Here is a 115,343-nt window from a genome sequence, read left to right as displayed (position 1 = left end):
GCTGGGGGGACTGGCGATTTCGGAAGAATCGCGGCCCGGCCGAGCCGCCGCGGAATGATTGTGTGAACACCCGGTAACCGGGGTTGCCCCCGTCGTTCCCGGCGCTCGTCCGATCGTGGCTACCCTGGTCGCGACCCCGGCGGCCAGGCATGAGGAACGGCGGATGACCACGATGACCAACCCCCGGCCCCCGGCCGCGCCCAAGCGCCGCAGGTCGAAGGCCCTGCGCCGGACGATCGTGGCGCTGGTGATCCTGGCCGGGCTGCTGGTGGCCGCCGACTTCGGCGCCGCGGCCATCGTCGAGCACGAGGTGTCGAAGAAGGCGCGCGAGCAGCTCCAGCTGCGCGAGGACCCGGCCATCAAGATCGGCGGGTTCTCCTTCCTCCTGCAGGCCTTCTCCGGCGAGTACGAATCGGTGGTGGTCGACGCCAAGGGCGTGCCCGTCAACACCCTGCGCGACGTCGAGGTGCACGCCGAGATGTTCGGCGTGCGGGCCCCGCTGTCCGACGTCATCGGCGGCACCCTCGACGGCGTGCCCGTGCGCGAGGTGCGCGGCCAGCTCCGGGTCAAGGCCTCCGACGTCAACCGGGCCATCCAGGCCAACGCCCAGCCGGTGCTGGCCTCCATCACCAACCTGACCATCTCCCCGGCCGCCGAGGAGCTGGTCAACGATCCGGACGCCGAGGTCACCGCGTCGGAGTCCGAGATCGCCGACCGCGCGGGCAAGACCGCGGGCGTCAAGCTGTGCGGCACCGTGGACGTCGCCGGGCAGAGCACCGAGCTGTGCGTGTTCTCGCTGATCGCGCTGGAGGGGGGCGGCATCGCGGTGCAGCCCAAGCGCATGGAGCTGAAGAACAAGATGAGCAGCGCCGAGCTGCCCGAGGCCATCCAGCAGAAGGTGCTGCCGCTCTTCGGCGTCAAGTTCGACCCGGGCGTGCTGCCCTTCGCCGTCACCCCGACCGAGGTCAAGATCGAGGACGGCTCGCTGGCGGTCCAGGGCACCGCCAAGGACATCGTCCTGGGCACGTGACCGGCGCCGGGCGGGAGCGGTGACCGGCGCGCTGGTGGCGGTCGGCACGCTGGTCCTGGCGACCGCGGTCGGGCTGCTGCTGCGCACCCGCTCCGGCCGCGTCGGCGCCGCCAGGACCCCGGCGCTGCCCGCCGAGGTGCTCGCCGCGCTCGACCCGACGGCCGCGGTCACCCTCGTGCAGTTCTCCACGACGTTCTGCGCGCCCTGCCGCCACACCCGCGCGCTGCTGGCCGACCTCGCCGAGCGCACCCCCGGCCTCGCGCACGCCGAGATCGACCTGACCGACCGCGCCGACCTCGCCCGCGCCATGGCGGTCCTGAGCACCCCGACGACGGTGGCCGTCGCGGGCGGCGCCGAGGTGCTGCGCGTGCGCGGCCTCCCCCGCCGCGACGCCCTGCTCGAAGCGCTGGCCGAACACCTGCGCTGAGCAGCGGAGATCGCGTCCGTGCGGTATCGACCTGGGGGTTCCCACCCTGTGGACGGGCAGGTCCCACCCACGGGAACGCGGGTAGTGTCGTCGCCGTGACCAAGTACCTGACCAGGCGCCGCGCGGTGGACTTCTGCCGCGTCGACAGCAGCCTTTGTCGGGGCATGCGCGCCATGTCGGCCTGAGCCGTCCCGGTCCGCACGTCTTGCCCTGGTCAGGAGGTTTTCCCATGTCCGCTGGTGTGGACCCGCGCGGTCCGCGCTTCTCCGCCTGGGTGACCAGCGCGGTGCTGCTGGTCGTCCTCGCCACCGGGTGGTGGCCGCTGTTGGCCGTCCAGGCCGCGGTGTTCGCCGTCGGGGCGCTCGCCGGGGTCCGGATGTCCCCGTACGGCGTCCTCCACCGCACCCTCATCGCCCCCCGCCTCCAGCCCTCCGACGAACGTGAAGACGAGACGCCGCTGCGCTTCGCGCAGGCAGTGGGCTTCGCGTTCGCCGCCGTCGGCACGCTCGGCTTCGCCTTCGGCGTGCCCGCCGTCGGCCTCGCGGCCACCGCCCTGGCGCTGGCCGCCGCGTTCCTCAACGCCGCCTTCGGCTTCTGCCTCGGCTGCCAGATGTACCTGCTGATCACCCGTCTCTCGAACAAGGAAGTGGGAACCGCCCGATGAGCCGCGAAGACGTGCTTGTTTCTGCCGCGTGGGCAGAGGAGAACCTCACCGCGCCCGGAGTGGTCTTCGTCGAGGTCGACGAGGACGCCAGCGCCTACGACGCCGGGCACATCCCCGGCGCGGTCAAGGTCGACTGGAAGCTGGACCTGCAGGACCCGGTCCGGCGCGACTTCGTGGACCAGGCGGGTTTCGAGAAGCTGCTCTCCGCGCGCGGGATCGGCAACGACGACACCGTCGTGCTCTACGGCGGCAACAACAACTGGTTCGCCGCCTACGCGTACTGGTACTTCAAGCTCTACGGCCACGACAAGGTGCAGCTGCTCGACGGCGGACGCAAGAAGTGGGAGCTCGACGGCCGCCCGCTCGACACCGAGGTCCCCTCGCGCCCGGAGACGGCCTACTCGGCCAAGCCGCAGGACAAGGCCCTGCGCGCCTTCCGCGACGAGATCGTCCCGGCGATCGACACCAAGAACCTGGTCGACGTGCGCTCCCCCGACGAGTTCTCCGGCAAGCTGGCCGCCCCCGCGCACCTGCCGCAGGAGCAGGCCCAGGTCAAGGGCCACATCCCCAGCGCGATCAACGTGCCGTGGAGCAAGGCGGCCAACGAGGACGGCACCTTCAAGTCCGACGACGAGCTGCGCGAGCTGTACAAGGACGCGGGCCTGGACGAGGGCAAGGCGACCATCGCCTACTGCCGCATCGGCGAGCGCTCCTCGCACACCTGGTTCGTGCTGCGCGAGCTGCTGGGCTACGAGGACGTGAAGAACTACGACGGTTCCTGGACCGAGTACGGCTCGCTCGTGGGCGTGCCCGTCGCGACCGGCAGCTGAAAGGACATCCCGAGATGACTTCCTGTGGCGCTCCCGAGCAGACCACCGCCCTCCCGGCGAACGTGGACCCCGGCAAGGAGATCGTGCTCGACGGCACCGTGACCAACGGCGGCGCTCCGGTGGCGGGCGCGTTCGTGCGCCTGCTGGACTCCACCGGTGAGTTCACCGCCGAGGTCGTGTCCTCCCCCGACGGCGTGTTCCGCTTCTACGCGGCGCCGGGCGACTGGACCGTCCGCGCCCTGCACCGCGACGGCAACGGCGAGGCCAGCGTGGCCGCGGGCGGACCGGGCGTGCACCCGGTCGCCATCGCGGTCGCGTGACAGCGGCATCGCGAACGCCCCCCGAGCCCGGCTCGGGGGGCGTTCGTGCTTTGGGCCACGCCTGCACGGCCGCCCCGGGCCGCGGCGACTATCCTCTGCGTCCGTGGAACTCTTCTTCACCGGCCTCCTCGTCGTGGTGGGCATCGCGATCGCCTGGTTCGCCGCCTACGTCGTGTACCGCCTGTTCAACGACCAGCGCTCCTGATGTCCGACGCCCCCGTGCCGGGCAGCGGCGACGCCGCGATCCAGGCCGCAGCCGAGCGCGCCGAGCACACCCGGCACCGCAACCTGCCCCAGTTCGACGACCTGCCGGTCCCGGCGGACACCGCGAATCTGCGCGAGGGCCCCACCCTGCACGACGACCTGCTGGCGCTGCTGCCGCTGGTCGGGGTGTGGCGCGGTGAGGGCGAGGTCGTCTACCCGACGATCGACGGGCCGTTCAAGTTCGGCCAGCAGCTCACCTTCGCCCACGACGGCCGCCCGTTCCTGTCCTACGAGTCGCGCACCTGGCTGCTGGACGACGACGGCGAGGTCATCCGCCCGGCCGCGCGCGAGGTCGGCTGGTGGCGGCCGCAGCCCGACGACGTGATCGAGCTGGTGCTGGCGCACGTGACCGGCATCGTCGAGGTCTACTACGGCAAGCCGCGCAACTCCACGTCGTGGGAGCTCTCGACCGACCTGGTCGGGCGCACCGCGTCGGCCAAGGAGGTCAGCGCCGCGACCCGGCTCTACGGCCTGGTCAACGGCGGTGACCTGGCCTGGGTCGAGGAGCGGGCGATGGTCGGGCAGCCGATGCAGCCGCACACCTCGGCCTACCTGCGCCGCGTCGTCGGCTAGCGCGGGCGTGCGGCTGCGGCGCTGCGGCGCGGACTCGGTCCTGGTCGAGCTGGGCTCACTGGGCGAGGTCGCCGCCGCGCGCGCCGTGCTGGCCGGGCTGCCCGGCCTGGTCGACCTGGTGCCCGCCGCGCGGACCGTGCTGGCCACCTTCTCCGGCGGCGTCCCCCGCGGCGTGGAGGACGCGCTGCGCGCCGCCGACCTCTCCGCCGTGCCCGCCCCGGCCGGGGAGACCGTGGTCCTGCCCACCGTCTACGACGGCCCTGACCTTGAGCTGGCGGCCACCACCGCGAACCTGTCCCCCGACGAGGTCGTCGCCCTGCACACCGGCGCGGAGTACACCGTCGCCTTCACCGGGTTCGCGCCCGGCTTCGGCTACCTGACCGGCCTGCCCGCGCCGCTGCGCCAGGCGCGCCTGGCCTCGCCGAGGACGAAGGTGCCCGCGGGCGCGGTCGGCGTCGCGGGCGAGTTCACCGGCGTCTACCCGCGGCCCTCCCCCGGCGGCTGGCGGCTGCTGGGCCGCCTCGCCGACGGCGCGCCGCCGCTGTTCGACCCCGAGCGCGAGCCGCCCGCCCTGCTGGCCCCCGGCCACCGGGTGCGGTTCGAGGCCGTCTGAATGCGCGCGCTGACCGTGCTCGCCAGCGGTCCGCTGGCCCTCGTGCAGGACCTGGGCCGTCCCGGCAACGCGCACCTGGGCGTGCCGCCCTCCGGCGCGCTGGACGTGCCCGCGCTGCGCCTGGCCAACCGGCTCGTCGGCAACGACGAGGGCGCCGCGGGCGTGGAGTGCGTGCTGGGCGGGCTGCGGCTGCGCGCGGACGCCTCGTGCACGGTCGCGGTGACCGGCCCGTCGGTCCCGGTGACCGTCGACGGCCGCGCCGCCGACTCCCACGCCCCGCTGCACCTGGCCGCGGGCCGGGAGCTGGCGGTGGGCGTGCCGAGGACCGGCCTGCGCAGCTATGTCGCGTTCTCCGGCGGCCTCGCCGGACCCGTGCGGCTGGGCTCCCGCTCGACCGACGTGCTCTCCGGCATCGGCCCCGACCCGCTGCGCGCGGGCGACGTGCTGGCGCTGGGCCCGGTGCGCGGGCTGCCGTCGGGCGCCGACGTCATTCCCCCGCCGTGCGCACCCGATCGGCTGGTGGTGCCGGTGCTGCTGGGGCCCCGCGAGGACTGGTTCGAGGCCCCGGCCCGGCAGCTGGCGGGCGCGGAGTGGTCGGTGTCGCCGGAGAGCAACCGGGTCGGCGTGCGGCTGCTGGGCCCGGCGCTGGCCAGGACGGCGGACTCGGCGGGCCGGGAGCTGCCCAGCGAGGGCGTGGTGACCGGCGCGGTGCAGGTGCCCGCGAGCGGCAGGCCGGTGGTGTTCCTCGCCGACCACCCAACGACCGGCGGCTACCCGGTGATCGGCGTGGTCGCGGCCTCCGCGCTGCCCGCGCTCGCCCAGGCACGGCCTGGCACGCGCGTGCGGCTTCAGGCGGTGTCCTAGCTGTACTCGGCCTCGTAGAGGGCGTTCAGCTCCGACCACGTCGCGCTCGCGTCCGGCAGCGCCGCCCCGTCGAGGGTGTGCACGCGCACGACCTTGCGCACGCTCGACACCAGGAACACGCCGTCGGCGGCGGTCAGGTCCGACACCAGGACCGGCTCGACCTTGGTCGCCCAGCCCGCGCGCTCGGCGGCGCGGAACAGCGCGGCCTGGGTGGTGCCGGGCAGGATGCCGCTGCTCGCGGGCGGGGTGCGCAGCGTGCGGCCCCGCGCGACGACGACGGTCGAGGTGGGGCCTTCCAGCACCGATCCGTCGGCCGCGCGGAAGATCACCTCGTCCGCGCCGACGGCCGACGCGTGCCGCGTCGCGGCCATGTTCACCGCGTAGGAGAGGGTTTTGGCGCCCAGCAGCAGCCACGGCGCGCGCTCGGAGATCTCCGGGTCGAACCCGCGGTCGAGCACGATGGCCGACGCTCCGCGCAGCCGCCGCTCGATCGTGTGCGGCTCGACGGTGAAGGCCAGCGCGTACGCGGTGGGCGAGCCGTCGCCGTACTCCGGGCCGCGGGTGCAGACCAGCTTGACCGCGACCTCGCCCGGCGCGGTCCAGGCGGCGAGCACGGCGGCGACGAGGCGCTCCCACTCGGCGACCGGCGGGATGGCCAGCTCCAGCATCCGCGCCGAGCGCTGCATGCGCTCCAGGTGCGGGCCCAGCTCGCGCGGCCGCCCGTCCACCACCAGCACCGACTCGAAGACGCCGTCGCCGCGGGTCAGGCCGAGGTCGTCCACCCTGATGTGCGGGGCTTCGGGGTCGGCGATCGTGCCGTCGAACAGGGCGAGCAGGCGCATGGTGGCCCACCCTACGTGAGCGGCCACCCGCCCCCGTTGGCCCGACTACCATCGGTGAAGTGGACGACCTGCGCAGCACGCTGCACCAGCGCGGAATGCGGATGACGCCGCAGCGCCAACTCGTTCTCGACGCGCTGCGCGAGCTGGAGCACGCCACCCCCGAGCAGGTGTGCAGGCACGTGCAGCGCGTCACGCCGTCGGTCAACATCACCACGATCTACCGGACGCTGGAGCTGCTGGAGGAGCTGGAGCTGATCCGGCACACCCACCTCGGCCACGGCCCGCCCACCTACTCGCTGCACGAGCACCAGCACGTCCACCTCGTCTGCCACCGCTGCGGCCGCGTCGACGAGTCACCGCGCGCGGTGATGGACCAGCTGTGCGGAACACTGCGCGCCGCCCACGGGTTCGTACTGGACGCCGCGCACCTCGCGCTGTCGGGCACCTGCCGCGACTGCACCAGGGAGACCACGTGACCAGCTCGCCCGTCCTGTCCGCCCCCGGCGCGATCCCGCCGCCGGAGGAGACCACCGACCCCGGCGTGCCCTGGCACTTCGGCGACCCGCTCGGCGAGCAGCGCGCCGCCGAGCGCGGGGTCGGCGTCACCGACCGCTCGCACCGCGAGGTGATCGCCGTGCCGGGCGAGGAGCGGCTGAGCTGGCTGCACCTGGTGCTGTCCCAGCACGTGTCCGGCCTGGCCGACGGCGCGGGCAGCGAGGCACTGGTGCTCGACAGCCAGGGGCGGGTCGACGCGCACATGGTCGTCTCGCATGTGGACGGCACGGTGTGGCTGGACACCGAGGCGGGCGCCGCGACCGTCGGCACCCGAGGCGGGCGGGTGCCGCTGCTGGAGTACCTGGAGCAGATGCGCTTCTGGTCCAAGGTGGAGCCCCGGGACGCGACCGGCGAGGTGGCGGTGCTGAGCCTGGTCGGGCCGAAGACGCCGGAGCTGCTGGCCGAGCTGGGTCTGCCGGTGCCGCGGGGGGCGTACGCGAGCGCCTCGGGCGGCGGTGTGCTCGTGCGCCGGATGCCGTGGCCGGGTCCGGACGCCGCCGACCTGCTGGTGCCCAGGGAGGCGCTGGCCGACTGGTGGGCGCGGATCACCGCCGCCGGGGCGCGGGCGATGGGCAGCCTGGCGTTCGAGGCGCTGCGGGTGGCCGCGCTGCGCCCGCGCCTGGGCGTGGACACCGACGAGAAGACGATCCCGCACGAGGTGTCGTGGGTGCCCTCGGCCGCGCACGTGGCCAAGGGCTGCTACCGCGGCCAGGAGACGGTGTCGAAGGTGCACAACGTCGGCCGCCCACCGCGGCGGATGCTGCTGCTGCACCTCGACGGCGCGGCCGACGAGCTGCCCGAGACCGGCACGCCGGTCACCGCGGGCGAGCGCGTGGTCGGCCGGGTGGGCACCGCCGTGCAGCACCACGAGCTGGGGCCGGTGGCGCTGGCGCTGCTCAAGCGCTCGGTCGAGCCCGCCACCCCGCTCGCCGCGGGCGGCGCGCAGGCCGCCGTCGACCCCGATTCGGTGCCCGGCGAACAAGGCGGCGCGGGCCGGGCGGCGGCCAAGGGGCTGCGGGGATAACGCGACCTAGTGGCAGGATCGCTGCCATGTCGACACCCGGCACCCTCATCACCGTGGCCCCCACCGGGGCCGAGCACACCAAGGCCGACGTCCCCAACCTCCCGGTGACCCTGGAGGAGCTGGTGGCCACGGCCGAGGCCTGCGAGCGCGTCGGCGCCGCGATGGTCCACATCCACATCCGCGACGACGACGCCAAGCCGACCCTGGACCTGGGGCGGCTCAGGGAGACCGTCGCCGCGGTGCGCGAGCGGACGAACCTGGTCGTGCAGCTCTCCACCGGCGGCGCGGTCACCGACCCGGAGTCCGACCGCCTCGCCGTGCTCGACGCGCTGCCGGACTCGGCGTCCTGCTCGATGGGCACGGTGAACTTCGGCGACGACGTGTTCATGAACCGCTGGGAGTTCATCGTCGAGCTGCACATCCGGATGCGCGATCGCGGCATCGTGCCCGAGTACGAGATCTTCGACCTCGGCCAGCTGACCTCGCTGCACCGCCTGCTCGACAAGCACGGCCTCCCGGCAGGCGGGCACGTGCACGTCGACCTGGTGATGGGCGTGCCCGGCGGCATGGCGGGCGACACCGAGACCCTCGCCGCGGCGCTGCGGCTCATCCCCGACGGCGCGACGTTCTCCGCCACGGGTGTGGGACGCACCACTCTCCCGGTCCTCTTCGCGGCGCTGTCGGCGGGCGGGCACGTGCGGGTCGGCATGGAGGACACCATCAGCTACGCCCGTGGTGAGCGGGTCAAGGACAATGCGCAACTGGTCGCCAGGGCCTCCGGCCTGGCGCGGATCGCGCAGCGCCCGCCGCTGACCCCCGATGAGGCGCGCGCGCTGCTGGGGGTGGCGGCCCAGCCGGTAACGTCGGCATGATCTGGCGATCGAGGACGGTTTGGCGGAGGATGTCCAGGTGATCGAAGTGCGCCCTGGCGGGCGAAGGCGCATCGACCGGGTGCTGGACCCGGACTACGTCGCCGACCTGGACAGACTCGACCTGCCCGAGGTGCGCGCCCGCCGCGACGACGCGGCGCAGGAGGAGACCGACCTGTCCTACCTGCGCAGGCTCCTGCACGGGCGGATCGACATCGTGCGCGCCGAGCTGCGCAGGCGCGAGACCGGCGGCGCGGAGTCCGTGGTCGCCCAGCTGGCCTCGATCCTCGCCGACAACGCGGTCGGCCCGGCCATGGGCTCGGGCCGCCACCAGAACATGGAGCCCTCGCGCGCCGAGGCGCACCGCAGGCACGTCGAGGCCCTGGTCTCCGACGCCGACCTGTCGGACGTGTCCTCGCTGCCGGACGAGCGGCTCGCGCTGGCCCTGGAGACCTACCGGGACGAAGAGGCGTCGGTCTCCACGCGGCGGCGTCAGGTGCAGGTGGTCATGGACCTGCTCAACGAGCAGATAGCGGGCCGCTACCGGTCCGGCACGGCGTCGGTCGACGACCTGCTGGCCGCCGAGGGCGCCCGCCCCGAGCAGGGGGAGTCGCGCTGAACCCGGTCCTGGTCGAAGTCCTGCGCTCCGGCTTCGTGGAGTCGGTGCACCGCGGCTCCGTCGTCGTCCTCGCCCCCGACGGCGGTGTCCGGCTGGCCATCGGCGAGGTCACCGAGCCGGTCTTCACCCGCTCGTGCAACAAGCCGCTGCAAACCCTCGGCCTGCTGCGCGCGGGCCTCGACCTGCCCGACGACGCCGACCTGGCCGTCGGCTGCGGCTCGCACAGCGGCGAGCCCGAGCACGTCCAGCAGGTGCTGGGCATCCTCGGCAAGTCCGGCCTGGCCGAGAACGACCTGGGCTGCCCGCACGACTGGCCGATGAACGAGGCCGCCCGCAACCGGGTGATCGCCGGCGGCGGCGGCAAGCGCCGCGCGGCGATGAACTGCTCGGGCAAGCACGCGATCATGCTGGCCACCGCGGTGCAGCACGCCTGGCCCACCGCCTCCTACCTCGACCCGGAGCACCCGGCCCAGCAGGCCATCGCCGACACCGTCACCCAGATGACGGGCGAGGACATCCACACCATCGGCATCGACGGCTGCGGCGCTCCCCTGTTCGCCCTGACCCTGACCGGCCTGGCCACCGGCTACTCCCGCCTGATGCTGGCCCCCGACGGCACCCACGAACACCGCGTCGCCGAGGCCATGCGCACCCACCCGCACCTGGTCGGCGGCACCGACCGGGACGACACGGAGCTGATGCAGGCCATCCCCGGGCTGCTGGTCAAGGGCGGCGCGGAGGGCGTGCACGCGATGGCCCTGCCGGACGGCACCGCCATGGCGATGAAGATCGATGACGGCGCTCCCCGGCCCCGCACGCCGATCCTGGTGGGGGTGCTGCGGGCGTTGGGGTACGACGCTCCCGAGCTGGAGGACAAGGCCGAGCGGGACATCCTGGGCGGCGGGGTGCCGGTGGGCGCCGCCCGGCTTCGCGGGGGATTGCTGGACGAGTTGCGCTGAGCAGGCCCGGGTGTGGGCCCGCGCTACTGCATCCGCTCTCGGACCGCCAGGTCGCTCCAGAACTCGCGGAGGCGCTCGAAGCGTTCGGCGACCGCGCCCGGGTCGGGGTGCTCGATGGCGTCCAGGATGGCGTTGACGTCCTCGGCCGAGGTGTCGGACTCGATGGTCTCCTCGTCCAGCAGTTCGACCAGGCCGCCGTAGTCCAGTTCCACCAGCGACGCCTCGTGGAAGTGGGCCAGCCAGCGCGAGGTGTCCTGCAGGACCTTGGTCGGCCCGGACTCCCCGAAGGTCGACTCGGCCAGCTCGAAGGCCCGCTGGACGCGCTTGCGAGCCGTCCCCATGGGCACCTGCCAGTACACCGACCCGTCCGCCATCACGCGCTCGTCGGGCAGGACCAGGACGAACCACGGCAGCGGCACCGTCCACGTCGTGGACACCACGTGGACCGCTCCGCCGGTCAGCTCGCCCAGGACCGCGCCCGCCTTCTGGCGCAGCTTCTCCGCGGCGCCGCCGAGGGTCGCCTCGCGCAGGGAGTCCCCGGCCGTGGAGAGGAAGCCGACGATCGCGGCGGCGGCGCGGGCGCGCAGGTCGAGCGGGCATACCAGCAGGTCACCGGACGCGGAGCGGGCCGTCATGACTTCCCGGACGGGAAAGGGGGAGCCGTCGGCACGTTCGCCGGGGAGGGCGGCCAGGCCGTAGTCCTGTGACTTAAGCCACATCAACTGCTCATGGTTTCCCACATCCGCCCGGTCGACGGGGGACTTCTCCGCCAGGTGCCGGAGTCGATCACGGGACGCGGGGGGAAATGCCGACAGCGGTTCGTACACCCGCAGGTAGGCGACGAACGGACGAGGCACCCGTCCATCGTTCCACGAACCGGGCGGGCGGCGGTGGCGGGGCGGCCGGGCCGGGGGTGTCGGGTTCTGCACACCGAGCCGCGTGGCATCGAACCCCTTCGGCACGGTACGGTAGTTAGCAGGAATCAACTGTCGACATCTACGGGGCCGCCGATTCCCCCGGCCGCCCCGTCTCGTGTGCGAGGGGGTCGAGCCATGGGGCGCGGCCGAGCCAAGGCCAAGCAGACAAAGGTGGCCCGGGAGCTCAAGTACAGCAGCCACCACATGGACGTGGGGGCCTTGCAGCGCGAGCTGTCGGGTGACCCCAAATCCAGTGGTGGCTCCGACTCTGAGCGAATCGAGTCCGACGAGTACGACGACGACGGCTACGACGACTACCGCCGTTGACGCAAGCCCGGCGCCGCTCGGTGCCGGGCCCCTCTCGCCCGCGTGACAAGGCCACCCCGCTCAGGCGGGGCGGCCTCGCTCCGCGCGTATCACCAAGCCCTGGCGTACTGCCTGGGCGCGGTGATGGGCGCGCCCAGCTCCGCCGCGGCGCGGCGGGGCCAGTACGGGTCACGCAGCGACTCACGTCCGAGCAGGACGAGGTCGGCCGCGCCGGTGGCCAGCACGTCCTCGGCCTGCGCCGGTTCGGTGATCTCGCCGACGGCCGCCGTGGGCACGTCCGCCTTGCGGCGGATCGCCTCGGCGAAGGGCACCTGGTACCCGGGGCCGACCGGGACCGGACCGCGGTTCAGCCCACCGGTGGAGGCATCGATGAGGTCGGCGCCCGCGCGCACCAGCGCGGCCGCGATCTGCACGGTGTCGTCGCCGGTGAGTCCGCCGTCGGTCCAGTCCGTCGCCGAGACGCGCACCAGCACGGGCACCTCGGGCCCGACGGCGGCGCGCACCGCGGCGACGACCTCGGTGGCGAAGCGGAGCCTGCGCTCGGCGTCGCCGCCGTAGCCGTCGGTGCGCGTGTTCGTCAGCGGCGAGAGGAACTCGTGCAGCAGGTAGCCGTGCGCGGCGTGCACCTCCACCACCCGGAACCCGGCGGCGAGGGCGTTGCGCGCCGCCTGGGCGAAGTCGGCGACGATCTCGGCGATGCCGTCCTCGGTGAGCGCGGTGGGCGTGCGGTAGTCCTCGCGGAAGGGCACGTCGGTCACGCCGACCGGGGTCCAGCCGCCGTCGTCGTCGGCGACCCCGCCGTCGCCGACCGCCGAGGTCGAGCCCTTGAACCCCGCGTGCGCGAGCTGCACGGCCGCGACCGCGCCGTGCTCGGCGAGGAACGCGGTGATCGGCTTCCACGCCGCGATCTGCTCATCGGACCAGATCCCGGTGCAGGCCGGGGAGATGCGCCCGCGCGGCTCGACGGCCGTCGCCTCGGCGATGACCATCCCGGCCCCGCCGACGGCCCGCGAGCCCAGGTGCACCAGGTGCCAGTCGTTCGGCACCCCGTCCACGGCGCTGTACTGGCACATGGGGCTGACCGCGATCCGGTTGGGGATCGTGACCGAGCGCAGGGTCAGCGGGCTGAAAAGCAGACTCACGGCTGGGCTCCTTGGTTCGACTACTCACGAAGAACCAAGGAGCCCGCCGCGCCGTTTGTTCCCGCGCCGCTTGTTCCCCGGCGGCTCCCTACCGGCGCAGCTTGCGCGCCAGCGGCCACAGGACCAGCAGGGCGACGATCACGTACACGGTGATGGAGAACGTGGTGTTGACCAGCCCGGTCAGCGCGCCGTCGGAGATCTGCAGGGCGCGGCGCATCTGCTGCTCGGCGGCCGGGCCGAGGATGACGCCGAGGATGGCGGGCAGCACCGGCAGCCCGTAGCGGCGCATGACCAGGCCGATGATCCCGATGGCGAAGAGCACCAGCAGGTCGGCGGCCTGCCCGCTGACGGCGTACGCGCCGACCATCGCGAAGAACAGGATGCCCGCGTACAGGTAGGGCCGCGGGATGCGCAGCAGCTTGGCCCACAGCGGGGCCAGCGGCAGGTTGAGCACCAGCAGCAGCACCGTGCCGATGAACAGGCTCGCGATCAGCCCCCACACCAGCGTCGACTCGCGCTCGAAGAGCAGCGGGCCCGGCTGGATGCCGTACTGCTGGAAGGCGGCGAGCATGACCGCGGCGACGGCCGTGGTGGGCAGGCCGAGGGTCAGCATCGACACCAGGGTGCCCGCCGCCGACGCGCTGGCCGTCGCCTCCGGCCCGGCGACGCCCTCGATGGCGCCCTTGCCGAACTCGTCGCGGTGCTTGGACAGGCGCTTCTCGGTCGCGTAGGACAGGAAGGTCGGGATCTCCGCGCCGCCCGCGGGCAGCGCGCCGAACGGGAAGCCGATGAGCGGCCCGCGCAGCCACGGCTTCCAGGCCCGCCGCAGGTCCGCCCTGCCCAGCCACGGCCGCCCGACGGGGATCGGCTTGAACGGCGTGCGGCGCAGGTGCGCGGCCACCCACAGCGACTCGCCGACGGCGAACAGGCCGACCGCGACGATGACGACGTCGATGCCGTCGGCCAGCTCCAGCGACCCGAAGGTCAGCCGCTGCTGCCCGGTCATCTCGTCCAGCCCGATCAGGCCGATGGTGAGGCCGATGAGCAGCGAGGCCAGGCCGCGCACCCGGGAGCTGCCCAGGACCGTGGTGACCGCAGCGAAGGCCAGCACCATGATCGCGAAGTAGTCGGGGGCGCCGAGGTCCACGGCCAGCGACGCCACCGTCGGGGCCAGGACGACCAGCAGCGTGGTGCCGACCATGCCGCCGATGAAGTGCCCGATGGCCGCCGCGGCCAGCGCTTGCGCGCCGCGCCCGGACTTGGCCATCGGGTTGCCGTCGATGGCGGCCACCACCGCCGCGCTCTCGCCGGGGGTGTTGAGCAGGATCGAGGTGGTGGAGCCGCCGAACATGCCGCCGTAGTAGATGCCCGCGAACATGATGAACGCGCCGGTCGGCTCCAGTCCGTAGGTCACCGGCAGCAGCAGGGCCACGGCCATCGCCGGGCCGATGCCGGGCAGCACGCCGATGACGGTGCCCAGCAGCACGCCGACGGCGGCGAGCAGCAGGTGGCCGGGGGTCAGCGCGGTGGCGAACCCGTCGAGGAGCTGGTCCATCTAGAGCACTCCCATCAGGGGGCCGCCGGGCAGCGGAACCCCGAGCAGGACGTCGAAGACGACGTAGGTCAGCACCGACACCGCGGCGGCGATCAGCGGGTCGCGGACGTGCCCGCGGCTGCCGAGCGCGTACGCCGCGCCCCAGAACAGGACGAAGCCCGCGACCGGGAACCCGGCGGTGCCGATCAGCGCGGTCGCGGCGAGGAACGCGCCGCAGAGCATCAGCACGGTCTTCCAGTCACCGGGGGCGCTCAGGTCGACGTCCTCGCCGCCCTCGGCCTCGCCGCGACCGCCGCGCAGCACGTCGCGCGCCAGTGCGGCGGCCACGACCAGCAGCGACACCCCGACGAGCACCGGCACCGCCTTCGGGCCGACGGGCCCGCGCTGGGCGAAGTCGGTGGGGATGGACAGCGCGTCGACGAGCACCAGCCCGCCGAGCACCGCCAGCAGCACGCACACGCCCAGCTCCGAGCGCTCCCTGAGCCAGGAGCCCCGCTCGTCGGTTTCCGCGCTCATGCCAGCCCCAGCCCCTTCAGCACCCCGGCGACCCGGTCGTTCTCCGCGGCCAGGAACGCGCCGAACTCCGCGCCCGGCTGGAACGCGTCGGTCCAGCCGTTGCGGGCCAGGGCGTCCTTCCACTGCGGGGAGGCGTGCAGCGCGGTGAACACGGCGATGAGCCGGTCGCGGTCGGTGTCGCTGATCCCGGGCGGGGCGACGATGCCGCGCCAGTTGGTGAAGGAGACGTCGACACCGGCCTCCCGCAGCGTCGGCGCGTCCACGCCGTCGATGCGCTCGGGCCCGGTCACCGCGAGCACGCGCAGGTCGCCCGCCTGGATCTGGTCGCGGTACTCGCCGATGCCGGAGACGCCGAAGGCGACCTTGCCGCCGAGCACCGAGGCCAGCAGCTCGCCGCCGCCGTCGAAGGGCACGTAGTTGACCGCGCGCGGCTCGACCCCGGCGGCCTCGGCCATCAGCATGGGCGCGAGGTGGTCGGGCCCGCCGGGCGAGGAGCCGCCGCCGACCGGCAGCGCGCCCGGGTCCGCCCGCCACGCCGCCAGGAGTTCGCCGATGTCGCCGTACTCGGAGTCATCGGCCACCACGACGATGTCGGGCTCCTCGATGAGCTTGGCGATCGGCGTGGTCTCGGCCAGCGTGGACGGCGACTTGTTGGTGTAGACGCTGCCGACGACGCCCAGCCCCATCGACATGACCAGCTTGCCGTTGCCGCGCTCGTTGACCAGCCGCCCGAGGCCGACGGTGCCGCCGGCGCCGGGCAGGTTGAACACCTCGACGGCGCTGGCGAGGTCGCTGTCCTCCATCGCCTTGGCCGCCGTGCGCGCGGTGACGTCGTAGCCGCCGCCGGGCGAGTTGGGCACCAGCACCCGCAGCCCCCGGACCCGCTGGCCCGGGTCGTCGTCCCCACCGGAGACGATCAGGGGCGGTATCAGCAACACCGCCGCAATCGCGGCCACGACCGCGACCAGCCGTCCAACCACCGTCCGCCTCCTCGGGTAACCCGGGTCACTTCCTGGACCGGCATGTTGCCCGCGGGTGAACGCCCTGTCGCGCTTGCGCCCGTTGCGGACGTTGTGGTCGTTGTGTTCACGGGACCGGCCGCCCGGCGCGGTGCACACTGGGCCGATGCCCGGCACCGGCTCCCTGGCCCGCCAGCTCCTCGGCTGGCAGTTCGTGATCGTGGCCGCGCTGCTGGGCGCGGTCGCGGTGTTCTCGGCGGTGCAGTCGCGGGAGGCCTACACCGACGACCAGAGCCGCCGGATGCTCAACGTCGCCGAGGACGTGGCCGCCACGCCCGGGGTGCGCGCGGCGCTGCTGGACCCGCTGCGCCACCACCAGCTGCCCACGTTCGCGACCAGCGCGCGCAACCTCTCCGGGGCCAGGTCGGTGCGGATCGCGCTGCCCGACACGCGGGTGCTGACCTCGCCGGACCCGGCGCAGGTCGGCGAGCCCATGGCGCTGGGCGAGAGCACCGTGCGGCAGGGGCGGGCGTGGACCGGGGAGGTCGGCGGCGAGCTGCTGGCGCACGTGCCGGTGGTGGACCAGAACGGGGCTGTGGTGGGGATCGTGGCCGCCGGGGTGGACGCGCCGTCGCTGTTCGCCGGGATCGTCCACTCCCCCAGCGAGGCGCTGGCGATCCTGGCCGTGGCCACCGTGCTGGGGGTGGGCGGGTCGCTGCTGGTGGCGCGGCGGGTGAAGCGCCAGACCCTCGGCCTGGAGCCCGCCGAGATCGCGGGGCTGGTGGAGCACCGCGAGGCCATGCTGCACGGCATCCGCGAGGGCGTGCTGGGCCTGGACGCCGCCGGGCGGGTCACGCTGGCCAACGACCAGGCGCGCAAGCTGCTGGCCCTGCCGCAGGACCCTACGGGCGTGCCGGTGACGGCGTTCGGGTTCAACGAGCGCATCATCGACGTGCTCACCGCCCGCACCGAGGGGGCCGACCAGATCGTGCTGCGCAAGGGCAGGGTGCTGGTGCTCAACCGGATGCCGATCGACCCGGCGGGCGCGGTGGTGACCCTGCGCGACCGCACCGAGATCGTCGCCCTGCAGAACGCCCTGGACGCCAACCGGTCCACAACGGACACCCTGCGGGCGCAGGCGCACGAGTTCTCCAACCGCCTGCACACCATCGCCGGGCTGATCGAGCTGGGCGAGTACGACGAGCTGCGCCACTACGTCGACCGGGTCAGCGGCACCCAGCGCGCCTGGCAGGGCGAGGTGTCCGCGCGCATCGCCGACACGGCCGTCGCCGCGCTGCTGGTGGCGAAGTCGAGCCTGGCCGCCGAGCAGGGCGCGGGCATCCGGCTGGACCCGGCCAGCGCGCTCGGTCCGGTGGACGAGCGGCTCTCCGCCGACCTGGTGACCGTGCTGGGCAACCTGGTCGACAACGCCGTCGACGCCCTCGGCGGCAGGCGCGGCTGGATCGAGGTGTCGATCGCCCACGCGCCCGACGAGGTGCGCGTGGTGGTGCGCGACTCCGGGCCGGGGATCGCCCCGGAGATCGCCGAGGAGGTGTTCCGCCACGGGTTCACCACCAAGGCGGCCGAGGACGGCGGCGGGCGCGGGCTGGGCCTGGCGATCACCCGGCAGACCTGCGTGCGGCGCGGCGGGTCGGTCGAGGTGCACAACGACAACGGGGCCGTGTTCACCGCCAGGATGAAGCCATGACAGCCGCGGAGATCACCGTGCTGGTGGTGGACGACGACTTCATGGTCGCGCGCGTGCACAGCGGGTACGTCGCGCGCACGCCGGGCTTCGCCGTCGTCGGCACCGCCCACACCGGCGCCGACGCGCTGCGCCTGGTCGACGAGCTGTCCCCCGACCTGGTGCTGCTGGACATCTACCTGCCCGACATGCCCGGCCTCGATGTGCTGCGCGCGCTGCGCAACGGCGACGTCGACCCCGACGTCATCGTGATCACCGCGGCGACGGATGTGGAGACCATCCGCGGCGCGCTGCGCGGTGGCGCGCTGCACTACCTGATCAAGCCGTTCGCCTACGCCGCACTGTATGACCAGCTGACCCACTTCGCGACCCTCCACAGCAGACTCACCACGCTCGGCACGGCTGGCCAGTCCGATGTGGACGAGGTGTTCGGCGCCCGGCCGAGGGCGGGCGGCGGGCTGCCGAAGGGGCTCACCGAGCAGACCGCGGAGCTGGTCGCCACGGCGCTGCGCGGCGGGGAGATGTCGGCGGCCGAGTGCGCCGCGGCGGCGGCCCTGTCGCGGGTCAGCGCGCGGCGCTACCTGGAGCACTTCGTGGCGACCGGCCGCGCCGCCGTGCGCCTGCGCTACGGGACGACGGGCCGCCCGGAGCGCCGCTACCGGCTCAGCTGAGGTCGGGGCGCCTGCGCGTCTGCTTGGTGGCCGAGCGGCGCTTCTTGGAGTCCAGCCTGCGCTCACGCGCGCCGCGGCTGGGCTTGGTCGCGCGCCGCGCGGGCGGGGGCGGCGCGATGGCCTGGCGCAGCAGGGCGGCCAGGCGCTCGCGGGCGGCCTCGCGGTTGGCCAGCTGCGCGCGGAACTCGCTGGCGGCGATGGTGAGCACGCCGTCGACCAGGCGGCCCGCCAGCCGCTCCAGGGCGCGGGCGCGCAGGTGCTCGGGCAGCGCCTTGGAGGCGGCGACGTCGAAGGACAGCTCGACGCGGCTGTCGGCGGTGTTGACGCCCTGCCCGCCGGGCCCCGACGAGCGGGAGAAGCGCTCGCTCAACTCGGCCGCCGGGATCACCAGCGACCGCGAGACGATGAGTTCCCCTGCCACGGTGAAGAGGATGCCCGATCCGTCCAGCGGTTATCCGCCCGGTCGGTGCCCTCCGGTGAGTTCGCCGGCGAGCCTGCTGTGCAGGTGGGCGCTGCGGGGGTTGAGCCCGGTGATCTCGACGGTCTTGCCGCGGTGGCGGTACTTGGTCTCGACCGCGTCGAGGGCGTTGGCGAGGCGAAGAACAGCTCGCCGGTCACCCGGTAGACCACGCTCGTGCCGTCGGGGTCGGTGACGGCGGTGACCTCGGCGACGTGGGCGACCCGCCGGGCGACGATGACCATGGCGGTGACCGAGACCATCACCATCACCGCGACCAGCGCGGCCATCGGGATGTCGGAGACGACCGGGCCGAACACCACTTACAGCACCATGAGGAACGCGCCCGCGAGGAAGGTCGAGAGCCGGGTGCGGACGCCGGACACCTTCAGGTTGATCATGGTCTGGCCGATCTTGGCGCAGCCGCCCATGCCCCCGGAGAACCCGGTGACGATGGTGGCCACGCCCTGCCCGACGGACTCGCGGGTCTTGTTCGACGGGTGTCGGTGATGTCGTCGGCCAGCTTGGCGGTCATCAGCGACTCCATCGGCCCGACCAGCGCCGTTGTCGCCGACGGTCGGCACGGCGATGCCCGCGCCGACGGTGATCAGGGTCAGCACCACGATCGAGACCAGCGGCGCGGGCACCACGGTCGTGACCTTCGGGAAGAGGACCATCAGCGCCGGCGCGCCCAGCACCAGCGGGTAGACCGCCCACGGGACGTCGCGCAGCTCCGGCACCTGGGCCAGGAAGATCAGGATCGCCAGGACGTTGACGAAGCCGACCATCACCGAGCGCCGGATGAAGCGCATCAGCCGGGCCACGCCGAGCACCACCTGGAACACCCCGGCCAGGGTGACCGCGGCGATGAGGTGGCCCAGGCCGTGCGCGTGGCTGAGCGGGGCGATGACCAGGGGAGGCGAGGCCGCGCAGGCGCGCGGACGGGGTAGGGGAAGGCACGGGAGTGGACACCTGTCGTGCTCGGGCACGCCTCACCGGGGGCGCGCGTCGAGGGCGCGGCGGCACCCGCCTCGCCACGGCCACCCCAACCCCGGGGGTTCCTACCGGCCCCCCGCCAGACCGGGGATCGTGGCGATGGCCACGAGGACGTCGTCGGGCAGCAGGGGCTCGACCCGCCAGGGCGGGCCGAAGCCCGCGGTCTCCACGACCTGCACGTCCCGGCCCGTGCCGGACATGGTCATCACCTCGACGGCGATCGGGCCGCCCGCCTCGGTGGGCTTGGCGTGGCGCACCGCCACCAGCGTGCGGTCGGGGGCAGGCTCGATGCGGCAGCCCTCCCTGCAGACGAACTCGGGCGCGCCGCCCGGGTAGACCCGCACGGTGAGCAGCCTGCGCGCGGCGTCCTTGGCGACCAGGTTGAAGGTGGCCGTGCCCGACTGGTCGAAGGCGAACCACTCCTTGCCCTCGCCCTCGACGGCGACCCCGCGCGGCCAGGGGATCTTGGCGTCGCGCAGCACCGCGCCCAGCCGGTCGGTGGTGGGCGGAGATGCGGTGACGGTGGCCTCGGGCGCGACCGCCGGGGGTGAGGTCAGCGGGGATGTCGTGGACGCGGACCCGCTCGTGGTCGCCGGGGCGGGCGCGGCGGGCCCGACGTCCTCCCGCAGGCCGAACTGCGCCCCCGACAGCGCCGACATGCCCAGCACCACCGCCACCACGGCGACGGCGGCCCCGCCGACGGTCGCGGTCCGGCGCACCCGCAGCCTGCGCCTGCCCTCGGCGAAGACGGCCTCGCGGTCCAGCCCCAGCGGCGGTTCCCCGCCCACCGCGGCCGACAGCATCCGCCGCACGTCCTCATCGCTCACAGGGTCACCTCCTCCACGGCCAGCATGGCGCGCAGCGCGGCCAGCCCCTTGGCCGCCTGGCTCTTGATCGTCCCCTCGCTCTTGCCCAGCGCCGCGGCGGTCTCGGCGACCGAGAGGTCCTCCCAGTACCGCAGCACCACCACCGCCCGCTGCCCCGGCGGCAGCCGCTTGAGCGCCTCCCGCACGTCGATCGCGTCCTCGGTGCCCGGCGGGTGCACCGGCACCTCGGGCGGGGCGTCGGTCACCGACTCGCGCCTGCGGTACGCCCGCCGCGACTCGTCGATGGCGGTGCGCACCATGACCTTGCGGGCGTAGGCGTCGATGGCGTCATCCCGGCGCAGGCGCGGCCAGACGACGTAGATCTTGGCGAGCGTGGTCTGCACCAGGTCCTCGGCGCGGTGCCAGTCGCCACCGCACAGCAGGTAGGCGGTCCGGCGCATCACCGAGGCCCGGCTGTCCAGGTACTCCCCGAACTCCGTCTCCCGATCCCCCACGGCGCCTCCCCACTCACCCAGCCCGTAGTACGGGCCAGGGCGCCGCCGGGTTGCCCGGCGATTATGCGCGCCGCGAGAGGCCGCCTACTCGGGCGCCTTCGCGGCGCGCAACGCGGCGGCGACGACCTCCCAGCCGCTGGCGGGGACTGGAACGCCCCGGGCGTCGTGGTGGCCGTCGCAGTCGCGCAACCAGGCGGCCACCGCGGCGAGGTAGTCCGGGAGGGCGAGGGTGCCCCAGTCCGCGGGCGGGCCGTCCGCCCAGTCGTCGACCAGTTCCCGCAACACCGCGACCACCCGGTCCTTGTGGTCCGCGGCGGGCGCTGACGGGCACCCGTCGAGTCCGCAGGTCTCGTCGGGGTCTCCGTCGCCCTGGGAGTGGCCGTGCTCGAAGGCGTAGTGGAAGCACACGTAGTGCATCCGCTCGAAGGTCTCGTAGTACCGCCTGCTCACCCGCACCGGCAGGCCGCACCGCTCGCACGCCGGGTGATCGTTGTCCTGAGGCACCGCCGGATCATCGCAAGCGCGCGTCGAGCGGCCAGGCCTGGCCGCCTGCCGGGTCGTCGCACCAGACCCACTGCCGCTCGGCGAAGCCCGCCTCGACGGCGGCCCAGAGCCGGGTCGGTCCGGCTTCGACCACGCGGCCACCGTCGAGGGGGACTCGCGCCCGGGCATGGACTCGACCTTCTCGATCCTCCAGTTCGCCAACGCGGCCGACATGGTCGAGGTCGAGGGCTTCAAGCCACGGCGCGGGTGGCGGGAACGCCTGTGTCGAGCTGGCCCACGCCGGGCTCTAGAACCTGGGGTGGTCCCCGACGACCTCGGCGCGCGGGATCGACTCGTCGGACTCGGGGCGGACCTCGCCCGCCACCCAGGCCGGGACGTGCCGGGCGGTGAGCATGGCCAGGGAGCGGTCGACGTCCTCCGGGGCGACGACGGCGACCATGCCGACGCCGAGGTTGAAGGTGCGCTCCATCTCCTCGCGCTCCACCCGGCCGCGCTGGGCGATCAGGGAGAACACCGGCTGCGGGGTCCAGGTGCCCCGGTCCAGGGTGGCCTTGAGGCCCGGCGGGATGACGCGGGCCAGGTTGGCCGCCAGACCGCCGCCGGTGATGTGCGCGTACGTGCGCACGTCGGCCTCCTGGGTCAGGGCCAGGCAGTCCTTGGCGTAGATGCGGGTGGGCTCCAGCAGCTCCTCGCCCAGGGTCCGGCCGAACTCCTCGACGTGGCCGTCCAGCGGCATGCGGGCGATGTCCAGCAGCACGTGCCGGGCCAAGGAGTACCCGTTCGAGTGAAGGCCGGATGAGCCCATGGCGATGAGCGCGTCGCCGGGGCGGACCCGCTCCGGGCCCAGCACGGCGTCGGCCTCGACCACGCCGACGCCGGTCGCGGAGATGTCGTAGGCGCCGTCGGCCATCAGGCCGGGGTGCTCGGCGGTCTCGCCGCCGAGCAGGGCGCAGCCCGCCTGGACGCAGCCCTCGGCGATGCCCTTGACGATCGCGGCGACCCGGTCGGGCAGGACCTTGCCGACGGCGATGTAGTCCTGCAGGAACAGCGGCTCGGCGCCGCACACCACCAGGTCGTCCACCACCATCGCCACCAGGTCGATGCCGACGGTGTCGTGCACGTCCAGCGCCTGGGCGACGGCGATCTTGGTGCCGACGCCGTCGGTGGAGGAGGCCAGCACCGGCTCACGCCAGCGGTCCAGCTTGAGCCTGAACAGGCCGGCGAAGCCGCCGATGCCGCCCAGCACCTCCGGTCGGGTCGCCTTGGCGGCCCACGGCTTGAGCTTCTCGACGGCCTCGTCGCCCGCCTCGATGCTCACCCCCGCCGCCGCGTAGGTGGCCGGGCCGGTCGACATCGGGTCAGACACAGGTATCTCCGAGGATCAGTCGAGGCTAGGGGCGCGAGAGCGCGTCCGAGGCACCGTACCCGGCGGCGAAGACCGGGGCCGCGTCCCCCGCGACGCCCTTCTCCCGACCCGAGTTCTCGCCCAGGCCCTCCAGCAGGTGCTTGCCGATGAGCGCGTTGTCGGGCAGCGGGATCGGGTAGTCGCCGTCGAAGCAGGCCGAGCACAGCCGGGTGCGGGGCTGCTCGCTGGCCTGCACCAGCGCGTCCAGGCTGACGTAGCCGAGGGAGTCCGCGCCGATGGAGCGGCGGATGCCGTCGGCGTCGAGGCCGTTGGCGATCAGCTCGGCGCGGGAGGCGAAGTCGATGCCGTAGAAGCACGGCCAGCGCACCGGCGGCGAGGCGATGCGCACGTGCACCTCGACCGCGCCGGACTCGCGCAGCATCCGCACCAGCGCGCGCTGGGTGTTGCCGCGCACGATCGAGTCGTCCACCACGACCAGGCGCTTGCCGCGGATGACGTCGCGCAGCGGGTTGAGCTTGAGGCGGATGCCGAGCTGGCGGATGGTCTGCGACGGCTGGATGAAGGTGCGCCCGACGTAGGCGTTCTTCACCAGGCCCGACCCGTACGGGATGCCGCTGGCCTGGGCGTAGCCGATCGCGGCGGGCGTGCCGGACTCGGGCACCGGGATGACCAGGTCGGCCTCGACCGGGGCCTCGATGGCCAGCTTGCGGCCGATCTCCACCCGGGTGGCGTGCACCGAGCGCCCGGAGATCGTGGTGTCCGGGCGGGCCAGGTACACGTACTCGAAGATGCAGCCCTTGGGCTCGGGGGTGGCGAAGCGGGTCGAGCGCAGCCCCTCGGCGTCGATGGCGATCAGCTCGCCGGGCTCGACCTCGCGCACGAACGACGCGCCGGTAATGTCCAGCGCCGCGGTCTCGCTGGCCACGACCCAGCCGCGCTCCAGCCGCCCGAGCACCAGCGGGCGCACGCCGTGCGGGTCGCGGGCGGCGTAGAGGGTGGACTCGTCGGAGAAGACCAGGCAGTACGCGCCGCGCACCTTCGGCAGCAGGTCCAGGGCGGCCTGCTCGATGCCCTTGTCGGCCGCCGCGGCGGCGAGCAGGCCGGTGAGCAGGTCGGAGTCGGTGGTCGCGCCGCTGGCGCCCAGGCCCTGCTCCTTGGCCATGTCGCGCAGCTCGGCGGTGTTGACCAGGTTGCCGTTGTGGCCCAGCGACAGGCCGCTGCCGGTCGCGGTGGTCTTGAAGGTGGGCTGCGCGTTCTCCCAGGTCGTGGACCCGGTGGTGGAGTAGCGGCAGTGCCCGACGGCGACGTGCCCGCGCAGCGAGACCAGCACCTGCTCGTCGAAGACCTGGCTGACCAGGCCGAGGTCCTTGAAGACCACGATCTGGCGGCCGTCGGCCACGGAGATGCCCGCCGCCTCCTGGCCGCGGTGCTGAAGCGCGTAGAGCCCGTAGAAGGTGAGCTTGGCGACCTCTTCGCCCGGGGCCCAGACGCCGAACACGCCGCACTCCTCGCGGGGCTCGGGATCAGGCGCCGAGGGGTCGAGATCGGGGCGGGAAGAGCCAGTCGAGAACTGGTCGGAGACCACCGAGTGCTCCCTGAGGGGACGACATCAACCTGCCCCCAGAGTGTAAGTGCAGCCGGGCTCGGTTCCGGCCAGCCGAGGGTGGGGCGCGTCACGTCGGTACCGTTGGTCGGCGTGTCCCGTCGCGCCACGCTGGTCTGCCTGCTCGGCCTCCTGGCCGCGGTGGTCGCCGTGGGCGTGCTCGTGCCGCTGCCGAGCCCCGCGGAGGTGCGCGACTGGGCGTCGGCGGCGGGCTGGGCGACCCCGGTGCTGTTCTTCCTCGCGTACTCGCTGCTGGCGGCCCTGCCGATCCCGCGCACGGTGTTCAACCTCTCCGGCGGGCTGCTGCTCGGCGAGGTGTGGGGCGTGGTCATCGGGATGGTGGCGACCGGGATCGCCGGGTCGCTGGGGTTCGCGCTGGCCAGGGGCCTGGGCAGGCGGTGGGTGACGCCGCTGATGGAGGTCTCGGCAATCCGGGCGGTGGACGCGCGGCTGCGCTCGGGCGGCTTTCCCGGGGTGCTGTCGCTGCGGCTGATCCCGGCGGTGCCGTTCGCGCCGCTCAACTACTGCTGCGGGCTGTCCACGATCGCGTTCCGGCCCTACCTGTGGGGCACGCTGCTGGGCAGCCTGCCCGGCACCACCGCCGCGGTCGTGCTCGGCGACGCGCTCACCGGGACGACGCCGCCGGTGCTGCTGGCCATCTACGGCTTCCTCGCCGTCGCGGGCGGCTACGGGCTGTACCGGACGCTGAAACACCGGCACCCGGAACTCGTCACCGACCCCCGGGACCCGTCAGAACCGGACGACCGGCAGGTGCGCGGCTAGGTCGGCGCGGCTGCCCGAGGCGCTGACCCGGCCGTCGGCCACGGCGTCGGCCCAGGCCAGCCTGCCGGTGGCCAGTTCGAGCCAGGTGCGCGGGTCGGTCTCCACGACGTTCGCGGGCGTGCCCCTGGTGTGCCTGGGCCCCTCGACGCACTGCACCGCCGCGAACGGCGGCACCCGCACCTCGACGGTCCGGCCGGGGGCGGTCTCGGCGAGCGTGCGCAGGCTGGTGCGCACGGCGGCGGCCAGCACGGGGCGGGCGGGCTTGTCGCCGCCGTCGAGCCAGGGCAGCGCCTCGGCGACGGCCGCGCGCACGGCGTGCGGGTCGCTCACGCGCCGTCGACCGTTTCCCGGAGCAGCTCGTCGACGTGGTGGCCGAGTTTGCGGGAGTCGGCGGGCGAGATGGTCGTCCACAGCTCGCCGTCCGGGCCCGCGCGGCGGACCTGCACGTAGCGGCCCGCGGCGGTGTCGAAGAAGGACACGACCCGCTCGCCGCGCACCCGGCGGCCCGCCCGGTTGCGGGCGGCGGCGCCGAAGTTCCCGGTGTTGACCACGTCGCCGATCATCTCGGCGAGCACCTCGGCGTCGTCGCCGCGGATGCCGTGCGCCAGCAGCGCGCCCTGGAAGCCGCGGACGGTGCCGTCGCCCTGGGCCGCGGACTCGAAGTCGGCGGTGCGCAGGGTGACCGAGCGCCCCGCCCCGGCGGGGGCCGACGGCAGCGCGCCGACCGCGGCCGAGGCCAGCCCGAGCGCGGAGACCCGGCTGAGCACCAGGGTCTGCCCGGTGAGCACGGCCAGCACGCCGGAGTCCTCGGCGGCGCAGGCCAGCAGCCGCACCTCGCGCCCGGCCCACAGCCTGCCGTCGACCTCGCGCTCGGGGCGGGCCAGCAGCGCGAACAGCTCGGCGATGGCCGGGTCGTCGCGGTCGATGCCGCGGGCGTGCAGGTCGGCCCAGACCCGGTTCTCGATCCCGGCGCGCTCGGTGTCGGTGCGTCCCGGCGAGGGCACCTTCACCACCAGCGGCATCGCGCCGGGGTCGACGCGCTCCCAGAGCACGTCGAACTCCAGCGCGCTCAGCGTGATCGGCTCGGCGGCGGACGTGCCGTCGATGGCCCCCATCGGCATCACCTGTCGGTGTCCTCGCCGATGACCGGCTGCGACACCGTGCGCTCGTCGCCGAACACGTCGACGGTCTCGATCAGGTAGTCGGCCAGGCCGTGCTCGCGGTCCTCGTCGCCGCCTGCCGCGCCGCCGAGCGGACCGGCCATGCCCATGCCCGTGCCACCGCGCGCGCCGGAGCCCGCGGGCACCGCGCCGATGGCACCGCCGCGCGCGCCGACCCCGGCCTCACCGGCCATGCCGACCCCGGGCCGGAAGATCTGGTTGCCCCTGGTGGACTCGCCCTCCACGGGCAGCGGCGCGATTCCGCCGCCGGGCATGCCGCCGCGCGCGCCGAACCCGCCGCGCGTCCCGGCCGATCCCCCCGACGGCCCTGCCCCGGGAGCGCCGAAGAACGGCCCGGCGCCCTGGCCGGGCGGCAGCGCGCCGGGACCGGCGTAGCCGGGGCCCGTCGGGCCCGCGGGCTGGGTGGGCGCGTAGCCCGCCGGGGTGGTGGTGCCGACCGGGGTGAAGCCCGCGGGCGGCGGGCCGCCCGGCGTGACGGAGCCGACGGGAGTGAAGGACCCGCCGCCGGTGTTCACCGTCGGGGTGTAGCCGGAGCCGCCGCTGGGTGCGGGCGCGGCGTAGGACGGCGCGGTCGAGCCGGAGCCGCCGGTGGTGTAGCCGCCGGTCGCGCTGGTGAAGTGCGTGACGCCCGCGGACATCCCGCCCTGCGGGGCCGGAGTGGAGACGACCACGTCCGGCGGCGGCACGAACTCGCCGAGGGTCTCGCGGTTGAACTCGCTGCTGCGGGAGTAGGAGTCCATGGCGTCGACGGCCTTCTGCGCGGCCTCGTCCTTGGCGCGCTCCTGGGCCTCGTGGTCGGAGGCCTGGTTGGCCACGGCCATGGCCGGGCCGGGGTTGCCGGTGAGCAGCGCGGCCCCGGCGGCGACCTTCGACCAGCCCGACGGCGCGGGCGTGGTGACCTTGACCGGCTCGGGCACCTCGGCGCGGGCGCGGGCGATCATGTCGGCCTGGTACTCGGTGGAGGCGCGCATGCCGCTGGCCCCGCCCTGGGCCTCGGCCGCCCAGACCTGCAGCGGGTTCAGCGCGGACTGCGCGCCGTCGGCGGCGGCGCCCTTCCAGGACACGGCCAGCGAGCCCAGCTTGGTGTTGAGGTCGCCGTCGATCTCACCGAGTTCGCGCAGCAGCGCGTCCCAGAACTCCGTCTGCGGCGTCGAGGCCGACGGACCGGGGCCCGCGTTGATCATCTTGTACAGCTCGGGGTGCTCGTACCCGCGCCAGCGGTGCTCCGCCATCGTCGTCACCTCGCGTCGGTGTGCTTCGTGCCCCACATGGCCGTGTTGTCGCCCTCGGTGAGCGTGTACGCCGCGTGCGCGGCGGCGAGCGCGTCGCAGGCGGCGCGCAGCTGGCGCTCGTAGCCGGTCAGGCAGGCGATCGCGGAGTCGGCCGCGCCGCCGTTGGTGCGGTCGGCGAAGCGGGTCGCCGTCTCGCCGCTGACCGGGTCGCCCGCCCAGTCGGGCACGGCGAGCGCGCCCAGCGCGCTGACCTTGGCCTCGACCCTGGCGTGCGCCTCGCGGAAGGCGGCGAGCGCGCCGGGGATGGCCGACGGCTCGATGTCCAGGGTCTGGGTTCCGGAGTACACCGGCGGCAGCGGGGCCCCGCCCCCTCCATCGGCGAGATGCACCTGCAGGCTCCCCTCGTCCCAAGCGACCGGTTCGACTCTAGCTTCGATGCGCGCGTGCGCGGAACGGTTCCCCTCCCGGGTTCACACCGACCGGCTGGGCGCGGGCACCCGCGAGCGGGCGGGCACCGGCCGAATACGATAGGTGGCCCATCGTGGACACCGCCATTCGGAGCAGCCCATGCACCAGCCGGAGATCACCCTCGACATGCGCCGCGCCGCCCGGTCGAACCCGGGGACCTGGCTGACGGTGATCGACCCGGGCTTCGCCCCCGGCTCCGATGTGCCCCCGTGGGGCGTCATCGGCGCCTATCCGGTCGACGCCCGCGGCGAGATCCAGGACGAGTTCCGCCCCAACGAGGACTACCGGCCCTCGCCGAAGGCACTGCGCATGCCCGCCCCGGTCACCGAGCTGGAGCGGGTGATGCAGCTGGTCAAGACCAGGCACCTGCCGCAGCGGGCGCTGCTGCCGGTGCTGCGCGAGTCCCGGCTGCTGGTCTACGCCCGCGACGGCCGCGACGCCGGGGTCACCGCCTTCCCCAACCACGACGGCCGGGTGCTGGTCCCGGCGTGCACGGTGGTGGCGCGGGTGCCCAAGCAGTGGCCGGGCTGGCGGGAGATCTCCGGTCGCGCCCTGGCCCAGCAGCTCAACGGCTTCCCGCTGGTGGTGAACCCGGCCGGGCCGATCACCGCGGTCGTGCCCGCGGCCGACCTGCTCGACTGAGCAGCGCCGCCCACGCTGGTGCGGGGAAAGCCAGCTCGGGGCCGGTGTTCTTGCTGTCGCGGACGAGCCATCCCGGCCCGTCGGGGGCTACTTCGACGCAGTTCCCGTTGGCGGCGCTGGCGCTGCCGCGGCGCCAGGCCCGGGGTTGCGGCAGGGGATGCTGTTCATAGGACGCCATTGTCCTCTCCGTCCGCGTACAGCTCGCGCGCCAGTCCGGCGACGAGCTGCCGCGATTCTCCCGCACCCAGCGCTGTGTCGGCGAGCGCCGAGAGGATGCCCCGGTAGGCCGCGATCTCCTCGGGGCGCTCCAGGAACAGGCTGGAGTTCTCGCTCTCCAGGTACACGATCGGCTTGTAGTGCGGGAACTCCATCAGGCGGAACGCGCCCGCCAGCGCGGCGTGCGCGCCGACGGCGGCGGGCACCACGCGCAGCGCGATGTTGTCCCGGCCCGCCATGCGCACCAGGTGGTTGAGCTGCTCGGCCATGATCTCCGGCCCGCCGATCGGCAGCCGCAGCGCGAACTCGTGGACGTAGAAGGTGAACCGCGGCGGGCGGGCCCGGCGGAACAGCTGCTGGCGGGCGGTGCGGGCGATCACCCGCTCGTCCACCTCGCGGGCGGGGACGTTGCTGTTGGCGCGCACGATCGCCTGGGCGTAGTCCACCGTCTGGAGCAGCCCGGGGACCAGGGTGGGCTCGAACTCGTCGATGCCGCACGCCTGGTTCTCGTGGTCGACCAGGGTTTTGAGCTGCGTGGGCAGCCTGCCGAGCTGCTGCACCCACGCGCCCGCGCCGGGGTCGCGGCACAGCGACAGCAGCCTGCTGCGCTCGTCGCCGTTGACCCCGCAGAGCACGAGCAGGGACGAGACGTCCCGCTCGCTCGCCCCGCGGGCGCCAAGCAGCAGGCGGGACACCTTCGAGGGTGACCAGCCGAGCCTGCGAGAGGCTTCCTGTCCGGTGAGGCCCGCGGCTTTGAGGGCTTTTCGCAACGCTTCGCCGAGTTCACGGCTGCGGATCGTGGGCACGCGGTCCATGGTGGTTGTCGGGCCGAGCCGGTCCAGGAGCTAGGGGGTCCAGCGGATGTTGCGGAGTTCGACGCAGCCCGAACCCTCAGTGTAGATCATGAAGGGCACGTCGACGTGCTCCAGGTCCGAGCCGATCCGGCGCAGTTCGGCCAGCGGAACCCGCAGTGTGGTCCAGTCCTCGCCGAGCCGGTCGGTGATGTCCAGGCCGGGCTGGGCCGGGTAGTCGTCGTGCACGGCCAGGTAGAGCGGGCGCTCCGGGCGCTCCACCACCCGGATGCCCAGCGAGATCGCCCCGCCCGCGGCGGCGTAGCCGCGCAGGTCGCGCGGAAGCCCGGAGACGTTCTCGGCATAGACGAACGCGGGAAAACCCTTGAACCGCAGGCGCAGCTCGCCGCCGAGCGGGTCGGCGCGCACGATCAGCTCGTCGGTCGGGGCGTCGAAGTCGATGTCGACGCGCGACCACGTGTTGTGCCCGCCGATGCGGAAGCGCAGGCCGTCGGCGGGCTGCCCGCCGGTGAGCACCGGCAGCGGCTCGGCCTCGGCGGTGGCGGGCGGGGCCACCCTCGGCGGGTCCAGCGGCAGCGGGCCGGGGCCGAGGTCGTAGCGGCCGAGGCCGTAGCCGATCTCGAACAGCGGCGCGGCGTCGCCGTCGGGCTCGGTCTCCTCCGGCGGGACGGTGTAGCCGGGGATGTGCGGCGGGACGCGGTTGGCCGCCGAGTGCTGCCGCCCGCGCGGCCACGAGCTGGGCAGCCTGCCGGTGAAGTCGTGGTCGCCGAAGAGCACGTCGGTGATGCCCCCGGCCTGCGGGCCGGGCAGCCAGGCCACGGCGAAGGCGTCGGAGAGGTTGATCTCCTCGGTGGTGTAGAGCGGGCGGCCGGTGAGGAACACCGTCGCGATCGGCACCCCGGCCAGCCGCAGCTTGCGCAGGATCTCCAGATCGCGGGCGTAGGAGAGCTTGAGGTCGGCGTAGCCGAGGCTGCGCCACGGCTTGAGCGTGCCGCGCATCTCCGCGTAGGAGTCCTCGCCGAGCACGACCACGGCGACGTCGTAGGCGGTCGGGTCGACGCGGATCAGCTCCGGGTCGACGACGGTGTCGGCGGCCACGGCGGCCAGCGCGTCGGCGACGGTGCCGCCGCCGGGCAGGTCGGCGGGCACGATGTCGTCGCCCTGCCAGGTGAGCGTCCAGCCGCCGGTCTGCTTGCTGATGTCGTGCACGCCGCTGCCGGTGGCCAGCACCCGCGCCGAGCGGCGGATCGGCAGCACCCCGGCGGTGTTCTTCAGCAGCACCACCGACCGGCGGGCGGCCTCGCGGGCGAGCGCCCGGTGCTCGGGTCCGCCGATCGCGCGGGCCGGGCGCTCGGCGGGCCGGGGACGGGTCCACAGGCCCGCGCGCAGCTTGACCCGCAGCACGCGCGCGACGGCGTCATCGATGCGCGCGAGCGGGATGGCGCCGCGCTCGACGTCCTCCACCGCCCGGTGGTAGACCGACTGCCAGGCCGCCCGACCGGCGATCATCAGCACGTCGAGCCCGGCGTTGATGGCGTAGCCTGCGTCGCCGATCGAGCAGTTGGCGACCTCGGAGTGGGCGTCCCAGTCGCTGATGACGATGCCGTCGAAGCCGACCGCGTTCTTCAGCACGTCGGTGATCAGGTACTTCGAGCCGTGCACCTTGTGGTTGTAGGGCTCGTGGTAGAGGCCGGGCCTGGCCGCGCCGTGGTCGTAGTTGGCCTCGTCCTCCCAGCTGGAGAAGGACGCCATCACGCACTGCGCGCCCGCGGCGATGGCCGAGTAGAAGCCCGCCGCGTGGATGTTGCGGACGTGGTCCTCCGGGCAGCGCGCGACCCCGCGGTCGGCGCCGTCGGCGGTGCCGCCGTCGGCCACCCAGTGCTTGACGGTCGCGATGACCCCGCGCCCGGCGCGCAGGTCCGCCTGCGTGCCCTGCAGCCCCTCGACCATGGCCGCGGCGTAGGCGTGCACCAGCTCGGGGTCCTCGGAGTAGCCCTCGTAGTAGCGGCCCCAGCGCCGGTCCCTGGGCGTGGTGACCGTGGGGGCGAAGGTCCAGTCCATGCCGGTGGCCAGGATCTCCTCGGCGCTGGCCCGCCCGACGCGGCGCACCAGGTCGGCATCGCCGGCCGCGCCCAGGCCGATGTTGTGCGGGAACACCGTCGCGCCGTAGACGTTGTTGTGCCCGTGCACGGCGTCGGTGGCCCACATGAACGGCACCCGGAACGGCCTGCCCGCGTACGCCTCCTCGGCGGCCTGCCAGAACGTGTCGACCGTGCCGACCCACGCCGCGACGCCCGCGTGCCGGTCGCCGCCGGGCCAGATGCCCGCGCCGTTGAGCGCCGAGCCGATCTTGTACTCGGTGACGTCCTCGGGCGTGAGCTGCGCCAGCTCGGGCTGGATCATCTGCCCCAGCTTCTCGGCCAGCGTCATGCGGGTGACCAGGGCCGCGACCCTGGCCTCGACCGCGGGGTCGGGCGCGATCGCCGAGCGGACGCGGGGCCAGGCGGCGTGGTACTCGATCATGGGAGCTCCGTCGGGGACAGCCAGAAGGATTCCGCCGCGCGGTCGAGCACCCGGCGCTGGAAGGCGAGCGGCACCACCGGCCGGGTCTGGCCGGGGGCGTACAGCTCGACCTGCGTGCGGTGCTCGGCGAGCGCGGCGCGCTTGGCGTCGCGGTGCGCGGTGATGTCGAAGGCGACCAGCCGCTCCCCCGCGGCGGGCTCCGCGTCGGTGGGCTCGCGGCTGGTGAAGGCGAACTCGGCCTCGGTGCGCTCGTCCCACACGACGTACTTGCGCAATGCGGGCGCAGAGCCCAGCTCGGCGAGGCAGGCCACGGCGACCTCGCCGGTGAGCCGGTGGTCCCCGTGCAGCTCGCGCACGTCGTGGGGCAGGAACACCTCGGCGGGGTCCAGTTCGGCGAACAGCTCCAGCAGCTGCTCGCGCAGCCGGGGCAGGGTGGCGGCCAGGCCGGTGTCGGCGTGGCCGAGGAAGCGCACGTCGGAGACGCCCAGGACCTTCGCCGCCGCGGTGGCCTCGGCGCGGCGGACCTCGGCCAGCTCGGCGGGGCTGGGGTCGGCGTGGATGCCGAGGACCGCGGTGTGCGAGGCGGCCCCGTCGGTGACGACGGCGACCACCACGCGCGCCCCGGCCGCCGTGCGCGCGGCGATCGTGCCGCCGCAGGCGATCACGTCGTCGTCGGGGTGCGGGGACAGGACGAGGACGGTGCCTGGCTCAGAGGCTGGGCGCGGCATCGCGGCCTCCCCGCAGGCCGCGGTCGCGGATAATGTCGTTGATGACGAAGAAGTGGTTGTCCACCAGCAGGTCGGTGACCGGGGTGTCGTACTTCGCCGCGAAGTAGCGGTAGTTCCCGGCGGCGGAGGCCATGTTCGCCTCGTAGCTCTTGGGGTGCGGCACGTGGATGGCGCAGGCGTCGCGGTTGAGCACGAAGCGCGCGCCCGCGCGGTGCAGGCGGTAGGACAGGTCGACGTCCTCCACGCCCCAGGAGCGGTACTCCTCGTCGAACCCGCCGACCTCGCGCACCAGCGCGGTGGGCGCGGAGACGTTGCAGGTCCAGAACATCAGCCAGGGGGCGGGCAGGTCGCCGAAGTCGTCGCCGTACTTGGCGTAGAACTCCTCGCGGATGTCGAGCCACTTCTGTTCGGCGCGCAGCCGCTCCATGGTGCTGTCGGGGTCGGCGAAGTCGATGGCGGCGGTCATCACCGCGCCGTCCTCGTTGTCCTCGTTGAAGCACAGGACGTAGCCGCACACCGCGACCGGCCCGTCGCCGTCGCGGTGGCTGGCCAGGTGCGCGGCGAGCGCCCCGCTGTGCAGCACCACCCCGGAGTCCACGAACACGACGACCTCCCCGCGCGCGCGCTCGACGCCCGCGTTGCGCGCCGCGGCGACCCGGTAGCCCTGGTCCTCCTGGAAGACGTAGGTCAGGTCGAGGCGGTTGCGGAAGCCCATCACGGTCTCGGCGGTGGCGTCGGTGGAGCCGTCGTCCACGACGATCACCTCGTAGCGCTGGGGAAGCCGCTGCCGGGCCAGCGAGGCCAGCGTGTGCCGCAGCAGCTCGGCCCGGTTGTAGGTGGGCACCACCACCGTCACCGCGACAGGACGGACGTCTGTCATTCCGCGCACTCCGATCAGCAGGGCGGCGAGCGCGGACAGACCCGCGCACACCCAGAACACGGTCGAGTAGCCGAGGAGCTGTCCCGCGACGCCGGTGACGCTGCCCCCGAGCAGCCCACCGGCCTTGAACCCCGAGGCGTAGAGCGCCGAGGCCGCCCCGACGCGGTCGGGCATCTCGTCCTGCAGCATCAGCACCGGCAGGCTCAGCACACCCGCCGTCCACAGCGCGTTGGGGATCTGGAGCAGCAGCAGCGCAGGCAGGCTCGTGGCCAGCGGCAGCAGCGCGAAGAACCCCACCGCCACCACGACGCTGCCCAGCAGGACCTTGGCCTTGCCGATGCGGTCGGCGTTGGCCCCGATGAGCAGCGTCGCCGGGATCTCGATCACCGCGGCCACGCCGACGAGCAGGCCGGGCACGCCCAGGCCCATGCCGAGGTCCTTGGTGGTGAACAGCGCGATGGTGATCTGGTAGGCGGTGTTGACCGTCAGCATGAGCGCGATCGCGCCGAGCAGCAGGTAGGTGCGCCTGCCCAGACCGGCGTAGGTGGGCTGCTCACGCGGCTCGGGCACCTTGGCCAGGTTCGGCATCCCCCACCGGGACAGGGCCGCGCCGGCCAGGTAGAGCACGCCCGCGATCGCGTAGAGCCAGGTGAAGCCGAGCTCGGCGATGACGAGGAACGCCAGCGGCGGCCCGATGATCCAGGCCATCGTGGTGACCGAGCGCAGCGCCGAGCTGAACAGCGTCACGCCCGCGCCGCGGTGCTCGGCGAACTCGCGGGTGTAGGCGAAGAGCTGCCCGAAGGTCGCCCCGCCGATGCCGAAGAACAGCGCGCCCGCGATCAGCAGCATCGTGTAGTCGCGCAGCAGCATGTAGGAGAACGCGCCGAGCGCCGAGAGCAGCGCGCACACGGCGATGAGGGTGCGCCTGCTGCGCATGCGGTCCGAGAGCGCGCCGACGTAGAGGTCGGTGCCGATCTCGGCGGCGGCCCGGCCCGCGAAGAACAGGCCGATCATCAGCGGGGTGGCCAGCACGGCGTCGGCCAGGAAGAGGCTGGTCGTGGTGACGACGAACGCGCCGGCCACGCCGATGGTCCCGGTCGCGCCCGCCAGCCGGGTCGCCTGGCCGTCGGCGAACAGCCCCCGCAGCAGACCCCGGGTCACCGCCTGCTCCCCACGCGGGCCCGCTGCCGGTAGGGCAGCGCCGGGTCCAGCACCCGGTCCGGGGCCACCAGCGCGGCGGCGGCGTGGTCGGCCGGGGTGATCTGGGCGCGGGCCAGCAGCACGTCCCTGGCCCGCTCCGGCAGCCCGGCCAGCACCCGGCGGCGCACGCCGGTGACGTCGACCTCCAGGTCGTGGGCGGCGCGGGCGGGGACCGGGGTGCGCAGGTTGGCCGGGGCGACGACACCGGCCACGACCGTCCAGTACTCGGCGAAGTCGGTGGCCGGGTCGGGCAGGTCGCCGCTGAGCGCGCGGAAGCGGATGGTCTCCAGCCAGCAGTCCAGGTAGCGCTTGTCCGACAGCGCCGCCATGTTCTCCGCGCACCAGCCCGAGCGCTCGCGCACGCCCGGCAGTCGGGCGCGCCCGGCCCACACCGCCAGCACCCAGCCCGCGATGGCCTCGAAGTACGGGCACGCGGTGCCGAAGGCCTCGGTGTCCACCGGAGTGTTGATCACCGCCAGGGTGGGGTCGATGCGGTGGAAGTGGTGCTCGTAGAGGTCTTCGCGGCGGAAGCCGTCGAGGAACTCGTAGTCGGGCATCTCGTAGCCGGTGCAGAAGATGACCGAGTCGTAGTCCTCGACGGTCCCGTCGGCGAACTCGACGGCGCCGGTCTTGCCGCCGAACGCGGCGAACGCCGGGCGCGGGGTGACGGCGCGGCGGTGCACCAGCGGGATGATCTTCTCGTTGACGTGCACCGCGCCGTGGAAGCCGTCCTCGGGCAGCAGGCCGGTGGCGCGGTAGGCGCGCATGTACTCCGGCATCAGCTGTTCCAGCCAGGCAAGGTAGTCGCGGTAGGGCATGTCCTCCAGGGCGACGCGGCCCGCGTAGGAGAACAGCGCGTCGTTGAAGGAGCGACCGCAGTAGCGCGGCAGGAACAGCTGCCTGCCGCGGATGGACCAGTCCACCGACGCGGCGGCGCCCGCCAGCTCGGCGGCGATGTCGGCCCCGCTGACCCCGCCGCCGACGACCAGCACCCGCTTGCCCGCGAACGGCTCGGGCGCGCGGTAGTCCTTGGCGGTGAGCACGCCCTCGGGCAGCGAGGCGGGAACGCGCGGCCGCCACAACTCACCGCTGGCCACCATCACCGCGTCGAACTCCTCGACCCCCGACGCCGTCGCCACCCGCCACCGGCCATCTACTTTGGACACCCCGACGACCTCGGCCCCGAAGCGGACCCTGGCCAGCACACCGAAGTGCTCGGCGTAGGCGCGCAGGTAGGCGTGCACCTCGGCCAGGGTGGGGAAGTCGGTGGGGGTCAGGGGCGCGAAGTCGGTGAACGGGAAGGCCATGCGCGAGGTCTGCATCCGCACCGACGGGTAGGCCCCGCCGGTCGCCGGATTCCAGATCCCGCCGACGTCGGTGTGCTTCTCCAGCACGACGACGTCGTGCCCGTCGGCCAGCGCCTGCTTGGCGCTGGTCAGCCCTGCCGGTCCCGCGCCGATCACGGCGATGCGCATTGTCCGCTCCGCTTGTGGCTAGATGAACGGGTCGTAATCCTCAACCAGGCCCTCGACCGCGCCGCCATCCGACAGGGTCGCGACGGCCAGGTTGGTGGGGTGCCGGGCGCAGACGAAGGGGCAGTCCGCGCTCGGGTCGATCACGGTGGTGTCGGCGGCCGCCCACATCTCGGCGAACGGGCGGCCTGCGATGTCGCCGATGAGCCCGCGCGGGTTGCCCCGGTGGTAGGGGCAGACGAACACGCCGTTGGGGGTGATCGTGGTGCGCAGCTCGGCGGTGGCGCAGGTGCGGTAGTCCTTGACCTGCAGGGGATCGGCGCCCGCGCGCACCGCGCCCCAGTTGGACGAGCCGAGCAGGGTGAAGGTGTCGTCCTCCAGCCCGGCGAGCTTCGCCAGCTGCTCCTCGACGCGGTCGACGTCCTCGGCGCGCTGGTTGACCGTGAAGTGGTCGGCGTCGAGCATCGCCTTCATCTCGAAGTAGTCGCAGCCGATGTCCTTGGCCAGCGCGCCCGCCTCGTACACCTCGCCGTAGTTGGAGTCGGTGACGGTCCCGTCCTCGGCGAAGCGCTGCATGAGCAGGAACGAGTAGCCGAGCCTGCCCGCCTTGCGCTCGGCGAGCCTGCGCATGTTGTCGATGACCAGCGGGAAGACGCTGCTCTTGCGGCGGCTGGGCCGGAAGCGGTCGTAGGTGTCGGCGGTGGCGGCGTCGACCGACACCCTGACCCAGGACAGCATGCCCGCCAGCTCGTCGAGGTAGCGGCCGATGAGCGTGCCGTTGGTGACCAGGCCGAGCTGGACGCCGCCCTCGTGCAGGGTGCGGATCACCGTGCCGATCGAGCGGTGCATCAGCGGCTCGCCGCCGCCGATCAGGATGACCGCGCGCACCCCGGCCGCGACCAGCTCGCCTGCCAGCTCGGCGATGCGGTCGCCGCCGAACTGGCCGGTGTTGAGCACCCCGGAGCTGATGCACTCCGGGCAGGCCAGGTCGCACAGCGTCGTGGGGTCGAGGTCGACCACCACCGGCGCGGCCAGCCGCCCGCCGTCCGCGACGACGCGGGCGGCGGGGTGGACGGACCGCTGGTAGAGCTTGCCCACCAGGTCGAGGCTCTTGTCGACGTGCGCCGTGCCGAGCGGGCGCGGGGTGGGTAACGGGATCGCGGGCACTCGCTTGGACCCTCCGCGGGCAGTGGCTTCTCGGGCCTACTCGGGCGTCCCCGCGCCCGGTCGGACCCCGTTCTCGCGGATGACCTCTGCATAGAAGTCCGCGCTGGCCTTGCGGGTGCGGCGCTGTGTGGCGTAGTCGACGTGCACGATGCCGAAGCGCATGCCGTAGCCCTCGGCCCACTCGTAGTTGTCCAGCAGCGACCAGACGAAGAAGCCGCGCACGTCCACCCCGCGCCCGATGGCCTCGTGCACCGCGGCGAAGTGGTCGCGCAGGAACTCGACCCGGTCGTCGTCCTGTACGCGGCCGTCGGCGTCGGCCTGGTCGTCGCAGGCCGCGCCGTTCTCGGTGATGTAGACCGGCAGGCCGGGGTACTCGGTGTGGATGTCGACCAGCGTGCGCAGCAGGCCGTTGGGCTCGACGTCCCAGCCGATGTGGGTGTTGCGCTTGTTGTGCTTGTGGAAGGCCACGTCCTCGGCGCCGGGCCACGAGGTCGGCTCGCCGTTCGCGGTGCCCGCGCTGACCTGGTAGACGCTGTAGTAGTTCACACCGACGAAGTCGATCGGCTCGGCGATGATCTCCTCGTCGCCGGGGCGGATGTGCTCGGTGCCGCACACCTCGGCGAAGTGCTTGCGGATGTCCTCGGCGTAGCCGCCCTTCATCACCGGCTCCAGGAACAGCCGGTTCTGCAGCAGGTCGATCTGGCGGGCGGCGTCGGCGTCGGCGGGGGAGTCGGTCAGCGGGTCGACGGGGTAGAAGTTCGGCGCCAGGCCGACCTTCGCCGGGTGCGGGCCGGACTTGAGCCGCTGGTTGGCCAGGCCGTGGGCCAGCAGGAGGTGGTGGGCGGCGCGCAGGGCCCCGGGCGGGTCCTGCACGCCGGGGGCGTGGATGCCGCTGCTGTAGCCGAGGAACGCCGCGCACCAGGGTTCGTTGACCGTCACCCAGGTCTGCACGAGGTCGCCGAGGGCCTGCTTGGCCAGCTCGGCGTATTCGGCGAAGCGGTAGGCGGTGTTGCGGTTGAGCCAGCCGCCCTCTTCCTCGAGGGCCTGCGGCAGGTCCCAGTGGTAGAGCGTGGCGACCGGCTCGATGCCCTTGGCGTGCAGGGACTCCAGCAAGCCGCGGTAGAAGGCGACGGCCTCGGGGTTGGCCGGGCCGCGGCCGTCGGGCTGGAAGCGGGCCCAGGACACCGAGAAGCGGTAGGCGCGCAGGCCGAGGTCGGCCATCAGGGCGACGTCCTCGGGGTAGCGCTTGTAGTGCTCGACGGCGATGTCGCCGGTCTCGCCGCCGACGACCTTGCCGGGCGTCCTGGCGAAGGTGTCCCAGATCGAGGGCTTCCGACCGCCTTCGGCCGCCGCGCCTTCGATCTGGTACGCCGAGGTGGCCGCGCCCCAGCGGAAGTCGGGCGGGAAGGCGAGCAGGTCGGAGTGGTCGGTCATGGGGGATTCGCACCTTTCGCCCGAACGGCGCGCTTCTGGGAGCGCTCTCACAGATCTTGACAGGGAAGTCAGCTGAGCGTCAATGGGCCAACCACCATACGGAGAGCAACACCCCTGGTGGCGGCGTCACGTTAGCCCAAATGACGGCGCGGGCTTCGACCGACTTTGGGAGCGCTCCCAGTGTCGGTGGAGCGGCGTAGCGTGGCAGAGGTCGGAGGGGAAGTGATCACATGACGGGTCAGACCAAGGACGTCGGATGGAACATCGGGGTGTCCAAGACGCTGCCGCACCCGCTGGAGCGGGTGTGGGCCTACCTGGTGAGCCGCGAGGGCCTGGCCACCTGGCTCGGCCCGGGCGCCGAACTGGGCACGACGAAGGGCGACACCTACCGCACCGACACCGGCACCACCGGCGAACTCCGCAGCCTGCGCACCGGCGACCGGGTCCGGCTGACCTGGCGACCCGCCGACTGGACGCACGACACGACCGTGCAGGTCACGGTGGTCCCGAACGGCGCGGACCGCACCCGGCTGAACTTCCACCAGGAGTGGCTGGCCGACGCCGAGGAGCGGGAGAGCCAGCGCACCCACTGGAAGGCCGTCATGGCCGCGGTGGAACGCGATCTGGCTGACTGACTCGCCCGACACCCCCGCTACGCACCCGGACGGCGGGGCCTGGCGGCAGAGCGCCGATAGCGGCCGCCGGAAAGCGTCACGGCAACTGCGGCACGGGAGCCGAGCGACCGATCGGCTCGCCCAGCACCTCGCCGCGCACTGGGACGACGAGTGCGGCGGCGGCGGGCAGCAGGGCGGCCGCCAGCAGGGCCCACGGCCAGGGCAGGGCGGTCGCCAGCAGTGCGAAGAGCGGCACGATCGCCAGGCCGACGACGCCCTGGCCGGTGTTCTGCACCCCGATCGCCCGGCCCGCCCACGAGGGTCCGGCCAGTTCGGCGGTCGCGGTGAAGCCCAGGCCGTTGTCCATCACCGAGACGACGAGGACCGCGACCAAGCCCGCCAGCGCCAGCCACTGCGCGACGGCGTCCCCGATGCCCCACAGTGCCATCGACGCCGCCGCCAGCGCCGCGATGGTCCGCAGCGGGCGCATCCGGCTGCGCGCCCGGTCCGACCACACCCCGGCCACCACGCGCGCCACCGCGCCGAAGGCCTGTACGACCGCGACCAGCACCCCGGCCGCGACCGCGCTCCACCCCTGCCGCACGACTAGGTACGCCAGCGCGAACGAGCTGGCGATGAACTGCGGCCCGACCAGCAGCGCGCTGGCGCCGTGCACCCGCCACAGCCGCGCCGTCCGGTACGGCGACCCGGTGGCCGCCACCTCCCCGGCCGCGCCGCGCCGGGGGTTCTTGAGCCACACCGCCACCGCGAGCCCGGTGAGCAGGCACAGCGCCGAGGGCACCAGCAGCGCCTCGCGGTAGCCCCACGCCTCGGCGGCCGAGGGCATGGTCAGCGCCGCGATCCCCACGCCGAGCGGCGTGCAGGTCTGCCGGATGCCCATCGCCAGGCCCCGCTCCGCCACCCCGAACCAGCCCAGCACGGCCCGCCCGCCCGCCGCGCTGATCGACGCGGCGAACAGCCCGGCCCCGGTCAGCGCCGCCCCCATCCCGAGCACCCCCGGCGCCCACACCGCCGCGAACCCGCCCGCCGCGCTGCCGAGCATCCCCACGGTCATCACCAGCCGCTCGCCGAACCGGTCGGCGAGCGCGCCCCAGAAGATCATCGTGACGAGCATGCCCAGCATCGGCGTCACCACGAGCACGCTCGCCCCGGCGAAGGACAGCCCTTCCCCGCTCTGCAGCTGGGGAAGCACGAACGGCGGCCCGTAGATCAGCGCGCTCATCGCCGCCTGCGCCGCCACGGCGACGCCGAGGACAACCCACCTCTGCCGCATGAAACTTACGTTAGCTAAAGATTCCCATTCGCCGGAATCAGATTCTCATCACATGGGAGCTAGGCCGCGCTGGCGCCCTCCGAGTCCACCGCGCTGCCGACCTGCGAGAGCGTCGCCGACCGCCGCTGGATGACCTGGCGGCCCGGCGAGGAGGCCGTCGGGAACCGGGAGCGGACGCAGAACGGCCCAGGTCCGCGGGGCTCCGCGGACCTGGGCCGACAGGAAGGCGATCAGCTGCCCGCGGTCGGGGTCTTGCCCTCGTCGGGCAGCGGGGTGCCGGTGGGCGTGGCGTCGGTGGGCTCGTCGGCGGGCTCGGGGAGGCCGCGCTTGACCGAGGACAGCAGCAGCTGGGCGACGTCGACCACCTCGACGTGCTCGCCCGCGAGGCCGTCGGCCTGCCGGGCGGTGACGCCGTCGGTGAGCATCACGCGGCAGAACGGGCAGCCGGTGGCGATCTTGGCGGGCGCGGTGCCCAGCGCCTCGTCCACCCGCTCGACGTTGATGCGCTTGCCGACGCGCTCCTCCATCCACATGCGCGCCCCGCCCGCGCCGCAGCACATCGAGCGGTCGGCGTGCCGGGGCATCTCGCGCAGGTTCGCGCCCGCCGCGCCGACCAGCTCGCGCGGGGCCTCGTAGACCTTGTTGTGCCGGCCGAGGTAGCACGGGTCGTGGTAGGTGACGTCCTCGGCGACGGGGGCCACCGGGACCAGGCGGCGCTCGCGCACCAGGCGGTTGAGCAGCTGCGTGTGGTGCACGACCTCGTACTGACCGCCCAGCGACGGGTATTCGTTGGCCAGGGTGTTGAAGCAGTGCGCACAGGTCGCCACGATCTTGCGCTTGCCCGCCGGGCGGCCCTCGAAGACGGTGTTGATGACCTCGACGTTCTGCTGGGCCAGCATCTGGAACAGGAACTCGTTGCCCGCGCGCCGCGCCGGGTCGCCCGTGCAGGTCTCCTCGGGGCCGAGGACCACATAGGACACACCGGCGACGTGCAGCAGCTCGGCCACCGCGCGGGTCGTCTTCTTCGCCCGGTCCTCGAAGGCGCCCGCGCAGCCGACCCAGAACAGGTACTCGGTGTCGCCCAGCTCGCCGTCGAACACCGGCACCTCGAAGTCGAGGTCGGCGGTCCAGGCCAGGCGGTCCTTGGAGTTCTGCCCCCAGGGGTTGCCCTTGTTCTCCAGGTTCTTGAACATGCCGCCCAGCTCGGACGGGAAGTTCGACTCGATGAGCACCTGGTAGCGGCGCATGTCGACGATGTGGTCGACGTGCTCGATGTCCACCGGGCACTGCTCGACGCAGGCGCCGCAGGAGGTGCAGGACCACAGCACCTCGGGGTCGATGACGCCGTTCTCGTCCACCCCGCCGATCAGCGGGCGCTCGGCCTCGGCGATGGCGAGGACGTCGATGCCCGCGTACGGGTTGTCGCCGGTCAGGCCGACCTCGTCGCCCGCCATGTCGCGCTTGCCGCCCGCCAGCAGGTAGGGCGCCTTGGCGTAGGCGTGGTCGCGCAGCTGGGTGATGACCAGCTTGGGCGAGAGCGGCTTGCCGGTGTTCCACGCCGGGCACTGCGACTGGCACCGCCCGCACTCGGTGCAGGTGGTGAAGTCCAGCCAGCCCTTCCAGGAGAAGTCCTCGACCTTGCCCGCGCCGAAGACGTCCTTCTCCGGGTCGGCCTCCTCGAAGTCCAGCGGCTTGCCGCCGGAGGTCATCGGCTTGAGAGCGCCGAGGGCGACGCCGCCGTCGGCCTCGCGCTTGAAGTAGATGTTGAAGAACGCGCTGAAGCGGTGCCAGGCCACGCCCATCGTCATGTTCCTGGCGACGACGTACACCCAGACCATCGCGCCCATGAGCTTGACGAACGCCAGCGCGGACACAAGGTCGGGGCTGCTCGGCAGGATCGAGCCCAGCGGGTTGGACACGAACGCCGCCCAGATCGGCAGCTCGTGGGCGCCCATCGCGGCCTTGGCGGCGCGGACGCCGAGGATGCCGATGCCCTCGAAGATCACCACGAACTCGACGAAGTACGCCTGGCCGGCGTTGGAGCCCTGGAACCGGGACTGCCGGTCGGCGCGGCGCGGGTGGTTGAGCTGGCGGATGGCCACCAGCGCCAGCCCGCCGACGATCGTGCCGACGCCCAGCAGCTCCATCAGCAGGTGCCACAGGTTCCAGTGGTCGAGGATCGGCCAGCCCCAGGTCGGGACGAACACTTCGCCGTAGGCCTCGAACAGCGCGGCCGAGCCGATGAGGAAGCCCCACATGACCAGCCAGTGCGCCCAGCCGACGTGCCGGAACTTGTTCATCCTGGTGTGCGCGGCGAACTCGGTGACGAGCGTGCGCATACGCGGGACGAACGGGCCGTTGCGGGTCGCGTCGGGCTGGCCGAGGCGCACCACGGCCACCATCCGCGCGATCGTCCGCACGAACATGCTCCAGGCCACGAGGCTGACCGCGACCGCGATCAGCCCGAGGGTCAACTGCACGGCACCCATGGTGGTTGGGACCTTCCGTTCGGGTGGTCTCTTCTTACTCGTCAGTAACCGGGTTAGAGAAGCCTAAGTCGATGAAGTGTGGCGCACACCTCGGGGGTACCGGGACGATCGTTCCGGTACTTTGTCCGTGTGGTGCGTCAATCTTGGCCGTTCGCGATGGGGTCCGCCCGGTGACCCGCCCCCGCCCCGACGGCCGCAAGCTGCGCGGCGAGCGCAGGCGCGCGGAGCTGATCGAGGCCGCCCTGCGCGTCATCGAACGCGACGGCGTCTCCGGCGTCACCCACCGCACCGTCGCCGCCGAGGCGGGCGTCCCGACCACGTCCACGACCTACCACTTCGCCAGCCTGGACGACCTGCTGGTGGCCACCCTGACCTCGTCGGCGGTCAACATGGCCGCCGACATCCGCGACTCGATCGAGTCCAGCCGCATCAAGGGCGCCAGCCCCGCCGCCGCCGTCGCCCACACCCTGGCCGAGGCCGTCGGCCCCCGCCGGGGCCGCACGATGGCGGAGTACGAGCTGTACCTGCTGGCCGCCCGCCGCCCCGCCCTGCGCCCGGCCGCCCGCCGCTGGCTGGACGTGCTGACCACCCTGGCGAGGAACCCCGACGAGGTCGGCTTCCGCGCCTTCCTGGCGGGCATCGACGGCCTGCTGATGCAGGGCCTCATCGACGACGAACCCCCCACCGCCGCCGAACTCGAACCGGTCGTGGAATCCCTGCTGGCACCGCTGCGCTGACCCCGGCGTCCGGGGTGGGCGTCCGGGCAGGGTCTCCGGCCCCCGCCGCCAGGTCATGGCCTGTGGCGGGCCGCGCGCACCGGTGGGTCGGCCGCTGCGGACAGCCCGTGGGTACGGCGAAAGTCGTGCCTCGTATGCGACTTCCGGTTGACGACCGCGCGCCTCTGTCGGCCATAGCCTCCGGATGGCGGTAGGGGAAACCTCCGGGACAGCTCGGGGGCGTCCCTGATGTCCGGGGGGCGCCGCCGGCCATAGCGTTCTCGACGTTGGGCCGGGTCGAAGGGGGAGCGATGAAGAAGGTGGTGGCGGGGGTCGCCGTGGTGGGGGTGGCTGCTGGGCTGCTGTCCGGGTGCGGGTTGGCCACTCGGGAGTTCAGCGACTCCGACACCGGGATCGGCTCGGAGGTCCGGAGTGTGCGGCTCGTCCAGGAAGGGGGGTCGGTGGTCGTCCGGGCGGGGGAGGTCGCCTCGGTGCGCCGAACGGTGCGCTACCTGGACGACAAGCCGGGGGCCACGCACCGCGTCGAGGGAGACGCGCTGGTCTTGGAGGGGTGCGGGCAGGACAACTGCTGGATCGACTACGAGGTGGTCGTTCCGGCGGGGTTCGCGCTCGCGGGGGACGTCACGTCGGGGAACGTGACGGTCGAGGGGGCCGGTTCGGTCGAGGTGCGGTCGTCGTCGGGGGACGTGACCGTGCGCGGGGTGTCCGGGGGTGTCTCGGTGGAGGCGACGTCCGGGCGGATCGAGCTGGTGAACGTCGGGGAGAACGCCTCGGTGCAGGTCACGTCGGGGGACGTTGGCGTGCGCGGCGTCCGGGGGGACGCCACCGTGCGGTCGAGTTCGGGGGCTGTCACGGTGACCGGGGCAGGGGGGAGGGTGGACGTCGAGGCCACGTCGGGGGACGTGGCCATCGACGCCGCCGAGGTCGTGGACGTCACGGCCACCGCCACCAGCGGCACGCTGGACATCACCGTTCCCCGCGCCCGCTACCGGGTCGCGGTGGAAGCCGACAGCGGCGAGATCGACAACGCCGTGGGCAACGACCCGGCCGGACAGGCCGCTCTCAAGCTCTCCGCCTCCAGCGGGGACGTCACGGTGAGGTACGCATGACAACCCGAGAACGCGCCGACGCCGCGCGCAACCGCCGCCGCATCCTGACCGCCGCCCGGCTGCTGGTCGAGCGCCACGGCGCCGACGCGGTCACCATGGACGACGTCGCCACCACGGCGGGCGTCGGCAAGGGCACCCTCTTCCGCCGCTTCGGCGACAAGGCGGGCCTGGCCAGAGCGCTGCTCGCCGAATCCGAGCGCACCCTCTACGTCCGCGTCACCACCGGCGAGGCCCCGCTGGGCCCCGGCGCGCCCGCCACCGAGCGCCTGGTCGCCTTCTTCGACGCGTACCTGGCCTTCCTCACCGCCAACCTCGACCTGATGCGCATCGCCGAGACCGCCAAGCCCGGCGCCCGCTTCCGCGCCGAGCCCTACCGCTACTGGCACCACCACGTCGCCCGCCTGCTGGTCGAGGCCCGCGTGCCCGCCGACCCCCGTGCCCTGTCCCACGCCCTGATGGCCGCCGTCGCCGCCGACCTGCACCGCGCGGTCGGCCGCGAGTCCGCCCCGGGCGCCATGCGCAACGCGATCCTGCACCTGGTCGGCAAGAGCACCAGCGGCGGCATGATCCCCGCGCCCCGCCTCCAGGCCCTGCGCGCCTGACCCGACGACGACGCGAGAAGGGCCCGGCGGTGTGCCGGGCCCTTCTCGCCTTCTCCCGCTGCCGGCCCTCCGTGGGGTAGGACGGAGGGGAACGATCCGGCGAACAGCGTGGAGGACCTGTGGTCAAGGTGACGAAGAGCGACGGCCAGATCGCCGAGTACGACGAGGGCCGCGACGTGTCCGCGAGCACCAGCGGCAACCTGACGGTGGTGGGGAGCAGCGGCGTCACCGTCGCCATCTACGCCCCCGGCTCGTGGATCAGCGTGGACGTCGTCCGCACCAAGCCGTGAGGCGTGGCGGGAGGGCGCGGGAAGCGCCCTCCCGCCGCCGCGTCACGCGCGGCGGACCACCAGCCCCGAGTTGTCGTCGGTGATGTCGACCGAGACCGTGTCGCCGTCGCGGATGCCGCCGGAGAGCAGGGACTTGGCCAGCTGGTCGCCGATGGCGGAGGAGACCAGCCTGCGCAGGGGGCGGGCGCCGTAGACGGGGTCGAAGCCGTTGAGGGCCAGCCAGTCCCGCGCCGACGGGGTGACCTCCAGGGTGAGGCGGCGCTGGGCCAGGCGGCGGCCGAGGCGGGCGACCTGGATGTCGACGATGGCAGTCAGCTCCTCGGTCGCCAGGGAGTGGAAGACGACGATGTCGTCCAAGCGGTTGAGGAACTCGGGCTTGAAGTGGCGCTGCACCACCGCCATCACCGCGTCGCGGCGCTGGAGTTCGCTGAGGGTGGCCTCCGCGATGGCCTGGGAGCCGAGGTTGGAGGTCAGCACCAGGATGGTGTTGCGGAAGTCGACCGTGCGGCCCTGGCTGTCGGTGAGGCGGCCGTCGTCCAGCACCTGGAGCAGGACGTCGAAGACGTCGGGGTGGGCTTTCTCGACCTCGTCCAGCAGCACGACGGTGTACGGGCGGCGGCGGACGGACTCGGTCAGCTGCCCGCCCTGGTCGTAGCCGACGTAGCCGGGCGGGGCGCCGACGAGGCGGGCCACCGAGTGCTTCTCGCTGTACTCGCTCATGTCGATGCGCACCATGGCGCGCTCGTCGTCGAACAGGAACTCCGCGAGCGCCTTGGCCAGCTCGGTCTTGCCGACGCCGGTCGGGCCCAGGAACAGGAACGAGCCGGTGGGGCGGTCCGGGTCGGCGACGCCCGCCCGCGCGCGGCGCACGGCGTCGGAGACCACGCGCACGGCCTCGGCCTGGCCGACGACGCGCGCGCCCAGCGCCTCCTCCATGCGCAGCAGCTTCTGCGTCTCGCCCTCCAGCATCCGGCCCGCCGGGATGCCCGTCCACGCCGAGACGACCTCGGCGATGTCGTCGGCGCCGACCTCCTCCTTCAGCATCACCTCGGCGCCCGCCTGCGGCGTGGAGGCCGTCGCGGCGTCGAGGTCCTTCTCCAGCGCCGGAATGCGCCCGTAGCGCAGCTCGGCGGCGCGGCCGAGGTCGCCGTCGCGCTCGGCGCGCTCCGACTCCCCGCGCAGCGCCTCCAGCTGCTCCTTCAGTTCGCGGACCTTGTCGATGGAGCCTTTCTCGTTCTGCCAGCGGGCGGTCAGCGCCGAGAGGGTCTCGCGCTTCTCGGCCAGCTCGGCGCGCAGGGCGGCCAGCCGCTCGCGCGAGGCCGGATCGTCCTCTTTGGACAGCGCCATCTCCTCGATCTCCAGGCGGCGCACGGAGCGCTCCACCTCGTCGATCTCGACCGGGCGGGAGTCGATCTCCATGCGCAGCCGGGAGGCGGCCTCGTCCACGAGGTCGATCGCCTTGTCGGGCAGGAAGCGGGCGGTGATGTAGCGGTCGGAGAGGTCGGCGGCGGCGACCAGGGCGCTGTCGGTGATGCGCACGCCGTGGTGGACCTCGTAGCGCTCCTTGAGCCCGCGCAGGATGCCGACGGTGTCCTCCACCGACGGCTCGCCGACCAGCACCTGCTGGAAGCGCCGCTCCAGCGCCGGGTCCTTCTCGATGTGCTGGCGGTACTCGTCCAGCGTGGTCGCCCCGACCATGCGCAGCTCGCCGCGGGCCAGCATCGGCTTGATCATGTTGCCCGCGTCCATCGCGCCCTCGCCGGTCGCGCCCGCGCCGACGATGGTGTGCAGCTCATCGATGAAGGTGATGACCTGCCCGGCGGAGTCGGTGATCTCCTTGAGCACGGCCTTGAGCCGCTCCTCGAACTCGCCGCGGAACTTCGCGCCGGCGACCATCGCGCCGAGGTCGAGGCCGACGACGCGCTTGCCGCGCAGCGATTCCGGCACGTCGCCTGCGATGATGCGCTGGGCCAGGCCCTCCACGATCGCGGTCTTGCCGACGCCGGGCTCGCCGATGAGCACCGGGTTGTTCTTGGTGCGCCGCGAGAGCACCTGCACCACGCGGCGGATCTCCGCGTCGCGGCCGATGACGGGGTCGAGCTTGCCGTCGCGGGCCTGCTTGGTCAGGTCGATGCCGTACTTCTCCAGCGCCTGGTAGGTGCCCTCCGGGTCCGGGGTGGTGACCCGCGCCGACCCGCGCACCTTAGTGAACGCCTCGCGCAGCGCCTCCGGGGTCGCGCCGTGGCGGCGCAGCAGGTCGGCGACGTCACCGCCGGCGGCGGCCAGGCCGACCAGCAGGTGCTCGGTGGAGACGTACTCGTCGCCCAGCTCGGCGGCGAGCTTCTGGGCATGGGTGATCGCGCGCAGGGCGGGCTGCGACAGCGACGGCGAGTTCACCGTCGAGCCGGTGGCCGAGGGCAGCGCGCGCAACAGCCCCTCCAGCTCCTTGCGCACGACGTCGGGGTCGACGCCGACCGCGGTCAGCAGCGGGGCCGTCAGCCCGTCGGTCTGCGCCAGCAGCGCCCCGAGCAGGTGCGCGGCGGCGACGTCGGGGTTGCCGCCCGCCGCCGAGGCCTGGGCGGCCGCGCTGATGGCGGCCTGGGTCTTCGTCGTCGGGTTGAACGCGTCCATCTCCCACCTCGGTCGAGCTACTGGTTCCACCGACACAACGTCAGGAAAGTTGAGCCAGTTCCGCTCAACCCAGGATTCCCGGCTGTGACCTGCCTCGCCACCCGGTTGTCCACCGCCTCACCCACATGTCGCAACCAGGCTGTCCACACATCGGCAGGGGTTGTCCACAATCCCCAGGAAGTTGTCCACAGGCATGGGGACAACCGCTGATCCACTCGATCGAGTTAAGCGCTCCGCTGCCGGCCTACCCACGCGAGCACTGCTCACAGGTCGTCGTTGAGACGGGCCAGCAGGCGGGCGAACTCGCGCAGGTCCTCGGTCGGCCACTCGGCGACCCGCTCGCGCAGGCGCCGCCTGCGGTCGTCGCGCACCCGCTCCAGCCGCGACGCCCCGGACTCCGACAGCCGCAGCAGCCGCGCCCGGCCGTCGGAGGGGTCGGGGACCCGCTCGACCAGGCCGAGGTCGACCAGCCGCGCCAGCTGCCTGCTGACGGTCGACTTGTCCAGCCCGGTCCGCTCGACCACGTCCGCGGCGCGCGCCGGGCCGACGTCATCGATGTGCAGCAGCAGCGCGTAGGCCGCGCCGTCGAGATCGGGGTGCACGCGCGCGGCCAGCGACAGCGACAGGCTGCGCGCCCGGCCGAACAGCTTCGACAGCTCGCGCTCGAAGTCCTGCCCCGCCCGCCGCCGGTCGTCCTCCCCGGCCGTGTGGACGGCCACTACGCGCCCGGCGTGCCGTGGATGCGCGCCTCCTCGACCTCCACGACGATCCAGGGGCCCTCGGCGTGCGCGCGGCCGTTGACGTGCAGGCCGACCGGCTCGTCGGTGAAGTCCAGCAGCAGCACGCCGACCGCGGCGGGCGCCGGGCCCGCGGCCGGGTAGGCGATGCGCCGCGGGTCGAGCACGGTGATCTCGCGGAAGGCCGAGTCGCACTGCCCGGTCGCGTCGGCGGCGGCGACGTGGCCGACCCCCGCCCGTCCGATGATCCCGACCATGCGCGGGTCCAGGTGGTCGAGCGCGGCCGGGCCGCGGGGCCGCGCGCCGCGTGGTCCGATCAGGTGAGTTTCGGCGGCGGACTCCCGAGGGCCGCCGATCCCGGCCGCGGCGGGCGGTGGGTCGGCGAACTCCAGGGTGAGCAGGTCGGCAGCCGCCGTGCCGGTGGGGCGGGGATGATCGGGGGACACCTGTGGAACGGTTTCATGCCACTCCGGCATTCGCGAGACCGGTCACCCGGTCGTCGGCCTGAACGATGACATGCGGTAACGATCAGTAGCCGAGATCAGATCCACGTGGGGACAACTCCCAGCGCCCCTCCCGGAATGGGTCTACTGTCCACTCCGTCGGGGGATGGATGCTCAGCAAGCCCGGTGCAACGCTGGTTGCGCCCGAGAGGTGGAGTCAGACCCCCGACCATGACAGCGAACCCCGTGGTGAGCCCGATCCCGAACGTCCAGCCCCACCCGGAGTCCCCGACCGCGGTGGCCGCCATGGTGCGGCTCGTGCGGGAGAGCTTCGCCGTGGTGGAACCGCACGCGGACAAGGTTTCCCAGTTCTTCTACGGCATGCTCTTCTCGATCGCGCCCACGACGAGGGAGATGTTCCCCGCCAACATGCAGGTGCAGCGCTCGCGGCTGCTGCGCGCGCTGGTGCATGTCGTGCAGATGGTCGACCGGCCCGACGACCTGGTGCCGTTCCTGCGCCAGCTCGGCCGCGACCACCGCAAGTTCGGTGTCGTCTCCGAGCACTACGAGGCCGTCGGCATGGCGCTCATCGCCGCGGTGAAGAAGCACGCGGGCCAGGCGTGGACGCCCGAGGTCGAGCGCGCGTGGGCCGAGGCCTACACGATCATGGCCCGCGCCATGCTCGACGCCGCGGCCAGCGACCAGGGCCCGGCCTTCTGGACCGCCGAGGTGGTCGACCACCAGCGCCTGGCCTGGGACCTCGCCCGCGTCTGGGTCCGCCCCGACCACCCGATCCCCTACCGGCCCGGCCAGTACGTCAGCGTCGAGGTGCCGCAGCGGCCCCGGCTCTGGCGCTACCTCACCCCGGCCAACGCCCCCCGCGAGGACGGCGCCATCGAGTTCCACGTCCGCGGCGTCGAGGGCGGCTGGGTCAGCCGGGCCATCGTCGCGCACGCCGCGGCGGGCGAGCGGTGGCGGATCGGCCCGCCGATGGGCCGCATCACCGTCGACCGGACCGCGGGCTCGGACGTGGTCATGATCGCGGGCGGCACCGGCGTCGCGCCGATGCGCGCGATCGTGGAGGACCTGGCCCGCTGGGGCCAGAACCCGCAGGTGCACCTGTTCGTCGGCGGGCGCACCGCGGCCGACCTCTACGACCTGCCGCTGCTGCGCGACATCGCCGCGGCGAACCCGTGGCTGACCGTCGTCGGGGTCGCCGAGGAGGAGACCCCCGGCCTGGAGCACGGCACCCTCGCCGACGCGGTGACCCGCCACGGCGCGTGGGCCGACCGCGACGTGCTGCTCGCGGGCTCGCCGCCGATGATCCGGGCCACCGTCTCGCGCATGCTCGTCGCCGGAACCCCGCTCGACCGCATCGTCTACGACCCGTTCACCCTCGACTGAGCGGGTACGGCGAAGCCCCCGCCGCTGAGTGCGGCGGGGGCTTCGTCGCGGTTCTGTCGTTCAGCGCCTCGGCTCGGGCCGCCAGACCACCAGCGCGGTCTGCCTGCGGGCCGGGACCAGGTCGTGCCGGTAGGACTTGTGGATGGCCGCCGCCGCCTGCTCGGCCGCCGCGCGCACCGCGGCGACCTCCTCGCTCAGGTCGGCGACCAGCGACCGGAGCCGGTCGACCTCGTTCTCCAGCTCGATGATCCGCTTGATCCCCGCGAGGTTGACGCCGTCCTCCTGGGACAGGCGCTGCACCTCGCGCAGCAGGGCGATGTCGCGCAGCGAGTAGCGCCTGCCGCCGCCCGGGGTGCGGCCCGGCGACACCAGGCCCTGCCGGTCGTAGCTGCGCAGCGTCTGGGCGTGCAGCCCGGAGAGCTGCGCGGCGACCGAGATGACGAAGAACGGGGTGTCCTCGTCGGTGCCCGGGGGGAGGGGGTTCACGTCGCTACCTCGCCTTCTCCACCAGCGCGGTGAGGTCGGGTCGGGGGTCGTGGTCGGCGGTGGCCTCGGCGTAGGACTCCAGCGCCGCCTTGGCCGCCTCGTCCAGTGTCGCGGGCACGGTGACCTTCAGGGTGACGAGAAGATCACCGACTTGGCCGTCGCGGCGGTGCACGCCCTTGCCGCGCACCCGCAGCACCCGGTCCGAGGCCGTGCCGGGCGCGACCCGCAGGCTCACGGTGGAGTCCAGGGTCGGCACGGTCAGCGTGGTGCCCAGCGCCAGTTCGGGGAAGGTGACGGGCACCTTCAGCGTGAGGTCGTCGCCGTTGCGCCCGAAGACCGGGTGCGGGCTGACGTGCACGCGGACGAACAGGTCGCCCGCCTGCGCGCCGTTCTGCCCCGGCTCGCCCTGCCCGGCCAGCCGGATGCGCTGCTCGTCCTCCACCCCGGCGGGGATGCGCACGGTCAGCGTCCTGGTCTTGGTGGACACGCCGTCGCCGCCGCAGTCCAGGCACGGGTCGGTGACGATCGTGCCCTTGCCGCGGCAGTCGCGGCACGGCTCGCTGAAGGCGAACGCGCCCTGGCTGCGGTTGACCAGACCGGCCCCGCCGCAGTTCACGCAGACCTCCGGCGAGGTGCCCGGCCGGGCCCCCGACCCGTGGCAGGTGTCGCAGGTGGACGGACTGGTCAGCCGCAGCGGCACCGTCGCGCCGCGCACCGCCTCGGTGAAGTCGATGCGCACCTCGGTCTCGACGTCGGCGCCCCGCTTGGGGCGCGTGGCCGAGCCCGCGCGGCGGTTGAACAGGTTGCCGAACAGGTCGCCGATGCCGCCGAAACCACTGCCGCCCGCGGCCTGCTGCTGGTTGAACACGTCGGCGAAGTCGAAGTTGCCCCCGCCGCCGAAACCACCCGCACCGCCCGGCCGGAACCCGCCGCCGAAGAGGCTGCGCGCCTCGTCGTACTGCTTGCGCTTCTCGGCGTCCCCGATCACCCCGTAGGCCTCGGAGACCGCCTTGAAGCGGGCCTCGGCCTGGGTGTTGCCGGGGTTGGCGTCCGGGTGCAGCTCGCGGGCGAGCTTGCGGTACGCCTTCTTGATGTCCGCGTCCCCGGCTTTGGAGGAGACGCCCAGTTCGCGATAGAAGTCCTTGTCGATCCAGTCCCTAGCGCTCAAGAGACGTCCCCTCCTTCCGCTCAGCCCTGCTCGGGGGCGCCGGCTTCGGCGTCGGTGACCGCGACCATGGCGGCGCGGACCACGCGGTCGCCGAAGCGGTAGCCGCGGCGCAGGACGCCGGTGACCGTCGGGCCCGCGACCTCCGTGGAGGTCGAGTGCTGCACGGCCTCGTGCACCGACGGGTCGAACGGCTCGCCGTCGTGGCCGAAGGGCTCCAGGCCGGTGCGCTCCAGGGTGGCGGCCAGCTTGTCGGCCACCGCCTTGAACGCGCCCGTCAGGTCGCCGTGCGCCTTCGCGCGCTCGATGTCGTCGAGGACGTTGAGCAGTTCGACGACGACCTGCGCCTTGGCAGAGCTGACCACCGACTCCCGGTCGCGCTCGACGCGCTTGCGGTAGTTGGCGTACTCGGCCTGCAGGCGCTGCAGGTCGGCGGTGCGCTCGTCCAGCTGGGTCTTCAGCTCGGCGGCGGGGTCGAGGTCGCCGGGCGCCTCGGTCCGCGTGCCTTCCTCGGTGGGGAACTCGATGACGCCCTCGATCGCGCCGTCCGCCGCGGGGGCGGTGTCAGCGGCGGGATCGGCTGCGGGGTCGGCGGCATCGGTGGCGGCCGGGGTGGACGGCGTCTCCTGCGCGCCGTCCCCGCCCGCCCGGACCTGGCCCGTCTCCGGGTCGATCCGGCGGCGGTCCCGCACCACGACCCGGGGCTCCTCGCCGCCGTGCTCGTCGTGCTTGTCGGTCACTTCTTGTCCTTGTCCTCGTCCACGATCTCGGCGTCGACAACGTCATCGGCGGCACCCGCGCCACCGGCACCGGACTGGGCCTGCTGGCCCTGCTCGGCGCCCTCGGCGCCGGGCTGCGCGCCGGTGTTGGCGTACAGCGCCGAGCCCATGGCCTGCGACTCGGTGGCCAGCTTCTCCATCGCGGCCTTGATGGCGGCGATGTCGCTGCCCGCCAGCGCCGCGTTGGCCTCCTTGATCGCGGTCTCGACCTTCTCCTTGGTCTCGCCCGGGATCTTGTCCTCGTTGTCCTTGACGAACTTCTCGGTCTGGTAGACCAGCGACTCGGCCTGGTTGCGGACCTCGGCCTCGTCGCGGCGGGCCTTGTCCTCCTCCGCGTGCGCCTCGGCGTCGCGGACCATGCGGTCGATGTCCTCCTTCGGCAGCGCGGAGCCGCCGGTGATGGTCATCGACTGGACCTTGCCGGTGCCCATGTCCTTGGCCGAGACGTGCACGATGCCGTTGGCGTCGATGTCGAAGGTGACCTCGACCTGCGGCACGCCGCGCGGGGCCGGGGGCAGGCCGGTGAGGTCGAAGGTGCCCAGCTTCTTGTTGTCCTGGGCGAACTCGCGCTCGCCCTGGTAGACCTGGATGCCGACCGTGGTCTGGTTGTCGTCTGCGGTGGAGAAGATCTCCGAGCGCTTGGTCGGGATCGTGGTGTTGCGCTCGATGAGCTTGGTGAACACCCCGCCCTTGGTCTCGATGCCCAGCGACAGCGGGGTCACGTCGAGCAGCAGGACGTCCTTGACCTCGCCCTTGAGCACACCGGCCTGCAGCGCCGCGCCGACGGCGACGACCTCGTCGGGGTTGACGCCCTTGTTGGGCTCGCGGCCGCCGGTCAGCTCCTTGACCAGCTCGGCGACGGCGGGCATGCGGGTCGAGCCGCCGACCAGCACGACGTGGTCGATGTCGCCGACGGAGACGCCGCCGTCCTTGATCACGTTGGTGAACGGCGCGCGGGTGCGGTCCAGCAGGTCGCTGGTGATCCGCTGGAACTCCGCGCGGGTCAGGTTCTCGTCCAGGAACAGCGGGTTCTTGTCCGCGTCGACGGTGATGTAGGGCAGGTTGATGTTGGCGCTGTTGGAGCTGGACAGCTCGATCTTCGCCTTCTCCGCGGCCTCGCGGATGCGCTGCAGCGCCATCTTGTCCTTGGTCAGGTCGATGCCGCTGCTCTGGCGGAACTTCTCGACCAGCCAGTCCACGACGCGCTGGTCCCAGTCGTCGCCGCCGAGGTGGTTGTCGCCGGAGGTCGCGCGGACCTCCACGACGCCGTCGCCGATCTCCAGCAGGGAGACGTCGAAGGTGCCGCCGCCGAGGTCGAAGACCAGGATGGTCTGCTCCTTGGCGCCCTTGTCCAGGCCGTAGGCCAGCGCCGCCGCGGTCGGCTCGTTGACGATCCGCAGGACGTTGAGGCCGGCGATCTGCCCGGCCTCCTTGGTGGCCTGCCGCTGGGCGTCCTCGAAGTAGGCGGGGACGGTGATGACCGCGTCGGTGATCGTCTCGCCCAGGTAGGCCTCGGCGTCGCGCTTGAGCTTCATCAGCACGCGGGCGGAGATCTCCTGCGGCGTGTAGTTCTTGCCGTCGATCTCCTGCTTCCAGTCGGTGCCGACGTGCCGCTTCACGGACCTGATGGTCCGGTCGACGTTGGTCACCGCCTGGTTCTTCGCGGGCTGGCCGACCAGGACCTCGCCGTTCTTGGCGAAGGCCACGATGGACGGGGTGGTCCGGGAGCCCTCCGAGTTGGCGATGACCGTCGGTTCACCGCCTTCGAGCACGGCGACGACGGAGTTGGTCGTCCCCAGGTCGATGCCGACCGCTCGCGCCATTGTGTTCCTCCATAGCCTGTGGGGTAGAGCTTGCTGGTGAAGTTGAGTCTACCGGCATCAGGTTTGCTACTTGAGCCGAGGCCGCTCAACCTTCCTGACGACACAACGCGTGGCCTGCGGGGATCGTTCCCGGCGTGAGCGGAGTCACCGGCTGCTACCGTCGCGGGCGTGACCGAGGACCCGGAGCGCCTGCTCTCCGAGGCGCTGCGCGCCCAGGCGGCCAGGGCGCCACGCGCCGAGCCGCCGCCGGAGCCGGCGCTGTTCTCCGGCTCGGACCTCATCTCCGGCACCGACCTGCACCACCGCCCGGTCGAGCCGACCGCGCGGCTGGCCCCCGAGCCGACGCCCGCGCTGTGGGTGGTGGCGGTCGCGCTGCTGCTCGGCCTGGCCACCGGCGCGGTGGTCGGCCTGCTGACGCTGCTCTAGTCCACGAACGAGGACAGCGGCTGTCCTGAGCCGGTGCCAGGATTCCCCGCATGATCGGACGCTGGCACGGACTCGTGATCGACTGTCCCAACCCCCAGGCGCTGGCGGGGTTCTACCAAGAGCTGCTGGGCATGATGCGGGTGCAGGACGAACCCGGCTTCGTCGTCATCGGCGACGCCCCCGACCGCCCCGGCCTGGCCTTCCAGCGGGTCGAGGACTGGCAGCCCCCGGCCTGGCCCGCCGAACCCGCGCACATGCACCTCGACGTCCGCGTCGAGGACCGCGCCGAGGCGGGCGCGAAGGCGCTGGCGCTGGGCGCGCGGCGGCTGGAGGGCGGGGGCACGGCCTTCGACGTCTACGCCGATCCCGCCGGGCACCCGTTCTGCCTGGTCCAATGGTGACCGTTTAGTCCAGTTCACCAGCCGCTCAGGGCCGCCCTGTACCTTGACCGGGTGAACCTCGCTCTGCTGCCCGAGTGGCTGGACCCGGTGAACATCCTGAACGGTCTCGGGCCGTTCCTCCTGCCCGGGCTCGCCCTGATCATCTTCGCCGAATGCGGCCTGCTGATCGGGTTCTTCCTGCCCGGTGACTCGCTGCTGTTCACCGCGGGCCTGTTCACGGTGTCCTCCACCGTGTTCCCGGTGCCGCTGTGGGCCGTGTGCGTGATCCTCACCATCTGCGCGTTCCTGGGGAACGTCGTGGGGTACTGGATCGGCGCCAAGGCCGGACCCGCGCTGTTCAACAAGCCGGAGTCGCGCTTCTTCAAGCAGGAGTACGTCGAGAAGACGCACTCCTTCTTCGAGAAGTACGGCCCGCGGGCCATCGTGCTCGCCCGGTTCGTGCCGATCGTGCGCACCTTCATCACCGCGATCGCCGGTGTGGGGCGCATGGACAAGCGCGTGTTCTTCGTCTACTCGGCCATCGGCGCGGTCCTGTGGGCCACCGGCCTGACCCTGCTGGGCGCGGCGCTCGGCCAGATCGAGTTCATCAGGGAGAACCTGGACCTGATGGTGATCGGCATCGTGCTGCTGTCGGTCGTGCCGATCATCATCGAGGTGCTCAAGGCGCGCCGGGAGAAGAAGCGCGAGCTGGCCAAGGGCCCGCTCCCGCAGGCCTAGGGCCGGGCCGAACGCCTAGTCCAGACTGAACATCGACCCCGGGTTGAAGAGGTTCCCCGGGTCGAGAGCGGCTTTCACGGCCCGGTGGGTGCGCAGCCCCACCGGGCCGATCTCCGTCGCCAGCCAGTCCCGCTTCACCTTGCCGATGCCGTGCTCGCCGGTCACCGTGCCGCCGAGGCCCAGGCCCAGCTCCAGGATCGCGCCGAAGGCGACCTCGGCGCGGGCGAACTCGTCGGCCGAGGTTGGGTCGTAGACGATCGTCGGGTGCATGTTGCCGTCGCCTGCGTGCCCGACGACGGCGATGCGCAGGCCGACCTCGGCGCTGATCCGCTCGCACCCGGCGATCAGGTCGCCGATGCGGGTGCGCGGCACGCACACGTCGTCGGTCATCCACGCGCCGAAGACCTCCAGCGCGGTCAGCACGGCGCGGCGCGCGGTCAGCAGCATCCGGCCCTCGGCCAGGTCGAAGGTGGTGTGCACGAGGTCGGCGCCGCTGTCGGCGCACACCTGCTCGATGGCGGCCAGCTCGCGGCGGGCGGCCTCGCCGCCCGCGTCGGACTGGCAGATCAGCAGCGCCGCCGAGCCCTTGCCCGCACCCACCTCGGTGTTGAGGTGCGCCTCGACCGCCGCGATGGAGACCGCGTCCATGATCTCCATCAGCGACGGCACGATCCCCTCGCGCACGATCCGCGACACCGCCGCCCCGGCGGCCACGATCGACCCGAACGCCGCCACCGTCGTGCCGGGGGCCTGCGGCAGCGGGCGCAGCGCCAGCGTGGCCTGGGTGACGACGCCGAGGGTGCCCTCGCTGCCGATGAACAGCTTGGTCAGGTCGTAGCCCGCGACGCCCTTGACGGTGCGGCGGCCGGTGCGCAGCAGTTCGCCGTCGGCGAGCACGACCTCGAGGCCGAGGACCGAGTCGGTGGTGACGCCGTACTTGACGCAGCACAGCCCGCCCGCGTTCGTGGCGACGTTGCCGCCGATGGTGCACCAGTCGTAGGACGACGGGTCCGGCGGGTAGAACAGCCCGTGCTTCTCGACCGCGTCGCGCAGGTCGAGGTTGACCACGCCCGGCTCGACCACGGCCAGCCGGTTGTCCGGGTCGATCTCCAGGACGCGGTTCATCTTGGTCAGCGCGAGCACCACGCAGCCGTCGACGGCGTTGGCGGCGCCGGACAGGCCGCTGCCCGCCCCGCGCGGCACGATCGGCACGCGGTGCTCGGCGCAGGCCCGCACCACCGCCTGGACCTGCTCGGTCGTCGACGGCAGGACCACCGCCAACGGCTCGCCGAACGGGGCCAGCGGCATCATGTCGCGCCGGTAGGCGGCGGTGACGTCGGGATCGGTCAGCACCGCGGCGGAACCCAGCGCGGTGCGCAGCGTCGACAGCAGAACCTCGCTCACCGCTCAACCGTAACCGCCGGAAACCCCTAGAACCTGAATCGATGCTCGGTCGGTGACACCTCACTGATCTACAGTGGTTATGTGGCCGGTGTCACCGTCGACCCGGCCGTCGGGGAGGTGCGCCATGGCCCAGACCGGGTTGATGGGCGAGCCGAGCATGCAGGCCAAGGCGTTGGCGCGGTTCCTGCTGACCAGCCTGCGCCCGCTCGGTGACCGGATCCGCATGCGCGGCGCCGGGCTGGCGCTGGTGCGCGAGGCGTTCGAGAGAACCTCGGTCACCCCGCTGCCGCGCGGCACCAGGGTCCAAGCGGTCTCGGAGTCGCACGGCTACGGCGAGGTCACCGGGCTGTGGATCACCGCACCGGACGCCGACCCGGCCGCGGGCGCGGTGCTCTACCTGCACGGCGGCGGGTTCGTCTTCGGCTCGCTGCGCACCCACCGGCACATGGCCGCGGCGATCTCGGTCTCGACCGGCCTGCCCGTGCTGCTGCTGGACTACCGCCTCGCCCCCGAGCACCCCTTCCCGGCCGCCTCCGACGACGCCCTCGCCGGCTACCACTGGCTGCGCGACCAGGGCTACGCCGCCGACCGCATCGCCGTCATGGGCGACTCGGCGGGCGGGCACCTCACCGCCACCCTGCTCGGCGACCTGACCCGCGCCCGCGCCCCGATGCCCGGGGCGGCCGTGCTGTTCTCCCCGTTCCTCGACCTGACCTGCGCGGGCCTGGAAGCGCGCGACGCGCTCTGCCGCGACCCGTACATCCCGCCCGCGCGGGCCCGCGAGGTCGCCGCCGTCTACGCGGGCGAGCACCCGCTCGACCACCCGCGGCTGTCGGTGTTCCGGGGCAGCAAGCGCCGCTGGCCGCCGATGCTGGTGCAGGTCGGCGGCGCGGAGTGCCTGCTGGGCGACTCCGAGCGCATCGCCGAGACCGTGCGGGCCGCGGGCGGGCACTGCGAGCTGCAGGTGTGGCCGGGTCAGGTGCACGTCTTCCCGGCGTTCTACCCGGTCATCCCGGAGGGGCGCCTGGCCATCGGGTACGTCGGCGAGTTCGTCAGGGGCGCGATGGACACGGCGCTGGCGGCCTGAGAGCCGAATTGCGCGGGGATCGCGACAGGAGAAGGCTGGACGGGAGGTAGTTGCAGATCCCAACCAAACGATCCCCGAGGGCAGCATGACCCAGCCCGCGGCCCCGCCCGCGCCCACCCACCGGCAGATCCTGGTCATCCTGTCCGGGCTGATGCTGGGTATGTTCCTGGCCGCGCTCGACCAGACCATCGTCGGCACCTCGATCCGCACCATCGCCGACGACCTCCAGGGCCTGAGCATGCAGGCCTGGGCCACCACCGCCTACCTGATCACCGCGACCGTCAGCACGCCGCTGTACGGGAAGCTGTCGGACATCTACGGGCGCAAGCCCTGGTTCATCACCGCGATCACGGTGTTCGTCATCGGCTCGCTGGCCTGCACGGTCGTGACCTCGATGGAGCAGCTGGCCGCGGCGCGGGCCCTGCAGGGGCTGGGCGCAGGCGGGCTGATGTCGCTGGCCCTGACGATCATCGCCGACCTCGTCCCGCCGCGGGAGCGGCCCAAGTACCAGGGCTACTTCCTGGCGGTGTTCGGCACCTCCAGCGTGCTCGGCCCGGTCATCGGCGGGTTCTTCGCAGGCCAGGACACGATCCTGGGCATCGCGGGCTGGCGGTGGGTGTTCCTGGTCAACGTGCCGATCGGCGCGCTGGCGCTCGTCGTCGTGGCCAAGGTCCTCACCGTCCCGCACGCGCGGCTCAACCACCGCATCGACTACTGGGGCGCGGCGTTCCTGTGCCTGGCCGTGGTGCCCTTCCTGCTCGTCGCCGAGCAGGGCCGCGTGTGGGGCTGGGGGTCGGCGGTCTCGATCGCCTGCTACGCGCTCGGCGCGCTCGGCCTGGTCGGGTTCATCGCGGTGGAGCGCCGCATGGGCGACGAGGCGCTGATCCCGCTGCGGCTGTTCAGCGACTCCGCGTTCTCCTACACGATCATCACCGGCGCGATCCTCGGCGTGGGCATGTTCGGCGGGATCTCGATGATCCCGCAGTACCTGCAGATCGTGCGCGGCTACAGCCCCACCGACGCCGGTCTGATGATGCTGCCGATGATGCTCGGCATCATGGCCGCCTCGATCACCGCGGGCCGGGTGACGGCGAAGACCGGCCGCTACAAGGTGTTCCCGATCATCGGCACGGCACTGGTGGTGATCAGCCTCGTGCTGTTCCACCTGGTCGGCGTGAGCACCCCGATCTGGCTCGTGCTGGCCTACATGGCGCTGTTCGGCCTCGGCCTGGGCAACTGCATGCAGACCCTCACCGTCGCCGCCCAGAACGCCGTCCCGTTCCGGGACATGGGAGTGGCCACGGCCGGGGTGACGTTCTTCCGCCAGCTCGGCGGCACGCTCGGCGTGGCGGTGTTCCTGTCGCTGCTGTTCAGCACGGTGGCCGACAACATCGCCACCGCCTTCCGCTCGGCGCTGGCCGACCCCGGCTTCCAGGCGGCGCTGGCCGACCCGGCGGTGCGGGCGAACCCGGTGAACGCGCCGGTCTTCGAGGCCATCGCCTCCGGCGGGCACGGCGGCGTCCTGGACGACTCGTCGTTCCTGCTCACCATCGACCCGCGCCTGGCGCTGCCGTTCCAGCAGGGCTTCACCGAGTCGATCCAGCTGGTGTTCCTGGTGGGGGCGTTCGTGATGGCGCTGGCGTTCGTGACGGCGCTGTTCATCAAGGAGATCCCGCTGCGCACGCACTCCCCCGCCCAGGAGGCGGCGATGGCCGCCGACGAGGAGCAGCGCGCGGCCACGAGCTGACGGGCAGGCCCGCCGGGACACCCCGGCGGGCCTGGCGGGTCAGTGCACTTCCTCCTCGGCGGGCGCGGCTTCGGCGGCCCTGGGGGCGGTGGTGTCGATCAGGCGGCGCTCAGCGCCGGTGAGCGGCGGCTCGGTGAGCGCCGGGCGGTCCGGGCCGCGCAGCGCGTCGAGCAGCACGCCCGGCTTGACCAGCACCGAGGCGGGCGCGGCCAGGGTGATGACCGCGATCTGGGCGGTGGCGATGGCAGGCCTGCTCGGGGCGGCCTTGGCCAGGCGGTCCTGGAGCTTGTAGACGGCGTTGGAGCCAGGGGGCCTGCGCCCGACGGTCGTGCGGTGGCGCAGGTCCTCGCCGGTGGCGATGGCCCAGGCGTCGGCCGCGGTCGCGCCGACCGCGCGCTGGATCGCGCGCGTCCCGCCGAGCCCGTGGGCGGCCAGGCCCTCGCGCAGGGCCACCGCGGACTTCGCCGCGACCGCCATGCCGTGCCCGTACACCGGGTTCAGGGTGGTCTGGGCGTCGCCGACGACCACGAAGCCCGCGGGCCACGCCTTGGCCTTGCCGAAGTGGCGCTTGCGGTTGGCGTGCGCGGCGAAGCCGAAGGCCGGGCCGAGCGGCTCGGCGCGCGCGGTCAGCTCGCCGATCACCGGGTGCGGCAGGCTCTCGGCGAAGGCCTGGAAGCCCGCGTCATCGATCGGCGGGTGCCCGCCGGTCGCCCCGGAGAGGGTGATGCTCCAGCGGCCGCCCTCGATCGGGATGACCATGCCCGCGGCCCTGACCCGCTCGGCGCCGGGGTCGGCCTGGATGTTGATGGCCGGGAAGTCCTCGCCCGCGCCGTCGAGCACCCGGAACAGCCGGGTCGCGTAGAAGATGCCCGCGTCGACGGACTCCTCATCGAAGGCGGGCAGGCCGAGCGCGGCCAGCCAGTCGGTCACCGCTGAGCCGCGCCCGGTGGCATCCACCACCAGGTCGGCCTCGATGTCGGTCTCCTCGCGGGTGCCGCGGTGGCGGGTGCGCGCCCCGGTGACGCGCTCGGCGTCGCCGAGCAGCCCGAGGACGTCGGCGCCCTCCACATAGGTGATCGACGGCGCTTTGTCGCGCAGCCGGGAGCGCAGCGTCCAGTCCAGCAGCGAGCGGCTGCACCCCAGGATGTACTGCTCGCCCGGGTAGCGCGGGAACCAGCCGTGCGGGCCGAGCGCCAGGTACCGGTCGGGGACGCCGATGCGCTGGGCGCCCGCCTCGAACAGCGCCGCCGAGGTGCCCGGCAGCAGCGCGTCGACCGCGCGCACCCCGCCGGAGACCAGGCCGTGGGTGTGGCGCGACTGCGGCACGCCCTTGCGGTCGGCGGGGCCGTCGGGGAAGTGGTCGCGGTCGAGCACCGTCACCGCGTCGGCGAGCTCGGCGACGGCCGCGGCGGCCAGCGTGCCCGCCAGCCCCCCGCCGAGGACCAAGGCGTGTCGGGCCTTGCGTGTGGTCATGCTGCTGATTCCTTCCAGCGGTCGGGGGTCATGAGATGCCGAAGCGCTTGCCGAGCAGGTCGAACATCTCCTCGTCGGTGGCGCCGGTCAGGTCCTCGGCGTCCGGGCGCGCGCTCTGCGCCCAGGCGGCGAGCAGCGCCTGGAGCCGTTCGGTGATCCGCGCGCCCGTCGCCTCGTCAAGCCCGGCGGCGAGCTGGGCCTGGTGCAGGCTGGACTCCAGCTGGTCGATCTCGGCCAGCAGCGGCGACGCGGGCTCAGGGGTGTCCTCGGCCAGCTCGGCGTGCAGGAAACGGGCCATCGCCGCGGGCGTGGGGTGGTCGAAGAGCAGGGTGACCGGCAGCCGCAGCCCGGTGCGCGCGGCGAGCCGGTTGCGCAGCTCGACCGCGGTCAGCGAGTCGAAGCCGGACTGCAGCAGGCCCCGGTCCGCGCCGATGGCCTGGGTGTCGCGGTGGCCCAGCACCGCGGCGGCCTCGCCGAGGACCAGCTCCAGCACGGCCCGCTGCCGCTCGGGCGCGCCGAGCCCGGCCAGCCCGCGCCGCAGCTCGCCCGCGGCGTCGGACTCGACGCCGTCGGCCGCGGCCTCCCGCCTGCCGCCGCCCGCCACCAGGGCCTGGAACAGCGGCCGGACCCCGCCCGGCTGCGCGCGCAGCGCGGCGAGGTCGAGCCGGGTGGGCAGCACGACCGCGACGTCGAGCGCGGTGGCCACGTCGAAGAGCTCCAGCGCCTCGGCGGTGCCCAGCGCGATGACGCCCTCGCGGGCCATCCGCCGCATCAGGGCTCCGTCGAGCTTGCCGGTCATGCCGCTGAGCTCGGCCCACAGGCCCCAGGCCAGCGACACCGCGGGCAGCCCGCTCGCCCGCCGCCGCTGCGCCAGCGCGTCGAGCGCGGCGTTCGCGGCGGCGTAGTTGGCCTGCCCGGCGCTGCCGAAGGTGCCGGAGAAGGACGAGAACAGCACGAACTCGGCCAGGTCCAGCCCGCGGGTCAGCTCGTCCAGGTGCGCGGCGGTGTCCACCTTCGCCCGCAGCACCCGGTCGACCTGCTCGCCGGTGAGGCCGTCGAGGACGCCGTCGTCGAGCAGGCCGGTGGCGTGCACGACGGCGGTCAGCGGCCCTGCGGTGGGGTCGGCGGTGGGGTCGGAGATGTCGGCGAGCAGCGCGGCCACCGCGGCGCGGTCGGCGAGGTCGCAGGCGACGACCCGCACCGAGGCGCCCGCCGCGCCCAGCTCGGCCGCCAGCGCGTCCGCGCCCTCGGCGGCCGGGCCGCTGCGGCTGGCCAGGACCAGGTCGCGCACGCCGCGCGCGGTGACCAGGTGGCGGGCCAGCAGCGCGCCCAGCGTGCCGGTGCCGCCGGTGATCAGCACGGTCCCGCCGCCACCCCACTGCCCCGCGCCGCCGTCGCCGGTGACCGGGAGGCGGGTGAGGCGGGGGTGGTGGGGTTCGCCGGAGCGCAGCGCCACCTGCGGCTCCCCGGTGGCCAGCGCGGCGGGCAGCCGCCGGTAGGAGCGGGCCGCGCCGTCGACGTCGAGCAGCGCGAAGCGGTCCGGGTGCTCGGCCTGCGCCGAGCGCACCAGCCCCCAGACCGCGGCCTGGGCCGGGTCCGGCGCGGGGTCGGCGTCGAGCGCGGCGACGCCGCCGTAGGTGGTGAAGACCAGCGTGGACCCGGCGAACCGGGCGTCGGCCAGCCAGCGCTGCATGGTCGCCAGCGCCTGGCGCACCGCTGAGCGCACCCGCTCGGGCTCGGTCCCCTCGCTCGCCTTGGTGTCGTCGGCGAGGGCCAGCACGACCCGCGGCGCGGGCGCGCCGCCGTCCAGTTCGGCGACGAGGGCGTCGAGGTCGCCGTGCTCGGCGGCGGCGACACCGGCCGCGTCGAGGCCCGCGCCGAACTCGCCGGTCGCGGTCCCCAGCACAGCCCAGGTCCCGGCCACCGTCCCGGCCGATGCTCCGGTCACTGTGCCCGCCCGGCCGGGCAGCCAGCGCACGGCGTGCAGCGAGTCCCGCTGCTCGACCCTGGCCCTGCCGATGCCGCCCGCCGCGAGCGGGCGCAGCACGAGGGCGTCCACGGTGACCACCGGCCTGCCGTCGGCGTCGGCGACGAGCAGCGCGACCGCGTCGTCGCCGACAGGCCGCACCCGCACCCGCACCCGGGTGGCGCCGCCGCGGTGCAGCCGCGCGCCGGTCCAGGCGAAGGGGAGCAGGCCGTCGTCCACGCCGGGCAGGTCGGTGAACGGGAAGGCGTGCAGGGCGGCGTCCATCAGCGCCGGGTGCACGCCGAAGGCGTCCGCGCCCGCGCGGGCGGCCTCGGGCAGCACGACCTCGGCGAAGGTCTCCGCGCCGCGCCGCCACAGCGCCCGCAGGCCCTGGAACGCGGGCCCGTAGCGGAAGCCGTTGGCGGCGAAGTGCTCGTACACGTCCTCCACCGGCAGCGCCTGCGCCCCGGCGGGCGGCCACTGCGCCAAGTCCTCGGCGGCGCTGTGCCGGCCGCCGGGACCGGCGGTCAGCACACCGTCGGCGTGGCGGGTCCAGTCCCGGCCACTGCCCTCGGCGCGGGAGTTGACCGTGACCCGGCGGCGGCCCGCGGGGTCCGCCCCGCCGACCCACACCTGGACGGTGACGGCGCCCTTCTCCGGCAGCAGCAGCGGGGCCTCGATGGCCAGTTCCTCGACCCGGCGGGCGCCCGCGTGCTCGCCGGCGTGCGCGGCCAGCTCCAGGTAGGCGGTGCCGGGCAGGATGACCGTCCCGTCGACGGCGTGGTCGGCCAGCCACGGGTGGGTGGCCCGCGACAGCCTGCCGGTGAACAGCAGCCCGTCGGAGTCGACCAGCTCGACCACGGCCCCGAGCATCGGGTGCGCGGCCGCGCTCAGTCCCGCCGAGGCCACGTCGGCGGCGGCCGCCGCGGTCTCCAGCCAGTAGCGCTGCCGCTGGAAGGGATAGGTCGGCAGGTCGACCGGTGCGCAGGGCCGGGGGAACAGCCCGGCCCAGTCGACCCGCGCGCCCGCGGCGAACAGCTCGCCCGCCGCGGTGAGCATGCGCGCCGGGCCGCCGTCGTCGCGGCGCAGGCTGCCGACGACGGTGACCGCGGCGCCTGCGGCCTCGCCGGTCTGCTCGACACCCATGGCCAGCACCGGGTGCGGGCTGACCTCGACGAAGGCGCGGTGCCCCTGCTCGATGAGCGCCCGGGTGGCGTCGGCGAAGCGGACGCGCCCGCGCAGGTTGTCGTACCAGTACCCGGCGTCCATGCCGGTGGTGTCGAGCCAGTCGCCGGTGACGGTGGAGAAGAACGGCACCGCCGACGCCTGGGGCCGCACGCCGTCGGCGGCGGCGAGGACCTGCTCCCGGATGCCCTCCACGGCCGGGGAGTGCGAGGCGTAGTCCACCGCGATCCGGCGCACCCGGACGCCCTGAGCGTCCAGAGTGGACGCCCACGCGTCCAGCGCCGCGCCGTCGCCGGAGACCACCACCGACGCCGGGCTGTTGACCGCGGCCACGGCCACCGCCACCCCATCGCGGGCGATCCACTCCTCGACCCGCTCCACCGACGCGCCCACCGACAGCATCCCGCCGGGCCCGGCCAGGTGCTCGGCGATCGCCCGCGAGCGCAGCGCCACCACGCGCGCACCGTCGGCCAGCGACAGCGCGCCGCTGACCACCGCCGCGGCGATCTCGCCCTGCGAATGCCCGATCACCGCCGCGGGCTCGACCCCGGAGGAGCGCCAGAGCGCGGCCAGCGACACCATCACCGCGAACAGCGCGGGCTGCACGACGTCGACCCGGTCGAGCGCGCCGGGGTCCTCGGCGGTGACCGCCTCGCGCAGCGACCAGTCGGTCCACTCGGCCAGCGCCCGCTCGCACTCGGCGAAGCGCTCGGCGAAGGCGGGCGAGGACGCCAGCAGTTCGCGGGCCATGCCCGGCCACTGCGAGCCCTGCCCGGGGAACACCCACACGACCCTGGCGACCTCATCGGCTCCGCCGCCGAAGACCGCGCCCGGCCCGCCGACCCCGGTGGCCAGCGCGTCGAGGCCGCTCAGCAGCTCCTCGCGGGTCGCGCCCACGGCGACGGCGCGGTGCTCGTGCGCGGCGCGGGCCGTGGCCAGGGCCGCGCCGACGTCGGCGGGCCGCAGGGCCGGGTTCTCCCGGACGAACTCCGCCAGCCGCTCGGCCTGCGCCCGCAGCGCGGGCCCGCTCTTGGCCGAGAGCACCCACGGCAGAGCGCCGCTTCCCCCTCCTGCGTCCTCTTCGGACACGATCGGCGGCTCGGCGGGCGCCTGCTCCACGATGACGTGCGCGTTGGTCCCGCTGACGCCGAAGGACGACACCCCCGCCCGGCGCGGACGGCCGCGCTCGGGCCAGTCGATGGTCTCGGTCAGCAGCTCCACCGCGCCGGAGTCCCAGTCCACGTGCGACGTCGGCTTGTCCACGTGCAGGGTCCCGGGCAGCCGCCCGTCGCGGATCGCCATCACCATCTTGATCAGCCCGGCCACACCGGAAGCGCCCTGCGAGTGGCCGATGTTGGACTTCACCGAGCCCAGGTACAGCGGCTCGTCGTCGGGCCGGTCCTGGCCGTAGGTGGCCAGCAGCGCCTGCGCCTCGATCGGGTCGCCGAGCTTGGTGCCGGTGCCGTGCGCCTCGACGGCGTCGACCTCGCCGGGCTCCAGCCGCGCGTTGGCCAGCGCCGCGCGCACCACCCGCTGCTGGGAGGGGCCGTTGGGAGCGGAGATGCCGTTGGACGCGCCGTCCTGGTTGATCGCCGAGCCGCGGATCACCGCGAGCACGCGGTGGCCGTTGCGGCGGGCGTCGGAGAGCCGCTCCAGCAGCAGCACGCCCACGCCCTCGGACCAGCCGGTGCCGTCGGCGGCCTCGGCGAAGGGCTTGCAGCGCGCGTCCGGGGCGAGCACGCCCTGGCGGCTGAACTCGATGAAGGCGTTCATCGTGGACATCACGACCACGCCGCCTGCCACCGCCAGCGAGCACTCGCCGCTGCGCAGCGACTGCACGGCCAGGTGGGTGGCCACCAGCGACGACGAGCACGCCGTGTCCACCGTGACCGCCGGACCCTCCAGACCGAACACATAGGACACCCGGCCGGAGACCACGCTCGCCGCGCGGCTGGTCAGCAGGTAGATCTCCAGGTCCTCGGGAACCGGCAGCGCGGAGTAGTCCTGGCCGTTGGAGCCGACGAACACCCCGGTCTGGCTGCCGTGCAGGGTCGCCGGGTCGATGCCCGCGCGCTCGAAGACCTCCCACGAGGCCTCCAGCAGCACCCGCTGCTGCGGGTCCATGGCCAGCGCCTCGCGCGGGGAGATGCCGAAGAAGGCCGCGTCGAACTCGTCGGAGTCGTGGACGAAGCCGCCCTCGCGCACGTAGGTCGTGCCCGAGCGGGTCGGGTCCGGGTCGAACGCGCCGTCGGGGTCCCAGCCGCGGTCGGTCGGGAAGCCGGACATGGCGTCGCCACCGTTGGCCACCAGCTCCCAGTAGTCCTCCGGCGAGCGCACGCCGCCGGGGAAGCGGCAGGACATCGCCACGATGGCGATGGGCTCGTCGTCGGTGGCGGCGGCGGCTTGGCGCTTCGGCCCGGTGTCGCGGGCGCCCAGCAGCTCGTCGCGCACGTGCCCGGCCAGCGCGGTCGGGGTGGGGTAGTCGAAGACCGCGGTGGTGGGCAGCTTGAGCCCGGTGGCGCGGGTGAGGCGGTTGCGCAGCTCGACGGCGGTCAGCGAGTCGAAGCCGACCTCGCGGAACGCCCGGCCCGCGGCGATCGCGTCCGGCGCGGCGTGCCCGAGCACGGCGGCGGCCTCGCTGCGCACCACCTCGACCAGCGCCCGGACCTGCTCATCGGGTGCGAGCCCGAGCAGGCGCCTGACCAGCGCCGAGTCCCCGCCCGAGCGCCCCGCCGCGCTGCGCCGGGCCGCGACCTTGACCAGGCCGTGCAGCATCGGCGGCACCAGCCCGGCCTTGGCCTGCGCCCGCAGGCCCGGCAGGTCAAGGCGCACCGCGGCGACCACGGCGGGCGCGTCGGCCACCGCGGCGTCGAACAGCGCCAGGCCGTCGGCGGAGGACAGCGGGCCGACGCCGGCGCGGGAGATGCGCCGCAGGTCGACCTCGTCCAGCGCGCCGGTCATCCCGCTGCGCTCGGCCCACAGGCCCCACGCCAGCGCGTGCGCCGGAAGCCCCTGGGCGCGCCGGTGCTCGGCGAGGGCGTTGAGGAAGGTGTTCGCCGCGGCGTAGCTGCCCTGGCCGGGGTTGCCGAGGGTGCCGGAGTAGGAGGAGAACAGCACGAAGGCGCTCAGGTCGGCCTCGGCGGTCAGCTCGTGCAGCGTCCACGCCGCGTCGACCTTCGGGCGCAGGACGCGGTCCACCCGCTCGGGGGTCAGCGCCTCGATGACGCCGTCGTCCACCACGCCCGCGGTGTGCACGACACCGGTCAGCGGGTGCTCGGCGGGCACGGCGGCCAGCAGCGCCGCGACCGCGTCGCGGTCGGCGGCGTCGCAGGCCGCCAGGGACACCTCCGCGCCCAGCTCGGCCAGCTCGGCCACCAGGGCGTCCGCGCCGGGGGCCTGCGGGCCGCTGCGGCTGGTCAGCAGCAGGTGCCGCACCCCGTGCTCGGTGACCAGGTGGCGGGCCAGCAGCGCGCCGAGGCCGCCGGTCGCGCCGGTGAGCAGCACCGTGCCGCCCGCCCGGAACAGCGGCCCGCTCGCGGGCTCCGGGTCGCGGCGGACCAGGCGCGGCACGCGCGTTCCCCCCGCTCGGGCGGCCACCTGCGGCTCACCGCAGGCCACGGCCTCGACCAGACCCGTGGTGGTTCCGGCGGGGTCGAGGTCGACGAGGGTGAAGCGGCCCGGGTTCTCCGACTGCGCCGAGCGCAGCAGGCCCCACACGGGGGCGGCGGCCAGCCCGTCGACGCCCAGTCCGTCGCCGGCGTCCACCGCGCCCCGGGTGAGCAGCACCAGGCGGGACTCGGCGAAGCGGTCGTCGGCCAGCCACCGCTGCACCAGCTCCAGCGCGCGGTGGGTCACCGCGCGCGCCGCGCCGACCACGTCCCCCGGGGCGCCGAGAGAGTCCACATCGGACAGGAATGGTGCGATGACCACGGCGGGGACGTCGGACTCCGGCGCGTCGGCCAGCTCGCCCCAGCCCAGCACCTGCCTGCCCGCCGTGGTGATGGCCTCGGCGACGGCGCCGGCGTCCTGGCTGCCCTCCGCGCCCAGCACGGCCCACTCGCCTGACTCCGGGGCGGGCGAGGCGGGCAGGTCGATCCAGTTGACGGTGAACAGCGAGCCCCGCCGGGCCGGGCCCGCGCCCGCCTGGGCCGGGCGCAGGGTGACCGCGTCGAGGCGGGCGACCGGCGCGCCGGTGCCGTCGGCTACCGCGACGGCGACCTCGCCGTGCGGGGTCGGCGTCCAGCGGACCCGCAGGTGCGCGGCTCCCTCGGCGTAGCGGGAGACACCGGTGAACGCCGCCGGCAGCCGCCGCTCCGCGACGGCCTCCGGCGCCGCGAGACCGGTGGCGTGCAGCGCGGCGTCCAGCAGCGCGGGGTGCAGGCCGAAGGCGGCGGCGTCGCCGTGCAGGTCGTCCGGGAGGCAGACTTCGGCGAAGACCTCCTGACCGCGCCGCCACGCCGTGGTCAGTCCCTGGAACGCCTGCCCGTGCCGGAGCCCGGCCTCGGCGTAGCGCTCGTAGAGGTCCTCGGCGTCCAGCGGCTCGGCGTCGGCGGGCGGCCACTCGGCCAGGTCGAAGCCCGCGGCCGGGAGCACGTCGGCGACCACGGCGGTGGCGTGCCGCGTCCACCCGCCCTCGGCGTCGGCGTCGCGGGCGTGCAGCCGCAGCGCGCGGCGGCCCGCGGCGTCGGGGGCCTCGGCCACCATCTGCACCAGCACCGCGCCCTGCTCGGGCAGCACCAGCGGGGTGTCCACGGACAGCCGCTCGACGTGCGCGCCCGCCCGTGCCGCGAGTTCCAGGAACACCGTCGCGGGCAGCTGGATGACACCGTCCACGGTGTGGTCGGCCAGCCACGGGTGCGTGGCCACCGACAGCCGCCCGGTGAACAGCAGGCCGTCGCCGTCGGCGAGGCCGACCACCGCGCCCAGCAGCGGGTGCTCGGCGCTGCCCAGACCGGCCGAGGACACGTCCGCCGTGCCCGCGCCGCCCTCCAGCCAGTAGCGCTGCCGCTGGAACGGGTAGGTGGGCAGGTCGAGGCGGACACCGCCGCTGAACTGCCCGGCCCAGTCCACCGCGACCCCGGCGGCGAACAGCTCGCCCGCCGAGGTCAGCAGCCGGGCGGCTCCGCCGTCGTCGCGGCGCAGGCTGCCCGCGACGGTCAGCGCGACGCCCGCCGCCTCGCCCGCCTGCTCGACGCTGGTGGTGAGCACCGGGTGCGGGCTGATCTCCGCGAACGCGGTGAATCCCTCGCGCACCAGGGCGTCGACGCCCTCGGCGAAGCGCACCCGCTCGCGCAGGTTCTGGAACCAGTAGTCCGCGCCCATGCGCTCGGTGTCCAGCCAGCCAGCGACCACAGTGGAGTAGAAGGGGGTCGCCGCCGCGACCGGCGAGATGTCCTCGGCGGCGGCGAGAACCTGCTCCCGGATGCCCTCCACCGCCGGGGAGTGCGAGGCGTAGTCCACCGCGATCCGCCGCACCCGGACACCCTGGGCGTCCAGAGTGGACGCCCACGCGTCCAGCGCCGCGCCGTCGCCGGAGACCACCACCGACGCGGGCCCGTTGACGGCCGCGACGGCCAGGTCCGCCCCGTCGCGGGCCAGCCACGAGCGGACCTCGTCCACGCCCGCCGCGACCGACAGCATCCCGCCCGGCCCGGCCAGGTGCTCGGCGATCGCCCGCGACCGCAGCGCCACCACCCGCGCGCCGTCGGCCAGCGACAGCGCGCCGGACACCACGGCCGCGGCGATCTCGCCCTGCGAGTGCCCGATCACCGCCGCGGGCTCGACGCCCAGCGCCCGCCAGGCGGCGGCCAGCGACACCATGACCGAGAACAGCGCGGGCTGCACGACGTCGACCGGCTCCAGCGCCGCCGGGTCCTCGGCGGTGACCACCTCGCGCAGCGACCAGGACACCCACGGCCGCAGCGCCAGCTCGCACTCGGCGAGCCGCTCGGCGAAGGCGGGCGAGGACGCCAGCAGCTCGCGGGCCATGCCCGTCCACTGCGCCCCCTGCCCGGGGAACACCCACACCACGCGCGGCGCACCCGCCACCGCCGCCGTGTCCGAGCCTGCCGACACCACTGCGGCCAGGCCGTCGAGCAGGTCCTCGCGGGTGGAGCCGACGACGACGGCGCGGTGCTCGTGCGCGGCGCGCGCACCGGCCAGGGCCGCGCCGATGTCGGCGGCGGCGACCTCGGGGTTGCGCCGCGCGAAGTCCGCCACCTGCTCGGCCCGCGCCCGCAGCGCGGCGTCGCCGCGCGCGGAGAGCACCCACGGCACGACGCCGCCGACGACCTCGGCGGGCGCGGCCGGGGACTCGGCCGGGGGAGCCTGCTCCACGATCACATGCGCGTTGGTCCCGCTGACGCCGAACGAGGACACCCCGGCCCGGCGCGGGCGGCCCGTCTCCGGCCAGGCGGTGTCCTCGGTGAGCAGCGACACCGCGCCCTCGGTCCAGTCCACGTGCGGGGTGGGCTCGTCGATGTGCAGGGTCCTGGGCAGCACGCCGTGGCGCATCGCCATCACCATCTTGATGACCCCGGCGACGCCCGCGGCGGCCTGGGTGTGGCCGATGTTGGACTTGACCGACCCGAGCCGCAGCGGCTCGTCGCGGTCCTGCCCGTAGGTCGCCAGCAGCGCCTGCGCCTCGATCGGGTCGCCGAGCGTGGTGCCGGTGCCGTGCGCCTCGACGGCGTCGACGTCGCGGGGGGCCAGGCCGCCCGCGGCCAGCGCGGCGCGGATGACCCGCTGCTGCGAGGGCCCGTTCGGGGCGGAGAGCCCGTTGGACGCCCCGTCCTGGTTCACCGCCGACCCGCGGACCAGCCCCAGCACCTGGTGGCCGTTGCGCAGCGCGTCGGAGAGCCGCTCCAGCAGCACCACGCCGACGCCCTCGGCGAAGCCCGCGCCGTCGGCCGCGCCCGCGAACGCCTTGCAGCGCCCGTCCGGGGACAGGCCGCGCTGGCGCGAGAAGTCGATGAACAGCCCCGGCGTGGCCATCACGGTCACCCCGCCCGCCAGCGCCAGCGAGCACTCCCCCGACCGCAGCGCCTGCGCCGCGAGGTGGATGCCCACCAGCGACGACGAGCACGCCGTGTCCACCGTGACCGCCGGTCCCTCCAGGCCGAACACATAGGACACCCGGCCGGAGAGCACGCTCGCCGAGTTGCCCATGCCGAGGAAGCCCTCGACGTCCTCGGACACCTCGCCGGGCCGGTCGGCGTAGTCGCGGTACATGACCCCGGCGAACACGCCGGTCGGGCTGCCGCGCAGGGAATCCGGGTCGATCCCGGCCCGCTCGAACACCTCCCACGACACCTCCAGCAGCAACCGCTGCTGCGGATCCATCGCCAACGCCTCACGCGGCGAGATCCCGAAGAACCCCGGGTCGAACTCGGCCGCGTCGTGCAGGAAGCCGCCCCGTCGGGTGTAGCTGGTGCCGCGGGTCTCGGCGTCCGGGTCGTGCAGCGCCTCGACGTCCCAGCCGCGGTCGGCGGGGAAGTCGGTGGTGGCGTCGCCGCCCTCGGCGACCACCCGCCACAGGTCCTCCGGCGTGCGCACCCCGCCCGGGTAGCGGCAGCCCATCGCGACGATGGCGATCGGCTCGTCCGCCGCGGCGGACGACGCGGCCACCGGGGCGGCGGGGGCGGTGTCGAGCAGGCCGGCGCGCAGCCGCCCGGCGAGCGCCTCGGCGCTGGGGTGGTCGAACACCAGGGTCGCGGGCAGCCGCAGACCGGTGGCCGCGGCGAGCCGGTTGCGCAGCTCGACGGCGGTCAGCGAGTCGAAGCCCAAGTCCTTGAAGGAGCGCCGCTCGGCGACGGCGTCCACCGAGCCGTGCCCGAGCACGCCCGCGACCTGCGCGCGGATGAGGTCCAGCAGCGCGCGGTCCTGCTCGTCGCGGGTCAGCACGGCGAGCCGGGCGGCGAACGCCGAGGACTCGCGCGCCGGTCCCGCCGCCGAGCGGGCCCGCGCGCGCACCAGCCCGCGCAGCAGCGACGGGACGGGGCCCGCGCCGATCGAGGCACGCAGCGCGGCGACGTCGAGCCCCATGGGCAGCACCGCGGCGTCATCGGCGGCCAGGGCGGCGTCGAACAGGGCGAGGGCGTCGGCGGACTCCAGCGGCGTGATCCCGCCGCGGGCCATCCGCCGCAGGTCGGCGTCGTCCAGGTGCCCGGTCATGCCGCCGCGCTCGGCCCAGAAGCCCCAGGCCAGCGCCACGGCGGGCAGGCCGAGGGCGCGGCGGTGCGCGGCGAGGGCGTCGAGGTGGGCGTTGGCGGCGGCGTAGTTGCCCTGCCCCGGCGCGCCGAGGGTGGCCGCGGCCGAGGAGAACAGCACGAACGCGGCCAGGTCCAGCTCGCGGGTCAGCTCGTGCAGGGCGAGGGCGGCCTCGACCTTGGGCCGGAACACCCGCTCGACCCGCTGCGGGGTCAGCGCGGCGATGACGCCGTCGTCCAGCACGCCCGCCGAGTGCACGACCGCGGTCAGCGGGTGCGCGGCGGGGACGTCGGCGAGCACGGCGGCGAGCGCGTCGCGGTCGGCGGCGTCGCAGGCCACGACGGTGGCGCTCGCGCCGAGGTCGGCCAGCTCCGCCACCAGGTCGGCCGCGCCGGGGGCGTCCGGGCCGGTGCGGCTCAGCAGCAGCAGGTGGCGCACGCCGTGCGCGCGCGCCAGGTGCCCGGCGACGGCCGCGCCGATCGCCCCGGTGCCACCGGTGATCAGCACGGTGCCCTCGGGGGCGAGCCCGTCGAAGGCGGTGGGCTGGGCCTTCGCCAGGCGCGGCGCGAACAGCGCGCCGTTCCGGACGGCGAGCTGGTCCTCAGTGGACTCGGCAGTGGCGGCGGCGAGGGCGGCGAGGTCGTCGTGCCCGTCGCGGTCCAGCAGGGTGATCCGGCCGGGGTTCTCCGACTGCGCCGAGCGCAGCAGGCCCCAGGCCGCGGCCTGCGCCGGGTCCACGGCCTCCCCGGGGCGGACGGTGGCCGCCTCGCGGGTCACCACCAGCAGGCGGCCGTCGGCGAAGCGCTCGTCGGCCAGCCACCGCTGAGCGGTGGCCAGCACCGCGGACACGACCTCGGCGGGCGCGCCGGCCGGCGCGACGGCGACCACGACCGGCGGAACGGGTGCGCCGTCGGCCAGGCTCGTTGCCAGCGCGGCGAAGTCGGGATGCTGCCCGCCGTCACCCACGGTGATCCAGTCCGCGGTGGACCCCGCTGCCTCGGCGACCTCGGTCCACTCGACGCGGTAGAGCCCGCCGCGCGCGGACGCGGCGCGGAGCTGGTCGTCCTCCAGCGGGCGGATGGCGAGCGCGCCGACCGACACCACCGGGCCGCCGCCTGCGTCGGTGGCCTCGATCGAGACGGCGTCCCCGTCGCCGGGCAGCAGGCGCACCCGCAGGTCGGTGGCGCCCGTGGCGTGCAGGTCGACCCGGTTCCAGGCGAAGGGCAGGCTGCGCGGCGCGTCGGTGGCGTCCGGGTCGGCCATGCGCAGCGCGACGGCGTGCAGCGCGGCGTCGAGCAGCGCCGGGTGCAGGCCGTAGGCAGCGGCCTCGGCCCGGTGCTCCTCCGGCAGCGCGACCTCGGCGAACACCTCCGCGCCGCGCCGCCACACCGCGCGCAGGCCCTGGAACGCCGGGCCGTAGGCGAAGCCGACGTCGGCGAGGCGTCCGTAGAGCCCGGTCAGGTCGACCGGCTCGGCGCCGGCAGGCGGCCACTGGGCGGACGGCCACTGGGCGGACGAACCCTGGGCGGACGAACCCTGGGCGGACGCGGCGACGGACGCCGGGGGCCTCGGGGCGAGCACGCCCGCGGCGTGCCGGGTCCACGGGTCGTCGAAGGCGGCGTCGGCGGGCTGGGAGTGCACCGCGACCGAGCGGCGCCCGGAGTCGTCCGGCGCGCCGACGGCCACCTGCACGACGGCGGCGGCGTCGGCGGCCAGCACCAGCGGGGCCTCCAGCGCCAGGTCCTCGACCTGGTGGAAACCCTGGTGGAAACCGAGGTGGTGGCTGGTGTGGAAGGCGAGTTCGAGGAAGGCGGTGGCGGGCAGGATCGCGGTGCCCGCGACGGCGTGGTCGGCCAGCCACGGGTGGGTGGCCGCCGACAGCCTGCCGGTGAACAGCAGCCCGTCGCCGTCGGCGAGGGCGACGGCCGCGCCGAGCAGCGGGTGGTCGGCGGCGGTGAGGCCGGCCGCGGTGACGTCGCCGGTCCTGGCGGGCACGTCGAGCCAGTAGCGCTGCCGCTGGAACGGGTAGGTGGGCAGGTCGACGGCGGGCAGGGCGGGGAACAGCCCGGCCCAGTCGAGTGCCCCGCCCGCGGCGAACAGCTCGCCCGCGGCGGCCAAGAGCCGCTGCGCCCCGCCGTCGTCGCGGCGCAGGGTGCCGATCACGGCGACGTCGGTCCCGGCCGCCTCGCCGGTCTGCTCGATCCCGATGGCCAGCACCGGGTGCGGGCTGACCTCGACGAACGCGGTGTGGCCCTGGCGCAGCAGCGCCTCGACGCCCTCGGCGAAGCGCACCGGCTCGCGCAGGTTCGCGAACCAGTAGGACGCGTCCAGGCGCGCGGAGTCGACCCAGTCGCCGGTCACCGTCGAGTGGAACGGAATCCGGGGCGCCTGGGGCCGCACGCCGTCGGCGGCGGCCAGGACCTGCTCCCGGATGCCCTCCACGGCGGGAGAATGCGAGGCGTAGTCCACCGCGATCCGCCGTACCCGAACGCCGGCTAAGTCTAATGTAGACGCCCATGCGTCCAGTGCCGCGCCGTCGCCGGACACCACCACCGACGCCGGGCCGTTGACCGCGGCCACCGCGACGGACACGCCGTCGCGGGCGATCCACGCCTCGACCTGCTCGGCGGAGGCCGCCACCGACAGCATCCCGCCCGGCCCGGCCAGGTGCTCGGCGATCGCCCGCGACCGCAGCGCCACCAGGCGCGCGCCGTCGGCCAGCGACAGCGCCCCCGACACCACCGCCGCGGCGATCTCCCCCTGCGAGTGCCCGATCACGGCGGCGGGTTCGACACCGTGGGAGCGCCACACCGCCGCCAGCGACACCATCATCGCGAACAACGCGGGCTGCACCACATCCACGCGGTCGAGCGCGGCCGGATCAGCACTGGTCACGGCCTCGCGGACCGACCAGTCGACCCACGGCCGCAACGCCGCCTCACACTCGCCGAACCGCTCGGCGAACACCGGCGAGGACTCCAGCAATTCTCCCGCCATGCCCGCCCACTGCGACCCCTGCCCCGGGAACACGAACACCACCCGCGGCTCACCGGCCGCGACACCGGAAGCCACCCGCGCCCCGACCGGCTCCGCGCCGTCCGAGAGGGCCTGCAACCCGGCGAGCAGCGCGTCCCGGTCCGCGCCGACCACGACGGCGCGGTGGTCGTGCACCGCGCGGGCACGGGCCAGCGACGCGCCGATCTCCACCACGCCCACTCCCGGCCGCGACGCGGCGTACTCGCGCAGCCGGACGGCCTGTTCGCGCAACGCCGCGTCACTTCGGCCCGACAGCACCCACGCGACGGACGCGGGGGCGGGAACGGCATCGGCGGCGGGCTCCTCGGCGGGCGCCTGCTCGACGATCACGTGCGCGTTGGTCCCGCTGACGCCGAACGAGGAGACCCCGGCCCGGCGCGGGCGGCCGGTCTCCGGCCAGGGGCGGGACTCGGTCAGCAGCGACACCGCGCCCGCCTCCCAGTCCACGTGCGGCGTCGGCTCGTCCACGTGCAGGGTCCTGGGCAGCACGCCGTGGCGCATCGCCATGACCATCTTGATGATCCCGGCGACCCCGGCGGCGGCCTGCGAGTGCCCGATGTTGGACTTGATCGAGCCCAGCCACAGCGGGTCCTCGCCGCGGTCCTGGCCGTAGGTGGCCAGCAGCGCCTGGGCCTCGATCGGGTCGCCGAGACGGGTGCCGGTGCCGTGCGCCTCCACGGCGTCGACGTCGCGGGCGCTGAGCTTCGCCCCCGCCAGCGCCGCGCGGATCACCCGCTGCTGCGAGGGCCCGTTCGGCGCGGTCAGCCCGCTGCTCGCGCCGTCCTGGTTGACCGCCGACCCGCGGATGACGCCCAGCACCCGGCGGCCGTTGCGGCGTGCGTCGGAGAGCTTCTCCAGCAGCAGCATCCCCACGCCCTCCGACCAGCCGGTGCCGTCGGCCGCCCCGGCGAAGGACTTGCAGCGCCCGTCCGGGGCGAGCCCGCGCTGCCGGGAGAACTCCACGAACAGCCCCGGCGTGGCCATCACCGTCACCCCGCCCGCCAGCGCCAGCGAGCACTCGCCCGCCCGCAGCGCCCGCACCGCCAGGTGCACGCCGACCAGCGACGACGAGCACGCGGTGTCCACCGTGACCGCCGGGCCCTCAAGACCGAACACATAGGACACCCGGCCGGAGGCGATACTGGCCGCCGAGCCGTTGACGATGCTGCCCTCGAACGCCTCGGGCACGGTGTGCATGCGCGAGGCGTAGTCGTTGTACATCACGCCGACGTAGACCCCGGTGCGGCTGCCGCCGAGCCCGGACGGGTCGATGCCCGCCCGCTCGAAGGCCTCCCAGGACACCTCCAGCAGCATGCGCTGCTGCGGGTCGGTGGCCATGGCCTCGCGCGGGGAGATGCCGAAGAACGCCGGGTCGAACTCGGCGGCCTCGTGCAGGAAGCCGCCCTCGCGGGTGTAGGAGGTGCCCCGGCGCTCGGGGTCCGGGTCGTAGAGGCCCGCCAGGTCCCAGCCGCGGTCGGTGGGGAAGCCGGAGATCTCGTCGCGCTCCTCGGCGACGAGGTCCCACAGGTCCTCCGGGGTGCGGACCCCGCCGGGGTAGCGGCAGCCCATCGCCACGATGGCGATCGGCTCGGTGTCGGACTCCTCGATCCTGCGGAGCTTCTCGTGCGCCGCGTCCAGGTCGGCCGTGACGCGCTTGAGGAAGTACCGGAGCTTGTCTTCGTTCGACATGGGAGAGCTCTCCAGAACGGGAGGGACGGGCGGGGGTCAGGAGATTCCGAAGCGCTTGCTGATCAGGTCGAACATCTCTTCGTCGCTCGCGGAGCCGAGCGCGCCGGGCTCGGCGTCCTCGGCCGGGCCACCGGCGGTGTCCTGCCAGAGCCGCACCAGCTCGCGCAGCCGCTCGCCGATCTCGGCGGTGGCAGCGGGATCGGCGGGGTCGGTGCCGCCCGCGCCGGAGCCACCCAGTGCCGTCAGGCTCGACCGGAGGCGGTCGATCTCGGCCAGCACGGGCGCGGTGGCCGCGCCCGGCTCCGGCGCGAGCCGCTCCAGCAGGTGCCCGGCGACGAGGGTGGGTGTCGGGTAGTCGAAGAGCAGCGTGGCGTGCAGCCGCAGGCCGGTGCGCTCGCCGAGGCGGTTGCGCAGTTCGACGGCGGTGAGCGAGTCGAAGCCGGAGTCGAGCAGGCCGCGGTCGGGGGCGACGGCACGGGCGTCGGCGTGCCCGAGGACCGCCGCCGCCTCCGCGCACACCAGCTCCACCAGCAGCTTGCGCCGCTCGGCGTCGGACTTGCCCGCCAGCCTGTCCGGCCACGCCTGCGCCCGCGCGGCGGGACGCGCGGGCCGCTGCGCCGGGCGGGCGAGCCGCTGGAACAGCGCACGCCCGGCGGGCGGGTGCAGCCTGGCCGGGACCAGCAGCGGCTCGCCCGCGGCGGCAGCGGCGTCGAACAGCGCGAGGTTGTCCTCTGTAGACAGCGGGACGACCCCGGTGGCGGCGATGCGGCGGCGGTCGGCGGCGGCGAGGTCGGCGGTCATGCCGCTGTCCTCGGCCCACAGGCCCCAGGCCAGCGACACCGCGGGCAGCCCCTGCCGGGCGCGCTGCTGGGCGAGGGCGTCGAGGAAGGCGTTGGCGGCGGCGTAGTTGCCCTGGCCCGCCGACCCGACGATGCCCGCGACCGAGGAGAACAGCGCGAAGTGCGCCAGGTCCGCCTGCCTGGTCAGCTCGTGCAGGTTGAGCGCGCCGCGGACCTTGGGCGCGAACACCTCCGCGATCCGCCCCGGGGTCAGCGAGCCCACGACCGCGTCGGCCAGCACCCCGGCGGTGTGCACGACGGTGGTCAGCGGGTGCTCGGCCGGGATGCCCGCCAGCACGGCGGCGAGCGCGTCGCGGTCGGCGACGTCGCAGGCCACCAGCGACACCGCCGCGCCCGCGGCGGTCAGCTCGGCCACCAGCTCGGACCCGCCGGGGGCGGCGGGCCCGCCGCGGCTGAGCAGCAGCAGCCGCCGCGCGCCGTGCTCGGCCACCAGGTGGCGGGCCACGGCCCGGCCCAGGGTGCCGGTGGCGCCGGTGACCAGCGCGGTGCCCTCGATCGGCGCGATACCCGCCACCGGCGGGCTGGGCCTGCGCACCAGGCGCGGCACCAGCACGTCGCCTGAGCGGACGGCCACCTGGTCTTCCCCGGCGGCCAGCGCAGCGTCGAGCGCGACGGCCGAGGCGGGGTGCTCGTCCAGGTCCACCAGCGCGAACCGGCCGGGGTGCTCGGTCTGCGCGGAGCGCAGCAGCCCCCAGGCGGGGGCCTGCGCCAGGTCCAGCTCGGCCTGCTCGCGACCGGTGGCCACCGCCGAGCGGGTCAGCACGACGAGTCGCGCCTCGGCGAGCCGGTCCTCGGCGAGCCAGGCCCGCACCAGCTCCAGCACCCGGCCGGTGACCTCCAGCGCGGCGTCGGCCAGCCCGGTCCCCGGTGGGGCGCTCGGGCAGGCGACCACGACGACGTCGGGCACCGGGGCGTCCGCGGCCGACAGCGACGCCAGGTCGGGGTGGTCGGCGGGCTCGCCGGTGCCGAGGTCGCCGACGGACACCCGGGTGCCCGCGAGCCGCCCGTCCGGCGCCGCCATCCAGGCCACCCCGTGCAGCTCGCCCGCGCCTTCCGGGGAAAGCCGCTCGGGCACGGGCCGCATGACCAGTTCCGCCGCGGTGACGACCGGCGCCCCGGTCTCGTCGGCGGCGGCCAGCGCGACGGTGTCCTGACCGGTGCGGCTCACCCGCACGCGCAGCCGGGTCGCGCCGCTCCGGTGGACCCGCACCCCGCCCCAGGTGAAGGGCAGCACGCCCCGGTCGACGCCGGGCAGGTCGGTCAGGGCCATGAGCTGCATCGCCGCGTCCAGCAGCGCCGGGTGCAGGCCGAACCGGTCGGCGTCCCCGGGCAGTGCCACCTCGCCGAACACCTCCTCGCCGCGCCGCCACGCCGCGCGCACGCCCTGGAACAGCGGGCCGTACCGGAATCCGGTCCCCGCGAACCACTCGTACAGCTCGTCCACGGCGATCGTCTCCGCGTCCGAGGGAGGCCAGGGCCCTTCCTCGACGGCGGGCGTTCCGGCGGGGTCCGGGGCGAGCACGCCGCTGACGTGCCGGGTCCAGGCCGACGACCCGGCGGCGTCGCGGGAGTGGATCGCGAACGCCCGCCCGCCGTCGGCGCCCGGCTCGCCCACCGTCGCCTGCAGCGCCGTCGTGCCGCGCTGGTCGAGCACCAGCGGGGCCTCGATGACCGCCTCGGCCACCCGCTCGCAGCCGGTCTCCGCGCCCAGGTGCGCGGCCATCTCCAGGAACGCGGCGGCGGGGAAGAGGACCCGGCCGCGCACGACGTGGTCGGCCAGCCACGGGTGGCTCTGGACCGACACCGCGCCGGTGGCGACGGTCCCGCCGTCCCTGGCCAGGCCGAGCGCCGCGCCGAGCAGCGGGTGCCCGGAGGGGCGCAGCCCGACCGACTCCAGCCCGGTCGGCCCGCGCCCGCCGGAGCGGCCCAGCCAGAAGCGCTCGTGCTGGAAGGGGTACGTCGGCAGGTCCACACCGCCCGCGCCCGGACCGCCCCGCACCGCGGCCCAGTCGACGGGGGTGCCGCGCACGAACAGCGCCGCCGCCGCCTCGGTCAGCGTCCGCGCCTCCGGCTGATCCCGCCGCACCGCCGCCACCACGACGGCACCCGAGTCAGTGCCCGGGTCAGCGTTGAGGTCGCGATCCTCGGCGGCGGCTCGCGTCATCGTGGTGAGCGCGCCGCCCGGACCGACTTCCAGGAACGCGGTGACGCCGCGGTCGAGCAGGTCCCTGACCCCGTCGTGGAAGCGGACCCGGCCGCGCGCGTGCTCGACCCAGTAGCCCGGGTCGCGCAGCCGCTCCGGGTCGATGACCGCGCCGGTCACGTTCGACACCACCGGGACGCGCGCCCGGCCGTAGGAGACGGCGGCGGCGACCCGCAGCAGGTCCTCGCGCACGGCGTCGACGTGCGCGGAGTGGAACGCGCGGCGCACCCGCAGGGCGCGCGGTTCGCGCCCGCGCCCGCGCCAGTGCGCGGCGACCTCGGCGACGGCGTCGGGGTCGCCGGAGACCACCGTGGACGCCGGCCCGTTCACCGCCGCGATGTCGACCTGGCCGCCGATCTCGGCCAGCGAGGCGGCGACCTCGGCCTCGGCTGCGGGCAGCGCGGCCATGGCGCCCTCCGGCAGCCCCTGCATCAGCCGGGCGCGGGCGGCGACGAGCGCGCAGGCGTCGGCGAGGGTGAGCACCCCGGCCACGTGCGCGGCGGCCAGCTCGCCGACCGAGTGGCCGATGAGGTAGTCCGGTTCCACGCCCCAGGAGCGCAGCAGCGCCGTCAGCGCGACCTCGAAGGCGAACAGCGCAGGCTGGGTGAACTCGGTGCGGTCCAGCAGCCCGGCCGCCTCACCGTCCACATCGGACATGACCGGGCGCAGCGGGTGCGGCAGCAGGCCGTCGAAGGCGGCGCACACCTCGGCGAGGGCGTCGCGGAACACCGGGTACGCCGCGCTGAGGTCGCGGCCCATGCCCGCGTGCTGGCTGCCCTGCCCGCTGAACAGCAGCGCCAGCTTGGGCCGCCCGGACGCCCGCCCGGTCACCGGCCCGCCGAGCCCGGCCAGCAGTTCGGCCCGGCTCGCGCCGAGGGCGACCGCGCGGTGCTCGTGCACCGCGCGAGCGCCCAGGGCGGCGGCGATGTCGCGCGCGCCCGCGTCGGGCTCGCGCTCGGCGAACGCGCGCAGCCGCTCGGCCTGCGCCCGGAGCGCGGCCTCGCTGCGCGCCGACAGCACCCACGGCACCACACCGCCGTCGTCCTCGGCGGCGGGTGCGGCAGGCTCAGAGTCGGGCTGTTCGAGGATGACGTGCGCGTTGGTCCCACTGACGCCGAACGAGGACACCCCGGCCCGGCGCGGGCGGCCCGTCTCCGGCCACGCCGTCTCCCCGGTCAGCAGCGACACCGCGCCCGCCTCCCAGTCCACGTGCGGCGTCGGCTCGTCCACGTGCAGCGTCTTGGGCAGCACGCCGTGCCGCATCGCCATCACCATCTTGATCACCCCGGCGACCCCCGCCGCCGCCTGCGTGTGCCCGATGTTGGACTTCACCGACCCGAGCCACAGCGGCTCGACGCGGTCCTGCCCGTAGGTCGCCAGCAGCGCCTGCGCCTCGATCGGGTCGCCGAGCCGGGTCCCGGTGCCGTGCGCCTCGACGGCGTCGACGTCCCGCGCGGCCAGGCCGGCCGAGGCCAGCGCCGCGCGGATCACCCGCTGCTGCGACGGCCCGTTCGGCGCGGTCAGCCCGTTGGACGCCCCGTCCTGGTTGACCGCCGACCCCCGCACCGTGGCCAGCACGCGGTGGCCGTTGCGGCGCGCGTCGGACAGCCGCTCCAGCAGCAGCACCCCCACGCCCTCCGACCAGCTCGTCCCGTCCGCCGCGCCGGCGAACGCCTTGCACCGGGCGTCCGGCGCGAGACCGCGCTGGCGGGAGAACTCCACGAACGTGCTGGGCGTCGCCATCACCGTGACCCCGCCCGCCAGCGCCAGCGAGCACTCCCCGGACCGCAGCGCCCGCGCAGCCAGGTGGATGCCCACCAGCGAGGCCGAGCACGCCGTGTCCACCGTGACCGCCGGTCCCTCCAGACCGAACACATAGGACAGGCGGCCGGACAGCACGCTGCCCGCGCCGCCGGTCAGCAGGTAGCCCTCGGCGCCGTCGGGCACGTGGTCGAGCCCGCTGCCGTAGTCCTGCCCGTTGGTGCCGACGAACACCCCGGTCGGGCTGCCGCGCAGCGAGTCCGGGTCGATCCCGGCCCGCTCGAACACCTCCCACGACACCTCCAGCAGCAACCGCTGCTGCGGATCCATCGCCAACGCCTCACGCGGCGAGATCCCGAAGAACGCCGCGTCGAACCCGTCGGCGTCGGGCAGGAAGCCGCCCTCGCGCACGGAGCTGCGGCCCGGGCGCTGGGGGTCCGGGTCGAACAGCGCGTCGAGGTCCCAGCCGCGGTCGGTCGGGAACGCCGAGGCGGCGTGCCCGCCCGCGCGCAGCAGCTCCCAGAACGCCTCCGGGGTGGCGGCGTCGCCGGGGAAGCGGCAGCCCATCGCCACGATCGCGATCGGTTCGTCCACCGCGCCGAGGGGGGCGGCCGGGGCGACGGCGGTGTCCGCGCGGCCGAGCAGCAGCCCGCGCAGGTGCTCGGCGAGGCCGGACGGGGTCGGGTGGTCGAAGACGGTGGTCGTGGGCAGCCGCAGGCCAGTCGCCGTGGCGAGCCGGTTGCGCAGCTCGACGGCGGTCAGCGAGTCGAAGCCCAGTTCCCGGAAGGCCCGCTCGCCGCTGATCGCGCCCGCGGAGTCGTGGCCCAGCACCGCGGCGGCCTGGTCGAGCACCAGTTCCCGCAGCGCCTCGCGCTGCCCGGTCCCGTCGAGGCCGCGCAGCCGCTCCAGCAGCGGCGACTCCGCGCCCGCCCGGCGCAGCGGCGCGCGCACCAGGCCGCGCAGCACGTGCGGCACCTCCTCGCCCGCGCGCACCGCGGCGAGGTCCAGCCGGACCGGGGCCACCGTCGCGCCGCCGTCGCGCAGGGCGGCGTCGAAGAGGGCGAGCCCCTCGTCCGCGGCCATCGGCACGATGCCCGAGCGGCCCAGCCGCCGCCGGTCGACCGCGTCGAGGTCGGCGGTGAGGGCGCTGCGCTCGGCCCACAGGCCCCACGCCTGCGACTGGGCGGGCAGGCCCGCCGCGGCGCGGTGCTCGGCGAGGGCGTCGAGGAAGGCGTTGGCCGCGGCGTAGTTCGCCTGACCCGCGCCGCCGACGGTGCCCGCCACGGAGGAGAACAGCACGAACCAGGCCAGGTCCGCGTCCGCGGTCAGCTCGTGCAGGTGCCAGGCCGCGTCCACCTTGGGCCGCATGACCGCGTCGAGCCGCTCCGGGGTGAGCGCCTGCACGGTGCCGTCGTCCAGCACGCCCGCGGTGTGCACGACCCCGGTCAGCGGGTGCTCGGCGGGCACGGTGGCCAGCAGCCGCTCCACCGCGTCGCGGTCGGCGGTGTCGCAGGCGAGGAGGGACACCCGTGCCCCCAGCTCGGACAGCTCGGCGACCAGCGCGTCGGCTCCCGGCGCGGCGGGGCCGCGGCGGCTGGTCAGCAGCAGGTGCCGCACGCCGTGCCCGACCACCAGGTGACGGGCGATCAGCGCGCCGAGGCCGCCGGTCGCGCCGGTGACCAGGACGGTGCCGTCCGGGTCGGGCGCGGCAGCCTCGCCGGTTCCGGGCCTGCGGACCAGGCGGGGCGCCCACGTCGTGCCCGCGCGGTGGGCCAGCCGCGGCTCGCCCGAGGCGACGGCGGCGGCCAGCGCGACGGAGCGGTCCTCGGGGGCGGCGTCCACCAGGGTGAAGCGGTCGGGGTGCTCGGCCTGCGCGGCCCGCACCAGGCCCCAGACCGGCGCGAGGGCGGGCACGGGGGGCGCCGACCCCGGCGGCGCGACCGCGCCGGAGGTGAGCACGACCAGCCGGGAGGCGGCGAAGCGGTCGTCGGCCAGCCAGTCGCGCACCGCCGCGAGGGCGCGCCCGGCGGTGTCGCGGGCGGCGGCGACCGGATCGCCGCCGTCCTCGACCTCGATCGGGAGGACGACCACACCGGGAACCGGCGTGTCCACTTCGGACATGCTGTCCCACGTCGCCCAGCGCGGCGGGCTCGGGTCGACCGGCCGCAGGGGAACCCAGTCCACGGCGTGCAGGGACACGGCGGTGCGCTCGAGCACCGTGGGCCGCAGGGCGACCGAGTCCGCCGCGAGCACCACGCGGCCGTCGGCGTCGGTGGCCTCCAGCGCGAAGGCGCCCTCCCCCGTGCTGGTTGTCCGCACCCGCAGGCTCCTGGCCCCCGACACCCCGACCACCACGCCGGTCCACGACCACGGCAGCAGGGTCTCGTCCCCGGACGCCTCGACCCCGACCCGGGCGAGCAGCGCCGGGTGCAGCAGGTACCCCGCCGCGTCGACCCCGTCGGGCAAGGCGACCTCGGTGACGACGTTCCCGCCGAGCGGCTCCGCCGCCGCGGTCCCCGGCCCGGCCTCGGTCAGCTGGCCGGTGGCGTGCCGCGTCCACGGTCCGTCGTCGCCGGTCCGCGAGTACACCCCGAACGCGCCCGCGACGGCCTCGACGCGCAGGCTCACCGCGCCGTCGCCGGGCAGGACCAGCGGCGTGTGCACCGACAGCGCCTCGACCCGGTCGCGGCCGGTGTGGGCGCCGGCGTGCAGCGCGAGGTCGAGGAACGCGGTGGCGGGCAGCACGACCGAGTCGCCCAGGGTGTGGTCGGCGAGCCACGGGTGGTCGGCGAGCGCGACACCGCCGGTGAACACCGCGCCGTCGGAGCCCGCCAGCTCGACCACCGCGCTCAGCAGCGGGTGCCCGGCCGGGCGCAGGCCCGCGGCGGACAGGTCGGCGGAGTCCACCGCCGAGTCCAGCCACAGCCGCTGCCGCTGGAACGGGTAGGTCGGCAGCTCGACGCGGCCGGTGGCGGGGAACTGCCCGGCCCAGTCGATGGGGACGCCCGCGGCGAACAGCTCGGCGGCGGCGGTGAGCAGCCGGTCCCGGCCGCCGTCGTCGCGGCGCAGCGTGCCGACGGCGGTGACGGCGCTGCCCTCGGCCTCGCCGGACTGCTCGACGCCGACGGTCAGCACCGGGTGCGGGCTCACCTCGACGAACGCGGTGAAGCCCTGCCCGACCAGGGCCCTCGTGGCCTCGGCGAAGCGGACGGTCTCGCGCAGGTTCCGGTACCAGTAGCCCGCGTCCATGCCGGAGGTGTCCAGCCAGTCGCCGGTGACCGTGGAGAAGAACGGCACCCGCGCGGCGGCGGGGCTGATCTCCGACGCCGCGGCGAGCACCGCCGGGCGCACCCCTTCGACCGCAGGGGAATGGGAGGCGTAGTCGACCGCGATCCGGCGCACCCTGACCCCAGCGGAGTCCAGTGTGGACGCCCATGCGTCCAGTGCCGCGCCGTCCCCGGACACCACCACCGACGCCGGGCCGTTGACCGCGGCCACCGCGACGGACACGCCGTCGCGGACGATCCACGCCTCGACCTCCGCCACCGTCGCCGCGACCGACAGCATCCCGCCCGGCCCGGCCAGGTGCTCGGCGATCGCCCGCGACCGCAGCGCCACCACCCGCGCCCCGTCGGCCAGCGACAGCGCGCCGCTGACCACCGCCGCGGCGATCTCGCCCTGCGAATGCCCGACCACCGCGTCAGGCTCCGCGCCGAGCGAACGCCACACCGCCGCCAGCGACACCATCATCGCGAACAACGCGGGCTGCACCACATCCACGCGGTCGAGCGCGGCCGGATCAGCACTGGTCACGGCCTCGCGGACCGACCAGTCGACCCACGGCCGCAACGCCGCCTCACACTCGCCGAACCGCTCGGCGAACACCGGCGAGGACTCCAGCAATTCTCCCGCCATGCCCGCCCACTGCGACCCCTGGCCCGGGAACACGAACACCACCCGCGGTCGCCCGGCCGCGACGCCTGAGGTCCCGGGCTCGCCCGAGGCGATCCGGTCCAGTGCGGACAGCAGCTCCTCGCGGGTGCGGCCCACCGCGACAGCGCGGTGGTCGTGCACCGCCCTGGTCCGCGCCAGCGCCGCCCCGACTTCCAGGACGCCCGCGGCTTCGGCGACCTCGCGCAGCCGCGCGGCCTGCTCCCGCAGCGCACCCGCGCAGCGCGCCGACAGCACCCACGGCACGACCTCGTCCCCGGCCCCGGCGGGCTCAGGTGCGGGCTCTGGTTCGCCCTGTTCGAGCACGACATGCGCGTTGGTCCCGCCGATGCCGAACGACGACACGGCCGCCCGGCGCGCCCGCCCGGTCTGCGGCCACGCGGTGTTCCCGGTCAGCAGCTCCACCGCGCCCATCGACCAGTCGACGGCGGCCGTGGGCCGGTCCACGTGCAGGGTGCCGGGCAGCACGCCGTGCCGCATCGCCATCACCATCTTGATGACCCCGGCGACCCCGGCGGCGGCCTGCGTGTGGCCGATGTTGGACTTGATCGAGCCCAGCCGCAGCGGCTCGTCGCGGTCCTGGCCGTAGGTGGCCAGCAGCGCCTGGGCCTCGATCGGGTCGCCGAGACGGGTGCCGGTGCCGTGGGCTTCCACGGCGTCGACGTCGGCTGGGGTCAGCCGGGCGTCGGCCAGGGCCGCGCGGATCACCCGCTGCTGCGAGGGCCCGTTCGGCGCGGTCAGGCCGTTGGACGCGCCGTCGGAGTTGACCGCGGAGCCGCGGACGACGCCCAACACGCGGTGCCCGTTGCGGCGCGCGTCGGAGAGCCGCTCCAGCAGCAGCACCCCGGCGCCCTCGGCCCAGCCGGTGCCGTCGGCGGCCTGCGCGAAGGACTTGCAGCGCCCGTCCGGGGCCAGCCCGCGCTGCCGGGTGAACTCCACGAACGTGCCCGGCGTCGACATCACCGTGACCCCGCCCGCCAGCGCCAGCGAGCACTCCCCGGAGCGCAGCGCCCGCGCCGCCAGGTGCAGCGTCACCAGCGACGACGAGCACGCCGTGTCCACCGTGACCGCGGGCCCCTCCAGACCGAGCACATAGGACACCCGGCCGGACAGGACGCTGCCGGTGCCGCCGGTCAGCAGGTGGCCGTCGACCAGGCCGTTCGGCACGTGCAGCGGCGGGCCGTAGTCGTGGTACATGACGCCCGCGTACACGCCGGTCCGACTGCCGCGCAGGGAATCCGGGTCGATCCCGGCCCGCTCGAACACCTCCCACGACACCTCCAGCAGCAACCGCTGCTGCGGATCCATCGCCAACGCCTCACGCGGCGAGATCCCGAAGAACCCCGGGTCGAACTCGGCCGCGTCGTGCAGGAAGCCGCCCTCGCGCACCGAGGACGTGCCGGTGCTGGGGTCGTCGGGGTCCGACAGCGCGTCGAGGTCCCAGCCGCGGTCGGTCGGGAACCCCGAGACCGCGTCGCGCCCGGACTCCACCAGCGCCCACAGCTGCTCGGGCGTGCGCACCCCGCCCGGGTACCGGCACGCCATGCCGACCACGGCGATCGGCTCGTGCGCGCCGTCGACCAGCTCCTGGTTGCGCTTGCGGAGGCGGACGACCTCCTTCACGGTGTCGCGCAGCGCGCCGACGACGTCCTCGGGCTTGCTGGCCATCTGGTCTCTTCCCGTCCGCCTCAGCCGAGGCTCTCGCGCGCCAGCCGGATGAGGTCGTCCACATCGAGTTCGTCGATCAGGTCGGCATCAGGCAGGTCGACGTCAGCCAGGTCGACGTCAGGCAGGTCAGCGCCAGCCAGGTCCGCACCAGGCAAGTCGGTGTCAGGCAGGTCGGCACCGGCCGCGGGCTCCGGCGCGGCGGCGGGCTCGGGGGCGAGCCGGTCGAGCAGGTGCCGGGCCAGGACCTCCGGGGTCGGGTGGTCGAACACCGCCGTCGGGGACAGCGCCAGCCCCGTCGCCTTGGCCAGCCGGTTGCGCAGCTCGACCCCGGTCAGCGAGTCCACCCCCAGGTCGCGGAAACCCTTCCGCACGTCCACCCGGCCGGGCGCGGCGTGGTCGAGCACCGCGGCCACCTCGGCGCGCACCAAGTCGAGCACGGCCCGTTCCCGCTCCGCGCCGCCCAGCTCGGCCAGCGCCGCGCGCCCGGACCGCCCGGTCCGCGCCGGAGCCGCGCCGGGCACCCGGACCAGGCCGCGCAGCAGCGGCGGAGGCCGCTCGCCCGGCGCGAGGCGCAGCGCGGGCACGTCGACCCGCAGCGCCACCACGGCGGGCTCCTCGGCGCCCAGCGCGGCGTCGAACAGCGCCAGTCCGTCCTCATCGGACAGTGCGGCCATGCCGATGCCCGCCAGCCTGGCCTGGTCGCGGGCGTCCAGGCCGCCCGCCATGCCCGCCGACGCCCACGGCGCCCAGGCCACCGAGGTCGCCGCGAGGCCCAGCGACCGGCGGTGCCGGGCGAGCGCGTCGAGGAAGCTGTTCGCCGCGGCGTAGTTGGCCTGCCCGGCCGCGCCGAAGACGCCGGAGGCCGAGGAGAACAGCACGAACGCCCCGAGGCCCGCGTCGCGGGTCAGCTCGTGCAGGTGCCAGGCGGCGTCGGCCTTCGGCCGCAGCACCGCATCCACCCGATGCGGGGTCAGCGCTCCGACCACGCCGTCGTCGAGCACCCCGGCCACGTGCACGACCGCGCTCAGCGGGTGGGCGGCGGGAACCGAGGCGAGCAGCGCGGCCACGGCGTCGCGGTCGCCGGCGTCGCAGGCCGCCCAGTCGGCCGCCGCCCCCAGCTCGGCCACCGCGGCGGACAGCTCCCGCGCGCCCGGCGCGTCCGCGCCCCGGCGCGAGGCCAGCAGCAGCCGCCGCACGCCGTGCCGCTCGACCAGCCGCCGCACGACCAGCGCGCCGAGCGCCCCGCTCGCCCCGGTGACCAGCACCGTCCCGTCGGCCCAGCCCACGGGGGAGGCCGTGCTCGCGGCGGACCGTGCCAGGCGGGGGGCGAGCAGCTCGCCCGCGCGGATCGCCAGCTGCGGTTCGTCGGTGGCCCGCGCGGCGGCGAGCCGGGCGGCCGAACGCGGGTCGTCATCGATGTCCACCAGCAGCAGCCGGTCAGGGTTCTCCCGCTGCGCGGAGCGCACGAGTCCCCAGGCCGCGGCCAGTGCCAGGTCGGGCTGGTCCACCGCGACCGCGCCCCGGGTCAGCACGACCAGGCGCGACCCGGCGAAGCGGTCCTCCGCCAGCCAGGCCCGCACCAGCGCCAGCACCCGGTGGCAGGTCCGCGCGACCGCGCCCGGCACCGCGCCCGCGTCCGCGCTGACGGAGGCCACCACCACAGGGGGAACGGCGTCCAGCTCGGCCAGGTCCGCGACGCGCCGCGGCGGATCGAACGCGATGTCGATCCCGCCATCGATCTCGCTGTCGTCGCCGAGCAGCGCCCAGTCGAGGGCGCCCGCGTGGTCGGCCTCGACCGGTTCCCAGGACAGCCGCAGCAGCGCGTCGGCCCGCCCGGTCGGGAGAGCGCGCACCACCAGCGAGTCGACCTCGGCCACCGGCAGGCCCGCCGCGTCGGTGAGCCGCAGCGCGACGGTGTCGCGCCCGCGCGGGGAGACCCGCACCCTGGCCGCGGTCGCGCCGCGGGCGCGCACCCGCACCCCGGACCAGGCGAACGGCAGCCGCACCGGGGAGCCGTCCCCGCCGAAGAAGCCCAGCACGCCCGCCGGGTGCAGGGCGGCGTCCAACAGCGCCGGGTGCACGGCGCAGCCGCGGGCCGCGCCCGCGAGCCCGTCGGGCAGCGCCAGCTCGGCGCACACGTCGTCGCCTGCCCGCCACACGCGGGTCATGCCCCGGAAGGACGGCCCGTAGGCCAGCCCGGCCCGCGCCAGGTCCGCGTAGACCGCATCGACCGGCATCTCCTCGGCGCCCTCCGGCGGCCAAGTCCCCAAATCGGGCTCGCCGGGCTCGCCGGTTGGTGGCGCGACCCTGCCGCCCGCGTGCTCCGACCACCCGCCGTCCGTCTGCCGGGAGTGCACCCGCACCTCGCGCGCCCCGTCCTCGTCCGGCGGGTCCGCGACCACCCGCAGCACGACCGCGCCCTCCTCGGCGAGCACCAGCGGCGCGGACACGACCAGCTCGGCGACCGCCAGCCCCGACACCTGCGCCACCAGCTCCACGAACACCGTCGCGGGCACCACCACCCGGCCGGAGACGACGTGGTCGGCCAGCCACGGGTGCGTCGACAGCGACACCGCGCCGGTGCCCGCGAGCGATCCGTCCGGCAGGTCCACGACCGCGCCGACCAGCGGGTGCTCGTCCCCGCCGAGGCCCAGCGCCGCCCGGTCGACCCGCCCGCTGCCCGGCGGCAGCCAGTAGCGCGCGTCCTGGAACGGGTAGGTCGGCAGGTCCACCGGCCGCTTCGGGGTGCCGATCACCCGCGCGAGGTCCACCGGGACACCGGCCGCGTGCAGCGCCCCGACCGCGGCGACCAGGGTGGCGGCCTGCGGGCGGTCGCGGCGCTGCGCGGCGACCACCACAGCGCCGCCGCCCGCGGTGCCGCTCGCCGCCGCCGCCAGCGCGCCGTCCGGTCCGACCTCCAGGAACGCGGTGACCCCGTGCTCGGCCAGCCACCGCACGCCGTCGTGGAAGCGCACCGGCCGCCGGGCGTGCTCGGCCCAGTGCTCCGGGTCGGCCAGGTCGTCGCCGGTGACCGGGCCACCGGTCAGCGTCGAGACCAGCGGCACCACGAGCGGGCGCGCGGTGACCGCGGTGGCGGCGCGCAGCCCGTCGAGCGCGCCGTCGATGTGCGGGGAGTGGAAGGCGTGGCTGACCCGCAGCGACCGCGTCCGCGCGCCCCGCCGGGCCCACTCCTCGGCGACGGCCGCGACCGCGTCGGCGTCACCGGAGACGACCACCGACCGCGGACCGTTGACCGCGGCCAGGACGACCCGTTCCGGCAGGGACGCCAGCACGTCCTCCTCGGCGGCCTCGATGGCCGCCATCGCCCCGCCGCCGGGCTGCGCCTGCATGAGCCTGCCCCGGGCCGCCACGAGCGCGCAGGCCTCGGCGAGCGACAGCGCGCCCGCGGCGTGCGCGGCGGCGAACTCGCCGACCGAGTGGCCGATCACGAAGTCGGGGCGCACGCCCCAGTGCTCCAGCAGCCGGAACAGGGCCACCTCGACGGCGAACAGCGCGGGCTGGGCGTACTCGGTCCGCTCCAGCGCCTCGGCGTCCTCAGCGAACACGACAGACCTCAGAGGACGGTCCAGGTGCGGGTCCAGCGCCGCGCACACCCGGTCGAAGGCGGCGGCGAAAACCGGGTAGCTCGCGTGCAGGCTCGCGCCCATCCCGGCGCACTGGCTGCCCTGGCCGGAGAACAGGAAGGCCAGCCTGCCGCCCGCGGCGGTGCCGGTCAGCGCGCCGGGCTCGCCCTCGGCGACCGCCCGCAGGCCCACGGCGACCTCGTCGCGGTCGCGGCCCACCACCACGGCCCGGGAGCCGAGGGCGGGCACGTCCGCCAAGGCGCGCGCGAGGTCGACCGGGTCGGTGTCCTCCAGCAGCGCGAGCAGGTCCGCCGCCCTGGCCCGCAGCGCCTTGTCGCCCTTGGCCGAGAGGGCCAGCGGGACGGGCGGCCCGTGCGGGGCCGCGGCGGCGGGCGCCGCCTCCCGCGCGACCTCCTCGATGACCGCGTGCGCGTTGGTCCCGCTGATGCCGAAGGACGACACCGCCGCCCGCCGCGGCCCGCCGCCGGGCTCCCACGGGCGGGCCTGGGTCAGCAGCGCCATCCCCGACGCCGCCCAGTCCACTTGGGACGTCGGTTCGCCGACGTGCAGGGTGCGGGGCGCGATCCCGTGCCGCATCGCCAGCACGGTCTTGATCACCCCGGCCACGCCTGCCGCCGCCTGGGTGTGGCCGATGTTGGACTTCAGCGAGCCGACCAGCAGCGGCCGCCCGGCCGGCCGGTCGCCGCCGTAGACCGCGGCCAGCGCCGCCGCCTCGATCGCGTCCCCCAGCACCGTGCCGGTGCCGTGCGCCTCGACCAGGTCGACCTGGTCCGGGGTCAGCCGGGCCTCGGCCAGCGCGCGGCGCGCGACGTCCTGCTGCGCCAGCCCGCTCGGCGCGGTCAGGCCGTTGGAGCGCCCGTCGTTGTTGACCGCCGTCCCGCGCAGCACCGCCAGCACGGGGTGTCCGGCCCGGCGTGCGTCGGAGAGCCGCTCCAGCAGCAGCACCCCCGCGCCCTCGGCCCAGCCGGTGCCGTCGGCGTCGGCGGAGAACGCCTTGCAGCGTCCGTCGCGCGCCAGGCCGCCCTGGCGGGCGAACTCCACGAACATGCCCGGCGCGGCCATCACCGCCGCGCCGCCCGCCACCGCGAGCGCGCAGTCGCCCTGGCGCAGCGCCCGCGCCGCCAGGTGCACCGCCACCAGCGACGACGAGCACGCCGTGTCCACCGTCACCGCGGGCCCGTCGAAGCCGAAGGTGTAGGCGATGCGGCCGGAGGCCACGCTGGGCGACACCCCGGTCAGCAGGTGCCCCTCGACCCCGGCGGCGGACTCGTGCAGGCGCGGCCCGTACTCCTGGGCCGTCACGCCGACGAACACCCCGACCCGGGGCGCGGCGGCCGGGTCGATCCCGGCCCGCTCGAAGGACTCCCACGCCGTCTCCAGCAGCAGCCGCTGCTGCGGGTCCATCGCCAGCGCCTCGCGCGGGGAGATGCCGAAGAACTCGGCGTCGAAGCGGTCGGCGTCGGCCAGGAAGCCGCCTTCGCGGACGTAGGTGGAGCCCGGGGCGTCCTCGGCGAAGAGGCGGTCGAGGTCCCAGCCGCGCTCGCGCGGGAACGCCGAGACCGCGTCGCGGCCCTCGGCCACCAGCTCCCACAGCTGCTCCGGGGTGCGCACCCCGCCGGGGTAGCGGCAGGCCATGGCGACGATCGCGATCGGCTCGTCCGGCGCGGCGGGCCCCCGCGGCGCGTCCGCGCGCGGGGCGTCGGCGAGCAGGTGCTCGGCGAGGGCGGCGGCGGTGCTGTGGTCGTAGAGGGCGGCGGCGGGGACCGCCGTGCCGAGCGCCTGGTTGACGCGGTCGCACAGCTCCACCGTGGTCAGCGAGCCCAGCCCGAGTTCGCGGAAGCTCGCGGCGGGGTCGACCGAGTCCGCCCCGGCGTGCCCGAGCACCAGCGCGACCTGCTCGCGCACCACCCGCTCCACCCCGGCCCGATCGCCCGGACCGCGCGGCTCGGCGGCGGGCTCCGCCGTGGACGGTCGCGCCGGGGCGGGCACGGCGTCGAACCAGTGGCGTTCGCGCTGGAAGGCATAGGTGGGCAAGGGGACGCGGCGCACCGGAAGGCCCGCGAGGACACCGGGCCAGTCGACGGCGTGACCGCGTGCGTGCAGGTCGCCCGCGGCGCGGGTGAGCGAGCGGACGTCGTCGGCGCCGCGGCGCAGGGCGGGCACCAGCAGCGCGTCCGCCGCGTCCGGGCCGAGGCAGTCGCGGGCGGCGGCGCTCAGCACGCCGCCGGGACCGAGTTCGAGGTAGGCGCGCACGCCGCGCGCGTGCAGCAGGCGCACGGCGTCGAGGAAGCGCACCGGCTCGCGCGCCTGCCGAACCCAGTAGTCGGCGTCGAAGCGCGCCACCGGGCATCCATCCACAGTGGACACAACCGGGATCTCGGGGGCGTGGTGGGTCAGCCCGTCGGCGACGGCGCGGAACTCGGCGAGGGCCGGGTCCATCCTCGGCGAGTGGAAGGCGTGGCTGACCGCCAACCGCTTGGTCCGGTGCCCGGCGTCGGCGAGGGCGGCGGCGACGGCCAGCACGGCCTCCTCGTCGCCGGAGACGACCGTCGCGCGCGGCCCGTTGACCGCGGCGACGGCCACCGCCGACTCCCGGCCCGCCAGCAGCGCGACGACGTCCTCTTCGGCGGCCTCCACCGCGACCATCGCGCCCCCGGCGGGCAGCGCCTGCATCAGCCTGCCGCGCGCGGACACCAGGGCGCACGCGTCCGGCAGCGACAGCACCCCCGCCACGTGCGCGGCGGCGATCTCCCCGACCGAGTGCCCGGCCAGCAGGTCCGGGACCACGCCCCACGACCGCACCAGCCGGTACAGCGCCACCTCGACGGCGAACAGCGCGCTCTGCGTGTAGGCGGTCTGATCGAGCAGCGCGGAGTCGGGTGAGCCGGGCTCGGCGGACACCACGGCGGCCAGCGGCCGGTCGAGGGCGCGGTCCAGGTGCGCGGCGGCCTCGGCGAAGGCCTCGGCGAACACCGGGAACTCCGCGCGCAGCCCGGCCGCCATCCCGGCGTGCTGGCTGCCCTGGCCGGAGAACAGCAGCGCCAGCGCGCCCGGCGCGTCCGCGACGCGGCCCACCCCGCCGTCGGCGAGGGCGCGGCACTCGGCCAGCAGGCCGTCGCGGTCGGCGGCGAGGAGGACCGCGCGGTGCGCGAACGCGGTGCGGGTGGCGGCCAGCGAGTAGGCGATGTCGGCCGGCCCGGGGGCGGGACCGGCGGCAGGACCATCTGCGAGGTGTGCGTGCAGGCGGGCGGCCTGCTCCCGCAGCGCCTCGGGCGTCTTGGCCGACAGCGGGAACGGCAGCACCCGGCGCACCTCCGGCGCGGGAGCGTCGCCGGGTTCGTCCCGGCCCACGTGCTCGGACACGACGAGGTGGCAGTTCGCGCCGCCCATGCCGAAGGAGCTGACGCCCGCCACCAGCGGGCGCTCCGCGTCGGCCCACGGCCCGGTCCGCGCCTGCACCCGCAGGTTCAGCCGGTCCAGCGGGATGCTCGGCGGCGGCGCGGTGAAGTGCAGGCTCGCGGGCACCGTCCGGTGCCGGATGCCCAGCACGACCTTGATGAGCCCCGCGACACCCGCCGCGGCCTCCAGGTGACCGATGTTGGTCTTCACCGAGCCCACGCTCAGCGGCGCCCGGCGCCCCGCGCCGAACACCCGGCCGAGCGCGGCGGCCTCGACCGGGTCGCCGACGGTCGTCCCGGTGCCGTGCAGCTCGATGTACTGCACGTGCGCCGGGTCCACCCCGGCGTCCCGGTAGGCGGCGCGCAGCAGCCGCTCCTGGGCATCGGCGTCCGGGGTCGTCAGGTGCGCGCCGCCGCCGTGCGCGGTCGCGCCGCCGCGCAGGACGCAGAGCACGGGGTCGCCGTCGGCCAGGGCGTCGGCGAGCCGCTTGAGCACCACCAGCCCGCCGCCCTCGCCGCGCGCGTGGCCGTTCGCCGCCACGTCGAAGGCCCGGCTGCGGCCGTCGGGGGAGAGCGCGCCGAATCCGGCGGCGGCGATAGCGCTTTCCACGGCGAGATTGAGGTGGACGCCACCCGCCAGCGCGGTGCGCACCTCCTCTCGGCGCAATGCCGAACAGGCCGAATGGACCGCGACAAGCGATGAGGACTGCCCGGTGTCGACAACGACACTCGGTCCGTCGATGCCCAAGAAGTAGGACGTCCTATTAGCGACCATTCCCCTATTGAGGCCGGTCATCGCGAACGGATCGGCCACAGCGGAACCCGCCCGCGCGCGCAACACCGAATAGTCCCCGGAACTCACCCCGACGTAGAGCCCCGCCCCCGATCCGCGCAGCGTCCCCGGCAGCGTCCCGGAGTCCTCGAGGGCCTCCCACGCCAGCTCCAGCACCAGCCGCTGCTGCGGGTCCATCCCCGCCGCCTCGCGGGGGGAGATCCCGAAGAACGCCGCGTCGAAGCGGTCCACCCCGTCGAGGAATCCGCCCAGTTCAACCCCAGTCCCAGGAGCCGTGTCCTCGGCCCACCGGTCAGCGGGGACGGCACCGACGGCGTCCACCCCGTCGCGCAGCGAACGCCACAGCGCCGCAGGCCCGTCCGCCCCGGGAAACCGGCACGACACCCCGATGACGGCGATCTCCCCGCCCATGCCGGACCACTTCCCCCGTCGACGCGATCGAGCCGACCGCACTCCCGCCGCCGACACCTGGCGATACTTTCGTCACTTGCTCGCCCATAACACAGCGAGTGACGACTCTCCCCATTGTCGCCACTCGCAATTCTTGCCTATCCGCCTGTTCGGACAGTACACAGCGCAAATCAACGTCAGGTGACACCGAGGTGTCCTGGCATGAAGTTGCCAGACAACACCCGCCCGCAATCCACTTTGTCCACTAATGCTTCCACTTCCGGAACCACCGGGCGCTAGCGTGATCAGATGATCCAGCCGCCCCGACCGCGTCCCGGCGACACCGTCCGGCTGGTGTCCCCGTCCGCCCCGCCGACGAAGGCGGGCCTGTCCAGGGTCACCCGCGCGCTCCGCGAGTGGGGCCTGCGCCCCCAGGTCGCACCGCACGCCCTCGACCGCGCCGGCTACCTGGCGGGCGCCGACGCCGACCGCCTGGCCGACCTCAACGACGCGCTGGCCGACCCCGACGTGCGGGCCGTGGTCACCACCCGCGGCGGCAAGGGCGCGAGCCGCATCGCCGACCTGCTCGACCACGCCGCCCTCCGCCGCGACCCCAAGCTGCTGGTCGGGTTCAGCGACGCGACCATCCTGCAGCTCGCCGTGCTGCGCGAGACCGGGGTCGCCTGCCTGCACGGCGGCGTCGTGAGCTGGAACGCCCACCGGGCGACACCGGGCCTGGTCGAGTCGGTGCGCCTGGGCATGATGTCCACCGCCCCGGTCGTCCTGCGCGCCGACCCCGCCGAGCCCACCGCGGCGCTGACCACCTCCGGTCAGGCAGGCGGCGTGCTGGTCGGCGGGAACCTCGACCTCGTCGCCACCGCCGCGGGCTGGGCGCTGCCTCGCCTGGACGGCGCGATCCTGCTGCTGGAGAGCATCGGCGCCGGGCTTGGCCTCATCGACTGCCTGCTGACGATGCTCCTGCGCGGCGGCCACCTCGCCGGCGTGCGGGGCGTGGCGGTCGGGCAGTTCGCCAGGAGTCCGGCGGCGGGCGGGTGGACGGTGGTGGACGTGCTGCGCGACCGGCTCGGGCTGCTCGGGGTGCCGGTGCTCGGCGGGCTGCCCGTCGGTCACGGGTTCGACGTGCGGGCGGTGCCGGTGGGCGTCACGGCCGTGCTCGACGCGGACAGCGGCGAGTTGGTCGTGCAGCCTGCGGTCAGCTGAACGGTCAGGCGATGACGGTGATGCCGAAGAACAGCAGGAGCGGGCCGCGGAGGAGTTGGCGGACGAGGTTGATCGGCATGTACACGCCGCCGATGTCCATGGCGGGGCCGGGGGAGTAGTCGAGGTCCGGGCGGCTGGCCGTGCGGGCGACGGCGGCCGCGGCGACGGGGACGGCCTGGGGCGCGGCGGGCAGGCCCGCCAGGACGGCGGCGGTCATCCACAGGCCGGCGAGCACCGCGAGGACGATGACGGCGGCCAGCCAGATCTCGGTGTCGCTCTGCGGCAGCCAGCGGCGCAGACCCGCGACGCGGGTGATGTCGGCGAGGCCGCCCGCGAAGGGCAGGACGGCGAAGTAGGCGCCCAGACCCGCCCACCAGGCCGGGGCCACGACCGGGAACACCGCGTGCAGGACGGGCACCGCCAGCGCGATGAGCAGGGCGGCGGCGAGCATCCCGCGCCGGGCCACGACGCCGCCGACCACGAAGCGCCACGCGCCGCCCAGGCGCAGCCGGTGCGGCAGGGCGCGGGGGAGCAGGGCGAGGACGTCGCCGAAGGCGGCGGCCACCGCGCGCACGACGTGCGCCTTGTGGCCGGCGACCAGCTCGCGCCGACCCGGACGGTGGATCGGGCCCCAGGCGAGGACGGCGGCCAGCAGCAGCGCGCCCGCCACCGCCCACAGCCAGCCCGTGCCGACGAACAGCGCGCCCGCGGCGGCCAGGCCGAACGGCACCGCGGTCTCCAGCCACCGCCGACGGCGGCGCCGGGCGGCGACGTAGGCGAACACCGCCGCCGAGCAGGCCACCGCCAGCAGCGCGGGCGCCCCCGTCCAGCCGAGCACCAGGCCCGCCGCGACGAACAGGTACCCCACGACCGCGAAGCGCCCCGCCACCGCCCGCAGCAGCCCCCGCCGCGCCACGGCGCCGCGGTCGGCCGGGTCGTCCCAGGTCAGCCGGGCCGGGTGCAGGCGCAGGAAGTCGCGTCGCAGCAGCGACATGACCGCGACCGCCAGCGCCGCCAGCACCACCGCGCCCAACGCGCCCTCGGGCAGCTCGTGCGCGCCGACGAACCGCTCGCGCAGCAGGTCGGCCCGGTAGAGGGGCAGGGTGAGCAGCCCGGCGACGACGAACAGCGCCATGGCCCACTCGGCCCTGAGCAACCGCCTCACAGCCGCACCACCTGGTCGGCGACCTTCGCCACCAGCGGCGCGTGGTGGCTGGCGATCACCACGGCCGAGGTCTTCTTCGCCTCGGTGATGATCTCCGCCAGCCAGCCGCGCGCCGTGGCGTCCAGGGCGCGCTCGGGTTCGTCCAGCAGCAGCACCCGGTGTTCGCGGCGCACGGCACCGGTGAGCAGCAGCCTGCGGCGCTGGCCCGCCGACATCTCCACCGACGCGATGTCGGGCAGCCCGGTCTCCCCAGCCAGTCCGAGCATGTGCATGTGCTGCTCAGGGGTGTACTCGTCGTAGAGCGCCGAGTCGTCCAGCACGACCGACACCGCCCGCCGGAAGTCCGGTTCGCGCTCGTCCGGCGTGCGCCCGACCACGCTGACCGTGCCCTCGGTGGGCTCTTGCAGCCCGTAGAGCGCGTGCAGCAGCGTCGACTTGCCCGACCCGTTCGCCCCGACCACCGCCACGCACTCCCCGGCCGCCACGGCCAGGTCGAGGTCGCGGAACAGCCACCGCTCCCCCATGCGCACGCCGAGCCCGCTCGCCTCGATCACCACGCAGTGCCAACGTCGGCCGAGCCGGGCGAGTTCCGCCGGAACTCCCGCGCGCCGCGGTCCACCACCGCAGGAGAATGCCGAGCCGTGTACTCCGACTCCGACGCCGCCGCGCTCTACGACACCCTCAATCCCTGGGGCGACAACGACGCGTTCTACCTGGCCCACGTCCTGCGCGCCCGCGCGGCGCTCGATGTCGGCTGCGGCACCGGCCGCCTGCTGCACCGCGCCCGCGACGCCGGCCACCCCGGCAGGCTGACCGGCATCGATCCCGACCGCGCCGCCCTCGACCGGGCCCGCCGCCGCACCGACGTCGAGTGGGTCGAAGGGACCGCCGCCGACATCGGCGGGCAGGCGGAGTTCGACCTGGCCACCATGGCGAGCAACGCCTTCCAGTGCCTGGTCTCCGACGAGGACCTGCACGCCTCCCTCACCGCGATCCGCGCCGCGCTCACCGACGACGGCCGCTTCGTGTTCGAGACCCGCAACCCCGCCGCCGAGCAGTGGCGCGACTGGCACCCCGGCAACGCCGTCGACGTCACCGACCGCCACGGCCGCGAGCTGCGCGTGCTGCACCGCGTCGAGTCCGCCGAGCGGGGCCTGGTCACCTTCACCGAGACCACCGCCACCCGCGACGGCGTCCCTCTGCGCACCGACCGCGCGACCCTGCGCTTCCTCACCGAGCCCGAGCTGCGCGCCGCCCTGGCCGCCGCCGGCTTCACCGTCGCCGACGTGCGCGGCGGCTGGCACGGCGAACCGCTCACCGACACCTGCCTGAGCATCGTGGTGACGGCGGAACCCGCGGGAGCGCCCGCGCGTTGAGCCGGACGTGGTCGAGACGGTCCTGGGCTGGAGCATCCCCGGCATCACCCTGGCGATGGTCGCCGTGGGCCTCTGGGAGCTGCGCGGGCAGAAGCGCCGAGGCAAGGCGGGCACCCCGCTGACGGCCACCTATGTCGATGAGTTCACCGCGATCTTCTACGGCACCAAGCGCTGGGAACTCGACCACCGCGACACCCAGTCGATGATGCGCGAGGAGGACGCCCAGGGCGGTCCGCCGCTGGGCGTCGACCTCGACGCCGGGACGGTCGTGCTGCCGCCCCGGACCGGCAGGTGACCGGCAGACCGAGAACCGGGCAACCCCGGTGAACTACGCGCTTTCCCCGGCAGGCGACTGCGGATCGGCACGCACCCTCCAGCCGTGACCACCGCGACCGGCGTGCTCGACTCGGCGGGCCCCCTGCTCGTCTGGGTGACGGCTACCGCGTCGGCGCCAGGACCGGCCACGCGATCATCACCCGCAGGGGCGGCCGGGTGCTCCACGCCGACAACCTGGCCAGGTCCAGGACGTCCTGGACCGGCGCGGGTTCTGGGCGGTCGTGCCGGCCCGCTGGCTGCCGTGGGTGCGCACCCTGGCCCCGCTGATCGCGGGCGCGGCCAGGATGGACCCGCGCCGGTTCGCCGCCGCCGCCGTCGGCAGTGTCGCGTTCTTCGTCGTCGGCACCGCGTGGGGGATCTGGAAGTACCGCCAGGAGATGCCCAAGCCTGCCGACGCGATCGACACGGTCACCGTCACAGGCTGATCCGCAGGTCGGCCAGGTGCGCGGTCGCGGCGACGACCTCGGCGTTGCGCTCGTCGGAGCCCATCGTGCGCTCCCACGCCTGCTCGGCCGTCCGGCCGAACTCCTCGTGCCGGGCGGCCAGCCGCGCGCGGCGCACCTCGTCGCCGGGGTCGACGTACCAGACCTCGTCGAGCAGGGCCCGCACCCGCGGCCACAGCAGCAGGTAGTTGCCCTCGGTGATGACCAGCCCGACGTCGTCGGGCACCGCGACGGCGCAGGCGATCGGCTCCTCCAGCGCGCGGTCGAACCGCGGCGCGTAGACGATCTTGTCGGTCCTGGCCCTTAGCCTGGCCAGCAGGTCGGCGTAGCCGTCGGCGTCGAAGGTGTGGGGAGCGCCTTTGCGCCCGGCGGTCCCGTGCCGGTCGAGCACCGCCTGGGCGAGGTGGAAGCCGTCCATCCCGACCAGCGCGGCCCGCTCGCCGAGCGCGTCCGCCAGCCGCGCCGCCAGGGTGGACTTGCCCGCGCCCGGCGGCCCGCAGACGCCGAGCAGACGGCGGCCGGGAAGCAGCCCGGACGCGCGGACGAGGAGGTCGTCGAAGGTCGGTCGCATAGTCCTCACCTCTGACGGGTAATGTCCCGCAAGCGTTTGCAGCGAAATGGGAGCAGGGTTTCACGTCGTGGCCACCATGCAGGATGTCGCCCGGATCGCCGGGGTGTCGATCAGCACCGTGTCGCATGTGGTCAACGAGACCCGGGCGGTCGCCGAGCCCACCAGGGTGCGGGTGCTCGCCGCGATCGAGACCACCGGCTACACCGGCAACGCGATCGCGCGCTCGCTGGTCACCGGCGGCACCGACTCCATCGGCGTGGCCATGTCGCTGCTGGCCAACCCGCACCTGCCGCAGCTGCTGCACGCCATCGAGGCCGAGGCCGCCGCGGCCGGCTACACCGTCCTCATCGGCGACACCTTCGACACCTCCGACGGCGAGCGCGACGCCGTGCGCAGGCTGCGCGCCCGCCGGGTCGACGGCGTGCTGCTGACCCCCGTCCCCGGCGACACCGAGACCTTGGACTCGCTGGCCCGCACCGGCGTGCCCGCGGTGCTGGTCGACCGGGTCTCGCACAAGGTGAAGCTGGACCAGGTCGGCCCGGAGAACATCCAGTCGACCTCGGCGCTGGTCTCCCACCTGGCCGCCGCCGGGCACCGGCGGATCGGCTTCATCAGCGGCGTGGACTGGGTCGGCGCGAGCGAGGAGCGCACCCTCGGCTACCGGCTCGGCCTGGGCCGCGCCGGGCTGCGCTGGGACTCCAACCTGGTCGCCGGCGGCGGCGCCACCCACGAGGACGGCGTGCTGGCGCTGCGCAGGCTGCTGACCGTCCCCGAGCGGCCCACCGCGGTGATCACCGGCAACGGCGCGATGACGGCGGGCGCCTACCGCGAGGCCCGCGACCACGGCCTGGAACTGGGCCGCGACATCGCCATCGTCGGGCACGACGAGGTCGAGTGGGCCGAGCTGGTCCGCCCCGGCATCACCACGATGGCGCACCCGGTCGACGAGATCGGCCGCACCGCCGTGCGGCTGCTGCTGAGCAGGCTGCGCGAGCCCGAGCGCGACCCGGAGACGGTGCTGCTGCCGCCGGTGCTGGTGCACCGCGGCTCGTGCGGCTGCCCGCCCCCCGACCCGGCGCCCTGACGGGTGTTCCCGACGGGTGGCGCTGTCACCGCCCGCTGACGACGCCGCGCCCCGGTCGGGTGGGCGGCGGTCCCGGTGGGGTGGTCGGCCCGGTTTCGGCCCGCCGGAGCGCCTCGCCTGCCGGTAGGCACGAGGACATGAGTGCCACCGAACGCAAGGCGTGGACCCGTCCCGCACTTCGGATGCTCACCGGGGTCACCGCCGTCGCCATCACCGCCCTGCTGCCGGGAACCGCGAGCGCGGACACCGTCGAACCCGACCGCTACCGCATCGTCTCCGCGCTGACCGGCCAGTGCCTCGCGCTGGGCTCCGGGATCGCGGAGCTGGCCGACTGCGGCAGCGACACGACCGTCTGGGACATCGTTCCCGCCACCGAGTCCGCACTGGAGGAACCAGTACCCGAAGAGCCCGCGCCCGCACCGGGCCCCGACAGGCTCGCCCTCGCCGACGGCGAGGCGCTGCTCATCCGCAACGTGCTGGACTGCGTCGGCAACGACGGCGCGCTCGCCGAGTGCGGCTCCGAAGAGCAGCAGAGCTGGACCTTCCGGGGCACCGAGACCGGCGACTACACCATCGTCGCCGAGAACGGCAAGGCGCTGGCCGTAGTCGAGGCCGCCGACGAGACCGCGGGCGACACCATCCACACCACCGACATCAGCGGCGAGCTGGGCGAGGTCTGGCTGCTCGAAAAGGTCGAGTAGGCGCGCGCACCCGCGCAACTCCCGCGACTCCAGCGCACCCTCACCCGCTGGCTCGTCGACCGCGCGTTCGCCCACGACGCAGGCCGCACGAGCCCGGTACGGCCCGGACCCCGCCTAGAACCCGCCGGAGACCGGCAGCACGGCCCCGGTCACGAACGACGCCTGCGGCCCCAGCAGCCACAGGATGCCGTCGGCGATCTCCTCCGGCTCGCCCGCGCGCCCGATCGGGATGACCGCGCCGAGCCGGTCCGGTCGGCCGGGGTCGCCCGCGGCGGCGTGCAGCTCGGTGCGCACGACGCCGGGCGCGATCGTGTTGACCCGCACGCCCTCGGCCGCGACCTCCAGCGCCAGCCCGTAGGCCAGGGTCTCGACGGCGGCCTTGGACGCCGCGTAGTGCGCCCACTCGCCCGGCGACCCGCGCTTGGCCGCCGTGCTGGACACCGCGACGATCGCCCCGCCCGCGCCGCCGTGGCGGGTGGACATCCGCCGGACCGCGGCCCGCAGGCAGTGGAACACGCCCAGCACGTTGACCTCCAGCACCCGGCGCATGGCCTCGGCGGGCACCTCGTCCACCCGGCCGCGGACCTCGCCGGTCACGCCCGCGTTGGCCACCAGGGCCGTCACCGGGCCCAGCTCGGCCGCCGCGGCGAACAGGTCATCGACCTCGGACTCGACGGACACGTCGGCCCGGACCGCGATGGCCCGCCTGCCCGAGGCGCGCACCTCGGCGACGACGGACTCGGCCGCGGCGGCGTCGCCGGCGTAGTTGACGACCACGTCGTGCGGGGCCCGCCTGCACACCGCGGCCCCGATCCCCCGGCTGCCGCCGGTCACCACAAGAACGCTCACCGCGCCATGCTGGCACGCCCTTCGAGCCGGGCGGCGGCCTCCAGCGCCATCCAGCCCGAGAGCTGCACCGACAGGTCCCGCTCCGGCGGGCTCCCCCGGCGCGGCACCACGGCGGGGACGGCGGACTCGGGGCCGAACAGCGGCCCGCCGGGAACCGCGGCCCGGTTGCGCCACAGCGCCTCGGCCGAGTCCAGCACCAGGCGGGCGGCGGCCTCGCCCGCCGCGGTGGCCTCGCCCGCCGCGGCGGGCAGGCGGATCGCGGCGTCGGCCAGGTAGCGGGTGAGGATGCCGGTGAACAGGCCGCCGTCGTGGCCGCCGTGCCCGCGCAGGACGCCGCCGGGGGCGAGGTGGTCCCGCACGGCGCGCACGGTGCGCGCGGCCAGCTCCGCCCACGGGCCGCCCGGGTCCTGCTCGGCCATCTCCACGCACGCGCCCAGGTGCACGCCCTGGCAGTAGGTGTAGATCACGGTGACGATCTCGCCGACCCCGCCGTCGGCGTCGACGTACAGGCCGTCCCACATCAGGTCGGTGTCCGGGTCGCGCAGCGAGCGCTCCATCCACTGGGTCATCGCCCTGGCGCGCTGCCCGTCGGCGCGGTCGACCCCGGCGCGGGCGAGCAGGATCGCGGCGGGGCCGTTGGCCGGGACGTTCTTGAAGGTGTCCTTGCGCCGCCACCAGATCCCGCCGCCGCCGTGGTCGGTCCACCCCTCGCGCAGCTGGGCGGTGATCGCGGCGAGCGCGGGCCGGGCGTCGACGACGTCGCGGGCGCGGTGCAGGGCCAGGCCCAGCCAGGCGATGTCGTCGTAGTAGTCGTTGGTCCAGTTGCGGAAGTTGCGCAGGTGCACGCCGCGGACCAGCTGGGCGAGCAGCTCGGCGCGCTCGGCGGCCGGGGCGCGCTCCTGGGCGTCGACCACGCAGTCGATGAGGTGGGCCTGCCACCAGTAGTGCCAGCGGGTGTGCAGCCGGTCGGCCAGGCGCGCGGGCCAGGCCGTCACGCCGAGGCGGGTGCCCGGCAGCGCCCACAGCCTGCGCAGGTGGCGGCGGCGCACGGCGCGCTCGGCGACGCCCGCGCGGGCGGCCCAGAGGCCGGGAGAGCGCTCGGTCTCGGCGTGCTGCGCTCCGCGGGTCATACCCAATCGTGGCTACTTAATCGGTTCCGATGCCCCTTGCGAACGGTGAAATCACTGATTCGGGCCACGGCCTTCCCGTGCGAGGCTGGAACACATGCCCACCCACCACGTGACCTGCCCGCTCTGCGAGGCGACCTGCGGACTCTCGATCACCGCCGAGGGCGGCGCGGTGACCTCGGTGCGGGGCGACGCCCTGGACGTGTTCTCCCGCGGCTACCTGTGCCCGAAGGGCGCATCGATCGGCGCGCTGCACGCCGACCCCGACCGGCTGCGCACGCCGCTGCTCAAGCGCGGTGGGCGCTTCACCGAGGCGACGTGGGAGGAGGCGTACGCCGAGATCGCGGCCCGGCTCGGCGGCGTCACCGGCGACTCGGTGGCCGTCTACCTCGGCAACCCGGGCGTGCACAACCTCTCGACCGCGCTCTACGGGCGGGCGCTGATCAAGTCGCTGAACACGAAGAACGTGTACACGGCCAGCTCGCTGGACCAGGCGCCCAAGCAGTTCGCGGCGGGCTACCTATTCGGCGACCCGATGACCGTGGCGGTGCCCGACCTCGACCGCACGGACTACCTGCTGCTGCTCGGGGCGAACCCGCTGGTGTCCAACGGCAGCATGATGACCTCGCCGGACACCCGGGGCAGGCTGCGCGCGATCCGCGCCCGCGGCGGCCGCGTCGTCGTGGTCGACCCGATGCGCTCGCGCACCGCCGAGCTGGCCGACGAGCACCTGCCGATCCGCCCCGGCGGCGACGCGTTCCTGCTGTTCGCCCTGGTCAACGTCCTCTTCGCCGATGGCATCGCGGTCGACCCCGGCGAGCTGGCCACCGGTGTGGACGAGGTCCGCGCGCTCGCGGCCCCCTTCACCCCCGACGCGGTGGCGGGGGCGACCGGCCTGGCGGCGGCCGACATCCGCAGGCTCGCCCACGAGCTGGCCGCCGCGCCGAGCGCCGCGGTGTACGGCCGCATCGGCACCACGGCGCAGCGCTTCGGCACGCTGGCCAGCTGGCTGGTCGACGTGCTCAACGTCCTCACCGGCAACCTGGACCGCCCCGGCGGGGCCATGTTCCCGCTGGCCGCCGTCGGCCAGGCCAACTCCGGCGGCGGACGCAGGCCGTTCCGCCACGGCCGCTGGCGCAGCCGCGTGCGCGGCCTGCCCGAGGTGATGGGCGAACTCCCCGCCGCCACCCTGGCCGAGGAGATCACCACCCCCGGCGACGGCCAGGTCCGCGCCCTGATCACCCTCTCCGGCAACCCGTGCCTGAGCGCCCCCAACGCCGACCGGCTCACCGAAGCCCTGCGCGGCCTGGACTTCATGGTCTCGGTGGACATCTACCTCAACGAGACCACGCGCCACGCCGACGTCATCCTCCCCGGCACCTCGCCGCTGGAGCGCCCGCACTACGACATCGCCCTCTACCAGTTCGCCGTCCGCAACGTCGCCAACTGGAGCGAGGCCGTGCTGCCGACATCGCTGCCGCAGGAGTGGGAAACCCTGCTGCGCCTGACCGGCGCCATCCTCGGACAGTCCGATATGGACGCCCTGGACGACGTCGTCGCCGCCACGGTCGCCGCTCGGGCGGGCGTCGCGCCCGCCCCCGGCCGCGGCCCCGAACGCCTCGTCGCCACCCTCCTCGCCGCCGGCCCCTACGACCTGACGATGGAGGACCTGCGCGCCCACCCCCACGGCATCGACCTCGGCCCCCTCGCCCCCCGCCTGCCCGCCGTCCTGTCCACCGCCAGCGGCAAAGTCGACCTGGCCGCCCCCGCCCTCACCGCCGACGTCCCCCGCCTGACCGAGGAGCTGGCCACCCGCCGCGAGGACACGATGGTCCTCATAGGACGCCGCAACCTGCGCTCGAATAACTCCTGGATGCACAACGTCGAACCCCTGCTGGGCGGCCAGAACCGCTGCACGGCGATGATCAACCCCGCCGACGCCGCCCGGCTGTCCCTCATCGACGGCGCCCCCTGCGTCGTCCGCTCCCGCACCGGCAAGATCACCATCCCGGTCGAGGTGAGCGACCGGGTCCGCGAGGGCGTGGTCAGCATCCCGCACGGCTGGGGCCACGACCTCCCCGACACCCGGACCGCCGTCGCGGCGGCGCACCCGGGCGTCAACACCAACGTCCTGGCCGACGACCGGCTCTTGGACGGCCCGACGGGAACGGCGGTGCTGAACGGGATACCGGTGCGGGTCAGTCCGGCGTGACGGGCAGCGCCAGCCGCCAGACCATGCCCACGCCCGTCTCCCCGGGCGCGACGATCGGCCGGGTCTCCTCGGCGTCGACCAGGGTGAAGCCGAGGCGGTGCGGGATCGCGCGGCTCGGGTGGTTGGCGCGGTCGTGGTGGATCTCGACGTGGTCGACGTCCTCCACGGTCGCGGCCAGGGCGATGAGGGTGCGGGTGGCGCGGGTGGCGTGGCCGCGGCCGGTGTGGGCCGGGTGCAGCCAGTAGCCGATCTCCAGGCCGCGGGGGCCGATGGTGGTGTCGAGGCCGCAGACACCGATCGGGTCGCCGTCGGGGGCGATGGCGTAGTGGAAGGCGGCGCCGTCGGCCCAGGACGTCTCGGCCATGGCGAGGAACCCGGCTGCGGAGTCCACTGTGTACTCCGAGGTGGCCCACGGCATCCACGGCCGCAGGGCGGGGCGCGCGGCCCGGACCAGTGCGGCCAGGTCCTCGGCGGTGACCTCGGTGACCCGGACCAGCGCGTCGGCGCGCTCGGGCGGCCTGCTCACCACGCGGTCTCCAGGTCGGCGTGGTCGCGGACCCAGGAGTGCATGACGATGCCCGCCGCGACGCCGGCGTTGATGGAGCGGGTGGAGCCGAACTGGGCGATGGACACCAGCAGGTCGGCGGCAGCGCGGGCGTCCTCGGTCAGGCCGGGGCCCTCCTGGCCGAAGACCAGCACGCACGAGGCGGGCAGCGCGGCGCTCTCCACCCGGACCGAGCCCGGCGTGTTGTCCACACCCACGATCGCCAGCCCCGCCGAGCGCGCGAACTCGACCAGCGAGCCGATGTCCGGGTGGTGCAGCACGTGCTGGTAGCGGTCGGTCACCATCGCGCCCCGGCGGTTCCAGCGCTTGCGGCCGACGATGTGCACCGCGCGCGCGGCGAAGGCGTTGGCGGTGCGGACCACGGTCCCGATGTTGTGGTCGTGCTGGAAGTTCTCGATCGCCACGTGGAAGCCGTGCCGGCGGCTGTCCAAGTCCGCGACCACGGCCTCCCTGCTCCAGTACCGGTAGGCGTCGACGACGTTGCGGCGGTCGCCCTCGGCCAGCAGGGTCTCGTCGTAGCGGGGGTCATCCGGCCAGTGACCAGGCCAGGGACCGACACCGACGGGCTCGCCGAACACCCATTCCGTGGGGCCTTCGCTCACACCTTCACACCTTTGCGGAAACGCGCGTACACACCGGCGTAGGAGACGACCAGCACCAGCACCGCGACCACGGCCACCACCGGCAGCATCGACTCCGGGAACAGCGTGCCGTAGATGTAGTGCTCGTTGAACCCGCCCGGCAGGTCTTCCAAGCCCTGCTGCCTGCGGAAATGGTTCTCCAGGTCGGTCAGCGGGCAGTCGATGGGCGCGAGGTTGACCAGCACCCCCCAGGCGGCGAAGAAGATGTGCAGGAAGATCGTCTTCGGCCACTTCCACGCCAGGAAACCGCCGAAGCCGATGTAGACCAGCGCGAGGAAATGCACGACCATCGTCGCCGTCGCCAGCAGCCCCGCCATCGCCGTCCACCTCCCCGAGGACCTCACGGTACCCGGGAAGTGTCCGTTTCGGCGCGGTCAGCCCTGGTCAGGAAGACCAAGATCGCTGAGATCGAGCAGCGACCGGTACGGCAGGCCCGCCGCCTCGACCGCCAGCCGCGCCGCGTCACCGCGGTTGACCACGGTCGCCACGCCCACCACGACCGCCCCGGCCTCGCGCAGCGCCTCGACCGCGGTGAGCACGCTGCCGCCGGTGGTGGAGGTGTCCTCCACGGCCAGCACGCGCTGCCCGGCGACCTCGATGCCCTCGATGCGCCGCTGCATGCCGTGGCGCTTGGTCTCCTTGCGCACGACGAAGGCGTCCAGCACCTCACCGGCCGCCGCGGCGGCGTGCATCATCGCCAGCGCCACCGGGTCGGCGCCGAGGGTGAGGCCGCCGACGGCGACGTAGTCCCAGTCGGCGGTCAGCGACCGCAGCAGCCGCCCGATCAGCGGGGCGGCGGCGTGGTGCAGCGTCGCCCGGCGCAGGTCGACGTAGTAGTCGGCCTCCTTGCCGGAGGACAGCGTGACCCGGCCGTGCACGACGGCCAGTTCGGTCACCAGGCGGGCCAGCTCGGCCTTGGCGGTCTCATCCACAGCGGTTCGCACAGGACGGCACCCTCTCACGCGCGGGCGGCGGGCACCGCCGCGGCCGGGTGTGAGGTGCGTTGCGGCGGTCCCCGCCGAGGGCCTACACCGTCGCGGATGCGGATCTGCAGGATCACCGCGGCCGACGCCGGAGCACCGGGCCAGGGGAGTGGGACCGTCGAGGCCCGCTCCGCCGACCTGCGGTGAGGCTCAGCCCAGGCCGCGGTCGTCCTGCTTGAGCGCGGTGTCCACCGTCAGCGCCGAGGCGACGACCAGGCTCAGCAGCGGGTCGGAGAGCTGCCGGTGGATCTGCAGGACGTAGTTGTCGGCCGTGGTGAACATCGTCTTCGCCAGGCCCTCGAACGTCTTGGTGATGCGGGCGACCTCGGCGCCGCCGACGTCGGTGATCGCGAAGTTCCACGCCCGCCAGTTCTCGGCCTGGATGCCGCCGACGCGCTGCCCGCCGACCTCGAAGGCGAAGCGGATCTTGCCGATGGCGTTCTCCTGGCGGATCTCGCCGACCGGGGAGCCGTCGCCGCGCTCGACCAGCACGCGCGACTTCACGAGCTTGGCCGGGCGGGTCAGCCGCAGCGCCACCTGCCCGTGCGCGTCGCGGACCTCCAGGCGGTGGGTCATGAACTGGTCGACGCTGCTGACGAACCGCAGCGCCTTCTTCAGCGCGCTCTGCCCGACCTGAACGACCGCGCCGATCTGGCGGCCGTGCTGGTCGTAGACGGCGTACTCGTTGGCCATCTCGATCAGCTTCACCCGCTGGTTGACCACCAGCACCGGCTCGGTGAACAGGGTGCCGCCGCCGGGCCCGGTCTGCCCGACGCCCGCGGCGCGCTGCTGCTCCTTGAGCCGGTTCGGGTCGGCGGGACCGTCCAGGGACAGCTCCCACGGGCTGGCGTCGTCGGCCCGCCGGGTCTGCTGGGTCCACTGGGCGCCGTCCCAGTAGCGCAGCACGGGCGAGCCCTGCGCCTCCGGGTACCAGCCGGGCTGCGGATTCGTCATGGCCGCGAACCTAGCCGCGGTTGCGCCCGGCGGCCACCCGCCGCTCCAGCGCGCGCAGCAGCCCGCGCGGGACGAGCTTGGCGAAGCCCACCAGCGCCTTGTACTGCGGGCCGGGGATCGACCGGGTGCGGCCGTGGACGAGGTCGTCGAGGCAGTCGGCGACCACCCGGTCGGCCTGCAGCCACAGGAAGTCCGGCAGCTCGGTCATGTCGTCGCCCGCGCGCTCGTGGAACTCGGTGTGGGTGAACCCCGGGCACAGCGCCACCACCCGCACACCGGTGCCCGCCAGGTTCGCCGACAGCCCCTCCGACAGCGCCGTGACGTAGGCCTTCGTCGCCCCGTAGGACGGGCCGCTCGCCGGGAAGAAGCCTGCGATGCTGGAGACGTTGACGACGCCGCCGTGCCCGCGCGCGATCATGCCGGGTAGCGCGGCCCTGGTCAGCCGCATGACGGTGGTGACGTTGAGGTCCAGCTGGGACTGCAGCCAGGCCGGGTCCGCGGTGGCGAAGGCGCCTCGGGTGCCGAAGCCCGCGTTGTTGACCAGCAGGTCGACCGGGCGCTCCTCGTCGGCCAGGCGGTCCTCGACGCGCTTGCGGGCGCGGGTCGTCGTCAGGTCCGCGGTCATGGTCTGCACGGCGACGCCGTGCGCGTCGGACAGCTCGGCGGCGACGGCCTTGAGCCGCTCGGTCGTGCGGGCGACGATGACCAGGTCGTATCCGTCGGCGGCCAGCCTGCGGGCGAAGGCCCCGCCGATTCCCGCGGTGGCGCCGGTGATCAGGGCGGTGGGCATGCTGGAACGCTACCCCCGGGAAGACCCGGTCACTCCTGGTTCACTCACTCGTCACCGCCGTTGCCGCGGCTCGCCTCGATCTCGCCGGGCTGCTCGACCTCGGCGTCGAAGGGGTCCACCACGTCGGCGATCTCGCCGAGGCTGCGCAGCAGCCGCTCCAGCCGCGACGGCGAGGAGTTCGGCGCGGAGGCGGCCAGCACCCAGCCGTCCTCGATCCAGGCGACGGCCACGTCCTGCCCGAGGTCCTCGGTGGCGTCGACCAGGTCCGGGGTGATCAGGGTGCGGGCGGCGGCGATGTCGGAGACGAAGGCGTAGCGCTGGCCGACCGGGCCGAGCAGCTCGGGCATGTGCTCGCGCTGGAACGGCGTGCTCGGCACCCACAGCTCCACCACGACCGGGTGCGCGCGCTTGCACTGGACAGCGGAGATGACGGTGTTGACCCGCCCGCCCGCCTCCAGGTCGAACACGTACACCTTGCGCCTGCCGTCGGCGGTGAAGGTGGACCCGGCGACGACGTCGCGGGCGACCCCGTCGCCGTAGTAGGCGATCGCGCCGCCGCTCCACTGTCCCGGGAGGACGTGGTCGGTCTCGGCGAACTGCCACCCGCGCAGCGAGGCCCACCGCCTGCGCTCGCGGTTTCGCGAGGTCAGGCGCGCTCGGTCGCGCATCAGGAAGAGAGCGCCCGCGGCCAGAGCCACGAACGCCACCAGGAACCAGACCCACCAGGCGACGCCCACGGTTGGCAGCGTAGTCGTCGCGGCGCGTCGTTCAAGATCACGGGGGCGTGGCATGCGCACTGATTGCCGCCCTTGTGGACATCCCGGGGCCCGCGGCGGCCGGGCGATGCTGCGCGCGGAGGAGGTGCGCCGTGCCTGAAACGATCAAGAACGACGGCGGTGCGTCGCCGCTCGGGCCGGAGGACGTGGCGACCCGCAGGCGCATGACCGCCGAGCAGCGCGTCGGGGCGCTGGAGTCGGCGGCCAACGACGAGCTGACCGCCGCGGGCGTGCCCTCCGTCCGGTTCCGCCTGGACCCGGCGACCGCGCGGTACGCCCGGTTCGACGCCGCCACCTGGGTCGCCCTGGTCGAGCCGAGCCCCTTCGACCCCGCGACCGCCGAGGCGCTGACCGAGGACGAGCGGGGCCGCGTCGCCGGGACGATCTACCACGAGGCCCGCCACGCCGAGCAGTGGTTCGAGATCGCCCGCCTGCTCGCCGGCCTGCACGGCTTCGACGCCGCGCGCATCGCCGAGGAGATGACCATCCCCGAGCACGTCGCCGAGGCCGCCGCCGCCGACCCGACGACCCGGTGCACGCTGAACAACGGCCGCGCCTTCGCCTGGTACGAGAGCGTCTACGGCGGCGACTTCCGACCGTGCACAGAGGACAGCGCCGACCCGCCGCGCAGAGCGGTCGGGTCGGCTGCCGGGGACCTGACGGCCTAGGCCGTGCGCGCGGCGATGGCGGCCGGGGCCTCGGGGTCGGAGTCGGCCAGGAACTGCGTGCAGCGGGCGTGCTCCTCGGCGTCGCCGATGGAGCCGGCCGCCGCGGCCAGCGCGGCGAGGGCGCGCAGGAAGCCCTGGTTGGGGCGGTGCGACCACGGCACCGGGCCGTGGCCCTTCCAGCCCGCGCGGCGCAGCTGGTCGAGGCCGCGGTGGTAGCCGGTGCGCGCGTAGGCGTAGGCGGCGACGTCCTCGCCCGCGGCCAGCGCCGACTCGGCGAGGGCGGCCCACGCCTCGCTGAAGTCGGGCCAGCGGCGGGCGACGTCGGTGGGGTTCTCGCCGCCCTCGATCGCCGCCTGCTGCTCGGGGCGGTCGGGGAGGCGGGCGGGCTCGGGGCCGAGGAGGTTGCCGTGCATGGGGTCAATCCTGCCGCAGCCAGGTGCGCGCCGCGGCGACCAGGGCGGTGACACCGCGCTCGATCGTGGGATCGATGACCGGGGCGAACAGCGGCGAGTGGTTGGCGGGCAGCCCGAGCACGATCTCCCGCAGCCGCTCGAAGGAGTCCGCGCCCGCGAACAGCGCCGGGTCGGCGCAGCCCATCAGCCAGTAGACCAGCGGCACGCCCGCGGCGTCGGCGAAGACGCCGACGTCCTCGCTGCCGGTGACCGGGCCGGGGTCCACGACGGCGAACCCGTCGAAGGCGGACCGGGTGCGCTCGACGGCCCCGGCGTCGTTGACCACCGTCGGGAAGCTGGACTCCAGCACGACATCGGGGTCGCGCTCGGCCCCCGACGCGCGGGCCTCGGCGACGGCGATCCGCTCGATCGCGGCGAGCGTGCGCGCGCGGACCTTCGGGTCGTAGCTGCGCACGCTGATCTTCAGCTCGGCGCTGTCGGGGATGATGTTGGCGACCGTGCCCGCGCTGATCGCGCCGACGGTCACCACCGCGGTGTCCCCGCCCGCGGTCTCCCGCGAGACGACCGTCTGCAACCGCATGACCGTCGCGGCGGCCATCACGACCGGGTCCACCGCGGCCTCCGGCCGCGACCCGTGCCCGCCGCGCCCGTGCAGGGTGACCGTCAG

89 protein-coding genes and 2 pseudogenes (1 of these 91 cut by a window edge) are annotated in these 115,343 nt (G+C 74.6%); 37 read left to right on the top strand and 54 right to left on the bottom strand.

Going from position 1 to position 115,343, the window contains the following annotated elements; translation table 11 throughout:
- The first annotated feature begins 163 nt into the window (after positions 1-163).
- The 8 genes from ACFPM7_RS01835 (at position 164) to ACFPM7_RS01800 (ending at position 5,585) form a co-directional block, all read left to right on the top strand.
- A complete protein-coding gene (locus tag ACFPM7_RS01835; protein WP_378243033.1) occupies positions 164-1,030 on the top strand; it encodes an LmeA family phospholipid-binding protein in 867 nt (288 codons plus the stop codon).
- Between the two features lie 19 nt (positions 1,031-1,049).
- Positions 1,050-1,457 carry a thioredoxin family protein gene (locus tag ACFPM7_RS01830; protein WP_378243031.1) on the top strand — a complete coding sequence of 136 codons (408 nt, stop codon included), beginning with the start codon at positions 1,050-1,052 and terminating at the stop codon, positions 1,455-1,457.
- 229 nt (positions 1,458-1,686) lie between these two features.
- Positions 1,687-2,121 (top strand): DUF4395 domain-containing protein, encoded by a 435-nt coding sequence (locus tag ACFPM7_RS01825; protein WP_378243029.1) that lies wholly within the window; start codon positions 1,687-1,689, stop codon positions 2,119-2,121.
- Positions 2,118-2,951, top strand: coding sequence for a sulfurtransferase (locus ACFPM7_RS01820; protein WP_378243027.1), 834 nt, complete (start codon positions 2,118-2,120; stop codon positions 2,949-2,951). Before ACFPM7_RS01825 ends, ACFPM7_RS01820 begins: the two co-directional genes overlap by 4 nt.
- A gap of 14 nt (positions 2,952-2,965) precedes the next feature.
- Positions 2,966-3,271 (top strand): DUF1416 domain-containing protein, encoded by a 306-nt coding sequence (locus tag ACFPM7_RS01815; RefSeq protein WP_378243025.1) that lies wholly within the window; start codon positions 2,966-2,968, stop codon positions 3,269-3,271.
- 204 nt (positions 3,272-3,475) lie between these two features.
- Positions 3,476-4,108, top strand: coding sequence for a heme-binding beta-barrel domain-containing protein (locus ACFPM7_RS01810; protein WP_378243023.1), 633 nt, complete (start codon positions 3,476-3,478; stop codon positions 4,106-4,108).
- A gap of 7 nt (positions 4,109-4,115) precedes the next feature.
- Positions 4,116-4,721 carry a 5-oxoprolinase subunit B family protein gene (locus ACFPM7_RS01805; RefSeq protein ID WP_378243021.1) on the top strand — a complete coding sequence of 202 codons (606 nt, stop codon included), beginning with the start codon at positions 4,116-4,118 and terminating at the stop codon, positions 4,719-4,721.
- Positions 4,722-5,585, top strand: coding sequence for a 5-oxoprolinase subunit C family protein (locus ACFPM7_RS01800; RefSeq protein WP_378243020.1), 864 nt, complete (start codon positions 4,722-4,724; stop codon positions 5,583-5,585).
- On the opposite strand, the gene ACFPM7_RS01795 is transcribed toward ACFPM7_RS01800, so the two are convergent.
- A complete protein-coding gene (locus ACFPM7_RS01795) occupies positions 5,582-6,427 on the bottom strand; it encodes an aminodeoxychorismate lyase (protein ID WP_378243018.1) in 846 nt (281 codons plus the stop codon). The two genes, ACFPM7_RS01800 and ACFPM7_RS01795, sit on opposite strands and share 4 nt — an antisense overlap.
- Before the next feature lie 95 nt (positions 6,428-6,522).
- Here ACFPM7_RS01795 and ACFPM7_RS01790 point away from each other — a divergent pair, with 95 nt between their 5' ends.
- The 5 genes from ACFPM7_RS01790 to ACFPM7_RS01770 are packed head-to-tail and all read left to right on the top strand — an operon-like array spanning position 6,523 to position 10,453.
- The gene (locus tag ACFPM7_RS01790) at positions 6,523-6,903 is read left to right on the top strand and encodes a Fur family transcriptional regulator (RefSeq protein WP_378243811.1); all 381 of its coding nucleotides are present in this window, start codon (positions 6,523-6,525) and stop codon (positions 6,901-6,903) included.
- Positions 6,900-8,006, top strand: coding sequence for a CAF17-like 4Fe-4S cluster assembly/insertion protein YgfZ (gene ygfZ, locus ACFPM7_RS01785; protein WP_378243016.1), 1,107 nt, complete (start codon positions 6,900-6,902; stop codon positions 8,004-8,006). Before ACFPM7_RS01790 ends, ygfZ begins: the two co-directional genes overlap by 4 nt.
- A gap of 26 nt (positions 8,007-8,032) precedes the next feature.
- A complete protein-coding gene (locus ACFPM7_RS01780; protein WP_378243014.1) occupies positions 8,033-8,878 on the top strand; it encodes a beta-keto acid cleavage family enzyme in 846 nt (281 codons plus the stop codon).
- Positions 8,879-8,915: 37 nt separating this feature from the next.
- Positions 8,916-9,494 carry an RsiG family protein gene (locus ACFPM7_RS01775; RefSeq protein WP_378243012.1) on the top strand — a complete coding sequence of 193 codons (579 nt, stop codon included), beginning with the start codon at positions 8,916-8,918 and terminating at the stop codon, positions 9,492-9,494.
- 8 nt (positions 9,495-9,502) lie between these two features.
- Complete coding sequence (locus ACFPM7_RS01770; protein ID WP_378243809.1) at positions 9,503-10,453, top strand: asparaginase; 951 nt, start codon at positions 9,503-9,505, stop codon at positions 10,451-10,453.
- Between the two features lie 23 nt (positions 10,454-10,476).
- Here the strand turns inward: ACFPM7_RS01770 and ACFPM7_RS01765 are convergent, their stop codons facing one another.
- The gene (locus ACFPM7_RS01765; RefSeq protein ID WP_465251818.1) at positions 10,477-11,310 is read right to left on the bottom strand and encodes a DUF8083 family protein; all 834 of its coding nucleotides are present in this window, start codon (positions 11,308-11,310) and stop codon (positions 10,477-10,479) included.
- 195 nt (positions 11,311-11,505) lie between these two features.
- Between ACFPM7_RS01765 and ACFPM7_RS01760 the strand changes: the two genes are divergently transcribed.
- On the top strand, positions 11,506-11,697 hold the full coding sequence (locus ACFPM7_RS01760) for a DUF3073 domain-containing protein (RefSeq protein ID WP_378243008.1): 192 nt from the start codon (positions 11,506-11,508) through the stop codon (positions 11,695-11,697).
- 89 nt (positions 11,698-11,786) lie between these two features.
- Here the strand turns inward: ACFPM7_RS01760 and ACFPM7_RS01755 are convergent, their stop codons facing one another.
- The 4 genes from ACFPM7_RS01755 to ACFPM7_RS01740 all read right to left on the bottom strand — a co-directional run bounded on the left by ACFPM7_RS01755 (position 11,787) and on the right by ACFPM7_RS01740 (position 15,890).
- Complete coding sequence (locus ACFPM7_RS01755) at positions 11,787-12,839, bottom strand: NADH:flavin oxidoreductase/NADH oxidase (protein WP_378243006.1); 1,053 nt, start codon at positions 12,837-12,839, stop codon at positions 11,787-11,789.
- A gap of 88 nt (positions 12,840-12,927) precedes the next feature.
- Positions 12,928-14,394, bottom strand: a complete 1,467-nt coding sequence (locus tag ACFPM7_RS01750) for a tripartite tricarboxylate transporter permease (protein ID WP_378243004.1) — start codon at positions 14,392-14,394, stop codon at positions 12,928-12,930.
- Entirely contained in the window at positions 14,395-14,910 is a 516-nt protein-coding gene (locus ACFPM7_RS01745; RefSeq protein ID WP_378243002.1) for a tripartite tricarboxylate transporter TctB family protein, read from the bottom strand.
- Positions 14,907-15,890 carry a Bug family tripartite tricarboxylate transporter substrate binding protein gene (locus tag ACFPM7_RS01740; protein ID WP_378243000.1) on the bottom strand — a complete coding sequence of 328 codons (984 nt, stop codon included), beginning with the start codon at positions 15,888-15,890 and terminating at the stop codon, positions 14,907-14,909. Before ACFPM7_RS01740 ends, ACFPM7_RS01745 begins: the two co-directional genes overlap by 4 nt.
- Positions 15,891-16,035: 145 nt before the next feature.
- On the opposite strand from ACFPM7_RS01740, the gene ACFPM7_RS01735 reads away from it, so the two are divergent.
- Complete coding sequence (locus ACFPM7_RS01735) at positions 16,036-17,577, top strand: sensor histidine kinase (RefSeq protein WP_378242998.1); 1,542 nt, start codon at positions 16,036-16,038, stop codon at positions 17,575-17,577.
- Entirely contained in the window at positions 17,574-18,245 is a 672-nt protein-coding gene (locus ACFPM7_RS01730; protein WP_378242996.1) for a response regulator, read from the top strand. The genes ACFPM7_RS01735 and ACFPM7_RS01730 overlap by 4 nt, the downstream gene beginning before the upstream one ends.
- On the opposite strand, the gene arfB is transcribed toward ACFPM7_RS01730, so the two are convergent.
- The 8 genes and pseudogenes from arfB to purF all read right to left on the bottom strand — a co-directional run bounded on the left by arfB (position 18,238) and on the right by purF (position 24,474).
- Positions 18,238-18,666, bottom strand: a complete 429-nt coding sequence (arfB, locus tag ACFPM7_RS01725; protein WP_378242994.1) for an alternative ribosome rescue aminoacyl-tRNA hydrolase ArfB — start codon at positions 18,664-18,666, stop codon at positions 18,238-18,240. The genes ACFPM7_RS01730 and arfB overlap by 8 nt on opposite strands.
- Before the next feature lie 30 nt (positions 18,667-18,696).
- Positions 18,697-19,637 (bottom strand): annotated as a pseudogene (locus tag ACFPM7_RS01720) (SulP family inorganic anion transporter); the annotation flags it as partial.
- A 126-nt stretch (positions 19,638-19,763) separates the two neighbouring features.
- Positions 19,764-20,525: a hypothetical protein gene (locus ACFPM7_RS01715; protein WP_378242992.1), complete on the bottom strand. Its 762-nt coding sequence runs from the start codon at positions 20,523-20,525 to the stop codon at positions 19,764-19,766.
- Positions 20,522-21,019 carry a SigE family RNA polymerase sigma factor gene (locus ACFPM7_RS01710; RefSeq protein WP_378242990.1) on the bottom strand — a complete coding sequence of 166 codons (498 nt, stop codon included), beginning with the start codon at positions 21,017-21,019 and terminating at the stop codon, positions 20,522-20,524. The genes ACFPM7_RS01715 and ACFPM7_RS01710 overlap by 4 nt, the downstream gene beginning before the upstream one ends.
- Before the next feature lie 84 nt (positions 21,020-21,103).
- Positions 21,104-21,523 (bottom strand): DUF7660 family protein, encoded by a 420-nt coding sequence (locus tag ACFPM7_RS01705; RefSeq protein ID WP_378242988.1) that lies wholly within the window; start codon positions 21,521-21,523, stop codon positions 21,104-21,106.
- A gap of 7 nt (positions 21,524-21,530) precedes the next feature.
- Positions 21,531-21,656 (bottom strand): hypothetical protein, encoded by a 126-nt coding sequence (locus tag ACFPM7_RS01700; protein WP_378242986.1) that lies wholly within the window; start codon positions 21,654-21,656, stop codon positions 21,531-21,533.
- A 153-nt stretch (positions 21,657-21,809) separates the two neighbouring features.
- The gene (gene purM, locus ACFPM7_RS01695; protein WP_378243807.1) at positions 21,810-22,877 is read right to left on the bottom strand and encodes a phosphoribosylformylglycinamidine cyclo-ligase; all 1,068 of its coding nucleotides are present in this window, start codon (positions 22,875-22,877) and stop codon (positions 21,810-21,812) included.
- Between the two features lie 37 nt (positions 22,878-22,914).
- Entirely contained in the window at positions 22,915-24,474 is a 1,560-nt protein-coding gene (purF, locus tag ACFPM7_RS01690; protein ID WP_378242984.1) for an amidophosphoribosyltransferase, read from the bottom strand.
- A 111-nt stretch (positions 24,475-24,585) separates the two neighbouring features.
- Here purF and ACFPM7_RS01685 point away from each other — a divergent pair, with 111 nt between their 5' ends.
- On the top strand, positions 24,586-25,275 hold the full coding sequence (locus tag ACFPM7_RS01685; RefSeq protein ID WP_378242982.1) for a TVP38/TMEM64 family protein: 690 nt from the start codon (positions 24,586-24,588) through the stop codon (positions 25,273-25,275).
- On the opposite strand, the gene ACFPM7_RS01680 is transcribed toward ACFPM7_RS01685, so the two are convergent.
- From ACFPM7_RS01680 to ACFPM7_RS01665, 4 genes are read right to left on the bottom strand one after another with little or no spacing between them, the layout of a single operon-like run.
- Entirely contained in the window at positions 25,243-25,605 is a 363-nt protein-coding gene (locus tag ACFPM7_RS01680; RefSeq protein WP_378242980.1) for a sterol carrier family protein, read from the bottom strand. The genes ACFPM7_RS01685 and ACFPM7_RS01680 overlap by 33 nt on opposite strands.
- Positions 25,602-26,390, bottom strand: coding sequence for an ESX secretion-associated protein EspG (locus ACFPM7_RS01675; RefSeq protein ID WP_378242978.1), 789 nt, complete (start codon positions 26,388-26,390; stop codon positions 25,602-25,604). The genes ACFPM7_RS01680 and ACFPM7_RS01675 overlap by 4 nt, the downstream gene beginning before the upstream one ends.
- A gap of 5 nt (positions 26,391-26,395) precedes the next feature.
- Positions 26,396-27,688, bottom strand: coding sequence for a hypothetical protein (locus ACFPM7_RS01670; protein WP_378242976.1), 1,293 nt, complete (start codon positions 27,686-27,688; stop codon positions 26,396-26,398).
- A 5-nt stretch (positions 27,689-27,693) separates the two neighbouring features.
- A complete protein-coding gene (locus ACFPM7_RS01665; RefSeq protein WP_378242974.1) occupies positions 27,694-28,077 on the bottom strand; it encodes a hypothetical protein in 384 nt (127 codons plus the stop codon).
- Positions 28,078-28,255: 178 nt separating this feature from the next.
- On the opposite strand from ACFPM7_RS01665, the gene ACFPM7_RS01660 reads away from it, so the two are divergent.
- Entirely contained in the window at positions 28,256-28,798 is a 543-nt protein-coding gene (locus ACFPM7_RS01660; RefSeq protein ID WP_378242972.1) for a type VII secretion system-associated protein, read from the top strand.
- Here ACFPM7_RS01660 and ACFPM7_RS01655 read toward each other — a convergent pair.
- From ACFPM7_RS01655 to ACFPM7_RS01620, 8 genes are read right to left on the bottom strand one after another with little or no spacing between them, the layout of a single operon-like run.
- Entirely contained in the window at positions 28,761-28,976 is a 216-nt protein-coding gene (locus tag ACFPM7_RS01655) for a DUF397 domain-containing protein (protein ID WP_378242970.1), read from the bottom strand. The genes ACFPM7_RS01660 and ACFPM7_RS01655 overlap by 38 nt on opposite strands.
- Positions 28,963-29,829 (bottom strand): helix-turn-helix domain-containing protein, encoded by an 867-nt coding sequence (locus ACFPM7_RS01650; RefSeq protein ID WP_378242968.1) that lies wholly within the window; start codon positions 29,827-29,829, stop codon positions 28,963-28,965. Before ACFPM7_RS01650 ends, ACFPM7_RS01655 begins: the two co-directional genes overlap by 14 nt.
- Positions 29,830-29,859: 30 nt before the next feature.
- On the bottom strand, positions 29,860-32,349 hold the full coding sequence (locus ACFPM7_RS01645; protein ID WP_378242966.1) for a glycoside hydrolase family 3 protein: 2,490 nt from the start codon (positions 32,347-32,349) through the stop codon (positions 29,860-29,862).
- Positions 32,346-33,077, bottom strand: coding sequence for a PIG-L deacetylase family protein (locus tag ACFPM7_RS01640; protein ID WP_378242964.1), 732 nt, complete (start codon positions 33,075-33,077; stop codon positions 32,346-32,348). Before ACFPM7_RS01640 ends, ACFPM7_RS01645 begins: the two co-directional genes overlap by 4 nt.
- Positions 33,058-35,118, bottom strand: coding sequence for an MFS transporter (locus ACFPM7_RS01635; protein ID WP_378242962.1), 2,061 nt, complete (start codon positions 35,116-35,118; stop codon positions 33,058-33,060). Before ACFPM7_RS01635 ends, ACFPM7_RS01640 begins: the two co-directional genes overlap by 20 nt.
- On the bottom strand, positions 35,115-36,632 hold the full coding sequence (locus ACFPM7_RS01630) for an NAD(P)-binding domain-containing protein (protein WP_378242960.1): 1,518 nt from the start codon (positions 36,630-36,632) through the stop codon (positions 35,115-35,117). Before ACFPM7_RS01630 ends, ACFPM7_RS01635 begins: the two co-directional genes overlap by 4 nt.
- Positions 36,633-36,650: 18 nt before the next feature.
- The gene (locus ACFPM7_RS01625; RefSeq protein ID WP_378242958.1) at positions 36,651-37,796 is read right to left on the bottom strand and encodes a radical SAM protein; all 1,146 of its coding nucleotides are present in this window, start codon (positions 37,794-37,796) and stop codon (positions 36,651-36,653) included.
- A gap of 36 nt (positions 37,797-37,832) precedes the next feature.
- The gene (locus tag ACFPM7_RS01620) at positions 37,833-39,230 is read right to left on the bottom strand and encodes a GH1 family beta-glucosidase (protein ID WP_378242956.1); all 1,398 of its coding nucleotides are present in this window, start codon (positions 39,228-39,230) and stop codon (positions 37,833-37,835) included.
- A 230-nt stretch (positions 39,231-39,460) separates the two neighbouring features.
- Here ACFPM7_RS01620 and ACFPM7_RS01615 point away from each other — a divergent pair, with 230 nt between their 5' ends.
- Positions 39,461-39,865, top strand: coding sequence for an SRPBCC family protein (locus ACFPM7_RS01615; RefSeq protein WP_378242954.1), 405 nt, complete (start codon positions 39,461-39,463; stop codon positions 39,863-39,865).
- 76 nt (positions 39,866-39,941) lie between these two features.
- Here ACFPM7_RS01615 and ACFPM7_RS01610 read toward each other — a convergent pair whose 3' ends face one another.
- Positions 39,942-41,138 carry an MFS transporter gene (locus ACFPM7_RS01610; RefSeq protein ID WP_378242952.1) on the bottom strand — a complete coding sequence of 399 codons (1,197 nt, stop codon included), beginning with the start codon at positions 41,136-41,138 and terminating at the stop codon, positions 39,942-39,944.
- A 230-nt stretch (positions 41,139-41,368) separates the two neighbouring features.
- Positions 41,369-43,627 carry a (Fe-S)-binding protein gene (locus ACFPM7_RS01605; protein WP_378242950.1) on the bottom strand — a complete coding sequence of 753 codons (2,259 nt, stop codon included), beginning with the start codon at positions 43,625-43,627 and terminating at the stop codon, positions 41,369-41,371.
- 170 nt (positions 43,628-43,797) lie between these two features.
- On the opposite strand from ACFPM7_RS01605, the gene ACFPM7_RS01600 reads away from it, so the two are divergent.
- The 4 genes from ACFPM7_RS01600 to ACFPM7_RS01585 all read left to right on the top strand — a co-directional run bounded on the left by ACFPM7_RS01600 (position 43,798) and on the right by ACFPM7_RS01585 (position 46,365).
- Positions 43,798-44,364: a TetR/AcrR family transcriptional regulator gene (locus tag ACFPM7_RS01600; RefSeq protein ID WP_378242948.1), complete on the top strand. Its 567-nt coding sequence runs from the start codon at positions 43,798-43,800 to the stop codon at positions 44,362-44,364.
- A 290-nt stretch (positions 44,365-44,654) separates the two neighbouring features.
- Positions 44,655-45,473 (top strand): DUF4097 family beta strand repeat-containing protein, encoded by an 819-nt coding sequence (locus ACFPM7_RS01595; protein ID WP_378242946.1) that lies wholly within the window; start codon positions 44,655-44,657, stop codon positions 45,471-45,473.
- Positions 45,470-46,075 (top strand): TetR/AcrR family transcriptional regulator, encoded by a 606-nt coding sequence (locus tag ACFPM7_RS01590; RefSeq protein WP_378242944.1) that lies wholly within the window; start codon positions 45,470-45,472, stop codon positions 46,073-46,075. The genes ACFPM7_RS01595 and ACFPM7_RS01590 overlap by 4 nt, the downstream gene beginning before the upstream one ends.
- 128 nt (positions 46,076-46,203) lie before the next feature.
- The gene (locus ACFPM7_RS01585; protein WP_378242942.1) at positions 46,204-46,365 is read left to right on the top strand and encodes a hypothetical protein; all 162 of its coding nucleotides are present in this window, start codon (positions 46,204-46,206) and stop codon (positions 46,363-46,365) included.
- Between the two features lie 42 nt (positions 46,366-46,407).
- Here ACFPM7_RS01585 and clpB read toward each other — a convergent pair whose 3' ends face one another.
- The 3 genes from clpB to ACFPM7_RS01570 form a co-directional block, all read right to left on the bottom strand.
- Positions 46,408-48,996 (bottom strand): ATP-dependent chaperone ClpB, encoded by a 2,589-nt coding sequence (gene clpB, locus ACFPM7_RS01580; RefSeq protein WP_378242940.1) that lies wholly within the window; start codon positions 48,994-48,996, stop codon positions 46,408-46,410.
- 263 nt (positions 48,997-49,259) lie between these two features.
- Positions 49,260-49,715 (bottom strand): MarR family winged helix-turn-helix transcriptional regulator, encoded by a 456-nt coding sequence (locus ACFPM7_RS01575; protein WP_378242937.1) that lies wholly within the window; start codon positions 49,713-49,715, stop codon positions 49,260-49,262.
- A complete protein-coding gene (locus ACFPM7_RS01570) occupies positions 49,715-50,179 on the bottom strand; it encodes a hypothetical protein (protein ID WP_378242935.1) in 465 nt (154 codons plus the stop codon). The genes ACFPM7_RS01575 and ACFPM7_RS01570 overlap by 1 nt, the downstream gene beginning before the upstream one ends.
- 228 nt (positions 50,180-50,407) lie before the next feature.
- Between ACFPM7_RS01570 and ACFPM7_RS01565 the strand changes: the two genes are divergently transcribed.
- On the top strand, positions 50,408-51,580 hold the full coding sequence (locus tag ACFPM7_RS01565; protein ID WP_378242932.1) for a globin domain-containing protein: 1,173 nt from the start codon (positions 50,408-50,410) through the stop codon (positions 51,578-51,580).
- Between the two features lie 60 nt (positions 51,581-51,640).
- On the opposite strand, the gene ACFPM7_RS01560 is transcribed toward ACFPM7_RS01565, so the two are convergent.
- From ACFPM7_RS01560 to dnaK, 4 genes are read right to left on the bottom strand one after another with little or no spacing between them, the layout of a single operon-like run.
- Positions 51,641-52,066: a heat shock protein transcriptional repressor HspR gene (locus ACFPM7_RS01560; protein ID WP_378242930.1), complete on the bottom strand. Its 426-nt coding sequence runs from the start codon at positions 52,064-52,066 to the stop codon at positions 51,641-51,643.
- 4 nt (positions 52,067-52,070) lie between these two features.
- Positions 52,071-53,234 (bottom strand): molecular chaperone DnaJ, encoded by a 1,164-nt coding sequence (gene dnaJ, locus ACFPM7_RS01555; protein ID WP_378242927.1) that lies wholly within the window; start codon positions 53,232-53,234, stop codon positions 52,071-52,073.
- 20 nt (positions 53,235-53,254) lie between these two features.
- Positions 53,255-53,971: a nucleotide exchange factor GrpE gene (gene grpE, locus ACFPM7_RS01550; protein ID WP_378242925.1), complete on the bottom strand. Its 717-nt coding sequence runs from the start codon at positions 53,969-53,971 to the stop codon at positions 53,255-53,257.
- The gene (gene dnaK / locus ACFPM7_RS01545) at positions 53,968-55,833 is read right to left on the bottom strand and encodes a molecular chaperone DnaK (protein WP_378242923.1); all 1,866 of its coding nucleotides are present in this window, start codon (positions 55,831-55,833) and stop codon (positions 53,968-53,970) included. Before dnaK ends, grpE begins: the two co-directional genes overlap by 4 nt.
- 168 nt (positions 55,834-56,001) lie before the next feature.
- Between dnaK and ACFPM7_RS01540 the strand changes: the two genes are divergently transcribed.
- From ACFPM7_RS01540 to ACFPM7_RS01530, 3 genes are read left to right on the top strand one after another with little or no spacing between them, the layout of a single operon-like run.
- The gene (locus ACFPM7_RS01540; RefSeq protein WP_378242921.1) at positions 56,002-56,259 is read left to right on the top strand and encodes a hypothetical protein; all 258 of its coding nucleotides are present in this window, start codon (positions 56,002-56,004) and stop codon (positions 56,257-56,259) included.
- A 50-nt stretch (positions 56,260-56,309) separates the two neighbouring features.
- A complete protein-coding gene (locus ACFPM7_RS01535) occupies positions 56,310-56,660 on the top strand; it encodes a VOC family protein (RefSeq protein WP_378242919.1) in 351 nt (116 codons plus the stop codon).
- Positions 56,661-56,711: 51 nt separating this feature from the next.
- The gene (locus ACFPM7_RS01530) at positions 56,712-57,377 is read left to right on the top strand and encodes a DedA family protein (protein ID WP_378242917.1); all 666 of its coding nucleotides are present in this window, start codon (positions 56,712-56,714) and stop codon (positions 57,375-57,377) included.
- Between the two features lie 15 nt (positions 57,378-57,392).
- On the opposite strand, the gene ACFPM7_RS01525 is transcribed toward ACFPM7_RS01530, so the two are convergent.
- Positions 57,393-58,781, bottom strand: coding sequence for an FAD-binding oxidoreductase (locus ACFPM7_RS01525; RefSeq protein WP_378242915.1), 1,389 nt, complete (start codon positions 58,779-58,781; stop codon positions 57,393-57,395).
- 124 nt (positions 58,782-58,905) lie between these two features.
- Here ACFPM7_RS01525 and ACFPM7_RS01520 point away from each other — a divergent pair, with 124 nt between their 5' ends.
- On the top strand, positions 58,906-59,868 hold the full coding sequence (locus tag ACFPM7_RS01520) for an alpha/beta hydrolase (protein ID WP_378242913.1): 963 nt from the start codon (positions 58,906-58,908) through the stop codon (positions 59,866-59,868).
- Positions 59,869-59,953: 85 nt separating this feature from the next.
- A complete protein-coding gene (locus tag ACFPM7_RS01515) occupies positions 59,954-61,615 on the top strand; it encodes an MDR family MFS transporter (RefSeq protein ID WP_378242911.1) in 1,662 nt (553 codons plus the stop codon).
- 39 nt (positions 61,616-61,654) lie between these two features.
- Here ACFPM7_RS01515 and ACFPM7_RS01510 read toward each other — a convergent pair whose 3' ends face one another.
- Genes ACFPM7_RS01510 through ACFPM7_RS01495 form a run of 4 tightly spaced genes read right to left on the bottom strand, consistent with a single transcriptional unit; the run spans position 61,655 to position 97,822 of the window.
- Entirely contained in the window at positions 61,655-63,088 is a 1,434-nt protein-coding gene (locus ACFPM7_RS01510; RefSeq protein WP_378242909.1) for an enterotoxin, read from the bottom strand.
- 28 nt (positions 63,089-63,116) lie between these two features.
- On the bottom strand, positions 63,117-79,172 hold the full coding sequence (locus tag ACFPM7_RS01505; protein WP_378242907.1) for a type I polyketide synthase: 16,056 nt from the start codon (positions 79,170-79,172) through the stop codon (positions 63,117-63,119).
- A gap of 36 nt (positions 79,173-79,208) precedes the next feature.
- Positions 79,209-89,615, bottom strand: coding sequence for an SDR family NAD(P)-dependent oxidoreductase (locus ACFPM7_RS01500; RefSeq protein WP_378242905.1), 10,407 nt, complete (start codon positions 89,613-89,615; stop codon positions 79,209-79,211).
- 20 nt (positions 89,616-89,635) lie between these two features.
- The gene (locus tag ACFPM7_RS01495; protein WP_378242902.1) at positions 89,636-97,822 is read right to left on the bottom strand and encodes an SDR family NAD(P)-dependent oxidoreductase; all 8,187 of its coding nucleotides are present in this window, start codon (positions 97,820-97,822) and stop codon (positions 89,636-89,638) included.
- Positions 97,823-98,110: 288 nt separating this feature from the next.
- On the opposite strand from ACFPM7_RS01495, the gene ACFPM7_RS01490 reads away from it, so the two are divergent.
- A complete protein-coding gene (locus ACFPM7_RS01490) occupies positions 98,111-99,022 on the top strand; it encodes a S66 peptidase family protein (RefSeq protein ID WP_378242900.1) in 912 nt (303 codons plus the stop codon).
- Positions 99,023-99,026: 4 nt separating this feature from the next.
- Here ACFPM7_RS01490 and ACFPM7_RS01485 read toward each other — a convergent pair whose 3' ends face one another.
- The gene (locus ACFPM7_RS01485) at positions 99,027-100,187 is read right to left on the bottom strand and encodes a DUF6297 family protein (RefSeq protein ID WP_378242898.1); all 1,161 of its coding nucleotides are present in this window, start codon (positions 100,185-100,187) and stop codon (positions 99,027-99,029) included.
- The gene (locus ACFPM7_RS01480) at positions 100,184-100,744 is read right to left on the bottom strand and encodes an ABC transporter ATP-binding protein (RefSeq protein ID WP_378242896.1); all 561 of its coding nucleotides are present in this window, start codon (positions 100,742-100,744) and stop codon (positions 100,184-100,186) included. The genes ACFPM7_RS01485 and ACFPM7_RS01480 overlap by 4 nt, the downstream gene beginning before the upstream one ends.
- A gap of 84 nt (positions 100,745-100,828) precedes the next feature.
- Between ACFPM7_RS01480 and ACFPM7_RS01475 the strand changes: the two genes are divergently transcribed.
- The 3 genes and pseudogenes from ACFPM7_RS01475 to ACFPM7_RS01465 form a co-directional block, all read left to right on the top strand.
- On the top strand, positions 100,829-101,563 hold the full coding sequence (locus tag ACFPM7_RS01475) for a class I SAM-dependent methyltransferase (RefSeq protein WP_378242894.1): 735 nt from the start codon (positions 100,829-100,831) through the stop codon (positions 101,561-101,563).
- 7 nt (positions 101,564-101,570) lie between these two features.
- Positions 101,571-101,858 carry a DUF6191 domain-containing protein gene (locus ACFPM7_RS01470; protein WP_378242892.1) on the top strand — a complete coding sequence of 96 codons (288 nt, stop codon included), beginning with the start codon at positions 101,571-101,573 and terminating at the stop codon, positions 101,856-101,858.
- 140 nt (positions 101,859-101,998) lie between these two features.
- Positions 101,999-102,324, top strand: a pseudogene (locus ACFPM7_RS01465) (DedA family protein); the annotation flags it as partial.
- On the opposite strand, the gene ACFPM7_RS01460 reads toward ACFPM7_RS01465, so the two are convergent.
- Positions 102,314-102,913, bottom strand: a complete 600-nt coding sequence (locus tag ACFPM7_RS01460) for a nucleoside/nucleotide kinase family protein (RefSeq protein WP_378242890.1) — start codon at positions 102,911-102,913, stop codon at positions 102,314-102,316. The pseudogene ACFPM7_RS01465 and the gene ACFPM7_RS01460 sit on opposite strands and share 11 nt — an antisense overlap.
- A 76-nt stretch (positions 102,914-102,989) precedes the next feature.
- Here ACFPM7_RS01460 and ACFPM7_RS01455 point away from each other — a divergent pair, with 76 nt between their 5' ends.
- Together ACFPM7_RS01455 and ACFPM7_RS01450 are read left to right on the top strand one after the other, a co-directional pair.
- Complete coding sequence (locus tag ACFPM7_RS01455; RefSeq protein ID WP_378243805.1) at positions 102,990-103,997, top strand: LacI family DNA-binding transcriptional regulator; 1,008 nt, start codon at positions 102,990-102,992, stop codon at positions 103,995-103,997.
- 137 nt (positions 103,998-104,134) lie between these two features.
- Positions 104,135-104,698, top strand: a complete 564-nt coding sequence (locus ACFPM7_RS01450) for an RICIN domain-containing protein (protein WP_378242888.1) — start codon at positions 104,135-104,137, stop codon at positions 104,696-104,698.
- Positions 104,699-104,812: 114 nt separating this feature from the next.
- Here the strand turns inward: ACFPM7_RS01450 and ACFPM7_RS01445 are convergent, their stop codons facing one another.
- Positions 104,813-105,547, bottom strand: a complete 735-nt coding sequence (locus tag ACFPM7_RS01445; protein ID WP_378242886.1) for an SDR family oxidoreductase — start codon at positions 105,545-105,547, stop codon at positions 104,813-104,815.
- A complete protein-coding gene (locus ACFPM7_RS01440) occupies positions 105,544-106,677 on the bottom strand; it encodes a glycoside hydrolase family 76 protein (protein ID WP_378242884.1) in 1,134 nt (377 codons plus the stop codon). Before ACFPM7_RS01440 ends, ACFPM7_RS01445 begins: the two co-directional genes overlap by 4 nt.
- 94 nt (positions 106,678-106,771) lie before the next feature.
- Between ACFPM7_RS01440 and ACFPM7_RS01435 the strand changes: the two genes are divergently transcribed.
- Positions 106,772-108,886, top strand: coding sequence for a molybdopterin-dependent oxidoreductase (locus ACFPM7_RS01435; protein WP_378242881.1), 2,115 nt, complete (start codon positions 106,772-106,774; stop codon positions 108,884-108,886).
- Here the strand turns inward: ACFPM7_RS01435 and ACFPM7_RS01430 are convergent.
- The 7 genes from ACFPM7_RS01430 to ACFPM7_RS01400 all read right to left on the bottom strand — a co-directional run bounded on the left by ACFPM7_RS01430 (position 108,873) and on the right by ACFPM7_RS01400 (position 113,556).
- Positions 108,873-109,412 carry a GNAT family N-acetyltransferase gene (locus tag ACFPM7_RS01430; protein ID WP_378242879.1) on the bottom strand — a complete coding sequence of 180 codons (540 nt, stop codon included), beginning with the start codon at positions 109,410-109,412 and terminating at the stop codon, positions 108,873-108,875. The genes ACFPM7_RS01435 and ACFPM7_RS01430 overlap by 14 nt on opposite strands.
- The gene (locus ACFPM7_RS01425) at positions 109,409-110,053 is read right to left on the bottom strand and encodes a TrmH family RNA methyltransferase (RefSeq protein WP_378242877.1); all 645 of its coding nucleotides are present in this window, start codon (positions 110,051-110,053) and stop codon (positions 109,409-109,411) included. The genes ACFPM7_RS01430 and ACFPM7_RS01425 overlap by 4 nt, the downstream gene beginning before the upstream one ends.
- A complete protein-coding gene (locus ACFPM7_RS01420; protein WP_378242875.1) occupies positions 110,050-110,409 on the bottom strand; it encodes a DUF2784 domain-containing protein in 360 nt (119 codons plus the stop codon). Before ACFPM7_RS01420 ends, ACFPM7_RS01425 begins: the two co-directional genes overlap by 4 nt.
- A 57-nt stretch (positions 110,410-110,466) precedes the next feature.
- Positions 110,467-111,036: an orotate phosphoribosyltransferase gene (gene pyrE, locus ACFPM7_RS01415; protein ID WP_378242873.1), complete on the bottom strand. Its 570-nt coding sequence runs from the start codon at positions 111,034-111,036 to the stop codon at positions 110,467-110,469.
- 189 nt (positions 111,037-111,225) lie between these two features.
- Positions 111,226-112,029, bottom strand: coding sequence for an LURP-one-related family protein (locus tag ACFPM7_RS01410; protein WP_378242870.1), 804 nt, complete (start codon positions 112,027-112,029; stop codon positions 111,226-111,228).
- Positions 112,030-112,039: 10 nt separating this feature from the next.
- Positions 112,040-112,819, bottom strand: coding sequence for an SDR family NAD(P)-dependent oxidoreductase (locus tag ACFPM7_RS01405; RefSeq protein WP_378242868.1), 780 nt, complete (start codon positions 112,817-112,819; stop codon positions 112,040-112,042).
- A gap of 44 nt (positions 112,820-112,863) precedes the next feature.
- The gene (locus ACFPM7_RS01400; protein ID WP_378242866.1) at positions 112,864-113,556 is read right to left on the bottom strand and encodes a type III secretion system chaperone family protein; all 693 of its coding nucleotides are present in this window, start codon (positions 113,554-113,556) and stop codon (positions 112,864-112,866) included.
- A 131-nt stretch (positions 113,557-113,687) separates the two neighbouring features.
- Between ACFPM7_RS01400 and ACFPM7_RS01395 the strand changes: the two genes are divergently transcribed.
- Positions 113,688-114,263 (top strand): hypothetical protein, encoded by a 576-nt coding sequence (locus ACFPM7_RS01395; protein WP_378242864.1) that lies wholly within the window; start codon positions 113,688-113,690, stop codon positions 114,261-114,263.
- Here the strand turns inward: ACFPM7_RS01395 and ACFPM7_RS01390 are convergent.
- Positions 114,260-114,676 carry a DUF3151 domain-containing protein gene (locus ACFPM7_RS01390; protein WP_378242862.1) on the bottom strand — a complete coding sequence of 139 codons (417 nt, stop codon included), beginning with the start codon at positions 114,674-114,676 and terminating at the stop codon, positions 114,260-114,262. The genes ACFPM7_RS01395 and ACFPM7_RS01390 overlap by 4 nt on opposite strands.
- 4 nt (positions 114,677-114,680) lie before the next feature.
- Positions 114,681-115,343: the 3' portion of an amidohydrolase gene (locus tag ACFPM7_RS01385; RefSeq protein ID WP_378242860.1), read on the bottom strand. 516 nt of this gene lie beyond the right edge of the window; only the last 663 of its 1,179 coding nucleotides appear in the window; its start codon lies beyond the right edge, outside the window; it ends in the stop codon at positions 114,681-114,683.

It is taken from the genome of Actinokineospora guangxiensis, assembly GCF_042657845.1.
In the GTDB taxonomy this organism is placed as follows: domain Bacteria; phylum Actinomycetota; class Actinomycetes; order Mycobacteriales; family Pseudonocardiaceae; genus Actinokineospora; species Actinokineospora guangxiensis.
This window is presented reverse-complemented; position numbering and strand designations above follow the sequence as displayed.

Coding starts and splice junctions, on each gene's coding strand:
- ACFPM7_RS01835 (WP_378243033.1), top strand. CDS start 164: ATGACCACGATGACCAACCCCCGGCCCCCGGCCGCGCCCAAGCGCCGC.
- ACFPM7_RS01825 (WP_378243029.1), top strand. CDS start 1,687: ATGTCCGCTGGTGTGGACCCGCGCGGTCCGCGCTTCTCCGCCTGGGTG.
- ACFPM7_RS01820 (WP_378243027.1), top strand. CDS start 2,118: ATGAGCCGCGAAGACGTGCTTGTTTCTGCCGCGTGGGCAGAGGAGAAC.
- ACFPM7_RS01815 (WP_378243025.1), top strand. CDS start 2,966: ATGACTTCCTGTGGCGCTCCCGAGCAGACCACCGCCCTCCCGGCGAAC.
- ACFPM7_RS01810 (WP_378243023.1), top strand. CDS start 3,476: ATGTCCGACGCCCCCGTGCCGGGCAGCGGCGACGCCGCGATCCAGGCC.
- ACFPM7_RS01800 (WP_378243020.1), top strand. CDS start 4,722: ATGCGCGCGCTGACCGTGCTCGCCAGCGGTCCGCTGGCCCTCGTGCAG.
- ACFPM7_RS01795 (WP_378243018.1), bottom strand. CDS start 6,427: ATGCGCCTGCTCGCCCTGTTCGACGGCACGATCGCCGACCCCGAAGCC.
- ACFPM7_RS01790 (WP_378243811.1), top strand. CDS start 6,523: ATGCGGATGACGCCGCAGCGCCAACTCGTTCTCGACGCGCTGCGCGAG.
- ACFPM7_RS01780 (WP_378243014.1), top strand. CDS start 8,033: ATGTCGACACCCGGCACCCTCATCACCGTGGCCCCCACCGGGGCCGAG.
- ACFPM7_RS01760 (WP_378243008.1), top strand. CDS start 11,506: ATGGGGCGCGGCCGAGCCAAGGCCAAGCAGACAAAGGTGGCCCGGGAG.
- ACFPM7_RS01750 (WP_378243004.1), bottom strand. CDS start 14,394: ATGGACCAGCTCCTCGACGGGTTCGCCACCGCGCTGACCCCCGGCCAC.
- ACFPM7_RS01745 (WP_378243002.1), bottom strand. CDS start 14,910: ATGAGCGCGGAAACCGACGAGCGGGGCTCCTGGCTCAGGGAGCGCTCG.
- ACFPM7_RS01735 (WP_378242998.1), top strand. CDS start 16,036: ATGCCCGGCACCGGCTCCCTGGCCCGCCAGCTCCTCGGCTGGCAGTTC.
- ACFPM7_RS01730 (WP_378242996.1), top strand. CDS start 17,574: ATGACAGCCGCGGAGATCACCGTGCTGGTGGTGGACGACGACTTCATG.
- purM (WP_378243807.1), bottom strand. CDS start 22,877: ATGTCGACCGGCCCGGCCACCTACGCGGCGGCGGGGGTGAGCATCGAG.
- ACFPM7_RS01675 (WP_378242978.1), bottom strand. CDS start 26,390: ATGGGGGCCATCGACGGCACGTCCGCCGCCGAGCCGATCACGCTGAGC.
- ACFPM7_RS01670 (WP_378242976.1), bottom strand. CDS start 27,688: ATGGCGGAGCACCGCTGGCGCGGGTACGAGCACCCCGAGCTGTACAAG.
- ACFPM7_RS01660 (WP_378242972.1), top strand. CDS start 28,256: ATGCACCAGCCGGAGATCACCCTCGACATGCGCCGCGCCGCCCGGTCG.
- ACFPM7_RS01655 (WP_378242970.1), bottom strand. CDS start 28,976: ATGGCGTCCTATGAACAGCATCCCCTGCCGCAACCCCGGGCCTGGCGC.
- ACFPM7_RS01650 (WP_378242968.1), bottom strand. CDS start 29,829: ATGGACCGCGTGCCCACGATCCGCAGCCGTGAACTCGGCGAAGCGTTG.
- ACFPM7_RS01645 (WP_378242966.1), bottom strand. CDS start 32,349: ATGATCGAGTACCACGCCGCCTGGCCCCGCGTCCGCTCGGCGATCGCG.
- ACFPM7_RS01640 (WP_378242964.1), bottom strand. CDS start 33,077: ATGCCGCGCCCAGCCTCTGAGCCAGGCACCGTCCTCGTCCTGTCCCCG.
- ACFPM7_RS01630 (WP_378242960.1), bottom strand. CDS start 36,632: ATGCGCATCGCCGTGATCGGCGCGGGACCGGCAGGGCTGACCAGCGCC.
- ACFPM7_RS01620 (WP_378242956.1), bottom strand. CDS start 39,230: ATGACCGACCACTCCGACCTGCTCGCCTTCCCGCCCGACTTCCGCTGG.
- ACFPM7_RS01615 (WP_378242954.1), top strand. CDS start 39,461: ATGACGGGTCAGACCAAGGACGTCGGATGGAACATCGGGGTGTCCAAG.
- ACFPM7_RS01610 (WP_378242952.1), bottom strand. CDS start 41,138: ATGCGGCAGAGGTGGGTTGTCCTCGGCGTCGCCGTGGCGGCGCAGGCG.
- ACFPM7_RS01605 (WP_378242950.1), bottom strand. CDS start 43,627: ATGGGTGCCGTGCAGTTGACCCTCGGGCTGATCGCGGTCGCGGTCAGC.
- ACFPM7_RS01595 (WP_378242946.1), top strand. CDS start 44,655: ATGAAGAAGGTGGTGGCGGGGGTCGCCGTGGTGGGGGTGGCTGCTGGG.
- ACFPM7_RS01590 (WP_378242944.1), top strand. CDS start 45,470: ATGACAACCCGAGAACGCGCCGACGCCGCGCGCAACCGCCGCCGCATC.
- clpB (WP_378242940.1), bottom strand. CDS start 48,996: ATGGACGCGTTCAACCCGACGACGAAGACCCAGGCCGCCATCAGCGCG.
- ACFPM7_RS01565 (WP_378242932.1), top strand. CDS start 50,408: ATGACAGCGAACCCCGTGGTGAGCCCGATCCCGAACGTCCAGCCCCAC.
- dnaK (WP_378242923.1), bottom strand. CDS start 55,833: ATGGCGCGAGCGGTCGGCATCGACCTGGGGACGACCAACTCCGTCGTC.
- ACFPM7_RS01535 (WP_378242919.1), top strand. CDS start 56,310: ATGATCGGACGCTGGCACGGACTCGTGATCGACTGTCCCAACCCCCAG.
- ACFPM7_RS01520 (WP_378242913.1), top strand. CDS start 58,906: ATGGCCCAGACCGGGTTGATGGGCGAGCCGAGCATGCAGGCCAAGGCG.
- ACFPM7_RS01515 (WP_378242911.1), top strand. CDS start 59,954: ATGACCCAGCCCGCGGCCCCGCCCGCGCCCACCCACCGGCAGATCCTG.
- ACFPM7_RS01510 (WP_378242909.1), bottom strand. CDS start 63,088: ATGACCACACGCAAGGCCCGACACGCCTTGGTCCTCGGCGGGGGGCTG.
- ACFPM7_RS01505 (WP_378242907.1), bottom strand. CDS start 79,172: ATGTCGAACGAAGACAAGCTCCGGTACTTCCTCAAGCGCGTCACGGCC.
- ACFPM7_RS01500 (WP_378242905.1), bottom strand. CDS start 89,615: ATGGCCAGCAAGCCCGAGGACGTCGTCGGCGCGCTGCGCGACACCGTG.
- ACFPM7_RS01495 (WP_378242902.1), bottom strand. CDS start 97,822: ATGGGCGGGGAGATCGCCGTCATCGGGGTGTCGTGCCGGTTTCCCGGG.
- ACFPM7_RS01490 (WP_378242900.1), top strand. CDS start 98,111: ATGATCCAGCCGCCCCGACCGCGTCCCGGCGACACCGTCCGGCTGGTG.
- ACFPM7_RS01460 (WP_378242890.1), bottom strand. CDS start 102,913: ATGCGACCGACCTTCGACGACCTCCTCGTCCGCGCGTCCGGGCTGCTT.
- ACFPM7_RS01455 (WP_378243805.1), top strand. CDS start 102,990: ATGCAGGATGTCGCCCGGATCGCCGGGGTGTCGATCAGCACCGTGTCG.
- ACFPM7_RS01450 (WP_378242888.1), top strand. CDS start 104,135: ATGAGTGCCACCGAACGCAAGGCGTGGACCCGTCCCGCACTTCGGATG.
- ACFPM7_RS01440 (WP_378242884.1), bottom strand. CDS start 106,677: ATGACCCGCGGAGCGCAGCACGCCGAGACCGAGCGCTCTCCCGGCCTC.
- ACFPM7_RS01435 (WP_378242881.1), top strand. CDS start 106,772: ATGCCCACCCACCACGTGACCTGCCCGCTCTGCGAGGCGACCTGCGGA.
- ACFPM7_RS01420 (WP_378242875.1), bottom strand. CDS start 110,409: ATGGCGGGGCTGCTGGCGACGGCGACGATGGTCGTGCATTTCCTCGCG.
- ACFPM7_RS01410 (WP_378242870.1), bottom strand. CDS start 112,029: ATGACGAATCCGCAGCCCGGCTGGTACCCGGAGGCGCAGGGCTCGCCC.
- ACFPM7_RS01405 (WP_378242868.1), bottom strand. CDS start 112,819: ATGCCCACCGCCCTGATCACCGGCGCCACCGCGGGAATCGGCGGGGCC.
- ACFPM7_RS01390 (WP_378242862.1), bottom strand. CDS start 114,676: ATGCACGGCAACCTCCTCGGCCCCGAGCCCGCCCGCCTCCCCGACCGC.